We start from the raw sequence: 113,652 nt of genomic DNA on the forward strand, positions 1-113,652 counted from the left end.
TTCGGTCTGCACCTGGCGCACGAATTCCGCCGGGGAAACCCGGGGCTTCTTCGCCACTTCTGCCTTGACCTCACTCACGCCATCACCCTTTGCCGTTCCGCTCAACACGAATCACACAACGCAGCGTTCAGGCGCAAATGCCCGACGCCTGCAACGCCAATAACCGGTACGGGAAACCCGTTACCGGCCGGATGGACGCTGCCCGCATATCCCAAAATGGGCCCAACGCCCCTGTTTTTCAACCGCTTGTGGCCGAAAACCCGGAGCTGCTGGCAGGAGTGGAGGGGCTCGAACCCCCGGCCCTCGGTTTTGGAGACCGATGCTCTACCAACTGAGCTACACTCCTGTGTGCAGACGCGCGGCTATAAAGAGACGGGCCGGCCGGTGCAAGAGGCTGTGCCGCAAGAGGTTGCGGTAGCGGCGCGGCTGGATTATTGGCCAAGACAACGCGGGTATAGCTTAGTGGTAAAGCTCCAGCCTTCCAAGCTGGCTATGCGGGTTCGATTCCCGCTACCCGCTCCATCGCAACGCTGCGTGCCGCGAGCTGACAGGCGCAAAGTCGGCCGGGCCGACGGTTGGCTTTCAGGCCAGCCGCGCCGCTTCGACGTCAGCCGCATCTGTGCCGCGGCCCCTTGTTTCCGTTGCACCCCCTAAACCCCCCGCCCCCGCCGCCGTTTCCGGTGCAGGTCAATCAGCGCGGGAGGGTCAATCAGATGAAGCATCAGCCGGGGCCGATGGTGGCACAGGCAGCGATGCCAACGCCGCCCGACGTTGCCCTTCCCGCCGGCACCGGCCCGCTGGCCTGGTATGATCAGATCAGCGCGCTGTTGATCCAGACCGGGCTGCCGCCGGAACCCGCCGTGTACGACGTGCTGTGGCGTTACCTGCGCGACGAGGATGCCGAACTGTCCCTGGCCATCGACAAGGCCCTGGCCGGCGACGGGCTCACCTTGGGCACGGTGATGAGCCTGCGCGAAACACTGTTGGGCCAGATGAGCGAAGCCCAGGTCAACCAGTTGATTGCGCAGGCCCATGGCCAGGCCGAAGCCCTGACCAAGCGCATCGAGAGTGGCCAGACCGATCTGGCCGATTATGGCCGCGCCATTGCCGATGGCGGCGAGCGCCTGGCCGGGCCAATGGATGCCACCGCACTGGCTGGCCTGCTCGAACAACTGAGCACCGCCACATCGACCGTGCAGGCCGCCAACGGCCGCCTGCTCGATGAACTGGAGCAGGCCGCTGCCGAAAGCCGGGCGCTCGCCGATCGCCTCACCCAGGCCGAACGGGCCGCCGTGACCGACGCGCTGACCGGTGTGTTCAACCGGCGCGGGTTGATGGCGGCGGTGGAAAAGGCCCAGGCGGACGCAATTTGCACAGGCCGACCGTTGGCGCTGGCCGTGGTCGATATCGATCATTTCAAGCGCTTCAACGATCGGTTTGGCCACGCCATGGGCGATGATGTGCTGCGTTTCGTGGCCAGCCATCTGGCGGAACGGCTGGAGACCGACGGCGGCTTCGTGGGCCGGCTGGGCGGCGAGGAGTTCGTGGGCGTAATGCCGGCCACATCCGTACAGGCCGCCGCCGGGCGCATTGACCGGATCCGCGCCGATCTGGCCGGACAAGTGTTGCGCAGCGCCGTGGATGGCAGCAGCATGGGCCGCATCAGCTTTTCCGCCGGTGTGGCCGAACATCGCGCCGGGCAAGGGCCGGATCAGCTCATCGAACGGGCCGATGGCGCACTCTATACCGCCAAGCGGCTGGGGCGTGACCGGGTGGTGCCCGACCGGGGATGAGCCAGGCAAACCGAAAAAGGGGCGTTGACAGCCGCGCGGCGCTGACGCACTAGGCCGCCTCCCGACAGGTCCGCTTGATGCGGCTGTGGAGGGGTGGCCGAGCGGTCAATGGCAGCAGACTGTAAATCTGCCGGGTTTCACCCTACGTTGGTTCAAATCCAACCCCCTCCACCACCTGTCGGGCTTTTCCCTGCATTGGCCATGGCATCCGACCGCATTCGCCGTTATGGCAGCGGTTTTTCAGCCACCGGATAATTACTATGGGCCGCAGTCCCCACCCCAAGAACCAGATGCGCCAGAAAAGCCCCTTCCCGCGCCTCTATGGCCGCCATGCGGTGTTTGCAGCGCTCGACAATCCGGAACGCGCTTTCCGCAAATTGTGGCTGACGCCGGCCACATCCAAGACCATCGTGGTCCCACAAGGGCTGCAGGTGCAGATTGGCGACGATCATGATCTGGGCCGGATGTGCCCGCCAGATGCGCCGCACCAGGGGTTTGTGCTGGAAGTGGAACCGCTGGAGAATGTCTGGCTGGGCGATATCCTGAAAGAGACCAATGATGGCGCCAATCGCCCGATCATTGTGCTCGATCAGGTAACCGATCCGCACAATGTCGGCGCCCTCATGCGCTCCGCCCTCGCCTTCAACGCCCGCGCCATCGTCACCCAGGATCGCCACAGCCCAGCCGAATCAGGTGTGCTGGCCCGCAGCGCCAGTGGCGCACTGGAAGCGCTGCCGTGGGTACGCACGGTCAATCTGGCCCGAGCGCTGGGTGAGATCGGTGACGCCGGCTTCTGGCGCATCGCGCTGGATGGCAACGCGCCCGACACGCTGGAATCAGCGTTGGGCAAAAGCCAGCCGGCGCTGGTGCTGGGCAGTGAAGGCGAAGGCCTGCGCCACCTGACGATCGAAAATTGCGACCAGCTCGCCCGGCTGCCGATCACCGGCGTTGAAAGCCTGAACGTGTCCAACGCCGGCGCCATCGCGCTCTATGCCTGCGCCCGGCGGGGGCTGTGAGGGCGCGCGCGCCGCGCCAGACAGGCTGACCACAAAGCAGCGCGGCGTGGCCGGTTGAGCCACGCCGCGCGCTTTTGATCCTGGCAAACGCGTCAGAACTGGACGCGGGCACCGAAGCGGAACACGCGGCCCAGCGCGTTGCCGATGAACGGATCGTAGGACGGCTCCAGCCGCGACGCGGGCGGATCGGCGTCGGTGAAATTCTCGACCGAGAATTGCAGCTGCGTCTTCACGCCGGCAATCGGCGGCAGATCATATTGCAGGTGGAAGTCGTGCTGCGTGAAGCTGCTGACTTCGCGGCCGAAGTTGACCGGACCAAAGCTGGTCGCGGTGCAGTTGGTCAACCCGACGCAGCGATCATCGGTGACGCCAGCGACATAGCGCACCTGGTAGCGGGCATTGATGCCGCTGATATTGTAGTTGATCCAGGCATTGCCGCGGAACGGCGAGATGGTGAGCGGATCGCGGAAATAGTTGGTGAAGCCCTTGGCCTGATAGCCCGACTGCACCAGAACGCCGCGGAAGACGAAATCTTCGAACGTGTAGTCCAGTACGAAGCTGCCCTGGCCTCCAACGTTCAGCTTCCCGCCAAAAACATCGACATTGTAATCCACCGCCACGTCGATGCCGCTGGTCTTGATGCCGGGGCCGTTCACCCAGTCGGTGCGGACACGGGAGATGTCGAACCCGGTGGTCACGCCCTGGTTGCAAGCACCGCCCTGGAAGGTGATCAGGTTGGCAAAGACGCTGCTGCAGTTGGCGAACCGGGTGCCGTTGGCCGCCACGGCGCCGCTGGCGACGCTGGTGGCGATGGCCTGGGCCGGGGTAGTGGTGATGCGGTCGTTGAAGTCAAAGCTCCAGTAATCCACCGAAACGGTGAGGCCGCCGGTGGAGACCACCGCCCCCACGTTGTAGGTGAAGGCGGTTTCCGGACCCAGATCATTGGGGTTGCCGAAGATATCGACCGACTTGAAGTTGTTGGCCGCCGCCTGGATGCCCGCCAGGCTGGTGATCTGGTTGCGGGCCACCTGGTTGGCCTGCGGGCCACGGAAGGTGGTGCCCGCCGAACCGCGCAGCACCAGCCAGTCGGTCGGGCTCCAGCGCACCGTGCCCTTGGGGTTGAACGTGGAGCCGACCGAGCCGCCATAATCTTCGAAGCGGGCAGCGCCGGTGACTTCCAGCGTGGTGGTGATCGGGATCTTCACTTCGGCAAAGATCGCCTTCACGTTCTGCGTCTGGCGTTCAAAGCGCGTGCCGCCCAGGAAGATGAATGGGCCAACGCCTTCGATCGGGGTGCCCACGCACCCGCGATCGCCTTCGCGGAAGCAGGGGTTCACGTTGAGATCGGATTCGGCGTTGATCGGACGGCTCGACCAGCCGTTGCCACGATACTGCGCGCCAAAGGCATAGGCGATCGGCCCGCCGCCCAGATCAATCCCGGTTTCACCCGAGAAGATCAGATCGACAACCGTCTGCTCTTCCACCTGGAAGGTGCCGTTCCTCACATGCACCCAATTGACCAGTTCTGGCGTGTTCGACGCACCCGGCACGAAATTGGGATTGGTCAGGCCCTGGATGGAGATAGGCTGGGCAGCGTTCAGGAATGGATTGAACCATTGGCAACCGTTCTGGCCCGCAACACCAAGGGCGCGATTGCAGTTCGGCCCGCCAAAACCATTGAGGGCATCCTGCAATCGCGAACCGATCATATCGGGCACTGAGGTCCGGCGTTCCGACCGCCACCAGGTGCCATAGAGCTGGCCGCGGAACGAATCGGAAAATTCATGTTCGATACCGCCCGATGCGCGATAGGATTTGTTGTTGGCCTGGCCAACGCCAGCGCCGCGATTGGGATCGGCGGGATTGCCCAGCCAACCGAACGGGCGCCAGAACACCGCCGTCACCGCTGCCAGCGGCCGCTGCGCCGTGGAGGGTGCGAGGCCACTCTGCGCCAGGAAGGCCGGAACGCCCGGGTTGTTGGGGCTCACCGTGAACGCGTTGGCCGAACCGGAACCGCGCGGACCCTGCGTGGGCGGGAATGAAGGGGAATAGCCCAGTGAATTCAGGTCAGTCTGGGCATAGGTGAATTCCAGATGGACCTTGGTGCGGTCCGTCAGATCGACATCGGCCTGCAGATAACCCTGATAACGATCTTCCTCTTCGATGATGTTGTTCCACGGGATGAAGCTGAACCGGCACAGCGTGCCGTCATTGACCCCGCCAACGGCCGCGCAACCGGCGTTGCCGCCGTCACGGGCGGTCTGCGTCTGGATCGCGCCATTGTTGAGATACGATGCGGCAAACAGGCCCGGCGTGGACAGCGCCGACCAGCCCGACGGGTTGACGGCATAGGGGGTACGGCTGAATTCGCGGGCATAGTTAGGCAGCGCCGAGCGGTGCTGCCAGCCGAAGCCGGCCATCAGGTTGACCTTGCCGAAGGTCTTGCCGACCAGGATCGAGCCGGTCCAGTTGTCCTTGGAACCTTTGATCGCATCCAGGTCGCCCTGAATGATGACACCGTTGAAGTTCCTGCGGGTGACGAAGTTGGCGACGCCGGCGATGGCATCGGAACCATAAGTGGCGGCCGCGCCATCCTTCAGCACTTCGATGTTCTGCAAGGCAAAGATCGGAATGAGGTTGGTATCGATGAAGCCATCGCCCGGCGCCAGCACGGTTCGGCGGCCGTTGAACAGCACCAGCGTGCGGGTGGGGCCAAGGCCGCGCAGGTTCAGCGAGCCATTGCCCTGGAAGCCTTGCGATGCGGTGGAATATTGGTTGGAATCGCCCAGCGTGGCGCCCACCGAAGGCAGCTGCTTGATGAATTCCAGCGGTGAGGAGACGCCCTGCTTGTTGAGATCGTCAGCGGTGAACACATCAACCGGCATCGCCGCATCTTCGCGGGTACCGCGAATGAAGCTGCCGGTAACGATGATTTCGCTTTCAACAGCCTCGGTATCGGCGGCTGCCTGAGGCGCCGCCTGTGCGAAGACCGGGCTACCGATAACTGCAATCGTGGAAAACAAGGCTACAGCCGCGCAGCTGTTGCGAAGGCACATCACCCCCATCAATCTTCTCCCCAAAATGGCCATCGCCCAGCCTTGGCTCCAACCATGGAGTGGTACGGGTCGTGACACATGGAGAGTGTTTAACCTTTGCTTGTCGCCGTCAAGAGGCGGCAAGCAAAGGCAAAAGCTGTCTGCACAACAGCAGTGTCTCTGCTGCAACAGTCCAAAGGACTGCTTCAGCCCGCACTATTGCCACTACTTGGCAATAGTGCTGATGATTCAATAGCTTTCGGTTTCGTAAACGCGGCTGATGTCGCCGCCCCACGACCCGTTGTACAGCGCCAGCAGCCGATCGGCCGTGGTCATGCCACTGGCGACAATCTCGCGCAGCGGGTTGAGGAAGCCCTGTTCGGTATCGCCGGCGTTATTCAACCGGGCGCGGGCGGCAAGTCCAGCATCTGAGATCTTCAGCACTTCAGCCGCCAGATCCTTCAGTGTACCACCATTTGGACTGGCCGCGCCCAAAGCCAGCGCCGGCACTTCGCGGCGCAGGCGATCATGGTTTTCCGGCGTCCAGTGCTTGACCAGGTCCCACGCTGCATCCAGCGCCGTCTGATCATATAGCAGGCCGACCCACAGCGCCGGCAATGCGCAGATGCGATCCCAGCGCCCGCCATCGGCGCCGCGCATTTCCAGATAGCCCTTCATCCGCACTTCCGGGAACGCAGTGGACAGATGATCCTTCCAGTCACCCAGCCGCGGCTTTTCACCCGGCAGCACCGACAATTTGCCGGCGAGGAAATCGCGGAACGAATGGCCGGCTGCGTCGATATACTTGCCGTCGCGATAGACAAAGTACATCGGCACATCGAGCGCGTATTCGGTATAATGTTCGTACCCGAAGCCATCTTCGAACACGAAGGGCAGGATGCCGGTGCGGGCCGGATCGGTGTCGGTCCAGATATGGCTGCGGAACGATTTGAAGCCGTTGGGCTTGCCTTCCGTGAACGGCGAATTGGCGAACAATGCGGTGGCGATCGGCTGCAGCGCCAGGCTCACCCGGAATTTCTGCGCCATGTCGGCTTCGCTGCCATAATCCAGGTTGGTCTGGATCGTGCAGGTGCGCAACATCATGTCGAGGCCAAGGCTGCCGACGCGCGGCATGTGGCGCAGCATGATGTCATACCGGCCCTTGGGCATGATCGGCAGTTCGGCGCGCGTCTTGTCGGGCCAGAAGCCCAGGCCAAGGAAACCCAGGCCCAGTTCGGCGCCCAGCTCGCGGCATTGTTTCAGGTGGCGGTTCGATTCCGCACAGGTCTGGTGCAGATTTTCCAGCGGGGCGCCCGACAGTTCGAACTGGCCGGCCGGTTCCAGGCTGATGTTGCCGTCAGCGCCCTTGAGCGCGATCACGTTCCCGCCTTCCAGGATCGGCTCCCAGCCATAACGGGTCATCGCCATCAACAGGTCGCGGATGCCGCCGGGTTCGCTGTACGACGGCGCGCGATGATCTTCGGTGCGGTAAACGAATTTCTCGTGCTCGGTGCCGATGCGCCAGGCGTCGCGGGGCTTGGCGCCGGCGTCGAACACCGAAACCAACTGGTCGCGCGATACGATGATCATGTCATCGCCGGCGGAAGTCACCTTGTTGCTCATGCCTTGCGCCTTAACGCCGTTGCCCCGTTGGCGCAATGAAGCGGCCCTGTTGCGATTTTATTGCAGCGTTCGGGTTATCAGGCGGGGCACTCATCGTGGCGAAGCTGTCATTCTGCCCCTTGCCATAATGTCATGTTTGCCCACATTGGCCGCCATGAGAGTTGCGACCTTGTTGATTCTGGCGCTGCTGCCGCTCACCGCCTGTGGCGTGGAGCAGAGTCAGCCTGCGCCAGTGAAGGCCGATGACCGTTGGGGCCATCTGCCGCCCGATCCGGAACGGCCGCAACAAGCCGAAAGCGCCAGACCGCCACGCGGCTGATCCCACTGCAAAGCGGCAGGATTGCGCTGCAGCGCTGATCTGGCATCCTCCCCGCCTTTCGCAGGAGGAATTGGCCATGCATGATCTCGTGATCCGCGGCGGCACCATCGTTGATGGCAGCGGCAATCCACGCTTCACCGGCGATATCGCCGTCGATGGTGGCCGCATCACGGCCGTGGGCGCCGTTGCCGCTCCGGGGCGCGAGGAGATTGACGCCAAGGGGCTGATCGTCACGCCCGGCTTTGTCGACATCCACACCCATTATGATGGCCAGGCGACTTGGGATTCGGAAATGGCGCCGTCGTCGTGGCACGGGGTCACAACAGTGGTGATGGGCAATTGCGGTGTCGGCTTTGCGCCGGCCAAGCCCGAAAAGCACCAATGGCTGATCGGCCTGATGGAAGGGGTGGAGGATATCCCCGGCACGGCGCTGGCCGAAGGCATGACCTGGGACTGGGAGACATTCCCCGAATATCTCACCGCGCTGGAAAAGCGGCAACGCACCATCGATGTCGCCACCCATGTGCCGCACGGCGCCGTGCGCGCCTATGTGATGGGCGAGCGCGGTGCCCGCAACGAAAAGCCGACCGCAGACGACATTGCGAAAATGGCCGAAATCGTCGCCGAAGGCGTGGAGGCCGGCGCACTGGGTTTCTCCACCAGCCGTACCATCCTGCACAAATCGATCGACGGCGAACTGGTGCCCGGCACCACCGCCGAGAAGGACGAGCTGATCGCCATCGGCCGCGCCATGGGCAAGGTGGGCCATGGTGTGTTCGAAATGGCCAGCGATCTGAAGCGCGAGTGGGATGAATTCGGCTGGATGGCCGAAATGAGCCGCGAGACCGGCCTGCCGGTCACCTTCGCCATGCTGCAGTCCATCGCCAAGGAACTGCCGTGGGAAGAGCAGATGAGCGAGACCGCACGCGCCAATGCAAATGGCGCCAACATCGTCGCCCAGATCGCCATTCGCGGCAACGGCATCTTGATGGCGTGGCGCGGCACCGTGCACCCGTTCAAGTTCCGGCCCAGCTGGCAGGCCATCGAGGCGCTGCCGTGGGAAGAGCAGTGGCAGCATCTGCGCGATCCGGCGTTCAAGGCAAAGCTGTTGGCCGAAGAGAATGTTTGGCCCGAAACCGATGTGCTGCCGCTCCTCATGGCGGTCGCGATGGGCTGGCAGCTGCAGTTCGAAATGACGGAAGGCTTCAACTACGAGCCGACGCAAGCTGAAACCATCTTTGCGATGGCCAGGGCCGCCGGCAAGGACCCGGCTGAATATGCCTATGACCTGCTCAGCCGCGATGAAGGCAAGGGCTTCATCTATTTCCCCATCCTCAATTACGCCGATGGCAACCTCGATTTCGTGAAGGGCCTGCTGCACCGGGACGACGTGGTGATCTCGCTGTCCGACGGCGGCGCTCATTGCGGCACCATCTGCGATGCCGCCAGCCCGACCTATCTGCTGCAACATTGGGTGCGGGACCGGACGCGCGGCACGGTCACACTGGAAAACGCCATCCGCCGCCAGTGCCACGACACGGCGAAGCTGTATGGCCTCAATGATCGCGGCGTCATCGCACCGGGATACCTCGCCGATTTCAACATCATCGATCTGGACCGGCTGCAACTGGGCAAGCCGTGGCTGGCGTTCGATCTGCCCGCCGGAGGCAAGCGCCTGCTGCAGAAGGCCGATGGCTATGTGGCAACGATCAAGAACGGCGAGGTGACGTTCCGCAACGGCCAGATGACCGGCGCCCTGCCCGGCGGCCTGATCCGCGGGCCACAGGCATCGCCCGCCACCGCTGCACTGGCCGCTGAATGATCCGCGCTGTCGCCGCCGCCCTGCTGCTGACCACGGCGGTGACCGCCCAGGAAGCGCTTCCCGGGGCCTTTGCGGAAAGCCGCGCTCTGCCCGGCCTCACCGCGCCGGGCGAGATCATCATCGACCGCGCCGGCATTCCGCACATCTATGCCGCCAATGCCCGCGATGGCTTTTTCCTGCAGGGCTATGCCGTGGCGCGGGATCGGCTGTGGCAGATTGATCTGTGGCGCAAACGTGGTCTGGGGCGGCTCTCGGCCAGTTTCGGCGCGCAGTTCGTCGCGCAGGACCGCGCCGCGCGGCTGCTGCTCTATCGCGGCGAGATGGCGGCCGAATGGGCAGCCTATCCGTCGCAAGCCAAGGTCTGGACCGAGGGGTTCGCCGCCGGCATCAACGCCTATGTTGCCGATGTGGAGACCGGCCGCGCGCCGCTGCCCATCGAGTTCAGCGCCACCAACACCAGGCCGGAACGCTGGCAGGCCGACGACGTGGTGCGCATCCGTTCCAACGCACTGGCCAGCAACCTGACCAGCGAAGTCGTTCGCGCCCGCGCCCTGTGCGGCGGCGACCTCAAATATGAACCGCTGCGCCGCGAGCTGGCGCCAGCGCACACGGTGAGCATCCCCAAGGGGCTCGACCCGTGCAGCATCCCGGCCGACGTGCTTGATGATTATGCGCTCGGCACCGGCGATGTGCGTTTTGATGGCCAGAAGATCGTGGTGGCCAGCCTCGATCCCGACATCCAGGAAGGCAGCAACAACTGGGTGATCAGCGCAGGCAAGTCTGCCACCGGCCGTCCGATATTGGCCAATGATCCGCACCGCGCCCATGCCGTGCCCAATCTGCGTTACCTGTCCCACATCGACACGCCGGAACTGAAGATCGCCGGATCGGGCGAGCCGGCGCTACCTGGGATCAGCTTTGGCCACAACGAGAATGTGGCCTGGGCGATCACCATCTTCGCCATCGATCAGCAGGATCTGGTGGTGAACCCCAAGGCGACGAAACTCACCGAAGTGCGCGAGCGCATCGAGGTGAAGGGCGAAGCCCCGCGCGAGGTGGTGCTGAAGTTCACCGACGACGGCCCGATCATCCACGAAGATCCCACGTCGGGCCGCAGTTTCGCCCTGCGCGCCACCTGGACCAAGCCCGGCGCGTCTGCCTATTTCAACGCCAGCTGGGCGTGGACGGCAAAGACTTGGGATGATTTCCTTGTCGCCCGCGATCATTGGGGGGCGCCGCCGCTCAATCTGCTGTTTGCCAATCGCGCCGGCGATATCGGCTGGGCGCCGGGCGGCTTCGTGCCGGTGCGCGCGGCCGGTGATGGCCTGCTGCCGGTACCCGCCGGCAAGGCCCACCGCTGGACCGGGCTGCTCGATGCGAAACTGATGCCGGTGAAGCACAACCCGGCCGATGGCTGGATCGCCACCGCCAACGAAATGAACATTCCGGCCGGCTATCCGCACATGCTCGGCCTTGAATGGGCCGACCGCAGCCGCATCACCCGCATTTCCGAAGTGATCGGATCGAAACCGAAATTCGGCCTCACCGATGCGATGGCACTGCAGAACGACCCGACGTCCCCCATGGCCCGCCGCGCCGTGGCACTGCTGCAGGGCCTTGCCGGCCGTGACGCCAATGAGCGTGGCGCGCTGGCGCTGCTCGGCAACTGGAATGGCCATGAAGGGCCGGATTCGGCCGCAGCGGCCCTCTATGAGATCTGGGCCGCCCGCCATTTGGCCGCAAGCACGGTGAAGGCCATCGTGCCGGAAGCGGCCCGCCGCAACTTCGGCCGCACCAGCATCGGCAACATCCTGCCGGTACTGGAAGACGGTAAGCTGCTCGGCCCCGATTCTGCCGCGCTGCGGGCGGAGATATTGCTTGGCTCGCTCGGGCTCGCCTTTGCCGAAACCGCCCGCCTGCTCGGCCCCGATCCCGCCACCTGGCGCTGGGGAGCGCTGCACCGCGCCGATTTCCAGCCGGCGCTGCCGATCGCCGGCCGCGATGCCGAACGCCGCGTGGGCCCGGTGCCGATTGGCGGCAGCGGTTCCACCCCCATGGCGATGGGAACAGGCCCCGATTTTCGCGTTGTTTCCGGCGCGTCGGTGCGCGTGGTGATGGACGTGGGCGCGTGGGACAACAGCATGGCGATCAACACGCCCGGCCAATCCGGCGATCCATCAAGCCCGCACTACCGCGATCTGTTCGCGCGCTGGGCCACGGGCAATTATGTCCCCTTCGTCTGGAGCCGCCCGCGCGTCTTGCAAGAGGCAGAACGCATCATCAACGTCATCCCTGGCCGTTGATCGCCTGCCAGACGGCGACGGCCGCCAGTGCAGCGGTATCGGCGCGCAGGATGCGCGGGCCCAGGCTGATCGGCACCGCCGCCGAATGGGCACGAATGGCGTCTCGTTCTGGCGGGGTGAAGCCGCCTTCCGGGCCGATCAGGATGGCGGCCGGTGCGGGGCAGCGGGCAAGGGCGCTGGCCATCGCCTCGCCGCCGGTTTCATCGGCAAAGATCAGCGCCCGCCCTGCCGGCCAGTCGCGCAGCAGCCGGTCGATCGTGACGGGTTCGGGCAATTCCGGCACGGCGGTGCGGCCCGATTGTTCGGCGGCTTCCACCAGGTGCGCGCCCAGCCGCTCAAGGTTGGGTTTGTCCACCACCGTGCGCTGCGTCGTCACCAGCACCAGCCGCGCCACACCCAGTTCGCAGGCCTTTTCCACCAGCCAGTCGATGCGGCCCTTCTTCAGCGGCGCGGCGCACAGCCACAAATCCGGCACCTGTTCTTGGCGGCCACTTTGGTGCTCGGCCGCCAGTGTGACCGCTTTCTTCGCCACGCTCGCCACCCGCGCCGCCCATTCGCCGTCGCGGCCGTTGAACAGCCGCACCATGTCCCCCGCCTGGCGGCGCATGACGCTGCCGAGATAATGGGATTGCGGCTGATCCAGCGTGATAAGCGCACCCGCACAGAGCGCATCGCGCACATGCAGACGCGGCGTGGTTGACAAGCTGCGGTCGAATTCGCTCATGGGCTCCGTGGTTACGCCGCCTGCCCCTACCAACGCAACGCCAGACGCGGTCAAGAGCTGGATCGACCTGCTACCGGCGGGTGCGCAGACCTATGCCCGCCTCGCCCGGCTCGACCGGCCGGCGGGCACCTGGCTGTTGTTCTGGCCGTGCATCGCCGGGCTGGCGCTGGCCGGCGGACTCCAGCTCGCGCCGTGGCTGGTGCTGTGGTTCGGTTTTGGCAGCATCGCCATGCGCGGCGCCGGCTGCGTGTGGAACGATATCATCGACCGCGACCTTGATGCCCAGGTGGAGCGCACCCGCGATCGCCCGGTCGCCTCGGGTCGTATCTCCGTGAGGGCCGCGCTGGCCTTTGCGGTGGCGCTGTCGCTGATCGGCCTTGTCGTGCTGCTGCAACTGCGCGGGCTGGCCCAGATCGTCGCGCTGGCCAGCCTGATTCCGGTGGCGGCCTATCCCTTCATGAAGCGCATCACCTGGTGGCCGCAGGCCTGGCTGGGCCTCACCTTCAACTGGGGTGCACTGGTTGGCTGGGCCGCAATAGCACCCCTCGACGCGCCAGAAATGTGGCTGCTGTGGGCCGGCGGCATCGCCTGGACGCTGGGATACGATACCATCTACGCCCTGCAGGATATTGAGGATGATGCACTGGCCGGCATCAAATCCTCTGCCCGCGCGCTCGGGCCGAAAGCGCGCGCCGGCGTGGCGGGCTTCTATTCGCTGGCGCTGATCCTGTGGGCAGCGGCCCTGTGGATTGTCGCCGGGCAGGCACTGGCCGTGCTGGCGTTGCTGCCGCTGGCCGCGCAACTGGGCTGGCAGGTGGTGAAACTGGCCGATACCGCGCCGGCCAACGCACTGCTGCTGTTCCGTTCCAATCGGCTGGCTGGTGCACTGTGGGCGGCGGCCTGTGCGTCTGTGGGTCTGGCCTGAACGCAGCTGCGGGCCTGCCCCTGGGTTGGAACAGGCCCGCGCGCCCTGTTGTTTGCCGACATCAGGCTGGCCCACCCATCACCTGTATCGAACTGATCGAAGTGTCTCATGGCGCGCCGTCGTCTCATTGCACGAATTCGACAAAGAGACACAGTGATTGGGCCGTGACAGCGGCAGCCCACCACCCTACATCTGGGCCATGCTGTCCCCTGATGATGCCCTCACCCGCCTTGATGCCGCCCTTGCTGCCGCCCGCGCTGCGGGGGCCGACGCCGCCGACGCGCTGTATGTCGGCGATGGCGCCACTTCCATTTCGGTTCGCCTTGGCAAGCTGGAGGATATCGGCCGCGCCGAAGGCGAGGAAATCGGTATCCGCGTGTTTGTTGGCCAGCGTTCGGCCAGCGTCTCATCTTCCGATCTTACGCCTTCTGCCCTGCGCGAAGCGGCGGAGCGCGCCGTCGCCATGGCGAGGCTGGCCCCCGAAGACCCTTATGCCGGTCTGGCCCCGGAAGACCGGCTGGCGCGCGGACCGTTTGCGGAACTTGATGTCGATGATCCCACCGAGATCAGCGCCGCGGCCCTGAAGTTACGCGCGCTGGAATGCGAGGATGCTGCCCGCGCCATCGAAGGCATCACCAACAGCGAAGGCGCCGGCGCTGCAGCCGGGACAGTTGTGATGGCACTGGCCACATCGACGGGCTTTCGCGGCGGCAAGAAATCGACCAGCCACAGCCTGTCGGCCAGCGTGGTCGCCGGCACCGGCAGCGACATGCAGCGCGATTACGCCTGGCACGCCGCCCGCTATCTGGCTGATGTTGAATCGGCCGCGGCAATCGGCACCCGCGCCGGCCAGCGCGCCATCAGTCGCCTGCACCCGATCAAGCTGGCCAGTGGGCCGATGCCGATCCTGTTCGATCCGCGGGTTTCGTCCACGCTGCTTGGCCACCTTGTGGGCGCCATCACCGGCAGCGCCATCGCGCGCGGCACCAGCTTCCTGAAAGACAAGCTTGGCCAGGCCATCCTGCCCGCCGGCCTGTCAATCATCGATGATCCGCTGCGCCGCCGCGGCCTGCGCAGCCGTGCCTTTGATGGCGAAGGTTTGGCCGCACAGCGCACCGCCATCATCGAACAGGGCGTGCTGACCGGCTGGCTGATGGACGTGGCCAGCGCCAAACAGCTCGGCCTCGCCCCCACCGGTCATGCCAGCCGCGGCACCTCCGGGCCGCCCGGCGCCGGCACCACCAACCTGCACCTGGAAGGCGGCACCGCCACCTCGGCCGAACTGATGGCCGATATCAAGCAGGGCATTCTCGTCACCGAACTGATCGGCATGGGCGTCAACGGCCTGACCGGCGATTACAGCCGGGGGGCCAGCGGCTATCTGATAGAGAATGGCGAGATCACCCGCCCCGTGGCGGAAATCACCATCGCCGGCAATCTGCTCGACATGTTTGCCAAGATGATCGCCGGCAATGATCTTGAATTTCGTCATGCCAGCAACGCGCCAACGCTGCGCATCGATGGCATGATGGTGGCGGGCAGTTGACCCCGCACAGCCCGTCAGCGCGCGACGCTGATCTGGCGCTGGCGGCCGAGATCGCTGCCAATGCCGGGCGCATCGCCATGGCGCATTTCGGCAAATCTCCGGCCAGGTGGGACAAGGAAGATGGCAGCCCGGTGTGTGCCGCCGACATGGCGGTGAATGATTATCTGAAGGGCGTGATCACAGCGGCCCGCCCGGATGATGGCTGGCTGTCGGAAGAAAGCGCCGACAGCGCGGCCCGGCTGGAACGCCGCCGGGTGTGGGTGATCGATCCCATCGACGGCACCCGCGATTTCCTGCGCGGGCGGACGGGCTGGGCCGTATCGGTGGCGCTGGTCGAAGCCGGCACCGTGGTTGCCGCCGTGCTCAACGCGCCGGCGCAGGATCGGCTCTATGCCGCCGGGGTCGGGCGCGGCGCGACCTTGAATGGCAAGCGCCTCGCGGTGTCGGGCCTCGCCACGCTGGAAGGTGTGCGCCTGCCGATCGACCAGCCCAATCTCACCGCCGCCTTCTGGCCGTCACCCTGGCCCGGCACCGCCGTCGCCAAGCCCAACAGCCTGGCGCTGCGCATGGCGATGCTGGCGGCTGATGAAGCCGATGCGTGGCTTGAAGGGCGCAGCATCGCCGAATGGGATGTGGCCGCCGCCAGCCTGATCCTGGCCGAAGCCGGCGGCGTGCTGACGGATCGCCACGGCGCAGCATTGGCCTTCAACCAGCCGCAACCGGTGATCCATGGCATTGCTGCCGCCACGCCGGCGCTGCACGGCGAAGTGCTGGCGCGGCTTGATCATGCGCTCAAGGCTTTCGCCGCCCGTCGGCGGGGGCTTGCCGCCTGAAATCACAGGCTTGCGCCGCTCTGCCCAGCACCCCACAGTGACAGTTGAGCCCGGGGAGGGGTATGGACAACGCATCCCGATCAATGCCGTTGAAACGCCGGACGCTCGCCGCCTTTGCCGCGCCGTGCCTGCCGCTTACCGGCGTCGGCCTGCCGATGGTGATCTATCTGCCGCCTTACTATGCCAGCACGCTGGGTCTTGATCTGGCCATCACCGGCATTCTGTTCTCGGCCGTGCGTTGGATCGATCTGCCGCTGGATATCGCCTTCGGGCACGGCATCGACCGCACGAGCACGCGCTTTGGCCGGTTTCGGCCGTGGATGGTGGCGGGCGGCCTGATCATGCTGCTTGGTCTGTATCTCTGCTTTTTTGCCGAGCCCGGCCTGTCGCCGCTGCGCGCCTTTTTGGGCCTGCTGGTGATCTACATCGGCTTTTCGATGGCACAGGTCGCCCACACCAGCTGGGGCCAGGCGCTGTCCACAGATTATCACGAACGCAGTCGCATCTTTGGCTGGTGGCAAACCGCCAACATGATCGCTTTGCTCACCCTGCTGGCGGTGCCGCCGCTGGCCAACTGGCTGGGGCCGCAGCTGGGCTTTGCCGCCACGGCGTCGCTCGGCATCCATGCCATGGGGCTGGTGCTGGCGCTGATGCTCACGCCCGCCCTGCTCGCGGTGGCGTTGGGCGTGCCCGACCGCCAGTCCGCCGGTGCCGCCAGCGAGCATCCGCACGGCTGGCGCGATATCTGGCAGGCGCTTAGACAGCCCAATCTGCGCCGGCTGATGCTGATCGATCTGCTCGCCAGCCTGCCGCCCGGCGTTGGCGGCGCGCTGCTGGTGTTCTTCTTCGAAGCGGCACGCGGCTTTTCGGTGAACGAAGCGCGGTTGCTGCTGCTGTTTTATTTCGCCGCCGGCCTGATCGGCGCCCCGCTGTGGGGCTGGGTCGCGCGGCGCACCTCGAAACACATGGCGGTGGCCTGGGCCATTGGCAGCTATGCCGTGCTGCACATGGGCCTGGTGCTGGCGCCCAATGCCGGTTTCTGGGTCGCGGCTGCGGGCATGTTGCTGGCTGGCATCCCGGCGGTGGCGCCGCCCTTCCTGGTGCGCGCCATGCTGGCCGATGTCACCGATGCTGAAACGCTGGCCACCGGGCGCAGCAGCGCCGGGCTCTATTATGCCGTGCTCGTGGGGGTGCAGAAGATCGGTTACGCTATCCCCGTGGGCCTAGCCTATATCGTGCTCGATGCGGTGGGCTTTGATGCCAAGCTGGGCAGCGCCAACACGCAATCCGCTATCGATGGCCTGGTGCTGCTGTTCCTGGTGCCGCCGGTGATCAGCGCGCTGGGTGCCGCCTGGTTGGCGCGCGGCTGGACCATTGACCGCGCTGCGCAAGCCCGCATCATTGCCGAACTGCACGGCAGGTGACATTCAGCAGGGAGTAGACGCCATGAAATTCTATGACAGCATCGGCCCCAACCCGCACGTGGTGCGCATGGCCATGGCCGAAAAGGGCATCAGCCTGCCCACCGAGACCATCGACATCATGACCGGTGCCAATCGCAGCGGCGATTACATCAAGAAGGTGCCCGCCGGCGGCACTCCGGCGCTGGAGCTGGACGATGGCCGCATCATCAGCGAAATCACCGTGATAGCCGAATATCTGGAAGAGATTCACCCCACGCCTGCCATCATCGGCACCACCGCCGAAGAACGCGCCGAAACCCGCAAATGGGTGCGCATCATCGATCTGGGCTATTGCGAGACGATGGCCAACGGCTTCCGCGCCACCGAAGGCCGGCCAATGTTCGAACCGCGCTTCCCGATCGTTTCGCAAGCTGCCGGCGCGGAGCTGAAGGCGATCGCGGCCAAGAAGCTCCAGTGGCTGGATGCGCTGATGAGCGGCGATTTCGTTTGCGGTGATCGCTTCACCCTGGCCGATATCCTGATGTTCGGCTTCATCGAATTTGGCGCGCAGGTGGGCCAGCCACTGCCCGACGGCCTCACCTGGTTGCCGGCGTGGCACAAGCGCGTGGCCGCCCGGCCCTCTGCTGCTGCCTGAGGAACACCGCCCGGCGCGTCAGATCTCGATCAGCGCGTCGGGCAGTTCGTTCACATCGCCGGCCTGCGCCGGCAGATGCGCGGCCAGCACGGCGCCGGCGCGTCCGATCGCCGTCACCAGGCCATCGGCAGCGCGGCCGGCCTTGATGCCCGCAACCAGCGCCGCGATGGTTTCGGCCCATTCGTCGGCCGCCACCCGGGTAAACACAGCCTCATCAGCGATCACCTCGGCCACATGTTCGGCCTCGTCCAGATAGAGCAGCACGCCGGTGCGGCCTTGCGTGGCGGTCAACCCGCGCGCCCGGAACTGCATCATCGCGGCATGGTGCACCCGATCCCGCCGCAAGCCACGCGGGGTGAGCGCCCGGTCCAGCCGCAGGCCGGCCACCAGCGCCAGCGTGACAACAAACACCAGCGCCTGCACGGCGGCAAAGCCTTCGATGCCGTGCGTCTCCCGCGTGGCGGCGTCGATCGTGTCCCAATCGGGGAACAGCAGTGACGGCGTCCACCCGGCCAGCACCGCAACGAACGGCAGGGTGAAGGCCGCCAGCACCGCTGTTGCCAGCATGGTCGCGGCATAACGGTGCGGGCGGGTGTTGATGATCACCACGATTTCGCCGGCCGTGCTGGCTTCGGCCTGCGCGATGGCCGCGGCGATGCGGGCGCGATCGGTGTCGTTGAACAGCATCACCAATCCCCCGAAGCGCCGCCGCCACCGAAGCTGCCACCGCCGCCCGAAAAGCCGCCGAAACCGCCACCGCCACCGCCGCCACCGCTCCAGTTGCCGCCGATCCCGGGGCCCCACACGATCACCGGGCCACTGCGCCGGCCACGTGAGCCACGGCGCGAGGCGATGATGATCCAGACAATGATGATGATCAGCCAGACCAGCGCCCCCCAGCCGGGGCTGTCGCCTTTATTGGCGCTGGCGGCCTTGGCCTGGGCGGCAAAAGCCGCCTGCTGGTCGGGCGGCAACTGCAACAGTGCGATCAGGTCATCGGCACCGGCTGCAACACCGCCGGCCACGTCACCGGCCTTGAAGCGCGGCACGATGGTCCGCCGGATGATGCGGCTCGACACTGCATCGGTCAGCACGCCTTCCAGGCCATAGCCAACCTCGATGCGCAATTTGCGTTGGGTCGGCGCGATCAGCAGGATGGCGCCGTTGTTGGTGCCTTTCTGGCCGATTCCCCACGCCCGGCCGAGCTGATAGCCATATTCGTCGATCTCATAGCCCTGCAGATCGGGCACGGTCGCCACCACCAGCTGGGTGCCGGTCGTGTCTTCCAGCGCCTTCAGCTTGGCCTCCAGCGCTGCCGCGGTCTCGGCCGGCAACACGCCGGCCGCATCGGTGACGCGGCCGGTGAGTTTCGGGAAGGTCGGTTCAGCCGCAGCCGGCAGCGCGGTGAACAAGGCCCACAGCATCGCCAGCAGCAGGGTGATGGCCGGCAGGTAGCTCCGGCGCAGCGCCGTCATTGCTCGCACTCCCCGAACCGGGGTTTCAGAACGTCACCTCGGGCGCCTTGTCGGCATTCACCGTGGTCGCCTTGAACGGCGCAATCGGCTGCGCGCCATAAACCACCTTGGCGGTGATCAACGACGGGAAGGTGCGGATTTCGGTATTATAATCCTGCACGGCCATATTGTAATCGCGGCGCGCCACGGTGATGCGGTTCTCGGTGCCTTCCAGCTGGCTTTGCAGCTGCAGGAACAGCTCGTTGGATTTCAGATCGGGGTATTTCTCCACCGTCACCAGCAGCCGGCCCAGCGACTGGCCGAGCGCGCCCTGCGCCTGTTCGAACGCCGCAAGCTGCTTGGGATCCGACAACTTGGTCGGGTCCACCGTCACCTGGCTGGCGCTGGCGCGGGCCTTGGTCACGGCTTCCAGCACGTCCTTTTCCTGGGCGGCATAGCCCTTCACCGTGCTCACCAGATTGGGGATCAGATCGGCCCGGCGCTGATACTGGTTTTCCACATCGGCCCACTTGGCCTTCACCGCCTCTTCCTTGGCGGGGATGGTGTTGACGCCGCAGCCCGACAGCAGCAGCGCGGTGCCGGCCAGTGCGGCCAGCGCGGCGGGACGACGAAGGGCCTTGGTCATGGAAATAGTCTCCCGTGGCAGCGGCTTGCGCAGGCCGCAGTTTATGGCAGAGTGTGAAAGATGTTCGCGCATTGCTCGCCACAAGATAGTGCGCCTTGCCGCAATTCAACAGGGGGGTGAAGAAATCATGTTGCAAGAATTCAAGGCATTCATCGCGCGCGGCAATGTGCTGGATCTGGCCGTCGCCGTGATCATCGGCGCCGCGTTCGGTGCAGTTGTCACCAGCTTCACCGAAGACATGGTGATGCCGATCATTGGTCTGGTATCGGGCGGAGCGGATTTCACCAGCCTGTTCGTCGTGCTGGGTGACATTCCAGCCGATTATACCGGCAGCCCCACCGATTACGAGGCGCTGAAAAAGGCCGGTGTGCCTCTGTTCGGCTATGGCAAGTTCGTCACCGCCTTCATCAACTTCGTCATCATCGCCTTTGTGATCTTCCTGATGGTGAAGGCGGCCAACAAGGCGATGGCCAAGCCGGCCGAAGCCCCGGCCGAACCGCCCGGCCCGACGCCGTCCGAAGCGCTGCTCGCCGAAATCCGCGATGAACTGCGGAAGGGCCGCGGTTGATCTCTGATCTGGCGGGCCTGATCGATCTGGTGCCGTTGCCCGCCATTCCGGCGGTGCTGCTGGCGCTGTTCTTCATCGCCGCCGAACTGGGCTTCCGTTATCACCGCCGCTTTGGTGGTGAGGGCGGGGCCGAGGATGAAAGCCAGGTGCTGTCCACCGCCTTGCTGGTGCTGGCGCTGCTGCTGGGCTTCACCTTCTCCATGGCGCTCAGCCGCTATGACGAGCGCCGGCAGCTGGTGGTGCAGGAAGCCAATGATATCGGCACCGCCTGGCTTCGCGCCGGGCTGGTGGCGGCGCCGCACGGGCCGGCATTGCAGACCGCGCTGGCCGATTACGCCCGGGTGCGGGTGACCAGCCCGCTGCCGCACGAAACCGAAAAGCTTGCCCGTGCCGCCGCCTTGCGCAACCGCGTATGGGCGATCACCGCCACGGCGCAGGCAACGCTGGACGGCCCGCGCGCCACCAATCTGGTCAGCGCCGTCAACGCCGTGCTCGACACGGGTACGCAGCGCGAAAAGGCCGTGGCGGCGCGTGTGCCGGGGGAGGTGATGCTGCTGCTGGTGATCTTTGCCTGCGTCGCCTGCTTCCTGCTCGGCTACGTGCTCGACGCTCATGGTCACCAGCACCGCTTTGCGTCGGGCATTCTTTTCCTGTTGATGGGACTCACCATCATGCTGATCCTCGATCTCGACCGGCCGGCCGATGGCGCCATCCTGGTCGATCAATCGGCGATGGAAGCGCTGGTCGCCAGCCTTGCACCGGCCGGCGGCTAGCGGCAGGATGGCACCATGCGTGCTGCCCTGCTTCTCCCCCTCGCCCTCCTCGCACTGGCCGGCTGCCGCGATCAGCGCCAGCAACTGGGCCAGGCGCTGTCGGGAAAGCCGCCGGTGATCGCCGGCAGCCTGGAAGGCGAATGGCAGATTGAAGATCTGAACGGCGGCGGCCCGGTGGCGCAAAGCCGCCTGATGTTCGATCCCGGCGATCAGGGCACCAGCCGGCTTTCAGGCACGGCCGGTTGCAACCGCTTCAGCGGCAACTGGAAACAGGATGGCGCCACGTTGAAGCTGGGGCCGATGGCCTCCACCCGCATGGCCTGCCCGCCGCCCGCCATGGAAATCGAACAACGGGTGCTGGCGCTGCTGGAGGCGGCAAACAGCGTGACCTATACGGCGGATGGTGCCGCCATCCTGGCCACCCCCGATGGCCGCAAACTCACCTTGCGCAAACCAGCGCAGCCCTGATCAAGCCGCGACGCGGTCTACCGACAGGTCAGCGAGCGTCGTATTGTCGAGAATATCCGCGGTCTGTTCGCGCACCACCAGCATCACCTTGCGGATCACGCAGGTGGTTTCCTCGAAACAATCGTCGCAGCGCTGATAGGCCGAAACCGAAACGCATGGCACCAAGGCCAGCGGGCCTTCGATCAGGCGGATGATCTCGCCGAAACTGATCTGGCTGGCCGGGCGGGCCAGCCGGTATCCACCCATCTTGCCGCGATAGCTGTTCACCACGCCGCCATTCTTCAGATCGAGCAATATGGCTTCGAGGAACTTGCGCGGCAGCTGCTGATCGGCAGCGATCACCGAAATCGGCACAGGCGCAACCCCGCCCGAACGGGCGATGAAGATGAGCGCGCGAAGCGCATAGCGGGAGCGCTGGTTGAGCATGATGAACCCCTTATCCTATGCACCAGCAAGGAATTGCTGCCAAGCCAAATGGCCGTGCCAGGCCGGCAACATGGCTGGGAATGAATTGCCGATTAATAGTAAAATTTACTGACTTTTTGGTTTATTCAACAGAGATGTCATGGATATGCAATACGCGGATCCCCATAACCCGTTGTTATTGCTATGGGCGATTTTATCAGGGCAGTTGGCACGGGCTTTGCAGAGTTGTTGGCATCGGCAGCCGGATGGTCCGGCCGCTGAAGCAGACAAGAGGTCCCCCATGTTCACTTCAGCCCAGAACTTCTCCCGCAACCTGGTCGGCGCTGCCGGCACCCTGTTCTTCGCCGGCCTGTGCATCGCCGGTGCCACTGCCACCCCGGCTAACGCTCAGATCGCCTATGGCAAGAACGAAGCCGGCCACAAGGTCGCCTATGTCGCCTATGCCGATCTCGACCTGGGTTCGCCGGCTGGCCGCAGCCGCCTCGAAAACCGCCTGCGCACCGCCGCCAAGCAGGTGTGCCATGGTTCCGATGCCAGCCGCATGGCGATCGCCGAGGAATATGCCTGCTATCAGGAAACCTTGAAGGCCACCCGCAGCGCCACCATGGCGGCCATCGCTGCCGACAAGGTGACCGGCTGATCGCCTGACCAAACGGCGGGCTTGGGCAGGGGCCGCTCCTGCCCGCCGAACCGGCCGGTGGCGCACCCGATTGCCCCCATAAGGGTGCGCCCCGCCCACAGAGTCCCCAGTCTTCAGTTGCCCCCAAGAGCTCCGATGCGCCTCTCTTGCCCCTCTCGGGGCGCATTGTGACGGTGCCGCCCGGCGTCTTGCACCCTCGACGCCGGGCGGCACTTTATTTTTGGGCGCGGCACGTCATGATGCGCCATGCGCCTTCTCCTCCTCAGCCTCGCCCTGATTACCGCCCACCCCGCTGCGGCCATCCGCGCCCGCCACTTCGGCATCGCGCCCGGCCCAATGCCCACCGGACCGCTCAACGCCATCACCGATGTGCCCGGCGTGGCTGTCGGCCAGGTCACGCTTGATCGCGGCGACACCATCCGCACCGGCGTCACCGCCATCCTGCCCCATGCCGGCAACATCTTTGCCGAGAAGGTGCCTGCCGGCATCTTTGTTGCCAATGGGTTCGGCAAGTTGATGGGCTTGAGCCAGGTGCGCGAACTGGGCGAGATCGAAACGCCGATCATGCTCACCAACACGCTGAACGTGCCGGAAGCTGCTGCCGCCATCATCGAACACACGCTCAGCCAGCCAGGCAACGAGGGCGTGCGCTCGGTCAACGCCGTGGTCGGCGAAACCAACGATAGCGGACTCAACGATATCCGCGCCCGCGCCGTCAGCATCGCAGATGCCCGCCGCGCCATCGCCGAAGCCAGGCCCGGCCCCGTGCAGGAAGGCGCCGTCGGTGCCGGACGCGGCACGATTGCCTTTGGCTACAAGGGCGGCATCGGCACTTCGTCACGGCGCACCCCCGAAGGCTTCACCGTCGGCGTGCTGGTGCAGAGCAATTATGGTGGTCGGCTGATCCTCGCCGGCGTCCCCATCCCACCACCGCCGGGCAAGACAGCCGCGCGCGTCTCGGCTGACGGCTCGATCATGATCGTGGTGGCCACCGACGCGCCGCTGTCCGACCGCAACCTCACCCGGCTGGCGGCGCGCGCCATGGCCGGCCTCGCCCGCACCGGATCGGCCTTCTCCAATGGCAGCGGCGATTATGCCATCGCCTTTTCCACCGCCGACAGCGTGCGCCGCACAGCCGCCCGCCGCGCCGCAACCACCGCCTATCCGGAACTGGGCAACGAGGCCACAACGCCGCTCTTCATCGCGGCCGCCGACGCAACCGAGGAAGCCATTGCGAATAGCCTGCTCGCCGCTGAAACCGTCACCAGCCGCGAACCGGGGACGGACGAAACCCGCCGGGCAGTAGCGCTGGACCGGGCGTTGATCAGGCGGCTGCTGGCGGCGGCGGGCCAGCCTGCCCCATAGCCTGCTGCGCGATGACCGCAGCGTGGAGAGCCGCGCAGTCGATCACCGGAAACGGTGCCGTGACAGCATCGAACACCAAGGCCAGATCGGTCCCGCCAAGCAGGATGGCCTCAGCGCCCTTCGCCATCAGCTCCTCGGCCGCGTTCTCGAAAATCTGCCGCTGCCCGGCGTTGACCGTGCCGGCAGTGGCCATGGCCGCATAGGCAGCATGTACCGCGTCAAGATCGGTCGGGGTGAAAACCCGCGCGGTGGTGAAGCCACCATAAAAGCCTGACGCCATGACGGTTTTTGTGCCCAGAATGCCCAGCTTCTGCACGCCGCGTGCGGCAACGTCGCGCGCCACCGCATCGATCATGTCGATCACCGGCAGCGGCGAGGCGGCGGCAAATTCAGCCCGGCAGAAATGCCCGGCAATTGATGTGACCGCAACAAATTCGGCACCGGCTCGAGCAAGGCGTTCAGTCAGGCGCACGAAGATCGCTGCCTGTTGGGCGCGGCGATCGGCGGCCAGATTGGCAAGCAGGGTCGGCGCGTCGCCATGCGCTGTGGTCAAATCCAGCCCCACCCCGGCGTGGGAAAAATGGCCGATCAATTGGCGTGTGTAATAATCCTGCGCGGCCGGCCCGATGCCGCCGATCAAGCCGATATGCATATCACACGTCCAGATTCGCCACGTTCAGCGCGTTTTCCTGGATGAAGTTGCGGCGTTCTTCCACCACGTCGCCCATCAACTTGGCGAAGATGTCGTCTGCATCCGCCGCTTCATCCACGTCGACGCGCAGCAGAGTCCGGGCGGCCGGATCGAGCGTGGTTTCCCACAATTGGTCGGCGTTCATTTCGCCCAGGCCCTTATAGCGGGCGATGGCGAGGCCCTTGCGGCCGGCATCGAGCACTGCCGCAAGCAGATCGGCCGGGCTGGTGATGCGGAAATTGCCCAGTTGCGATGGGGCGGCATAGGCGGCGGCTTCCTGCGCGGCCAACGCGGCAAGGCGGGGGGCTTCGGGAGAAGAGAGGAAGGCGCCATCGATGACATGGTGATCGGTCACACCGCGCCATTCGCGCGCGGCGTGATAACCACCATCATCGGTGACTGTCACCGTCCAGCGGCCGCCATCGGTATCGGCGGCATTCAGCCAGGCCGCGGTCGTCGCTGCCGCGGCCGCATCGGGCCGGGCCAAGGCGCCATTCAGGGCCAGCGCGTCGATCACAGCCGCCGGATAGCGGCGCGGCACATAGGCCATCAGCGCCCGCATGCGGCGGGCGTGTTCCACCAGCGCCGCCAGATCGGCGCCGCTGCGCGGGCCGGCTGCCGTGGTGAGCACCAGATTGCCGGCGCCGGCTTCGACCAGATAATCCTCCAGCGCCGCATTGTCCTTCAGATACACTTCCGAACGCCCGCGCGTGACCTTGTAGAGCGGCGGCTGGGCGATGAAGAGATGCCCGCCGTCGATCAGCGTCGGCATGTGGCGGAAGAAGAAGGTGAGCAGCAGCGTGCGGATGTGGGCGCCATCCACATCGGCGTCGGTCATGATGATGACCTTGTGATAGCGCAGTTTTTCCAGGTTGAATTCCGGCCCGATGCTGGTGCCCAGCGCCTGGATCAGCGTGCCGATTTCGCGGCTGGCCAGCATCCGGTCAAGGCGGGCGCGCTCCACGTTCAATATCTTGCCGCGCAGGGGCAGAATGGCCTGGTTCTGGCGGTTGCGGCCATTCTTGGCGCTGCCGCCGGCGGAATCGCCTTCGACCAGGAACAATTCCGATTTCACCGGATCACGCTCCTGGCAATCGGCCAGCTTGCCGGGCAGGCCCGATACTTCGAGCACGCCCTTGCGCCGGGTCAGGTCACGCGCCTTCTTCGCGGCTTCGCGCGCGGCGGCGGCATCAATGATCTTGGCCACGATGGTCTTGGCGTGAGCGGGGTTTTCCTGCAGCCACACGTCCAGCCGATCGGCCATCAGGCTTTCCAGCGGCTGGCGCACTTCCGATGAAACCAGCTTGTCCTTGGTCTGGCTCGAGAATTTCGGATCGGGCAGCTTCACCGAAACAATGGCCGTCAAGCCTTCGCGCATGTCGTCGCCGGTAAGGTTGACCTTCTCCTTCTTCAGCAGGCCAGAGGCTTCCGCATACTGATTCAGCGTGCGGGTCAGCGCGGCGCGGAAGGCGGCGAGGTGGGTGCCGCCATCGCGCTGCGGGATGTTGTTGGTGAAGCACAACACCTGTTCGTAGTAGCTGTCGTTCCATTCCAGCGCGACATCAATGCCGATATCATTGGCCTGGCCGGTGATGGCGATCGGATTGGGAATCAGCGGCGTCTTGGATTTGTCGAGGAACTTCACGAAGGCCGCGATGCCGCCTTCATAATAAAGCTCCACCTGCTTTACATCGGCATGGCGGGCATCGTTGAGGAACAGGCGCACGCCGCTGTTCAGGAAGGCCAGCTCGCGGAAGCGATGTTCCAGCTTGGCGAAATCGAAATCGATGAACTTGAAGGTGCCGATGCTGGGGAAGAAGGTGACGCGGGTGCCGCGCTTGCCATTCGATGGCCCGCGCACCGCCAGCGGCGCCTGGGCGTCGCCATGGTGGAAGCGCATCCAATGTTCTTCGCCGTCGCGCCAGATCGTCAGCTCCAGCCATTCCGACAGCGCGTTGACCACCGACACGCCCACCCCGTGCAGGCCGCCCGACACCTTATAGGCGTTGTCGTCGCTGTTGTTGAATTTGCCGCCGGCGTGCAGCTGGGTCATGATCACTTCGGCCGCCGACACGCCTTCTTCGGCGTGGATGCCGGTGGGGATGCCGCGGCCATTGTCGGTGACGCTCACCGAACCATCGGCGTTCATCGTGATATCGATGCGGTCGCAATAGCCAGCCAGCGCCTCGTCGATGGCGTTGTCCGACACTTCGAACACCATGTGGTGCAGGCCCGAACCATCGTCCGTATCACCGATATACATGCCGGGGCGCTTGCGCACGGCATCCAGCCCGCGCAGCACCTTGATGCTGTCGGCGCCATAATCATTGATCTGGGCGGGATTCGGATTGTTGTCGGTCAACGCTTCAACCTCGGGATGCAGAAATGTCCCTCGGCTATAGTGACTCCCGCGCGCGCGGGCGAGGGGGAAATGCGCAGCGCTGCTGTTGCCCGCGCAGCCACGGCAGCGCCTCGTCGGCCAGCATCGGCCGGGCAAGCAGATAACCCTGCACGGCGGTGCAGCCATGCACAACGAGGAAGCTGCGCTGGCTCTCCGTCTCCACCCCTTCGGCAATCACCTCCAGCCCCAGCCCGCGCCCCAGCCCGATCAGCGTCCGCGCGATCAGGCCGCGATCCCCATCGGAATCGATGGCGCGGGTGAAGCCGCGATCGATCTTGATGCGGTCAACCGGAAAGCTGGTGAGGTGGGAGAGCGAGGCATAGCCGGTGCCAAAATCATCCATGGCCAGCGTGCAGCCCATCGCCCGCAATGCCTCCAGCGTGTGGCCGATGCGCGCGATGGAGCGATCGAGCAACACGGTCTCCGTCACCTCGATCTCCAGGCGCGTCGCGGGCACGGCATGGCGGGCAAGGCTGCGCTTCACCGTGTCGAGAAAATCATCGGCCAGCAGTTGTGCCGTGGAAACATTCACCGCCAGGTGCCCCGGCTCCAGCCCGGCCGCCAACATGGCGGCAAAGCCGGCCAGTGCCGCGTCCATCACCTGGCACCCCAAAGGCTGGGCGAGGCCAACATCCTCGGCCAGCGGAACAAATTCGGCAGGCGGCATCCATTCGCCTTCGTGCCACCAGCGCGCCAGCGCTTCGAACCCCATCACGCTGCCATCGGCCAGCCGCTGTTGCGGTTGCAGGGCGGCCACCAGCTGCCGCCCGGATATGGCCTGGCGCAGCGCATCGGCCAGCCGCGTGCGGCGCACCACCCGGTTGGCCAGTTCGGCGCCAAACAGCACATGGCGACCCCGCCCCTGCCGCTTGGCATCCAGCAATGCGGCATCGGCATTGCCCAGCAGTTCGTGCGGTCCACACCCCTTGGACGGGAACGGCGCGATGCCCACCGAAAAGGACGGCGCATAGCGGCTGGCCCCCAGCCGCATCGGCCGGCGCAGGCGGGCGAGCAGGCGCAGCGCAAAGGCGTGAATCTCGTCTGGCGCGGCCACGCCATGCACAATCAGCGCGAACTCATCACCCGAAAGCCGCGCCGCCACGTCGCCAGCCCGTATGCAGCGCTGCAGGCGCCGGCCGACCAGGCGCAGCAGCATGTCTCCGGCGGCATGGCCCAGACTGTCATTCACCGCCTTGAAGAAATCGACATCGAACAGCACCAATATGCCTGCCGGGCCGGTATCGGGCAGGCGCTCCAGTTGCTGCATCAGCACGTCACGATTTGCCAGCCCGGTCAGCGTGTCTTCCTCAGCCCGGCGACGCAATTCGCATTCGGCGCGCAGCAACGGCGTCACGTCGGTGCGGATCGAAACGATGTTGCCGCTTTCCGAAACGGCGGTGCTGGCCTGCATGAACTTGCCGTCGCGCAGGTGGAACACGCGATTATAGCCGGGCTCGCGGTGGCGGCGCAGATAATCGGCCACCCACGCCCGCCGCTTCTCGGGCGGATCATCGGCGCTGACTTCCGGCCGATAGTGATTGGCCAGCACCTTCCGGGTGATGATGTCGGCCAGCCGCTCGCCCTTCACCATATACTGGCGGTTATCCGGCAGGATGTCGCGATAGACATCGTTGACCAGGATCAGCCGTTCTTCGCGATCATAAACGGATAGCGCCGCCGGGATGCCGGTGATCACATCGCGCAACAGGGTTTCGGTGCGGGTGCGCAGATCCAACTCCCGCGCGGCGCGGGCGGCGGCCTCGTGGCGAACCGTGATATCCTCGAACGTGCCGATCAACGCTGCGCCTTCCACGCTGGCGACAGCCGGCCGGCCCCGCGCCCGCACCTGGCGGCGCTCGCCATCAGGACGGCGGATGCACAATTCCAGATCCCAGGATGTGCCACTGCGGAGCGCTTCGTTCACCGCGCCCAACAGGATCGGGCGGTGTTCGCGAATATAGAAACGCAGCGCATTGCTCAGAAGAGGCTGAAAATCCTCGGCCACGCCCAGGTTGCGGCGGGTTTCGGCACTCCACCACAGCCGGCCGCCCGCGCTGTAATACCAGGCACCGATACCGGCCACGGCCAGCAGGGGCTCAGCAGCCGACAGCAGGCGCGGGCTCAGCGGCCGTTCCCGCCCCGGCTGGAGCGGAAAGGGCAGGCGTTCACCGCCCGGCCAGCTGCTTTCCGACATGCACGCCATCTCCCGCTCTGCACCGTCTTGTGACTAACGGCGCGGCGGAGAGCGGCTTTATGCGGGCATGATGTGCCCCGCCGCCAGTGTCAGCCAGCAGGTGGATGGGCCGCCGGCCAGATCGGCAAACAACGCCGGATCAGTGCCGGTCATCCACGCCTGCACGCCCATCGCCGTCAGCCGTTCGTACAGCGCGGCGCGGCGGCCGGCATCAAGATGCGCGGCGATTTCATCCAGCAGCAGGATCGGCGGCCGGCCGCTGCGCTGCGCCACCAGCGCCGCATGCGCCAGCACGATGGCGATCAGCAGCGCCTTTTGCTCGCCGGTGGAGCAGCTGGCCGCCGGCATCGCCTTGGCGGCGTGGGTGACGATCAGATCAGCGCGGTGCGGGCCCTCAATGGCGCGGGCCGCAGCGGCATCGCGGGCCCGGCCCCTCGCCAGCCGCGCAGCAAGATCATCGGCGTCATTGCCGGCCAGTGCGATCAGTGGCCGGGCAAATGGCCCATCGGGCGCGCCCGCCAGTTCCGCCGCCAGTGCTGCCACCACATCGGCGCGCGCATCCGCGATGGCGGCGCCATGCTCGGCCATGTCGGCCTCCAGCCCGGCCAGCCAAACCGGATCGGCTGGACCATCGGCGGTGAGCAGGCGCGTGCGTTCGCGCATCGCCGCCTCATAGCGGTTCACGCGCTGGCCGTGGCCGGGGTGCAGCGCCAGCACCAGCCGATCAAGGAAGCGCCGCCGGCTGCCGCTGCTTTCGCTGAACAAGCGGTCCATCGCCGGGGTGAGCCACACCAAAGCCAGCCAATCGCTGAGCGCCGTCGCCGTCGCCGCGGCACCGTTCACCCGCACCAGCCGGCGTTCGGGTGCTGCGGCAGCCGTGCCGGTGCCGATCTGCACTTCGCCTTCAGCCGAGATCAGATGGGCCGCCACGCTCCACCCACCGGGGCCATCCTGCCGCGCCGCGTCCGATAGCGGCGCCCCGCGCAAGCCGCGCCCCGGTGCCAGCAACGAAATCGCATCCAATATGTTGGTCTTGCCCGCCCCATTGTCACCGGTGATCACCACCAACCCCGGCCCGGCATTGATGCTGGCGTGGGCGTGGCTGCGAAAATCGGTGAGGGTGAGGCGGGTGATCGCCGTCACAGAGTCAGCAGCCGATGCCGGCCATTGTCGAAACGGTGATAGGGAATGGGCCGCGTCGGATCATCCAGTCGTGCCGCCACATCAGCCAGGATGGCGCGGGTGATGCTGGGCAGATCGAGCTTTGCCGCCTCGTCCCAATCGAACCAGGCGATTTCATCGAGCTCGCCGCAGCCGGCGCCGGGATCGAGGCTGACAAGATGATGCGCCTCCACCGTGAAGAAACGCGCATCAAACCGGCGCGGGCGCACCGGCGGCGTGATGGCGCGCCCCACGAAACGCAGCGGTTCCAGATGCGGCAGATGACCAGTGGCGAGGAAATCACGCCATTCCGGCGATTTTGTGCGGCCACTTCCGGGCGCGCCCAGCACCAGGCCGGTTTCTTCGAACAATTCGCGCACGGCCGCGGCGGCCAGCGCGCGGGCGCGGGCCGGCGGCGCGGTCAGGTGCAGCCGGCTGGCCGTGTCATCATCCAATTCGCTGGCGGCGGCGACGCGGAAATCAGCCGGGTGCAGCCGCCCGCCAGGGAAGACCCACTTGCTGGCCATGAAGACATGGCCCTTGGCCCGCCGGCCCATGAGCACGCGTGGATTTGGCCCGTCACGGCGGATCACCAGCACGGTCGCGGCATCCTTGGGCCGCAGCGAGCGGCCCTTCAGGATCGGAACATTGTCTTCATCAACCTGCATGTGGCCTCTCCTGCCACAAGCCGTGGCCTCACACCAAGGTCATCAGCGATTCGGTGGTGTAATCGGTCAACTCACCGTGGCGGCCATCGCGCACCTTCAGTGCCCAATCCGGATCGACGATCAGCGCACGGCCAACGCCCACCAGATCGAATTCGTCGCGCTCCAGCCGGTCGAGCAGGCCATCAAGGCTGGCCGGCTTCGACGATTCGCCGCCCATGCCAGCGACGAACTCACCGGTAAGGCCAACGCTGCCCACAGTGATGGTCGGCTTGCCGGTGAGCTTCTTGGCCCAGCCGGCGAAGTTCAAGCCTTCCGGGCCATCGAGTTCGGGGAATTCCGGTTCCCAGAAACGGCGCTGCGAACAATGGAACACGTCTGCCCCGGCATCGGCCAGCGGGCCCAGCCAGGCCGCCAGCTCGTCCGGCGACGGCGCCAGGCGGAAGGCGAAATCCTGCTGCTTCCACTGCGACAGGCGGATGATCACCGGGAAATCGGGGCCAACGGCGGCACGGACGGCCTTGAGCAGTTCGACCGCAAACCGCGCACGCAGCGGCAGCGTGTCACCGCCCCAGCGATCGTCGCGAGCATTGGTGGCGCCCCAGAAGAATTGATCGATCAGATAACCATGCGCGCCGTGCAGTTCGACCGCGTCGAAGCCCAGCCGCTTGGCATCACCGGCGGCGCGGGCGAAGGCAGCGACGGCATCGGCCACATCTTCATCGCTCATGGCGCGGCCGTTGGTCTTGCCCGGCATGTAAACGCCCGACGGGCTTTCGGCTTCCTCACCCTTGGGCGTGCGCCGGTTGGGCAGGCCGCCGACATGCCACAATTGCGGCGCGATCAGCCCGCTCTCACTGTGGACGGATTTGACCACCTGGCCCCAGCCATCGAGCGCTGAGCCAAAGAAATGCGGCACGTTGGGATCATTGGCAGCCCCGGTGCGCTCCACCGCGGTGCCTTCGGTGATGATCAGGCCCACGCCGCCGGCGGCGCGCTTGCGATAATATTCGGCGACATTCGCTCCCGGCTGGCCGGCCGGCGAGAAGCTGCGCGTCATTGGCGCCATCACGATGCGATTGGGGAGGGTGAGGCCCTTGAGAGGGAACGGGCGGAAGAGGGGATTGCTGCTCATGCGCGCTTCCTAGCCGGGCCGGGCGCGCCAAGTCACCTGTCAATCTGACCCATCGGCCAGCGGATGGCGCTTGTTGACCAACTCGACGAGCGCCGCCGACGCGACGTGCGTGTAGATCTGTGTTGTCACGATATCGGCGTGGCCCAGCAACGTTTGCACGATGCGCAAATCCGCGCCGCCTTCCAGCAGATGGGTGGCAAAGGCGTGGCGCAGCACGTGCGGCGAGATGCGGGCCGGCGGAATGCCGGCATCGGCGGCCAGCGCCTTGATCAACTGCCACAGCCGCAGGCGGGAGAGATAACCCACCTTTCCGCGCCCGGCCGGGAAGAGAAACTTGCTGTCCTTGGGCACATTCGCTTCCCACGCCAGCACGGCAGCTTCGGCGCGGCGGCTGATCGGCACCAGCCGTTCCTTGTTGCCTTTGCCCAACACCACCATGTGCCCGCGCCCGGCCTTGCAGGCATGGCGGGGCAGCGCCACCAGTTCGCTGGCGCGCAGGCCGGAGCCATAGAGGAGTTCCACCAGCGCGGCGGTGCGCAAGGATTGCGGATCATCGGGCCGTGCCGCCAGTTTCTCCGCCAGCGCCGCGAAAAGGCGTTCCACATCGCCCGCCGCCAGCGTTTTCGGCAATGGCCGTGCCGCCTGCGGCAGCGCCAGATCACGACCCGGATCATCGCTGCGCAGATGTTCCGCCATCAGAAAGCTGAGGAACTGCCGGACCGCACTCGCCTTGCGCGCCGCACTCGCCCGCGCCAGCGGCGCCCAGTGCCGGGCCAACCGCGCCAGCGCCGCCGCATCGGCTGCCGCCAACCCGCCGCCCAGCCATTCGCTGGCCTGATTGAGGTCGCGGCCATAGGCGAGAATTGTGTTCTTCGCCGCCCCGCGTTCGCTGGCCAAGCTGTCGAGGAACAGCGCGATGGCCTGCCCGTCGGTTACCTTGGCGTCAGTGATCATGCGCTGCGCGTGATCGCTTCGGCGGCCAACAGCCGAGCCTCCGTCACCCGGCCACAGGCCATGAGCGCCGCCACTATAGCCTCCACGTGGGCCGGCGGCACATCGGCCCAGCCGCCCTGCAGCCCGGTCGCTGCCAGCAGTGCCACTTCGCCAGCTGCCCGCCGCCGCGCCGCGCTGGCCAGCGCCGCCGTCCAGCGGTTGCTGATGGTCTTGAACCCATCTCGATCCAAGCCGCGTGCCTGGCCCAGGCCCGACAGCGCCGCCACCAGCATCGCCTCCCGGCGCGGGCTGGCCTTGGCCGCATCGCGCCACGCGCGAACGTCACCCGAATCCATCGCCACGCCAGCGCCTGCCGCCAGCAACGCCTGTGCCCGAACCCGCACATCATCATCGGCGTCCTGCGCCACCGGCCACCAAGCCCGGGCAGCGCGCGTGTTGCCTGCTGCCAGCAACGCCGCGATGATCACATCGGATCGCCCAGCCAGCGCCGCCGCCGGCTTCAGCGCAGCCGCCGCCGTCGCGGCTTCCAGCAAGGCGCCATAATCACTATCCCCAGCAATGGCAGCAATCGCCTCGGCCCGGTCAGTCGCGCTGCCGGTGAAGGCATCTCGCAGGCGGCCGGCCCGGCTGTCGGCGGCGAAACCGCCGCTGGCATCGGCCGGTGTCAGCGCCGCCACGGCACTGGCCAGTTCGTCGGCCGAAAGCGTGCCCAGCACGGCCGCCTGGCGCAACAGCGCAAAGCGCGTGGCGGCCGGCAGCACGCCATTGCGCACCGCCCAGCCGGCGTGGGCCGGGCCAAGCGCGGCCAACCGATCAGCCGGCACCGTTACACCTGCCGCACTGGCGACGCCGTAACGATAAGGGGTCAGCCCCTCTTCCTCTGCCCAATTGATGCCATCGGCGCGCCCGGCGCCGCCGGCCAGCACCACCACGCGCTGGGCCAGCCGCAGATCAAAGGCCGGCAAGGCACCGCGTCGGTTGCGCACGCTGTCGATCACGCCGGCCGCCGTGATATCGTCCCCATCCATGGCGGCGCACATGCCCCAGGCCAGATCCCACATCACATCATCGGAAAGCGCCCGTCCTGTAGCCGCGATCGGGCACAGGCCAGCCAGATCGGCCGCCGCCAGCGACACCTCGCCCGCCACGCGATAGGTGGCCGGCGTATAGCGTTCCTGCGGCAGCACATCGATCAGCCGCCGCGCCGGATCAACAGCGCCCATCCGCACCAGCAGCCCGGCGCGGGCCGCCACCCAATCGCCATCGCCTAGGCCCGCCGGCCCCGGCACCCGCGAGGCCAGCGCGCGGCCCAGCGTGATCGCCACCCAGCGCGAGGCGACGGGACCGGCGATGCGATTGGCGATCCCGGCCAGGAAACGCCCGTTGCTGCCGATGAAGGCATCGGCGCCAAACGCGCCACTTGCGGCATCGATGATACCGATCGGCGCGCCCGGCGGCAGCGCGGAGGCTGTCTGGGTTTCCACAAACACCGGCGGCGTGACATCACCCGGCTGCCCTGTCAGCAGCGGTGCCTGTTCGGCGGTGGCCGCTTCCGGCGGCGGCGCGGCAGTGCCGGGCAACAGCGGCGCCGGCGCGGCAGAAGGTGCAGGGGCCGGCGTATCGAAACCGGGCGGCAGCAGCGATTTGGGCGCATCGCGGTTCGGCACGGCATCCTGCCCAACCACGGGCGCCGCCAGAAGCAGCCCACAGGCGATCACCCCGGCCGATCCTGCCAACACTGCGCGTTTGCTTGCCCATGCCATAGGCCGGTGTATAGCCATCACTGCGATGGACGGCGACCCGAAAATCCTGGCAGAGCCTGAACGGCTGGCGTTGGCAGCGCAGCGGCCGGTCACGCTTGTTGGCCTGATGGGTTCCGGCAAGTCCAGTATCGGCAAGCGGCTTGCGGCCCGGTTGAGCCTGCCGTTCGTCGATGCCGATACCGCGATCGAGGAAGCCGCCGGCATGACCATTTCGGAAATGTTCGAACGCTTTGGCGAAGCGCATTTCCGCGATGGCGAACGCCGGGTGATCGCCCGCCTGATCGACGGCACGCCCAAGGTGATTGCCACGGGCGGCGGCGCTTTCATGAACGATGAAACCCGCGCGCTGATCCTGGAACGCACGCTTTCGGTATGGCTTGATGCCGATGTCGCCACGCTGGTCGATCGCGTGCGCCGGCGCGGCAGTCGGCCGCTGCTGAAGGGCAAGGATCCGGGCGCGGTGCTCACCGCGCTCGCCGCCATCCGCGGGCCCGTCTATGCGCAGGCCCGCATCCGTGTGGCCAGCAGACCCGGCCCGCATCATGAAACGGTGGATGCGATCGTGGCTGCACTCGCCGCCGCCAATGCCGAAGAGGCTGCCTGATGATCGTTGATGTCGCGCTGGGGATGCGCGCCTACCCCATCCATATCGCGCCCGGCCTGCTTGGCGCAGCCGCCCCGGTGCTCGGCCCGTTTGCGCGCAACCAGCGCCTGGTGGTCGTCACCGATGAAAGCGTCGCGGCGCTGCATCTGCAAACGCTTGCCACCGGCCTGCCCGGCATCAGGCTAGAACCTATCGTGCTGCCACCCGGCGAAGCCACCAAGGATTGGGCGCATCTGCAGCTGGTCGTCGAACGACTGCTCGAACTGGGTGTCGAGCGCAGCGATGCGGTCGTCGCGCTGGGCGGCGGCGTCATCGGCGATCTGGTCGGCTTTGCCTGTTCGATGCTGAAGCGCGGCTGCCGCTTCGTGCAGGTGCCGACCACGCTGCTTTCGCAGGTCGATTCCTCTGTCGGCGGCAAGACGGCGATCAATGCGAAAGCCGGCAAGAATCTCGTCGGCGCCTTCCACCAGCCGGTCGCCGTGCTGATTGATCCGGCCGTGCTCGCCACCCTGCCGCGCCGCGAATTGATGGCCGGTTATGCCGAGGTGGTGAAATACGGCCTAATCAATGATGCCGCCTTTTTCGCCCGGTGCGAGGCCAATGGCGCAGCCCTGCTGGACGGCGATCCCACGGCGCAGATCCACGCCATCGCCCACAGCTGCCGCGCCAAGGCCGCCGTGGTTGCGGCTGACGAACGCGAGACTGACGATATCCGCGCGCTGCTCAACCTTGGCCACACCTTCGGCCACGCCTTCGAGGCCGAAACCGGCTTCTCCAGCCGGCTGCTGCACGGCGAGGCCGTCGCATTGGGCATGGTGCAGGCCTTCCGGCTTTCCGCCCGGCTGGGCCTGTGCCCGCAAAGTGATGCAGAGCGTGTGGCCGCCCATCTCGCCGGCCTCGGCTTCACCATCGAACCCGCCGCGCTCGGCCTCAGCTGCACCGCCGCCCGGCTGGTCGAGCACATGAAACAGGACAAGAAGATGAGCGCCGGCCGCCTCGCCTTCATCCTGGCCCGCGGCATCGGGCAGAGCTTCGTCTCCCGCGATGTCGAACTGGCCGACGTGGAAGCCTTCCTGGCCGAACAGCTGACAGGCTGAGCTATTACTTGCGCACCCACTGATCCGCCTTGGCCAGCGGCGGCCGGGCCAGCGCCTTTTCGGCTTTCGCATCGCCCAGCAACCAGCGCCGCCACCACAGGTTGGTCACGCGCGCCACGCGGTCCTGCCGGGCCAGATCGTCGGGGGCCTTGCGGGTGTCGCCGGCAAACAGCAGGTGGTCGCCGCCGTCCAGTTGCAGCAACGCCTTGCGGCCATCGGCCGGTGCGCCGGTGCGCCGGTGAACAGGCTGAGGCGGCGGACGCGTTGATCGGCAACCACACCAGCCGACGCGTTGGCAGGCACGCCATCGGCATTGCTGGTGATCACCAACAGCGGCCGGCCGATGCCGCCAAATTGCGCTTTGGCCATGGCCGCATCGGCCGGGCCACTGCTGCTCATCGCCACGAACGCCCGGAAGCGGCGGTCGATCAGCGGTGCGTGCTCACCGTCCGGACGCTGGCCGGCCATCGCCTGCACCACCCAGGCCCCCATGCTGTGCCCGGCCAGCGCCAGGTGATCGCTTTCGATGCGTGTGAGATCGCAGGCGCCTTCGCTTGGCCGCCGCGCCAGCTCATCGGCCACGAAACCGACATCGGCGATGCGCGCCAGCACCTGTTCCGGCGCGATGCCGGCCCGCACGCGAGCGTCGCGCTCCTGCGGGGTGGCGGGCCCGCGATAAACAGCGGCATCGCTGCCGGGGTGTTCGAGGCGGATCACCGCAATGCCGGCAGCGGTCCACGCCGCCACCCAGCGCGCGGCATTGCTGCGAGTGCCGCCGAGGCCGGGCGACCAGATTACCGCCGGTGCCTTTTGCTTGCCATCGGGCAGGTTGATCCGCACCGGCACATCGCGGCCACGCGGCCCATCGCGCCACACCGCATCGCACATGGTTGCCGCCGCCGGGGCAGCGAGCAGCAGGGCGAGGCAGGTGAACGCGGTTTTCACGCGCCCACCCTAACCCCTGATCAGGCCAGCGTCATCTTCCGCTTGCCGCGCTTCACCACGGCGGCCTGGGGCGCACTGGTGGCCATCGAAACGGTCTTGATCGTGTCCATGAACACCCAATCGCAGCGGGTTTCAGCGGCGTTGAACGACAAGGTGAGATAGCCGCGACGGCTGGTGTCGCACCACTGCATCCCCGGCGAGCTTTGCAGCAGCGCGGCGCGGATCAGCGCCGGATCCGCCGCCAGTGCCGATTCGTAGCCGGGCGAGGTGACGGAGTGGACGCCGAATTCGGCGGCCACCGGCGTGCCATCCAGGCTGTGGTTGAAGGCCCAGGCATTGTGGCTGTCGCCGGCAATCACGATCGGATCGGCACCGGCATCGGCCATGGCCTTCAGCAAACGGCGACGCGCTTGCGGATAGCCTGACCACATGTCCTGCGCGCCCGGAATGCCGGCCTGCGACGCGGCAATGCCGCCCTTCACATAGCCTTGGGCGCGCGCATCGGCGCCCGGGGCAAGGAACTCCAGCGCGTTTTTCGGGGTCATGATGTCACCCATCACCACCTGCTGCGCGATCAGCTGCCAGCGCTGGCCGGTTTTCACGCTCGCCGCCACTTCGCGGGCGAACCAGGCTTCCTGTTCGGCGCCCAACAGGGTGCGCGCCGGGTTCTGCCATTCGCCGCTGGCAAAGGCCTTGATACCCTCCGGCCCGGCCTTCAGCGCCGCATTGAGGTCAAGCTGCTTGTCACGGCCGGACATGCGGGTGTCCAACGTAAGCACCGAAACCAGATCGCCGAAATCATAGCGGTGCCACGGCACCTCCGGGCTCATCAGCCATTCGCGGTGGGCCTTGAGCGCGGCATCGCGGCGCAGGTTCCACACGCCTTCATCATCCTGGTGGTTCTGGGCGCCGCCTTTCCACGTATCGTTGGCGAATTCATGATCGTCCCAGATGGCGATCATCGGGAAGCGCGCGTGGATCGCCTGCAGGCCGGGATCGGTGCGATAGCTGGCGTAACGCTGGCGATAATCGTCGATCATCAGGATTTCGTCGACCGGCAAGATCTCGCGGCCCGGCATCACCTGCTCAGGGTACGAACCCATCGGATATTCATAGATATAATCGCCCAGGTGGATCACCGCATCGATATCGTCACGCACGGCGGCGTGGGCATAGGCGTTGAAATGCCCGAACGGCCGGTTGGAGCAGGACAGCACCGCCACCTTCAGCTGATCCAGCTTGCCCGCTGGCAGCGTCTTGGTGCGGCCCACGGTGGACATCGAGCCATCGGGCGCGGTGAAGCGATACCACAGCCACTTGCCATCAGGCAGGCCGGTCACACGCGCCTGCGCCGTGCCCCAGCTTTCCGGGCCTGCGTTGGCTTCTGCGCGGGCGATAATGCGGCTCATGCCTTGGTCTTCGGCCACTTCCAGCTTCAGCACCGTCGCCGCGCCCGTCACGCTGGCAAAGCGCGTCCACAACGTGACTGCGCCGGGGCCGGGATGGCCCGACGCGACGCCATGGGTGAAGCCACTGATCGGCCACAGGCGGGCCAGGGCCGGGCGCACCGGCAGGATCAGGCCGGCCGCAGTGGCCCCCAGGAAGGCGCGACGATCGATGGCAGGACGCATGGCTGATTCCCCTTTAGACGTTGGCGCCATTAAAACCGGATATTGTGACAATTTCGAGGGAGCCCGCCGCCATGGCGAAAATGCGCAGCAAGGCCGATCTTCCAGCCAAGGATTGCGCCGCCTGTGGCCGCCCGTTCAGCTGGCGGAAGAAATGGGCGCGCGATTGGGAGAATGTGCGATATTGTTCCGACGCCTGCCGCAGCGGTGCCTATGGACGGGCGCGCGCCGGCACGACAGAATGACGCAAATTTCGCAGGAGGAATCGCCATGGCCACGCAACTGAAAACAGCGAGTGTGAAAGATCAGGTTTCGGCCGAGGAGTGGGCCCTGCGCGTCGATCTCGCCGCCGCCTATCGCCTGGTCGCCCATTATGGCTGGGACGATCTGATCTTCACCCATCTATCGGTGCGGGTGCCGGGGCCGGAACATCATTTCCTGATCAACCCCTACAACCTGATGTTCGAGGAAATCACGGCGTCCAGCCTCGTCAAGATCGACGTCGAAGGCCATCCGGTGATGGAAACGCCCTATCTCACCAACGCCGCCGGCTTCACCATCCATTCGGCCATCCACATGTCGCGCGAGGATGCCCACGCCGTCATCCACTTGCACACGCCGCACGGCCAGGCGGTTTCCGCGCACAGCGAAGGCCTGATGCCGATCACGCAGACGGCAATGCTGATCCGCGATGAGCTGAGCTATCACCACTATGAAGGCGTCGCGACCGATCTGGATGAGCGCGAACGGCTGGTGCAGGATCTGGGCCCGACCAAGACCGCGATGATCCTGCGCAATCACGGCACGCTCACCGTTGGTGAGACGGTGGCCGAGGCCTTCATCAAGATGTATTTCCTCGAACGCGCCTGCGAGGCCCAGTGCCTGGCACTGGCCGGTGGCCAGGACCTGATCAACCACCCGCCGCAGGGCACCCCGGAAAAGGCAGCCGATCAGGGCCGCGCCGGGCTGAAAATGGTGGGCAACATGCTGGCCTGGCCGGCGCTGCTCCGCAAACTGGACCGGATTGATCCCAGCTTCCGGGATTGAGCGTCAGCTTTCGAAGCGATTGAGCGCGTCGCCGGCAAAGGCGATCACGGCCAGCCACAGCCAGCCGAACATCATGGCGGTGCCGCCCGCGGGGGCGAGCGCCGCCACCCACTTTGGCGCGCCCATCGCCAGCAGGTTCAGGTCCATCGCGAACACGAAGGCCCCGCCCAGCACCGCCCAGGCGCCCGAATGGACGAACGGCGAATTGCGCCAGGCCAGCAGGCCGAACACCGCGGCGACATGCGGCAGCTGGAATGTCACGCCGGTCATGATCCAGTCTTTCGCTTGGGGATCATCGATGCCGTGCGCGGCAAAGGTGCCAAAGGCCAGTGCGATCACGGCGTTCAGGCAGGCAAAAGCCGGCAGGTAACGCGGGCGGGCGGGTGCGGTGGGTTCGCTCATGCCGGGCAGACTGGCGCGTTGAAGGGCGGTTGAAAAGCCATCAGTTCGACAAGCGATAAAGTTCGCGCGCGGTAATCATGCGCATGATCTGGTTGGTGCCTTCCAAAATCTGGTGAACGCGCAAATCGCGGAAGATGCGCTCCACCGGATAATCCATCAGATAGCCATAGCCGCCATGCAGCTGCAGCGCGCGATCGGCGACCGCCATCCCGGTATCGGTGGCAAAGCGTTTGGCCATGGCGGCAAATTGCGTCTTGTCAGGCGCGCCCTCGCTCACCTTCACGGCCGCCTGATAGAGCAGCGCGCGGGCCGCCGAGAGTTCGGTCGCCATATCGGCCAGGGTGAACTGGGTGGCCTGGAAATCGGCGATGGCCTTGCCGAACTGCTGGCGCTGCCGCGTGTAGGCCAGCGCCTCGTCCAGCGCGCGCTGGCCGCCGCCCAATGAGCACGCGCCGATGTTGAGCCGGCCGCCATCAAGCCCGGCCATGGCGATGCTGAAACCCTGGCCTTCGGCGCCAACCAGATTTTCCACCGGCACCCGCACTTCGTCGAAATTCACCTGCGCGGTGGGTTGCGATCGCCAGCCCATCTTGCGTTCCGGCGCGCCAAAGCTAACGCCCTTCATGTCCTTCTCGATCACCAGGCAGGAAATGCCTTTGGGGCCATCCACCCCGGTGCGGACCATCGTCACGTACACATCATTGACGCCGGCACCCGATATGAACGCCTTGGAACCGCTCACCACATAATGATCGCCATCCCTGACCGCGCGCGTCTTCAGCGCCGCCGCATCCGATCCCGATCCCGGTTCGGTGAGGCAGTAACTGGCGATCTGGTCCATCGTTACCAAGCCCGGCAGATACTTGGCCTTCACCGCGTCACCGCCAAAGCAGTCGATCATCCAGGCCGCCATGTTGTGGATGGAGATGAAGGCCGACGTGGACGGGCAGCCATAGGCCATCGCTTCCATGATCAGCGCCGCTTCCAGCCGGCCCAGCCCAATGCCGCCGCCAGCCTCGCTGACATAGATTGATCCGAAACCCAGCGCCGCCGCGGCCTGCACGACGTCCTTGGGATAATGGTGCTCGGCATCCCAGCGCGCGGCATGGGGCGTGATCGCCTCGGCCGTGAAGCGCCGGGCGACCTCCTGGATGGCCTTCTGGTCGTCGGTCAGGTCAAACTGGCTCATGCCCCGTCTCTACGGGGCTGGAAACGCCATGGCAATTCGTGGCAATAGCCGCAGATGAATCTTGCCCCCGCCACAATCGTCGATCAGTTGATCGACATCCACACCCAGTCCGTCGCCGCCCTGCGCGATGCGCTGAAATCCTACATCAACGATGGCGCCGCCCCTGATGGCAGCCAACGCGTGCGCGGCGATTGGGCCTACCCTGAACTGCGCCTCGAATTCTCCGGCGAACGTCGCGCGCTGCGCCCGATCCGCGCCTTTGCCCGGCTCAATCGCCCCGGCAGTTACACCACCACTGTCACCCGCCCGGCGATGTTCCGCGCCTATCTCGAAGAGCAATTGGGCCTGTTGATGGCCGATTATGATGTGGTGGTCTCGGTTGGCCGCTCCGAAGTCGAGATCCCCTATCCCTACGTGCTCGATGGCGCGGCCGACCTTAATCTGGAAGGCGTCGCCGCATCGGAACTGGCCCGGCATTTCCCCACCACCGAATTGCAGCAGATCGGCGATGAACTGGCCGACGGCCTGTGGGACGAGAGCCGCGCCGATGAACGCCCGCTGGCCCTGTTCGATGGCCCGCGCACGGATTTCTCGCTGGCCCGGCTGAAGCACTATACCGGCACCGCGCCGGAGGATTTCCAGCATTATATCCTGCTAACCAATTATCATCGCTATGTCGATGAATTCGTGCGCTGGGCCTGCCGGCAACTGGGGAATGGGTATGACCGGCTCGCCTGCCCCGGCGGGCTGGACATCACCGCCGATGATCCTGATGCCGACAGAGCCGCCGCCGATTTTGCCTGGCGCAAGAACCAGATGCCGGCCTGGCACCTGATCGGTCCAAACGGCACCGGCATCACGCTGGTCAACATCGGCGTCGGCCCAGCCAACGCCAAGACGATCTGCGATCACCTCGCCGTACTGCGCCCCGAAGCCTGGTTGATGATCGGCCACTGCGGCGGCCTGCGCCCCAGCCAGGCGATCGGCGATTATGTGCTGGCCCACGCCTATTTGCGCGATGATCACGTGATGGACGATGTGCTGCCACCCGAAATCCCGATCCCGGCCTTGTCGGAAGTGCAGAAGGCGCTGCAACTCGCCACCGAAAAGGTGACCGGCATGACCGGCGATACGCTGAAACCGCGCCTGCGCACCGGCACGGTGGTGACGACGGACGATCGCAACTGGGAACTGCGCTATTCGCAGTCATCCCTGCGCTTCAACCAGAGCCGCGCGGTGGCCATCGACATGGAATCCGCCACCATCGCCGCGCAGGGCTATCGCTTCCGCGTCCCCTACGGCACCTTCCTATGCGTGTCTGACAAGCCGCTGCACGGCGAGATCAAGCTGCCCGGCCAGGCCAACCGTTTCTATGAGGGCGCGATTTCGGAGCATCTGCAGGTGGGCATCGAAGCGATGATGATCCTGCGCGACGAAGGCCCGGCGCTGCATTCGCGGAAACTGCGGGCGTTTGATGAACCTCCCTTTCGGTGAGGTTCAGAGACTGAGTTCAAGCTCCGACAGCAGCGCCGCCCGCGCCGCCTTCACGCCGCGCCACAAGTCCGGGTTCGTCATGTCCGCCGGGCCAATCGCCTCCGGCCACCAGCGCTCGACCAGCCGTTCCAGCTGATCCGCCTTGGCCTCGTCCAGCAAGAAGCGCGCATCGACCCGCGCTGGATCAGCCACCACACGCAGCCGCAGGCAGGCAGGGCCACCACCGTTCTGCATGGATTCACGCACGTCGACGAAATGCGCCGCACTGATGGGGCCGTTGCCGGCCACCAGCGCCGCCAGATAGGCCTTCACGCTCGGCGTTTCCTCGGCCTCTATCGGCAGCACCAGCGCCATGCTGCCATCGGGCAGGGTGAGCAATTGGCTGTTGAACAGATAGGATTTGATTGCATCCTCAAGGCTGACCGCGCTGGCCGGCACCTCGACATGCACCGCGTCGGGCATCCGGCGCGCCACATCGGCCTTCAGGCCGGCCGCATCGGCAAAGGCGTGCTCGTGCGCAAACAGCACATTGCCGTTGGCCACCGCCACCACGTCATTGTGAAACGCGCCGGCATCGATGGCGGTCTGGCTTTGCGCCACGAACAGCGCGTTGCTCACGCCATGACGGCGGGCAATGGCTTCGCTGGCCCGGCGGTTCTGGCGGGCGGGGAAACGGCCGCCTTCCTCGCCATAGACGAAGATCTCAAGGCCGGGCGCGTCGTGGGCAGCGCACAGGCGCATGAAATTGGCCGCGCCTTCATCGCCGAATGCGGCCGGCAAAGCTTCATGCACTGCGAACGCCGGATCGGCGAACGCGATGGCCAATTGCGCGTGCGTCTCCGGATGTTCGATGCTGCGGTGGGCCATGCGCGACAGGTTGGCAGCGCTGATATGGCAGCGGCCGTCTTCAGTGTCGGGCGCCGGCGAGACGGTGGCGGCATTGGCCGTCCACATCGAACTGGCGGACGCCGCGGTGGCAAACAGGCGCGGGTCTTCAGCCGCAGCGCGAGCGATCACCTGCTCGTCCGTCCCGACAAACCCCATCGCGCGCAGGAAACCGACGTTCGGCCGGTCCAGCGGCAGCAGGAAACCCTGCGTGAGCCCCAGCCCCATCACGAAGCGCATCTTGGCGATGCCCTGCAATGCAGCGGCGCGCGGGCGCGACGTGGCCCCGCCGTGGCGCGCACTGGCGAGGTTGCCGAGCGAGAGCGCCGCATAATTGTGGCTCGGCCCGATCAGGCCGTCGAAGTCGATTTCGCGGATCATGGGCGCAGGCCGGTGCTGATGCCGCCGCCCAGTGCATCGGCGGCCAGAGTCGCCACCGGGAAGGCGCAATAGTCGGCGGCGTAATAGGCGGATGGTCGGTGATTGCCGCTGGCCCCGATGCCGCCGAACGGTGCGGCCGACGACGCGCCGTTGGTCGGTCGGTTCCAGTTGACGATGCCGGCGCGGCTGCGCGCCCAGAAATCATCGAACCGCGCCGCATCTCCGCCGATCAGGCCCGCCGCCAGGCCAAAGCGCGTGGCATTGGCTGCCGCGATGGCTGCATCCCAGTCAGGTACACGGACGATCTGCAACACGGGGCCGAACAGTTCATCGTCGGGCGGCGCATGGCCGGTCATGTCGATAATGGCGGGTGACAGCAACGGCCGGTCAGCGCGGGCGCGCACCAGCGGGCGCATCACGCGGCCTCCCGCGGCCTGCAATTGCGCCCAACCCCGTTCCAGGCCATCGGCCGCTGCATTGGAGATCACCGGCCCCATGAACGGCTGCGGTTCGTCGAAGGGCGCGCCGACGATCAACCGATCCGCCAGCGCCAGCACGGCTTCGACCAGCGCATCGCTCCCCGGCCCGACAATCAGCCGCCGCGCGTTGGTGCAGCGCTGCCCGGCCGACAGAAACGCCGATTGCACCACGGTTGCGGCCGCCGCTTCGATATCGGTCAAATCCCACGCCACCAGCGGATTATTGCCACCCATTTCCAGCGCCAATATGCGGTGCGGCGTGTCGGCAAACTGCCGCGCCAATGCCGCGCCGACATGCGCCGAGCCGGTGAACAACAGGCCGTCAATCGCCGCACCCGCCAGTTCGCGGCCAACATCGCCGCCGCCGTGGACAAGATTCAATACGCCCTCGGGCAGGCCCGCCTTGGTCCACAGCCCGGCCATGAAATCCGCCACAGCCGGCGTCTGTTCCGACGGCTTGAACACAATCACATTCCCGGCCATCAGCGCCGGCACGATATGGCCATTGGGCAGATGCGCCGGGAAGTTATACGGGCCGAGCACGGCCAGCACGCCGTGCGGCTTGTGACGCAGCATCTGGCGCACGCCGGCGGCCTCGGCTGCCTTTTCACCCGCCCGCTCGGTCTGCGCAGTGATGGAGATCTCCACCTTGGCGGCGACGCTGGCGACTTCGGTGCGGGTTTCCCACAATGGCTTGCCAGTTTCGCGCGCAATCATTTGGGCGAAGGCGTCAGCGTCGGCTTCCACGGCCGCCTTGAAGGCGCGGACGATGGCGATGCGTTCGGCCAGCGGCCGCCGCGCCCAACCCGACGCCGCAGCACGGGCGCGCGCCACAGCGGCCGCCACGCCGCCCACTGGCCCGGTCCAGATCGCCTCGCCCGTGCAGGGATCGGTGGAGACGAGTTCAGCAATCGACATGGCGGATCCTCGTGCCGGGCGTGAGGCCCAGCGGCGCGGCGACGGCGGCGGGCAGCGTTCGGCCCGCATCAGCGAGCGGAGACAGAAAAGCCTGGAAATCGTGGAGATGGCCAGTCGCCACCAGCTGCGCCGGCCCTTCCACCCCATCGGCCAGAGCGGCCACTTCGGCTTCGCGGGCACCGCGGATGGTCTTAAGATCATCGATGCGGGCGTTCACCGTGGGGCCGCCGTCGAAGATGTCGACATAATTGTCGAACGCAAAGCCCTCCGCCAGCAGCATGGCCAGCGCAGCGCGGCCACTGCCATGCGGTTGGCCGATGGCCGCGCGGGCCTCGTCGGTGAGCAGATTGGTGTAGACCGGATGGCGCGGCATCAGATCGGCGATGAACTGGTTGCCGTGGACGGCGTTGAAACGGTCCGCCTCCGGAAACGACAGGCCGAAGAATTTGGCGCCAAGCGCGTCCCAGAACGGCGAGTTGCCGTCTGCATCCATTACGCCGCGCAGCTCGGCAATCACGCGGTCGCCAAAGCCCGCGCGGTGCTGTGCGATGAACAGATAGCGGGCGCGCGCCAGGAGCCGGCCCAGCCCGCCGGTGCGCAGATCGGGGTGCAGGAACAGCCCGCCCACTTCCGACGCACCATCGAAATCACTGGTGAGCGACAGGAACTCGATGCGCAGCGTGCGATCCAGTTCCTTGCTGGTCTGGGTCAGCGTGGAAATCTTGTAGCTGTAGAACGGCCATTCGGCGCCCACCCGACTGAACACCATGCCGGTGCCGCCGATCCGCCCGGTCGCGACTTCTTCCAGCAGCAGCAGGTAAAGCTCGTTCGCCGGCGCTGCATCGCTGCGCGCGAAGCTGGCATCGGACCAAGCCAGGCGGCGGGCAAGCGCGCCCTCATCCTGCGGCAGATTGGTGAAACCGCCGCCAGTCAGCTTCGCCAGTTCCAGCACGGACGGCAGATCATCGGCCCGTGCCGGGCGCACGCGCCATTCGCCGGGGGCGATCATCGTTGCCACCCGTGCTGCGCCACGCGCATCAGCACCAATGCGGCCAGCCGGGCGCGTTCCTCCAGCGAATTGGCGCACAGAAATTCATCGCTGCTGTGGATGGCGCCGCCACGCGGGCCCATGGTGTCGACCACGGCCAGGCCCGTCGCCGCGAGATTATTGCCGTCACACACGCCGCCAGTGTCGCGCCAGCCGATGGCGAGGCCCAGCGAGGTGCCGCAGCTTTTCACAAGATCGAACAGGCGTTGCTGATTGGCGTCGAGCGGCTTGGGCGGGCGGGCAAAGCTGCCGTGCACGTGGATGTGGACGTCGTGCGCGCTCGCCACCGCCGCCACGATTTCATTGATGCCGGCTTCGGCGCGCAGCTGTGCGGCGGCACTGCGCGGCCGCATGTTCCAACGCAGCACGGCATTATCGGGCACGACATTATTGGGGCCACCGCCGTCGATTTTGGCGGGATTCACCGACAGATCGTCACTCGCCAGTGCGGCCAGCCGCAGCGCCAGATCGGCGGCGGCCAAAAGCGCGTTACGGCCATCTTCTGGGTTGCGCCCGGTATGCGCGGCGCGGCCGTGGATGCCGGCGGAAAAATTGCCCGATCCGGCGCGTGCTCCGGCCAACGTGCCATCGGGCAGCGCTGGCTCAAAGGTCAGGCCGAGGTGGCAGCGCTGGGCGGCTTCAGCCAACAACGGCGCGGAGCCGGGAGAGGAGACTTCCTCATCGCTGTTCAGCACCACTTCCCAGCCGATGCCTTCCGCAAATGGGCTGGCCTCCAGAACCGTCAGCGCTGCCTTGATGACGGCGATGCCGCCCTTCATGTCGGCCACGCCGGGGCCGTTCAGCGTGTCGGCGTCCAGCCAGCGGCAGGCCTGAAAGCCATGATCGGCCGGAAACACCGTATCCATATGGCCAGTCAGCAGCACACGCACCGGCGCGTCCGGACGCTTCACGATATGAAGATTGTCGCCGTGCAAAAGCACCCGCTCGCTGCCGCCGGCGTCGATCTGGCTGGCTGGCGCCGCCGCCACTCGCGTCGCCGTGCCGCCCAGTGGGCCAAAGGCCGCCTCCAGCACGTCAATCATCTGCGCCAGCCCGGCCAGATTGCGGCTGCCGGTGTTGATCGCCGCCCATGCCTCGATCTCGGCCAGCAGCGCCGGTCGCAGCCCGTCGATACGGGCCAGCGCATGGGCTTCGGCGGGCGACAGACTGGTCATGCCGCCACCATAATCTGTGATTTGTACAACCGCCAGCCATTTATGTGATTCATGTCACATTGCCCGCAACTCTGTCCGTCGCTCTGCCACCTTGACCGCGCCCACCATTGCTGGGCATGACGGTGGCATGACACGGCGTCGGCTCCATGGTGTGGGGTACGGCGCCAAACGTTTGGCAAGGGGAAATTGCTTGAACAAATGGCGCGTGAAGTCGCTGGATTCGATCCTGGCGACCGCAGAGAAGAAATCGCTCACCCGCTCGCTGGGGGCGTTCCAGCTCACCATGCTGGGCATTGGCGGCATCATCGGCACCGGCATTTTCGTGCTCACGGCCGAAGCCGCGCAGCTGGCCGGACCGGGCATGCTGATCAGCTTCGTGCTGTCGGCGCTGGTCTGCGGCCTCGCCGCCCTCTGCTATGCCGAACTGGCCGCGATGGTGCCGGTGTCGGGCAGCGCCTACACCTACAGCTATGCCACCTTCGGCGAGATTCTCGCCTGGATCGTCGGCTGGGCGCTGGTGCTGGAATATGCCGTGGCGGCTTCGGCCGTGGCGGTCGGCTGGTCCGGCTACATGGTCGGCGTGCTTGATAACTTCCTCGGCATTCAGTTGCCAGCCGAACTGGTGACTGGGCCTTATGCCGGCGGCATCATCAACCTGCCCGCCGTGGTCATTGCGCTCGCGGTCACCTGGCTGCTGGTGCTGGGCACCAAGGAAAGCGCCACAGTCAACTCCGTGCTGGTCACCGTGAAGGTGATCGCGCTGGCGGCGTTCATCTTCCTGGCGGTTCCGGCCGCCACGGCCGACAAGTTCGAACCCTTCCTGCCCTTGGGCGCCACTGGCGCCATTGGTGCGGCTTCCATCATCTTCTTTGCCTTCGTGGGCTTCGATGCGGTGTCCACCGCGGCCGAAGAAACCAAGAATCCACAGCGCAATATCCCGATCGGGCTGATTGCCAGCCTCGCCATCTGCACCGTTTTCTACATGCTGGTGGGTGCCGGCGTGATCGGCAGCTATGGCGCGCAGCCGGTGTTCGGCCCGAACGGCGAAGCCCTGCAGCCCGGTTCGCCGGAACTGGTGGCCCAGTGCAAGACCTTTGCCGAAGCCACTCTGCCGGTTGTTTGCTCCAACGAAGCGCTGGCGCACGTGCTGCGCGCCATCGGCCATCCCGGCGTGGGCAACGTGCTCGGCCTGGCGGCCGGTTTCGCGCTGCCGTCTGTCGTGCTCATGATGATGTTCGCGCAAACCCGCGTGTTCTTCGTGATGAGCCGCGATGGTCTGCTGCCCGGCATGCTGTCCAAAGTGCACCCGAAATATGGCACGCCGCACGTGGTGACGATCATCACCGGCCTGGGCGTGGCCATCTCGGCGGCCTTCTTCCCGGTGGGCCAGCTGGCTTCGGTGTCGAACGGCGGCACACTGTGCGCCTTCTTCTTCGTGAGCCTCGCCATCATGACGCTGCGCCGCACCGATCCGACGCGCCATCGCAGCTTCCGCACCCCGGCGGTGTGGATCGTCGCCCCGCTGGCGGCGGCCGGTTGCCTGCTCTTGTTCGGCTTCCTCAGCTTCGTGGCGCAGATGGTGTTCTTCGGCTGGGCCGCCATCGGCCTGGTGTTCTACTTCATCTATGGCCGCAGCCGTTCCAACGTGGCGCGCGGCATCACGGTGGTGGGTGAGCTCGATCCGGGCGTGCCGCCGCAGGGCGTGGCACCGCTGCCGGGCATCCATACGCCGGGCGGCAAGGACGCGTAACACCACGCACAATACAAACGAAAAGGGCGGCCCTCACAGGCCGCCCTTCTTGTTTGTGGGGTGTGAGGTTCAGCCCAGCTTGCTGGCGATCAGCGCACGCAAATCCGCTTCCGGCCGCGCACCGAAGTGGCTGATCACTTCCGCCGCCGAAATGCAGCCGATGCGCGCGCAATCAGGCAAGGACCGCCCCTGCACCAGCGCCGCCATGAAGCCGCCGGCAAACAGATCGCCCGCGCCGGTGGTGTCTACCACCTTGGCCACGCGCTCACCGGCCACTTCATACCGGTGCCCGCCGCCCAGCACGACCGCGCCCTTCTCGCTGCGCGTCACCACGGTGATGCAGGCATGCTTGCCCAGCTCCGCCATCGCCGCATCGATATCGTCGGTCTGATACAGCGCCTTCACCTCATTCTCGTTGCCGAACATGATGTCGACATGGCTTTCCAGCAGATTGCGGAAATCGGCGCGATGGCCTTCTACGCAAAACACGTCGCTCAAGGTAAAGGCCACCTTGTTCCCGGCCTCGCGCGCCACCTTGATCGCCGCCTGCATGGCGGCGCGCGGCGCGGCCGGATCCCACAGATAGCCTTCCAGATAGAGAACGCCCGATTTCGCCACCAGTTCGGCATTCAGATCGCTGGCATCGAGTTCCTGGCAGGCGCCCAGATAGGTGTTCATCGTGCGCTCGCCATCGGGCGTCACCACGATCAGGCAGCGCCCGGTGGGCGGGCCGCCCGTGGCCGCCGCCATATCAAACGCCACGCCGGCCGCGCGGATATCATGGGTGAACACCTGCCCCAGCTGATCGCCCGCCACCCGGCCCACAAACGCCGTACGCGCGCCCAAGGCCGCTGCACCCACCACCGAATTCGCCGCCGAACCGCCACTGATCTCGCGGCCAGGCCCCATTGCGCCATAAAGCGCCTCGGCCTCACCGGCATCGATCAGCCGCATGCAACCATGCTCGATCCCGCGGCTAGACAGGAAATCCGGGGTCTCGCTGCTGATCACGTCAACAATCGCGTTGCCCATGGCGAGGATGTCATACTGCGGCATGCACGGCTCCTGAAAATGCAGGCCGTGCCATAGCCGCTTGCCCCGCCCCTGCCCAGACCTTACCTAAAGGGCGAAATGCCCGCCGCCTTCATCCTGAGCTTCGCGCAATTGTGGGACCCGGCCATCCGCCGCATCCTGCTGCGCGCGCTTCTGCTCACGCTGCTGCTGTTCGCCGGCCTCAGCTGGGCGGTGTTCAAGGGCATCGCATTGATCGAAACCAATGGCTGGCCAGGGTGGCTGCAAAGCTTCTGGACCAACGGCGCCGGCGATGCCGCGGCCTTCCTGCTCTCCATGCTGCTCACCTGGCTCGGCTTTACCAGCATCGCCACCGCCGTGATGGCCATGTGGCAGGACGAGATCATCGTCGCCGTCGAAACCCGCTACTACCCCCACGCCAAGGGCCACGCGCTGGGCCTGGGCGTCGAACTCGCCATGGGCGGGCGCGCGGCGATCAGAGTCGCCCTGATCAACCTTCTGCTGCTGCCCGCCTACCTCCTCCTCCTCGTCACCGGCATCGGGCCGCTGATCCTGTTCATCATCGCCAACGGCTGGGCCCTGGGCCGCGAATATCTCGAAGCCGTCGCCGCCCGCCACGTCCCGCTGGGCGAATCTCGCGCCTGGCCGGGGCAGCACAAATGGGATTCATGGGGCATCGGCTTCCTCACGGCCGGGCTGTTCGCGGTGCCCGTGCTCAATCTGGTCGCGCCGATGATGGGGGCGATGATGGCCACGCATATCTTTCACCGCGAGCGGGAAGACGAGGCGAAGGCGCGGGCGGCCTAAAGAATCCCGCCGCCCATGAACAGGCGGAACGCGCCGACCACGATCACGATCAGGTTGAGGTTCCGCCCGGCGTCCTTGCCCGACAGGAAGCCCAACCCCAGCCCGACCATGGCCAGCGGGATGATCGCCCAGTTGGCCCAGCCCAGGAAGGGCAGGAAGGCGAAGATGGCGAGGCCGAGCGCGACCAGACCGATCATGAGCGAGACGATGTTCAACATGGGTTGAATGTGGGGATGGCCGGGGCCGGCGCAAGGTGTCGCAGCGGCAAAATTCACAGGGTTGCCGCTGCCCCGATTCGGGTTTACGTAAACGTCAACCTGTAAGCTGGGGAGTGAAGCCATGGATCTGAATTTCAGCGCCGAAGACAATGCCTTTCGTGACGAAGTGCGTGCCTTCATCCGCGACCATTATCCCGCCTATCTGAACGAGAAAATTCACGAGGGTGAGGAAATGGCGAAGGAAGATTTCCTCGCCTGGCACAAGGTGCTGCATCAGAAGGGCTGGATCGTTCCGGCGTGGCCGACCGAATATGGCGGCACTGGTTGGACCGCGACCCAGCGTTATATCTGGTCGGAAGAGACGGCTGCTGCCGATACCGTGCGGTTGATGCCGTTCGGCCTGTCGATGGTTGGCCCGGTGATCTACACCTTCGGCACGCCGGAACAGAAGGCCAAGTTCCTGCCCCGCATCCTGAGTGGCGAGGATTGGTGGTGCCAAGGTTATTCCGAGCCCGGCGCCGGTTCCGATCTTGCATCTTTGCGCACCCGCGCCGAGCGCTTCACCGGCGATGACGGCAAGGAATATTACCGCGTCAACGGCCAGAAGACCTGGACGACGATGGCGCAGCATGCCGATTGGGGCTTCTTCCTGGTTCGCACCGATACCACCGCCAAGATCCAGGAAGGCATTTCGTTCCTGCTGATCGACATGAAGACGCCCGGCATCACCGTGCGCCCGATCATCACCCTGGGCGGTGAGCATGAAGTCAACGAAGTCTGGCTGGAAGACGTGATCGTGCCGGTGGAAAACCGCGTGTTCCACGAAAACAAGGGCTGGACCTGTGCCAAGTTCCTGCTGGCCCACGAACGCACCGGCATCGCCGGCGTTGCCGCTTCCAAGCGCAATGTTGAGCGCATCAAGGACGTGGCCCGCAAGACCGAAGACGGCGGCGAGGCGCTGATGGCCAACCCGTTCTTCAAGCGCAAGGTGGCCGAACTGGAAGTCGATCTGGCGGCGCTGGAATATACCGAACTGCGGACCCTCGCTGGCGAAAGCAGCGGCAAGGGCCCGGGGCCGGAATCCAGCCTGCTCAAGATCAAGGGCACCGAGATCCAGCAGCGTCTGACCGAGTTGGCGCTGGAAGCCGCCGGCACCTATGGCGCGCCGTACTTCCGCTCAATGGGCGAAGGCGACAACAGCTTCGCCGTCGGCCCGGACAGCGCCCGCCGCACCGCGCCGGTATATTTCAACATGCGCAAGACCAGCATCTATGGCGGGTCCAACGAGATCCAGCGCAACATCATCGCCAAGATGGTGCTGGGCCTTTGATCGATTGAACGCCGCCCCGGCCTGAGCCGGGGCGGCGCACCTGCCTTGGGGAACGATGATGGATTTCAATTTCACCGAAGAACAGACCATGCTGCGCGACATGCTTTCGCGCTACCTGGCGGATACCTACACGTTCGACGCCCGCCAGAAGGTGGTGCACGGCGGCAAGGGCTGGAACCCGGCCGTGTGGCAGGCCTTTGCCGAAGAACTCGGCGTGCTGGGCGCGCCGTTTGCAGAAGCGCATGGCGGCCTTGGCGGCGGCGCGATCGAGAATATGGTGGTGATGGAAGAAATGGGCCGCGCCATCGTGCTCGAACCCTATCTCTCCACCGTCGTGATCGGTGGCGGCGCGCTCAAGCATGTGGGCGGCGCGATCGCTGATGCCGTGATCCCGACGATAATCGCCGGCACCACCCGTATCGCTTTCGCGGCCTATGAACCGCAGGGCCGCTTCTATCTCAACGATCTCACCACCACGCTGAAGGGCGGCCAGTTGAACGGCCACAAGGCCGTTGTGGAAGGCGCGGCGCACGCCACGCACCTGCTCGTCACCGCCCGCACCGGCGGCGCCCAGCGCGATGCGGGCGGCGTGGCGCTGCTGCTGATCCCGGCCGATGCCAAGGGCATCACCCGCCGCGATTACCTGACCGTGCACGGCACTTCGGCCAGCGAAGTCTATTTCGAAAATGTCGCCGTGGGCGCCGAACATGTGCTGCGCGAAGAAGCGCTGCCGCTGATCGAGGCCGTGGTTGATGAAGCCACCGCCGCCCTGTGCGCCGAAGCCTGCGGCGTGCTGAAGGTGCTGCACGCCACCACGCTGGATTATGCCAAGCAGCGCAAGCAGTTCGGCAAGGCCATCGGCGATTTCCAGGTGATCCAGCACCGCCTGGTCGACATGTTCATGGAGGTCGAACAGGCCGTTTCCATGACCATGATGGCCACGCTGAAGCTCGACACCGCCGAACGCAGCGCCGCCGTTTCGATGGCCAAGGCCAAGGTGGGCAAGGGTGCCAAGTTCGTCGGCCAGAACGCCGTGCAGGTGCATGGCGGCATCGGCATCACCCAGGAACTGGCCGTGGGCCATTATTTCAAGCGCGCCACCCTGATCGAAAACCAGTTCGGCAGCGTGGATTTCCACCTGTCCCGCTACGAAGGCATCGCGCTGGCGGCATAAGCGCCTGCAGCAACGCAAACGAGAAGGCCGGGCAGCGATGCCCGGCCTTTTTGTTGTTGCAGGATAGAAACAGTAATCAAAGCCTCCGGCGGGCAGGGGTGACCCCTGCACCCGTTCGTTGGTTTGGCGCCCTGTTCCGAAGCTCAGGAGCAAACCCAAACGAAAGTGGGTGCAGGGGCTCAGCCCCTGCCCGCCGGAGGCTGTTTCTTCCTTAAATCAAATCCCCACCTGCCGCCGAAGCCGTGGTGCCGTGCGCCTGATACGCCTTGATCACGTTGCGGCCCACCGTCCAGCGGTGCACTTCGTCCGGCCCATCCACCAGCCGCTGCGAACGGATGTGGGTGTACCAACTCGCCAGCGGCGTATCCTGGCTATAGCCCAGCGCGCCGTGCAGCTGGATGGCGGTATCCACCACCTTGTGCACCATGTGCGCCAGGAACACCTTGGCGATGCTGTTCTCCTGCCGCAGGTCCATGCCCTTTTCCGCCTTATAGGCGATGTGCAGCAGCATCAGCCGCGCCATGTAGAGCTCGCTCGCGCACTCGGCGAGCATGAACTGCACGCCCTGCCGGTCGCTCAGTCGCTTCCCGAACGTCTCGCGCTGCGTCACATGCGCCGTCGCCAGATCAAGCGCGCGCTGCGCCATCGCCACATTGTGCATGCCGTGCCGCAGCCGCCCATAGGCCAGCCGGTGCTGCCCCATGTTGAAACCATTGCCTTCGCCGCCGAGCAGATTCTCCGCCGGCACCACAAGCTCCTTGATCTCGATCTCGCTGTGGCCGCCGCCCATCACCTGGGAAAGCGGGCCTTCGATCGCCATCGTCTTGATGTCGCGCTTGATGATGTAGCCGGGGTTGGGCAGCTCCACGATGAAGGTGGAAAACTGGCGGTGGCGCGGCGCATCCGGATCGGTGCGCGCCATCACCACGGCCAGATCGGCGGCACTGGCGGCCGACGAGAACCACTTCTCGCCGTTCATGATATAATTCTCGTTGCCGTCCTTCACCGCGGTGGTGCGCATGCCGGTGGCATCGGCGCCGGCGGCCTTTTCGGTCATCGAATAGCAGACTCGCTTGTCCCCATTCAGCAAGGGCTTGAGGAATTTCTCCTTCTGATGGTCAGTGCCATGCGCCAGCAGGGTCAGCATCGTCGCATCATCCGGCCCCTGGCTGTTCATCGACAGCGCACCAAGGTGGCTCTGCCCCAGCTCCATCTGCACCAGCGCGTTGGCGAGCGGGCCCAGCCCCATGCCGCCATGTTCCTTGGGAATGAACGGCAACCACAGGCCCTGCGCCCGCGCCTTGGCCCGCAGCGCGTTCAGCACGGTCTTGTAATCAGCGCCTTCGTGCAGTTGCTTTTCAGCCGGCCGGCATTCATCATTCACCCACTGCCGAACCCGTTCGCGAACGGCCTTGGCTTCGGCTGGAATCTCGAAATCGATCGACATGGCGATGGCCTCCCCGGCGGTTTTTCTGTGGGAAGCTTACTCGGGAGGCACAGGCCCGCAACCTATCACCTCTCCCCGTGGAAGAGAGGGATGCCGCGCGACACCACGCCGAGTTGAAGCCGTCGCTTACCCCGGCCACACCCGGCAAATGACCATCCTTGCGCCCATCCTCGGCGATCAACTCTCCCACACGCTCGCCAGCCTGCGCGCCGTCACCCCGGCGGAGGCGGTGGTGCTGATGATGGAGGTGGCGGATGAAGCCACTTACGTTCCCCATCACCCGCAAAAGATCGCCCTGTTCTTCAGCGCCATGCGCCACTTCGCCGACGAACTGCGTGAGCAGGGCTGGACGGTGGATTATGTGCGGCTTGATGATCCCACCAACACAGGTGATTTTGCTGGCGAAGTCGCCCGCGCAGCGCAGCGCCACTGCGCCACACGCATCGTCACCGTGGCCGGCGGCGAATGGCGGGTGGTGGAGGGGCAGCGCAGCTGGGCCGAGCGTACGCAACTGCCGCTCAATATTCTCGATGATGATCGCTTCATCTGCACCATCGAACAGTTCGCTGGCTGGGCGAAGGGCCGCAAACGCATGATCATGGAAGATTTCTACCGCATCATGCGCCGGCAGACCGGCCTGCTGATGGACGGTGATCAGCCGGCGGGCGGCCAGTGGAATTACGACCAGGAAAACCGCAAATCTGTGCCGAAAGGCCACCGCTTCATACCACCACTGCGTTTCGCCCCCGATGCCATCACCACCGAGGTGATGGCCCTGGTCTCCGGCCGTTTCGGCAATCATTTCGGCAGCATCGACGGTTTCAGCTGGGCCGTGACCCGCGAACAGGCCTTGGCTGCCCTCGCTGATTTCATCACCCACCGCCTCGCCGGCTTCGGTGATTATCAGGACGCGATGGTCACCGGCGAAGACGTGCTCAACCACAGCCTGCTCGCCCCCGCGCTCAATCTCGGGCTGCTCTCCCCACTCGAAGTCTGCCAAGCCGCCGAAGCCGCCTTCCACGCCGGCACCGCGCCGCTGAACGCCGTCGAAGGCTTCATCCGCCAGATCCTGGGCTGGCGCGAATATGTGCGCGGGCTCTATTGGTTTGCCGGACCAGACTACACGGCGCGCAACCACCTCGCCGCCACCCGCCCCCTGCCCGCCCTGTTCTGGGGCGCGCCCACCGATCTGAAATGCCTGTCACAAGCCGTGGACGCCACGCGCCGCAACGCCATGGCCCACCATATCCAGCGCCTGATGATCCTGGGCAATTTCGCCATGCTGGTCGGCACCGATCCAGCCGAGGTCCGCCGCTGGTATCTCGCCGTCTATGCCGACGCGCTGGAATGGGTGGAGGCGCCCAACGTCATCGGCATGTCCCAATTCGCCGACGGCGGCCTGATGGCCACCAAACCCTACGCCGCCGGCGGCGCCTACGTGAACCGCATGAGCGACCACTGCAAAAGCTGCAAGTACGACGTCAAGCAACGCACCGGCCCCAAAGCCTGCCCGCTGAACTCCCTCTACTGGGACTTCCTCGCCCGCCACGAAGAAACGCTCAAGAACAACCAACGCCTCTGGCGCATGTACGACGGCTGGCGGCGCTTCTCAGCGGAGGAGCAGGTCCGCATCCGGGAACAGGCGGCGCGCTTTCTCGCCACCTTGGCCTAACCCTCTTTTGCGACGCCGCCCCAGACTTGATCCGGGGCGACGAACAAAAAAGGGGCGGCTGGTGGGCCGCCCCTTTCGGATTTGGTGATTGGTGGGCCGCCTCAGTGGCCTGCGAGGGCCGCCAACAACAAGAGCGCCACGATGTTGGTGATCTTGATCATCGGGTTCACGGCGGGGCCGGCGGTGTCCTTGTAGGGGTCACCCACGGTATCGCCGGTCACCGCCGCCTGGTGGGCGGGGGAGCCTTTGCCGCCGTAGGCGCCTTGTTCGATCACCTTCTTGGCGTTGTCCCATGCGCCGCCGCCCGAGGTCATGGAGATGGCGACGAACAGGCCTGAGATGATGACGCCCATCAGCAGCGCGCCGAGCGCGGCAAAGCCGTTGCCCTGGCCGGCGACGGCGGTGATGACGTAATAGACCACCACGGGGGCGAGCACCGGCAGCAGTGACGGCACGATCATTTCCTTGATCGCGCCGGCGGTGACGAGGCCCACGGTGCGGGCATAATCGGGCTTCACCTCGCGGGTGGCGATGCCGGGGTTTTCGCGGAACTGGGCGCGGATATCCTGGGCAACGGCCTGGGCCGTGCGGCCCACCGCTGTCATCGCCATGCCGCCGAACAGATAGGGCAGCAGCGCGCCGAGCAGAAGCCCGACGACCACGTAGGGGTTGGACAGGGAGAAATCGACCGGCACTTGGCTGAAGAACTGCGCCAGATCCTCGGTGTAGGTGGCGAACAGCACCAGCGCGGCGAGGCCGGCCGAACCGATGGCATAGCCCTTGGTGACGGCCTTGGTGGTGTTGCCCACCGCATCGAGGGCATCGGTGCGCTGGCGCACTTCGCCATCAAGGCCAGCCATTTCGGCGATGCCGCCGGCGTTGTCGGTCACCGGGCCATAGGCGTCCAGCGCGACGATCATGCCGGCCAGGGCCAGCATGGCGGTGGCGGCAAAGGCGATGCCGATCAGGCCGCCCAGTTTGAAGGTGGCGATGATGCCGGCAACGATCACCAGGGTGGGCAGCGCGGTCGATTCCATCGACACGGCCAGGCCCTGGATGACGTTGGTGCCGTGGCCCGAATCCGAAGCCTTGGCGATGGATTGCACCGGGCGATAATCGGTGCCGGTGTAATATTCGGTGATCCACACGATCAGCGCGGTGACGACCAGGCCGATGAGCATGCAGTAGAACAGTGCCGCACCGGTGAAGCCGCCTTCAACGCCGGCAACCTTGAGGGCTTCGCCGGCCACCGCGCCATCAGCGCCGATCACGGCGTTCATGTCGGGGAAGATGGCCTGGGTGGCGAACCACAGCGCCGGCACGGAGAGCACGCCGGTGACGATCAGGCCCTTGTAGAGCGCGCCCATGATGGAGCCGCCGCCAAGGCGGACGAAATAGGTGCCGATGATGGAGGTGATGATGCAGACGCCGCAAGCGAGCAGCGGCAGGGTCATCAGCTTGGCCGCATCACCGCCGGTGACGAGCAGGGCGCACAGCACCATGGTGGCGCCGATGGTGACCACGTAGGTTTCGAACAGATCGGCCGCCATGCCGGCGCAATCGCCGACGTTGTCGCCCACGTTATCGGCAATCACGCCGGGGTTGCGATCATCATCTTCGTCAAAGCCGAGCTCGTTCTTGCCGACCATGTCGGCACCGACGTCGGCCGCCTTGGTGAAGATGCCGCCGCCCAGACGGGCGAAGATGGAGATGAGCGAGGCACCGAACGACAGCGCGACCAGCGCGTTGACGACAGCGCGGCTGGTGGGCTCAAGGCCCGACGACACCAGCGCATAGAAATAACCAGCGATGGCGAGCAGCGCGAGGCCGGCGACAAGCATGCCGGTCACGGCGCCCGAACGGAACGCCATGGTGAGGCCGGCCTGCAGCGATTGGCGCGCAGCTTCGGCCGTGCGCACGTTGGCGCGCACCGAAATGTTCATGCCGATAAAGCCGGTGGCGCCCGAGAGGACGGCGCCGAGCACGAAGGCAACGGCGGGGATGACGCCGAGGAACAGCGCGACCAGGCCGGCCACGATCACGCCAACGATGGCGATGGCAGTATATTGCTTGGTGAGATAGGCGCCGGCGCCGATTTCGATGGCCTTGGCGATTTCCTGCATGCGGGCATTGCCCGGCGAGGCGCTGAGCACCTGGCGCGAGGTGATCACTCCGTAGGCCACGGCGGCAAGCCCGCAAATGATGGCCAGAACAACGCTATCCATTGGTCCCCTTCCCCTTGTTGGTACCCGACCCGCATTCATGGGTTGGGCATTTTGCCGCACCATGGCATGGGATTCGACGAACGCAAGCGGGCAGGTAGAGTTTACCGGGCAAAGCGATAGGGGGCAGGGGCAATGCAGGTTTCAAGACGCGACGCGATGATGCTGGCCGGAGCGGCCGCAGCGGCTGCCGGCGCGGCGCCAGCACGGGCACTCAGCGCCCCCGGCGTGATCGCTCCGGATGACGAAGCCGGCTGGGCGCGCATTGGTGCGCTTTACCCCAGCATGGCCGGCCCAGTGACGCAGCTGGAGCATGGCTATTGGGGCAACATGGCGCTGCAGGTGGCGGAAACCCACAAGGTCATCGTGGAGCGGCTGAACCGCGAGACCAGCATCTATGCCCGCCGGGCGATGCGCAAGGATCAGGCCGTGGTGAAGGCCCGTGCCGCACAGGCGATGGGCGTCCAGCCGGAAGAAATCGGCTTCTGCCGCAACGCCGCGGAAGGCCTGCAGGCGCTGATCAGCCAGTTCCAGGGTGTGGCGGAAGGCGATGCGATCCTGTGGTCTGACTCTGATTACGACACAAGCCACGCAGCGATGCGAACTCTGGCGAAAAGCCGGCGGGCGACGCCGGTGATGGTGAACCTGCCGCGCGCGCCAACACGGGAGAATGTGATTGCCGCCTATGCCGCCGCAATCAAGGCCACGCAGCGCCTGAAATTCGTTCTCCTTACCCACGGCACGCACAAGAGCGGCATGGTGGTGCCGGTGACCGAGATCGCGGCGCTGGCCAAGGCGGCGGGTGCGATGGTGCTGGTCGATTGCGCGCAGAGCTTCCGGATGCGGCCGTTCGTGATCCCGGATTTCGGCGCGGATTATGCCGTGCTGAATTTCCACAAATGGACCGGCGCGCCGGTGGGCGTCGCCGGCTTCTGGATCCGCCCGGGCGCGGCACCGATGGTCGCAGCAGCCGCGGCCGAACCGGATGCAAAGCCTGAGGACGTGCAGGCCAAGGTGCACCAGGGCACGCTGGATTATGCGCCGCAGCTCACCCTGCCGGCCGCGCTGGATTTTCAGGAACAGGTGCTGCCGGTACCCATGAAGCTGGCGCGGCTGCAATGGCTGCGCAACCGCTGGGTGCAGCCGCTGCGCGGGCTTTCAGGGCTGGAGATCATGCTGGGCGATGATCCGGCGACCTTCGGGGCGATCACCAGTTTCCGGATTGCCGGCCACACGAGCACGGCGGACAATATCGCCATCACCGATACGCTGTTCAATCAGTACAGGATCATGACCGTGCACCGTTCGGGGCTGGCGGATGGCGCCTGTGTCCGGGTGACGCCGGGATTGTTCACCAAGGCGACGGATTGTGACCGGCTGGTGGCAGCGTTGAAGGATCTGGTGCCGAAAATCGCGCGGGGGTGAGGCGGCTCAGCCGTGCTCCCAGCCCAGCCGGGTGGGCAGCGGAACCGGCGCGCCGGCATGAAACAGCGAGACGCCAGCGCCCGGCAGCACGCGTCCAACCGCCGTCACCGGGCCGGCAGCGGCCGGCAGCGGGCCGGCACCGGGCGGCAGCGAAAACAGCAGTTCATAATCATCGCCGGCCGTGACCCGGGCCAGCAGATCATCAAGCCCAGCCGACGGGCGGGACAGCGGCACAGCATCCAGATCAATCTCCAACGCCACGCCGCTGGCGGCTGCCAGACGCTCGGCATCGATCAGCAGGCCATCGGACACATCCATCCCCGCCGTCGCCACCCCACCCAGCGTTGCGCCGAGCGCGAGACGCGGGTTGGGCCGACGGAAGCGGTTCAGCAACTGTTTGTCAAATGGCGCTTTTCCTTCTGCGATGGCCAGCCCAAGCCCGGCATCGCCGATCGTGCCCGACACATAGAGAAGGTCGCCGGGCTGGGCGCCGCCCCGGCCAAGCGCCTTGCCCGGTTCCACCCAGCCGACGGCCGTCAGCCCCAGCACAGCGCGGTCCAGCCCGGTAACGGTATCGCCACCCCACAGCGAAACATTGAATGTTTCCAATGCCCTGGCCAGCCCGGCCACAAAGGCTTCGCGCCAGGCCTCGTCCTCCGCCACCGAAAGCCCCAGCCCCAGCAGCACGCCGGCCGGCGTGGCCGCCATCGCCGCCAGATCGGAAAGGTTCACCGCGAGCAGTTTCCACGCCACATCGGACGGCGGGTCGCCGGGCAGATAGTGGACGCCGGCGGCCAATATGTCGTGCGTAAACACCAGGTTGCGGCCCAGCGGCGGGGTCCATACCGCGGCGTCATCCGCAAGGCCACGGGCGGCGTGGCTCACAGCCAGCGGCGCCATCAGGCGGGCGATGAAGTCCCGCTCAGCCACGCACCTTGCGGGCGACCGCATCCAGCAAACCATTGACGAACTTGGCTTCCTTGTCGTCATGGAAGGCATGGGCGACATCAACATATTCGTTGATCACCGTGGCTGCCGACACATCGGCCCGCGCCACCAGCTCATACACCGCCGCCCGCAGCAGCGCCCGCATCGGCCGATCAAGCCGGTTCAGCGACCAGCCTTCGGCAAGCCCGCCGCTGATCAATTCATCCAGCTCGGCCTGACGCGCGGCGACGCCAGCGACCACGTCGTCGAAGAAGGGCTCATCGGCGGCAAGATACTCTGCCCCTTCGATTTCCTGGCCCAGCCGGTGGTTGTGGAACTCAGTCAGCAGCTTGGGCACGGTCTCGCCGCGCATCTCCAGCTGGTACAGGGCCTGCACGGCGGCCAGGCGGGCCGCTGAACGGCCACGATAATCGGGAATGTTGCTCACGGCGCGGCTCTACGCGATTGTGGGAGGCCCCGGCAAGCGGCTCCACTTGTTCACCCGCCATCCCCGGCTTGTCCACAGGTCTGCCCACCGCGAAATTTGTGCGCCGCCTTGGCATTGCCGCGGCGTTGCGCGATGACGCGGGCATGGCCAGCCTTCCCCCTTCAATCACCCCGCTTCGTGTTGTTGACGGTGGCCCGGCGACTGCGACCTTGCCGCAAAATCTCGAAGCCGAAGCCGCCCTGCTCGGCGCGTTGATGATCGACAACCGGCTGGTGGAAGATGTCATCACCAAGCTCAAGGCGGAGCATTTCGCCGATCCGCTGCATGGCCGCATCTATGCCGCCATCCTCACCTTGTCGGCACGGGCGATGGCGGCGACGCCTGTCACCCTCAAGCCCATGTTCGAAGCCGATCCGGCAATGGCCGAACTGGGCGGCCCCGGCTATCTCGCCAGCCTCACCCAGAATGGTGCAGCGCTGTTGGCGGCCAAGGATTTTGCCCAGCAAATCTACGATCTTGCCTTGCTGCGCGAGCTGATCCGGGTGGGCCGTGAGATGGTGACAGAAGCCAGCGACACCAGCCGCGACATCACGCCGATCACCCAGATCGAAGCGGCCGAAATGGCACTCTACAAGGTCGCAGAAGCCGGCGAAGTGCAAGGCACGGTCAAGACCTTCCTCGAGGCTGCGCGCGAAGCCGTCGCGCAGGCTGACCGGGCCAAGCGGTCGGGCGGGCATCTGTCGGGCTACACGACTGGCCTTACCGGCCTGAATGAGAAGATGGGGGGCCTGCACAAATCGGACTTGCTGATCCTCGCCGGCCGCCCGGCGATGGGAAAAACCAGCCTTGCCACCAACATCGCCTTTGCCTGTGCCCAGCGCTTCTCTCAGGACAAGGCGAAGGGCATCGAGGCGGAAAAATCCTCCGGCGCACCGGTTGCCTTCTTCAGCCTCGAAATGTCGGCCGATCAGCTCGCCACCCGTATCCTCGCCGAACAATCGGAAGTGAACGGCGAATCACTGAGGATGGGCAAGATCAGTGACGAGGATTTCACCCGGCTGGCCCGCGCCTCAACCGAACTCGCAGCGCTGCCGCTGTGGATCGACGATACGCCGGGCCTCTCCATCGCCGCGCTGCGCACCCGCGCCCGCCGGCTGAAGCGCCAGCATGGCATCGGGCTGATCGTCGTCGATTATCTCCAGCTCCTGACCGGCTCCAAGGCCAGCGGCAGCGACAACCGCGTGCAGGAAATCTCGGAGATCACGCGCGGCCTGAAGACCCTTGCCAAGGAATTGCAGGTGCCGGTGATCGCGTTGTCGCAGCTCAGCCGCGCGGTCGAGAACCGCGAGGACAAGCGGCCGCAGCTGGCGGATTTGCGCGAATCCGGCACCATCGAGCAGGATTCGGACATCGTGATGTTCGTCTATCGCGAGGAATATTATCATGGCCTGAAACAGCCCGATCCCGAAGAGGCGGATAAGCACATGAAGTGGCGGGAGAAAGCGGAAAAAATCTTTGGCTTGGCTGAAGTGATCATCGCCAAGCAGCGCCACGGCTCCACCGGCACGGTACCGCTGACCTTCATCAAGCAGTTTACCAAGTTCGCCGACCGCGCCGAGGGTGATTTCGGCGGCAGCGATTATTGAGGCCACGGCGGCAGGGCGGACAAGCGGTCTGAAAACCCCGTCATTTCGCCACTATCGACAGCCGGGGTGAGAGCGCATCGAACCCGGAAATCGTCATATGCGCTGGTCAGCCGGCTTCACGCCTGCCAGAGTCGCAGGTAGCAGCACACAAGGGGGAAGCAGGGTCTGATGAACTGGGCTGAACAGGGTCCGACGCGCCGCGAGGTGTTGCGCGCGATCGGCATAATGGCGGGCACGGCCGTACTCTATCAGGCGATGGAAGTGCTGGGCCATGCCAAGGAAACCCAGTTTGCTGGGCCGCCCAATCTGCAGGGCGCGCGGCCGGGAACGAAGGTGGTCGTGCTGGGCGCCGGTCTGGCCGGCATGCTGGCCGCCTATGAACTGGCCAAGGCAGGCTATGACGTTCAGATCCTTGAATACAACAACCGTCCTGGTGGCCGGAACTGGTCGCTCTATGGCGGGGACACCTATACCGAATTGGGCGGCGCCACGCAGAAAGTGGGCTTTTCCGAAGGCAATTATCTCAACCCCGGCCCATGGCGCATTCCCTATCACCACCGCGCCCTGCTGCATTATTGCAAGACGTTCGGCGTGGCGCTGGAACCGTTCATCCAGATGAATCAACAGGCGCTGGTGCATTCGGCCAAGGCCTTCGGCGGCAAGCCGATGCGTTATCGCGAGCTGCACGCCGATTGGGATGGCAATGTTGCCGAACTGCTGGCCAAGGCCATCGACAATCGCGGCCTTGATTCGGTGATGACCAAGGAAGACGCCGATCGCCTGCGCATCGCGCTGCGCGAATGGGGCGCGCTGGATCAGAATTTCAAATATTCCAAGAACTATCGTTCGTCGCGCCGGCGCGGTTTTGAGCGCGCGCAGGGCGGCGGCGTGCTCGGCGAGCCCATCCCGTCTGATCCCCATGCCTTCAAGGATATCCTTGCTTCTGGCATCTGGCGCACCGTTGCCCAGCACATGAACATCGATCACCAGCATGCGATGTTCCAGCCGGTGGGCGGCATGGGCATGATCGGCCGCGGCTTTGCCAAACAGGTCGAAGGCAAGATCAGGTACAACCAGAAGGTCACCAGCATCAGCCAGCAAGGCGGCAAGGTGACGGTGATGCACACGGATACCGGCAGCGGCGTCACCAGCACCACCGAAGCCGATTATTGCGTCTGCACCATCCCGCTGTCGGTGTTGAGCCAGATCGATGTCGATTGCTCACCCGGCCTCGATGCCGCGATCCACGCCGTGCCTTATTCCAATTCCGTGAAGGTCGGCCTCGAATTCAAGCGCCGCTTCTGGGAAGAGGAAGAGGCAATCTATGGCGGCATCAGCTTCACCGACCGCGAGATCAGCATGATCTCCTATCCGTCGGGCAAGCTGCACAGCGATGGCCCGGCGGTGATCCTGGGTGCTTACACATTCGGCCCGGCCAGCTACAAATTTGCCGGCATGACGCCCGAAGAACGCATCCAACGCGCGCTCGAACAGGGCAGTGTGTTCCATCCCGGCCGCTACAAGGAAGAATTCATCGGCGGCGCCACCGTGGCGTGGAGCCGGGTGCCGTTCACTCTGGGCTGCTGCGCTCAGTGGAACGAGGATACCCGCAAGGAACATTATCAGACGCTGGTTGCTGTCGATAACCGGCTGGTGCTGGCCGGCGAACATGCCAGCTATATCGGCTGCTGGATGGAGGGCGCGATCCTGTCGTCGCTCGATGCCGTCACCCGCCTGCACAGCCGAGCCCTGGAGGCCTGATCAATGCGTTTCGTTCTGTTTGCCGCCGTTCTGATCGCCAGCCCGGCGTTGGCCCAGAAGCCAGCCAAGCCGGCACCGGCGCCGCACCCGGGAGCCGAGGTTTATCAGAATATCTGCCAGGCCTGCCATATGGCCAACGCGTTGGGCGGCGAAGGCGCCGGCAAGATTCCGGCGCTGGCGAAGAATGGGGCACTGGAGGCTGCCGGCTATCCGATCATGGTGGTGACCGGCGGCAAGAACGCCATGCCGTGGTTCCGTGGCGCGCTGACCGATCAGCAGATTTCCGACGTGATCAACTATGTTCGCAGCAATTTCGGCAACAAATACAAAGACAAAGTGACGCCGGCGATGGTGGCCGAGATGGGTGTGCCAGCACCGAAGGGTGGCATGCGCGAGCAATAGGCGCTGTGGCCCCTCCTGGTCAGGAGGGGCCAGCGTCACTCATTTCGCGAAGTAAAACTCGTAAGCCGGGTTGGTCAGGAATGGCTCCAGCCGGTCGGCCAGCACCAGCGTGCGGAACAGATCGGCCGCTTCCTTGTATTTGCCGGCGGCGAAGAAATTGTCGCCCACCTGCGCCTTCCAGGCGGCCAACTGCTCCTCGGTGACACGGGTGATCAGCGCGGCGTCGACCGCCTCGCAGCTATCGAGCGTGGCGCCGGCCTTGCGCCATTGCCACAATTGCGTGCGGCTGATTTCGGCGGTGGCAGCATCTTCCATCAGATTGTGCAGCGGCACCGCGCCCTGCCCGCGCAGCCAGGCCGCGACATAGCCGATGCCGACATTGATGTTGTTGGTGAGGCCGGCGAGCGTGCGCGGGCCCTCAGGCGGCGTCACCAGATCAGCCATGGTGGCCTCGCCTTGCGGGATGACATTGAGCTGGTTCGGCGTCGGCATCAGCCGGTCGAACACCTCGCGCGCCACGCCGACCAGGCCGGGGTGGGCAACCCAGGTGCCATCGTGACCCAGCGTGGCTTCACGCTCCTTATCGGCGCGCACGGCAGCGAACGCCGCTTCATTGGCAGCTTCATCGTCCTTCACCGGGATGAAGGCGCTCATGCCGCCCATCGCGTGGGCGCCGCGGCGGTGGCACACCCGCACCACGTGCGCGGCATAGGCGGCCATGAACGGCACCTTCATCGTTACAGCGGCGCGATCAGGCAGCAGCTTGGTTGCGTCGTTCTGGAAGGTCTTGATATAGCTGAAGATATAATCCCAGCGGCCGCAGTTCAGCGCGGTGATGTGATCCTTGAGTTCATAGAGGATCTCCTCTGCCATGAACGCGCCCGGCAGGGTTTCGATCAGCACCGTGGCGCGGATGGTGCCCAGCGGCAGATTCAGCATCGACTGGGCGGTGATGAAGACATTGTTCCACAGCCGCGCTTCCAGGCTGTGCTCCAGCTTGGGCAAGTAGAAATAGGGGCCGCTGCCCTTGGCCAGCAAGGCCTTGGCGTTGTGGAAGAAATAGAGGCTGAAATCGAAGATGGCGCCCGCCACGCGCTCGCCATCGACGATCATGTGCGCTTCATCCAGATGCCAGCCACGCGGACGGCAGATGAGGACGGCGGTCTTGTCGTTCAGCTTGTAGCTCTTGCCCTTGTCCTCAAGGCTGATCGTGCCGGCAGCGGCGTCGCGCAGATTGACCTGGCCTTGCACCATCACGTCCCACGTCGGTGCCGAGGCATCTTCCAGGCAGGCCATGAAACAGTGCGCGCCGCTGTTGAGGGCGTTGATCACCATCTTGCGGTCGCACGGCCCGGTGATCTCGACGCGGCGATCGGCCAGATCGGCCGGGGCAGGGCGCACCTGCCAGCTGCGATCATCACGGATCGACGAATATTCGGGCGCAAAGCCGATGAAGCCTTCCTCGTTGATCCACGCCTGCCGCTGATCCCGCGCGCGCAGCAGGGCCAGCCGGGTCGGATTGTACATGCGGTGCAGCTGGGCAACGAAGGCCAGCGCCTCTGGGGTGAGGATGGTCTCGTAACCGGGCTGCATGGCGCCCTTGATCTCGACACCCTGCAGGGCGGGATTGGTGGTCATGGCAGGCCTTTCATTCATCGGTAAAGCGGAAGGGTGTGAGCACGCGCTGGCGCTCGTCGAAGGCGAGATGGGCACCGGCCGGGGGCGCGCCGCGCTGGCGACAGGCGGCGCGGTGGCAGGCGGCGCAGCCAGGGCCGATCGGTGTGGCCGGGCCATTGAGTTCGACGCCGGCGTTCCACGAGAGTGAAGACGCATGGGCGACGTCGCAGCCGATGCCGATGGCAAAGCCCGGGCGCGGCACCCCCCAGGGCAGGGCGGCGGTGCGGATGGTGCGCGCCAGCGTGAGGAAGCGCTGGCCATCTTCCAGCTCGACCAGTTGGCGGCGGATTTCGCCGGGCCGATCAAAGGCGTGATAGACATGCCAGAGCGCGCAGCCGCCCGTCACCGGGAGCGGTGAGGCACCGGGAGCAAAGCGCTTGGAAACGGTGCCGGCGCGGTCGACCCGTAGGAAGAAGAAGGGCACGCCGCGCGCGCCAGGGCGATGCAGGGTGGTGAGCCGATGCGCCACTTGTTCCAACCCGCGACCGAAACGCGCCTGCAGCAATTCAACGTCATAGTCGGTCGCCTCGCAGGCGGCGAGGAAGCGGGTATAGGGCATCAGCGTGGCGGCGGCGGCATATTTGGCCATGGCGACCGTGGCGGCGCGCACATCAAGTGGGTCCGCGATCCCGGCGCCAGCGATGGTCGCTACAATCTCGGCCTTCAGTTCGATCAGCACCAGCTGCACGGCGGCGGCAAAGCCACGACTGGCGGCGTCCAGCGATTCCGACAATTGCAGCTGGCGCGAATGGAGATCAAGCCGGCGCAAATGGCCGGGCATCACCTCCAGCGGCAGGGCGCGCACGGTGATGGCGTGGCGGGCGCGCAATCGTTCCACCACGGCTGCATTGAGATCGGAGCCGGACAGGCGCAGATCGTCGGCCAGCTTCTCGGCGGCCTCATCAAGCGCGGGGAAATGATTGCCGGCCGCGTCGATCATCCGAGTGACGGTCGCGATCGGGCCGGGTGGTGGCGGCTCCGGCCCGGTTGCCGGCGTGGCTGCCGCCAGGCGCAGCAGCGCATGGGCGATGGCGGGCGCGCGGGCCGCCAGGTCGCGCAGCTCGCTGCGCGGCACGTCGATGCCGATCAGGCGGGGATCGGTGAACAGCTTTGACAAGTCGTCAACAAGCTCACCTTCGTCGTTCCCAGTCAGGCTGCGGATATCGAGATCATAATTCTGCGCCAGCTTGAGCAAGAAACTGGCCGACAGCGGGCGCTGGTCGCGCTCGATCAGGTTGAGATAAGATATTGAAACGCCGAGATCATTGGCCATACGCGTCTGCGTGAGGCTGCGCTGGGTCCGCAGGCGGCGGACCCGTGCGCCGGCAAAGATCTTCCGCCCATTGCCCAAGGTTTCGGGCAGTTCAACAGCGGCAGCAGAGGCAGGAATTTCTGTCAAGATTTTTACAATTTCACAGTCAATAGGAGAGAAGTAGAGACATTTACACACGATTCTTTGACTGAATCGGGTTGACCGGGCGTTAGCCCAAGCGCAGGGCGTTGACAAGTTTTACCGGCAGGGCCGCCCCAAACCCTGCCAATTGCCCGTGCAAAGGAGTGGCCATGAGCTATCAATCGCAAGTCCAGGCCGCCGCGGCCGCCGTCAATGGCAAGTCCGGCTGGGAATCGATCAGCGCCGAAAGCGTTGCCCGCATGCGGCTGCAGAACCGTTTCCAGTCCGGCCTCGAAATCGCGCGTTACACCGCCGCGATCATGCGCCGCGATATGGCCGCCTATGATGCCGATCCCGCCAGCTACACCCAGTCGCTGGGCTGCTGGCACGGTTTCATCGGCCAACAGAAGCTGATCTCGATCAAGAAGCATTTCGGCACCACCGACAAGCGCTACCTCTATCTTTCGGGCTGGATGATCGCCGCCCTGCGCAGCGAATTCGGCCCGCTGCCCGACCAGTCGATGCACGAAAAGACCAGCGTGCCGGCGCTGATCGAGGAGCTCTACACCTTCCTGCGCCAGGCCGATGCCCGCGAACTGGGCGGCCTGTTCCGCGATCTCGATGCCGCGCGCGCCGCCGGGGACGCGGTCAAGGCCAAGGCCGTCGAAAACCAGATCGACAATTTCCAGACCCACGTGGTGCCGATCATCGCCGACATCGATGCCGGCTTCGGAAACGCAGAAGCCACCTATCTGCTGGCCAAGAAAATGATCGAGGCCGGCGCCTGCGCCCTGCAGATCGAGAACCAGGTTTCCGATGAAAAGCAGTGTGGCCACCAGGACGGCAAAGTGACCGTGCCGCACGAGGATTTCGTCGCCAAGATCCGCGCTATCCGTTACGCCTTCCTGGAACTGGGCGTGGAAGACGGCATCATCGTCGCCCGCACCGACAGCCTGGGCGCGGGCCTTACCAAGCAGATCGCCTTCAGTCGTGAACCGGGCGACATCGGCGACCAGTACAACAGCTTCCTCGATTGCGAGGAGATCGACGTGGGCCAGGTGGGCAACGGCGACGTGGTGATCAGCCGCAACGGTAAGCTGCTGCGGCCGAAGCGGCTGGCATCAAACCTGTTCCAGTTCCGCGTCGGTTCAGGCGAAGACCGCTGCGTGCTCGACTGCATCAACAGCCTGCAGAACGGTGCTGACCTGTTGTGGATCGAAACGGAAAAGCCGCACATCGGCCAGATCGCCGGAATGGTGAACCGCATCCGCGACGTTATCCCGACCGCCAAGCTGGTCTACAACAACAGCCCCAGCTTCAACTGGACGCTGAATTTCCGCCAGCAGGTCTATGATGCCTATGTTGCGGCCGGCAAGGACGTGAGCGCCTATGATCGCGCCCGGTTGATGAGCGTCGATTATGATGGCAGCGAACTGGCGCAGGAAGCCGACGAGCGCATCCGCACCTTCCAGCGCGATGCCGCCGCCCAGGCCGGCATCTTCCACCACCTGATCACGCTGCCGACCTATCACACCGCCGCCCTGTCCACCGACAATCTGGCGAAGGAATATTTCGGCGACGCCGGCATGCTGGGTTATGTGAAGAACGTGCAACGCGCCGAGATCCGGCAGGGCATCGCCTGCGTGAAGCACCAGAACATGTCGGGGTCCGACATTGGCGATGACCACAAGGAATATTTTGCTGGGGAGGCGGCGTTGAAGGCTGGTGGTGCGCACAACACCATGAACCAATTCGCGGCGTAGCCGGGCCAGTGGCTATCGCGCAGCGATAGACACGGACTCCGGCAAGCCCGGACGGCGAGCGAAAAAGGCGGCCCCGACAGGCCGCCTTTTTTGACTCGTCCGACGGCGTGGCTTTGCCACGTACTTCTTTCTTCCTTCCTTGTTGACGAACTCAGCGGACTCGGCGGCTCCGCCGCCGGCCGCGCTTATCGCACGTTCGCCCGCCAGCGCGCGATCACGCGGTTCAGCATATCGCTGTCATCGCCGGTCTTCACCCACAGTTCGCTGAACACCGGGTCGTCGCTCATTGGCCGCTTCGCCGCTTCCAGTTCATCCAGCCGCACGCGGATCGGCGCGGGCACGCCTTCGCCTGAAATGATGCATTCGCGGTTGCGCAGCGCCGGGATGGCTTCCAGCAGGCTGCGGCCGCCTTCGGGCAGCGCCGCCTTCACGAAATCCTGGTCGCGTTCGTTGTTGAGCCGGAGCGAAATGATGGTGCCGCACTGCGACAGTGCACCTTCGGCCAGGTCGGACGGGCGCTGCGTGACAAGGCCCAGCGACACGCCATATTTGCGGCCTTCCTTGGCGATGCGTTCCAAAACGTCGCGCACCGGGCTGGTGCGGGAAATAGTGCGGTTGGGGATGTACCGATGGGCTTCCTCGCAGATCAGCACCACCGGCCGCTTGCGCTCCCCGCGGGACCAGACGGCAAAATCGAAGACAATGCGGCTGAGCACCGAAACCACCGCCGAAACGATGCTGATCGGCACGCCTGACAGATCGATGACGGAGATCGGCCGGCCGTCCACTGGCAGCCGCAACATGCGCGCCATGAATTCGGCCATACTGTCGTGGGCAAATTTGCGATCGAACATGAACTGCTGGCGCGGATCGCGCATCACCTGATCCAGCTTGCCCCGGATCCGCATATAATTGGTGGCATTCTGATTTTCGGCCATCTTGCCCATTTCCGATTGCAGCGTGTCAACCAGAACCGAGAGAAGATAGGGGATCGGCGTATCGGTGGTCACGGCGGCCAACCCCTGCGCATAGACCGATTTGGCCCGCGCCATCTGCAGGCAACGCGCCAGGATATCGCGGTCCATGTCGCGGGCGGCGCCTTCGCTGGTCAACAGCACCTCGCAATGTTCTTCAAGGTTGAGCAACCAGTAGGGCAGTTCCAGATTGTCGACGTTGAACACCATGCCGGTATCCTCGAACGCCTTGGCATATTCGCCGTGCGGATCGATCATCACGACATGGCCTTCCGGGGCCTTTTCGATGATGCGGTGCAGGATCAGCGCGGTGCCGGTGGATTTGCCGGTGCCGGTGGAGCCGACGATCGCGAAATTCTTCGAAAGGAACGTATCGAAATAGATCGCGGCGCGCACGCTGGTGGTTGGATAGACAACGCCGATCTGGATGTGCGGGCGATCTTCACCGGAAAAGACGCGGGCCGATTCTGCGCTGGTCATCGGATAGGCCAGGCTGCCGGCACGCGGATAGGTGCCCACCCCGCGGCTGAAGCCAGTAATGCTGCGATCACCAGTCATGCCGGCTTCGCCCACCAGATCAACCTCGGCGATGGCGACATTGTCTTGCCAGGTGATGCCGCGCAGCGTGGCAACCACCCAGCGCCCGCCCGATTCCACCTTGATCAGGCTGCCCAGCATGCCCGCCGACGCGATCACCACGTCGGGATTGTCCTTCAGGCTGCTGGTGGCGGCGATATCGACCGCCAGGCGAAGTTGGCCGGCCGTAACCCCCACCACTTCACCGATCACCGTTTCTTGCCCCATCGCAGCACACTCCCTTGCTCAGACGATGGGCCGATTTGGGTTAAGATAGACTGAAGCCCTCTCCATTTGCGATGATTGCGCTTGTCTGCCAGCCGCGCCACCATGGCCGTATTGCCTTGGGGAGGATGCACATGACCGGTTTCTATCCACACGAGATCATCGCCGAAGGGCTCGGCTTTCCGGAAGGACCAGTGGCGATGGCCGATGGTTCGGTGCTGGTGGTGGAAATCCGCCCCGGCCGCATCACGCGCATCCACCCCGATGGCCGCAAGGAGACGGTGGCCACGCCCGGCGGCGGCCCCAACGGCATGGCGATCGGCCCGGATGGCGCGCTGTATGTGTGCAACAACGGCGGCTTTGAATGGTATGAACAGGATGGCATTCTGCTGCCCGGCAATGCCGCCAGCGATTACACCACCGGCCGCATCGAGCGGATCGACATCGCCACCGGCGCCGTGACCCGCCTGTATGACGGCTGCGACGGGCACAAATTGTCCGGCCCCAACGATATCGTCTTCGATGCCCACGGCGGTTTCTACTTCACCGATCTGGGCAAGCATTTCGATCATTCCACTGATGCCGGCGGGCTGTTCTATGCCCTGCCCGATGGTTCGAAGATCACCCGCCTCATCCACGGGCCCGATCTGAACGGGGTGGGACTCAGCCCCGATGGCAAGACGGTTTATGCCGCCTCCACCAGCCGGCGGGTGGTGCTGGGCTTCGACATCGTCTCCCCCGGCGTGCTGGCACCCGAACCGCTGCCCGCCGTGCCGGGCCGCTTCGTGACGACCTGGGCCAACAAGACCTATCTCGATTCGCTCGCCATCGAAGCCAATGGCAACATCGCGCAGGCCACCCTGATCGAAAGCGCCGGCATCACCAGCATCGATCCGGTGACCGGCGGGCAGGAGTTTTTCCCTTTCCCCGATCTGCTCACCACCAACATCTGCTTTGGCGGGGCGGACATGATGGATGCCTGGGTCTGCCTGTCCACGACTGGCAAGCTCGCCAAGTGCCGTTGGCCGCGGCCGGGCCTCAAGCTGAACCATAACGCGTGATCCTCAAGGCCAACGGACTGGACTTCGCCTGCGATGTCGCCGGCGACGGCGATGATGTGGCGCTGTGCCTGCACGGCTTCCCGGAATCGCGCTTTTCGTGGCGTTACCAGTTGCCGTTCCTTGCAGCCCAAGGCTGGCGGGCGGTGGCGCCGGACTTGCGCGGTTATGGCCAGTCGAGCCGGCCCACCGGAAAGGCGGCGTATCACATCGATCATCTCGTCGATGATGTGGTGGGGATGTTCGACGCCCTGAAACCGCGCCGCAAATTGCTGGTGGCGCATGATTGGGGCGCGGTGATCGCCTGGGTGGTGGCGATGCGGCGGGCGGTTGATCTGGACGGCCTGATCGTCATGAACGTGCCGCACCCCACCGTGTTCGGCGAACTGATCAGCCACTGTCGGCCGCAGCAATTGAAAAGCTGGTATGTCGCCTTCTTCCAGATTCCGTGGCTGCCGGAATTTCTGCTCCGCCAGAACCGCGCCGATGGCATTGCCAAGGCCTTCCTGAACATGGCGATCGATAAGGGCGCCTTCCCGCCGCACGTGCTTGAGGAATATCGCAAGAACGCCCTGATCCCCGGCGCGCTGACGGCGATGATCAACTATTACCGCGCCAATCTGAAGATCCTGGAAGAGACGAGCCTACCCATCGACGTGCCCACCCTGATGCTGTGGGGCGAGGAGGACACCGCGCTCGATATCAAGCTGACCGAAGGCTATGGCCCACACGTCAAGGATTTCACGCTGGTGCGCTTCCCGAACGTGTCGCACTGGGTGCAGCAGGAAGCGCCCGTGCCGGTGAACACGGCCATGCTGGAGTGGTTGCGGGCGAAGGGGTTGATCCTGCCCTAGTGCGCATCCCCCCACGACGCGCCATGGCCGATCTCGACGCCGAGCGGCACCGAAAGATCCACCAGCGGCCGGTGGGCGTTGGCCATGACGGCGCGGATCACCGACTTGGCGGGGTCCACCTCGGCTTCCGGCACTTCGAACACCAGTTCATCATGCACCTGCAGCAGCATCTTCGTGCCCGGCAACCCCGCCTCGGCCAGCGCGCCCGGCATCTGCACCATCGCACGCTTGATGATGTCGGCCGCCGTGCCCTGCACGCGGGCGTTGACGACGGCGCGCTCGGCGAACTGGCGTTCACCCTGGTTCTTGGAGAGGATCAGCGGTGCGTGGCACTTGCGGCCAAACAGGGTGGTGACAAAACCCTGGTCCTTCGCGAACGCAATCGTTTCAGCCATGTAGTTGCGGATGCCGGGGAAGCGGCTGAAGTAGAGCTCGATATAGCGCGCCGCCTCGCTACGATCGATGCCCAGCCGCGCCGCCAGGCCAAAAGCGGAAATGCCATAGATGATGGAGAAGTTGATCGTCTTGGCCCGCGCGCGGGTGTCGCGATCAACATGGCCAAAGACTTCCTTGGCGGTGAGCGCGTGCACGTCCTCGTTCGCCGCATAAACCTCCTTCAGTTCCGGCACGTCGGCGATGTGGGCGACCAGCCGCAGTTCGATCTGGTTGTAATCCGCCGCCATGATCACATTGCCCGGCGAAGCCACGAAGGCATGACGGATGCGCCGGCCCAGTTCGGTGCGGATCGGGATATTCTGCAGATTGGGATCATTGGAACTCAGCCGCCCGGTTGATGTGGCAGCGAGATGGAAGTTGGTGTGCACCCGGTCTGTGGTCGGGTTGATCTGCTGCTGCAGCGCGTCGGTATAGGTCGATTTCAGCTTCGAATGCTGGCGCCAGTCCAGCACCTTCTGGGCGATCGGCGCGCCTTCCTCGGCCAGCCGCTCCAGTTCGCTGGCATCGGTGGTCCAGGCGCCGGTCTTGCCGCTTTTCTTGCCGCCCTTGTAACCCATCTTGTCGAAAAGGATTTCGCCCAATTGCTTGGGGCTGCCGATGGTGAACGGCCCGCCGGCCAGTTCGTGGATCTCTAGTTCCAGCCGGCTGATCTCAACTTCATACAGCGCGGACAGCCGCGCCAGTTCGGCCCGGTCCACCTTGATGCCGGCCATTTCCATCTGCGCGATCACCGGCAGCAGCGGGCGATCGACCTGTTCATGGATGGCCGTCACTTGCTCCTTCCACAGCCGGCGGCGGAAGCCTTGCCACAGCCGGAAGGTAACATCGGCATCCTCGGCGGCATAGTCGGTCGCCTTGCGCAGATCGACTTCGGCAAAGCTTTTCAGCCCCTTGGCGACATCCTTGTAGGCAATCGGCGTGTGACCAAGATGGCGTGCGGACAGATCGTCCATGCCATGGTTCCAGCGCCCGGCATCGAGCGCGTAGGACAGCAGCATGGTGTCATCATAGGGGCTGAGCACCGGCACGCCGTGGCGAGCCAAGACGATCAGATCATATTTCAGATTCTGACCGATCTTCAGCACAGCCGGATCAGCAAACAGCGGGTTCAGACGGGCAATGGTCTCGGCCAGGCCCAGCTGCGGCGGCCGCTCGGCGAACATGCCGTCGCCGGTGCCGTGCGCTACCGGGATGTAGCACGCCTTGCCTGGCGCAACGCTCAGGCTGATGCCGACCAGATCACAGCGCATCTGATCGGTGCCGGTGGTTTCGGTATCCACGGCCACCGCACCCAGCCGCGTCGCCTCGGCAATCCACCAGTCCAGCCGCTCCAAGGTCGTCACTGTCTCGTAATCGGCGTGGGTGAAGGCGATCTCGTCCTCCACTGCGGCGGCGGTCGACGGGCGATGTGTGTTCGGCGCCGGACCATTGGAGCCGCTGCTGCCCAGCTTGGCCAGCATGGCACGGAAGCCGTGTTTTTTCAGGAAGGCCGCCAAGGGCTCGTGCGGCGGTTCCTTCAACGTGAGTTCGTCCAGCGGTGCTGGCAGCGGCAGGTCATCCTTCAGGCGCACCAGTTCGCGCGACAGCCGGGCCATTTCAACCGAGGCCGCCAGCGTCTCCTTCAGCTTGGGCTTCCTGATCGCCTCGATGTTGGCAATCACGCCTTCCACGCTGCCATATTCACTGATCAGCTCCGCTGCGGTTTTCGGGCCAACACCTTTCACGCCAGGGATATTGTCGGCCGTGTCGCCCATCAGCGCCAGCACCTCGCCCACCTGTTCAGGCGGTACGCCAAATTTCTCGATCACCTCAGCGCGGTTGATGGTCTGGTTCTTCATCGTGTCGAGCATGTTGATGCCGGGTTCGACCAACTGCATCAGATCCTTGTCGGAACTGACAATGGTGACATTCATACCGGCGGCGCGGGCAGCCACCGCGTAACTGGCGATGATGTCGTCCGCCTCCACCCCAGCCTGTTCGAAGCAGGGCACCGAAAAGGCCCGCACCGCATCGCGGATCAACGGGAACTGCGGGATCAGGTCCTCCGGCGCCGGGGGGCGGTTGGCCTTGTAGCCATCATACATGTCGTTGCGGAAGGTGTGGCTGCCGGCATCGAGCACGACGGCAAGATGAGTCGGCGCCTCCGCCTTGTTCAAGTCGGCAATCAGCTTCCACAGCATCGCCGTGAAGCCATAGACGGCGCCCACCGGCATGCCCTGCGGGTCTGTCAGCGGCGGCAGCCGATGATAGGCGCGGAAGATGAAGCTGGAGCCGTCGACCAGATAGAGATGCTGCTGCGTCATGGCACTACGCTAGCAGCATGGCGGCGGCGGGGCGAGAGCGCAGCTGCGGCGCTGGCACAGCTGTTCGTATGATTAACTTAACTTTTACTATATGATGGCATGAAGCGCTTGATTTTAAGGGGGATAAACCAAGTGCGCACTGTTTCGATCATGTTGGCAACGGCCGCGTTCGGCCTGACAGCGGCTCCGGCAGCCGCCGTAACCCAGTTTGCCGGCAACGGGCACCTGTATGAATTCGTCGCCACCAATCTGTCTTGGCAGGGCGCACTGGCCGCGGCTGCGGCTGCCACGCCAATCGCCGGCTACACCGGTCACCTCGTCACCATCACCTCGCAGGCCGAGGATGATTTCCTCAAGACGCTGACCGGCAGCGCGACCTTCGTGTGGGCCGCCGGCACCGATGAAGATGTTGAAGGCACCTGGAAGTGGGCTGCCGGCCCGGAAGCCGGGCAAACCTTCTTCATTTTCGGCACTGGCTCGGTTGGCTTCTCCAATTGGAACGCCGGGGAGCCGAACAATGTTGGCACCGAGGATTATCTCCATTTCAAGGCCAACGCCGGCAACTGGAACGATATCTTCTCGACCTTCCCCAGCGGCGGCTATGTTGTCGAATACAGCCTGAACTCCGGCGCTGTTCCGGAACCGGCAAGCTGGGCGATGCTGCTGGGCGGCCTTGGCGTGGTGGGCACGGCCCTTCGCCGCCGCGGCAGCCGCAAAACAGTCGCGGCCTGAGCGAACCTCATTTGAAGCAGCCCGGCGGTGGATTCCACCGCCGGGCTGTGCCATGGGGTCGCCCGCGTCTTCCTGACATGAGGCCACTCCATGCAGCCCTTCACCACACTTTCCGGCAAGGCCATCCCGTTCGGCGCCGCCAACATCGATACCGATGTCATCATTCCGGCCCGCTTCCTGAAAACAATCAGCCGCGCCGGTCTGGGCAAGGGCGCCTTTGCCGCGCTGCGCGAAAACCCGGACAATGTATTCGACGCGCATGCTGGCGCACCGATCCTGATCGCTGGGCATAATTTCGGCTGCGGCTCCAGCCGCGAACATGCGCCGTGGGCGCTGGGCGATCTGGGCATCCGCGTCGTCATCTCGTCGGGCTTTGCCGACATCTTTGCCGGCAATGCCTTCAAGAACGGCCTGCTGCTCGTTACCTTGCCGCCGGACGCCGTGGACCGGCTGCTGGCCGTGGCACAGGAAGGCCAGCCGATCACCGTCGATCTGGAAAATCAGGTGGTGACGACGCCGTTCCAGGACCGGTTCGAATTCGCGATGGACCCGTTCCGCAAGCAGTGTCTGATCAGCGGGCAGGACGAGATCGGGCTGACCCTCGGCATGGGCAATGTCATCACCGCTCACGAAGCCCGGCTTGTTGCCGAGCGGCCGTGGATCGCCGGCGCCGCCCACCGCGTAAGCTGATCCGGCACCGTCCTGCTCCGCCATTCGACGCGGTTGGCAGCGGCAATCATTGCCGTTAAGGGCGGGGAATGACCAAGACACTGCTGCTGCTGCCCGGGGATGGCATTGGCCCCGAAGTTACCGCTGTTGCCCGCCGCGTGGCCGGGCGACTGATCACGGGCGGGCTTGCCCTGGCCGTGGAGGAAGCGTCGTTCGGCGGTGCCAGCATCGATGCCCACGGCGTCCCCCTGACTGATGACACGCTGACCCGCGCCAAGGCCGCAGATGCCGTGCTGATGGGTGCCGTGGGTGGCCCGCAATGGGCCGGCCAGCCGTATGACAAGCGGCCTGAAGCGGGACTGCTGGGCTTGCGGGCCGGCATGAATGTCTATGCCAATCTGCGGCCGGCGCGCTGTTTTTCGGCGCTGGCCGATGCCTCGTCGCTGAAGCGCGTCTATGTCGATGGCCTCGATATCCTGTTCGTCCGGGAACTGACCGGCGGCGTCTATTTCGGTGAGCCGCGCGGCGTCGAAACCCTGGCCGATGGCCAGCGCCGCGGCGTCAACACCCACGTTTACACTACCAGCGAAATCCACCGCGTTGCCCGCATCGCGTTCGCGCTGGCCCGCACCCGCAAGGGCGAGGTCGTTTCGGCGGAAAAAGGCAATGTGATGGAAGCTGGCCTGATGTGGCGCGAGGATGTGCAGGCGCTGCGCGATGCAGAATATCCCGACATCAAACTCTCCCACATGCTGGCAGACAACATGGCAATGCAGCTAGTGAAGAATCCGCGGCAGTTCGATTTGATCCTTACCGATAATCTGTTCGGCGACATATTGTCGGACGAAGCCGCGATGCTCACTGGCTCGCTCGGCATGCTGCCGTCGGCTGCGATTGGCGACCCTGGCAAGCCGGGCCTGTATGAACCGATCCACGGTTCTGCACCCGATATCGCCGGACGCGGTGTGGCCAATCCATGCGCATCGGTTCTCAGCCTGGCCATGGCGCTGCGCTACAGCCTGGGCGCACCGGAATTGGCCGACAAGGTGGAGGCAGCGGTGGAAGCCGCGCTCGACAAGGGCGCACGCACCCCCGATCTGGGCGGCACCATGACCACAACGGCCATGGGCGACGCGATCCTGGCTGGCCTTTGATCCGCAAGTTTCTCAGCCCTTTCGCCACCGGGCTGCTGTTCCTGGCGCCGGTGTTGCTGACGCTGATCCTGCTCAACTGGCTTTCGGGCTACCTGATCGCCGCTCTCGGCCCCAACACGCCGCTGGGCCAGGCGCTGGGTGCGGCCGGCATGTTCTTCACGCCGTCGCCGCTGGCCGCCTTCTGGGCCGGGCTGGGCATGGCGGCGGTGCTGGTGTGGCTGATCGGGATTGCCGTGCAGACGCGCTTTCGCCAACGGCTGGAAGGCGGGCTGGATGGCTTGATCGCCCGCATCCCGGTGCTGGGCCCGCTGTATCGCCCACTGGCGCAATTCGTGCGCATGATGGGCTCATCACCGGGCGGCGAGATGAGCGGCATGTCGGTCGTGTCCGTCAGCTTTGGCGACCATGTTGAGGCGCTGGCGCTGCTCACCAGCCCCCATGTCCATGATTTTGGCCAAGGACCACGCCAGCTCATCCTGATCCCTACGGCGCCGGTGCCAGTTGGCGGCGGGCTGCTGTTTGTCGAACCGAGCCGGGTGAAACCGGTGCCCACCATGGGCGTCGATGATCTGGCCAAGCTGTATGTCACCATGGGCACGTTGACGGGGCCGAAGGCAGGCAAATGAACCTGACGCTGCGTATCTTCCTGGCGCTGCTGGCCGGGCTGGTGGTGGGGGCATTGCTGCCCGCTGACATCGGCAAACCGCTGCTGCCGGTGACGGATGCCATAGGCAACCTGTGGCTGCAGGCGTTGCAGATGACGATCATTCCGCTGATCGCGGGCCTGTTGTTCACCGGCATCGCGCAATCGGTGGGCCAGGCCGGCGGCGGCAAGGTGGCCGGGCGGGCGCTGCTGGCGTTCCTGGCGCTGCTGATCTTTTCCGCCCTGTGGTCGATGATCTTCGTGCCCTTGCTGCTGGATTGGTGGCCAGCCCCGCCAGCGGCGGCCGCGGCGATCGTGGCCAACAGTGCAGGGGCGGCGCCGGTGGGTGACATCAAGGTCGATCTTGGCAAATGGCTGCTGTCGATGGTGCCGGCCAATATCTTCGAGGCGTTGGCCAAAGGCGATATGTTGCCCGTCGTCACCTTCATCGCGGTGTTCGCGTTGGCCGCGACCCGGCTTGACGATGATCGCCGCCGCAATCTCGTCAGCCTGTTCGATGCGGTGAAGGACGCCATGCTGGTGCTGGTCGGCTGGATCTTCGTGATTGCGCCGCTGGGCGTGTTTGCACTGGCGGTCAGCGTCGGCATCAAGGCCGGGCTCGGCGCCTTCGGCCTGCTTGGCCATTATATCGCCGTGCTGGTGCTGGTGCAGGTTGGCCTTATCATTCTGGTCTATCCGCTCGCCGTCCTCTTCGGCCGGGTTGGCCCGCTGGCCTTTGCCCGCGCCGTGTTGCCGGCACAGGCCGTCGCGGTCTCCACCCAGTCCAGCATCGCCAGCCTACCGGCCATCTTCGACGGCGCCGAACGGCTCGGCCTGCCCGAAACCACCAGCCGGGTCGTGCTGCCCCTGGCGGTGAGCATCTTCCGCATCACCTCCCCGTGCGCCAATGTCGCCGTCGTCCTTTATTGCGGGCATCTTTACGGCATGGACCACACGGCGCTGGCCTATCTCGGCGCGCTGCTGGCCGCTCTGGTGGCAGCTGTCTCCACAGGCGGCCTGCCCGGTTCCATCACCTTCCTCGCCGCCTGCGTGCCGATTGCCAATGCCATGGGCGTGCCGATCGCCGTGCTGCCGGTGCTGCTGGCGGTGGAACTGGTGCCCGACGTGTTCCGCACGCTGGGCAATGTCACCGCCGATCTGGCGGTGACTGCCATTTTGTCCCGCGACAGGGCGCGCTGAAAACTGGACTCTGCGTCCAAATCCGGTAACAGCCGTAGCCCAAGGAGCACACCCATGGGTTACAAGGTCGTTGTTGTGGGCGCCACCGGCAGTGTCGGGCGCGAAATGCTGAACATCCTGGCGGAACGGCAGTTCCCGCTGGACGATATCGCTGCCGTCGCCTCCTCGCGTTCGGTGGGCGACAAGGTCGAGTTTGGCGAGACCGGCCGCGAGATCAAGGTGCAGAACCTTGAGCATTTCGATTTCACCGGCTGGGATATCGCGCTGTTTGCCGCTGGCTCCGGCCCGGCCAAAATCTATGCCCCCAAGGCCGCTTCGCAGGGCTGCGTGGTGATCGACAACAGCAGCCTGTATCGCGTGGATCATGATGTGCCGCTGATCGTGCCGGAAGTGAATCCGGAAGCCATCGACGGCTATAAAAAGCGCATGATCATCGCCAATCCCAACTGCTCCACGGCTCAAATGGTGGTGGCGCTGAAGCCGCTGCACGATGCTGCCATCATCAAGCGCATTGTGGTGAGCACTTACCAATCCGTTTCCGGCGCCGGCAAGGACGGCATGGACGAGCTGTTCACGCAGAGCCGCGCCATCTTCGTGGGTGACGAGCCGGTGAACGAGAAGTTCACCAAGCGCATTGCCTTCAACGTGATCCCCCACATCGCCAGCTTCCTGGGCCCGGACAGCGGCATGGACGGGTACACCAAGGAAGAATGGAAGATGACGGTGGAGACCCGCAAGATCCTCGATCCCGATATCGAGGTGACGGCGACCTGCGTGCGCGTGCCGGTGTTCGTCGGCCATAGCGAAGCCATCAACGTCGAATTCGAAATGCCGCTTTCCGTCGCCAAGGCGCAGAGCCTGCTGCGCGAAGCGCCGGGCATCATGCTCGTCGACAAGCGCGAGGATGGTGGCTACGTCACCCCCATCGAATGCGTTGGCGATTATGCCACCTTCGTTTCCCGCGTCCGCAAGGATCCGACCGTGGAGCACGGCCTGGCGCTGTGGTGCGTGTCCGATAATCTGCGTAAGGGTGCGGCGCTCAACGCGGTGCAGATCGCCGAGCTGTTGGGCCGCCGCCACCTGAAGAAGGGTTAATCGGTCTCATCCGGGCCGTTGGAATCGAATTCCAGCAGATCACCCGGCTGGCAATCGAGCACGCGGCAGAGCTTGGCCAGCGTGTCGAAGCGCACGCCCTTCACCTTGCCGGATTTCAGCAATGACAGATTGGTTTCGGCCATGCCGATTGCGGCGGCCACATCGCGCGCCTTCATCTTGCGCCGGGCCAGCATGACATCCAGGGTGACAATGATCGCCATTGATCAGACGATCTGATCGAGATCAGCCTGGATGACGGCGGCTTGATCCAGCACGCCGGCCAGGCTGCGCAGGGCAAAGCCGACAGCGGCCACGCCGACCAGCAGGGCCGAACCCACGGCCGTTCCATGCTGGATTTCGCCGATGATCAGGGCCGATACCGCCGCTGCGACCATCCATTCACCGCTGCGTCGGACATGCCGGCCTGTCTCCGGTGCCAGCAGCGCGCCGCCTTCGAGATGGGTGAACAGCAAGCGCCCCTGCCACACGGCGCCAAGCAGCATGATTGCCGGCAGCAGTGCGATCAGTCGTTCGCCAATGGCCCGGATGCCGGTGCGATCCCCCGCGACCAGCATGGCACCCAGCTGCTTCAGCGGCACATAGGCCTCCGCAAACAAGGAAAGGGCGGCAAAGGCGAACAGAACAGTGAGCAGGCGGGCCATGCTGCTGAAATCACCTTGCAGCGTTTGCAGTCGTTGCTTTTCGTCAGTCACTTTGCGTCTCCAATTACAATCTTTATGTATTACATAAAATTTCTACTGATTGGCGTCAAGTGCCTTGTGCTGCTCCATCCCCTGGCTGAAGCCCGGCTGAACGAAACAAGGCCAGTGTATGGCAAGAGCACTACACCTCCACCAAATTGCCCAGCTTGGTTCAGGCCATGGCCAGCCAGCAGGGCCTAACCCCTTGTTCAGCCGGCCATCCCCATCGCCGGCGCAAAACAAGGAATACACCAATGTCACGTTTCGCTTTTGCTTTGCTCGCTGCCGCTGCCATCGCTGGTCCGGCCGTTGCGCAGGAAGCCAAGAACTTCAACGGGCCCTTCATCGGTGGCCAGATCGGCTGGCAGCAGGATCGCCAGTCGCTTGATCTCAGCGCCGTGCCGCCCTCCACCGTCCGCGCCAAGGGTGACGGCTTCGCTTATGGTGGCCAGCTCGGTTACGATCTCAACCTCGGTGGCGGTGTCATCGGCGTCGAAACCTCGCGCACCGGCCACACCGGCACCAACCGCTTTCCCACCTTCGATCTCGAATCGGGCCGCACCATCAGCGTGACAGCGCGTGCCGGCTGGCTGGTAACGCCGGAAGGCCTGCTTTATGCGCGTGGCGGTTACTCCAACGCCCGCTTCTCGATCACAAACCCGGCCGGCGGTGCGGAAAACCGCGACGGTTACACCGTGGGCGCCGGTTAACGAACAGATGCTGGGCAAGAATGTCTCGGCCCGCATCGAGTATAACTACAGCGATTACGGCAACGACACGCTGCCGGGCATCGGCGGCGGCGCTAGCCTCAACTATCACCGCCATGCGGTGATGACTGGCGTGAACTTCCGCTTCTGAACTCCCCCGACCGGAAGAGCGGGGCCGGCAGCACACGCTGCCGGCCCCATTTTCGTATCAGGCTTCGAAATGGCCTTCGGTGCGGACCTTGAGTATGTCGAGATCGATACCCGGCGCCAGTTCGATCAGCTTGAACGGCGCGCCCTTCGCCGGGCGGGCCAGCACGGCGAGTTCGGAAATCACCATATCCACCACGCCCTTGCCGGTCAGCGGCAGGGTGCAGGCGGTCTTGAACTTGGCCGAGCCATCCTTGGCGTTGTGCTCCATCAGCACGATGATCTTCTTGACGCCGGCCACCAGGTCCATGGCGCCGCCCATGCCCTTCACCATCTTGCCTGGGATCATCCAGTTCGCAATGTCGCCGTTGTCGGCCACTTCCATGGCACCCAGGATCGACAGATCGATATGGCCGCCGCGGATCATGGCAAAACTGTCGGCGCTGCTGAAATAGCTGGTGCGGTCGAGTTCGGTGATGGTCTGCTTGCCGGCGTTGATCAGGTCCGGATCTTCCTCGCCCGCAAACGGAAACGGCCCCATGCCCAGCATGCCGTTCTCGCTTTGCAGTGTCACGTCCACGCCTTCGGGGATGAAATTGGCCACCAGAGTGGGCATGCCGATGCCCAGGTTCACATAGAACCCGTCCTGCAGCTCCTTGGCGGCGCGGGCGGCCTGTTGATCACGCGTCCACATCAGGCGGGCTCCCTCTGGCGAACGGTGCGCTGCTCGATGCGCTTTTCATAATCCCGGCCAACGAACAATCGCTGCACGAACACGCCGGGCGTGTGGATATGATCGGGATCGAACGTGCCGGCCGGCACCAATTCCTCCACTTCCACCACGGTCACCTTGCCGGCGGTCGCCATCATCGGGTTGAAGTTGCGCGACGTCTTGCGGAAGATGAGGTTGCCGTACGGATCGGCCTTCCATGCCTTCACGATGGACACATCGGCGACCAGGCCGGTTTCAAGGATATAGGTTTCGGTTCCCGAAGCCGTGGCAAAATCCTTGTGCTCCTTGCCTTCGGCCACCAGCGTGCCAACGCCGGTTTTCGTATAGAAGCCCGGAATGCCGGCGCCGCCAGCGCGGATGCGTTCGGCCAGCGTGCCCTGCGGGTTGAATTCCAGTTGCAGCTCGCCGGCCAGATACTGCCGTTCGAACTCCTTGTTCTCGCCCACGTAAGACGAAATCATCTTCGCGATCTGCCGCGTTTCCAGCAGCTGTCCAAGGCCAAAGCCATCGACGCCGGCATTGTTGGAGATGACGGTGAGGTCCTTCACCCCGGCATCGCGCAGCGCGGCAATCAGTTTTTCGGGGATGCCGCACAGGCCGAACCCGCCGGACATGATCGTCATGCCGTCGAACAGCAGACCATCAAGCGCGGCCTTCGCATCGGGATAGAGCTTGTTGGCCATGGGCGGCCTCCCTTTCATGTTGCATCTGCGAAATAAACGGATTGCAGCCGCCGCGCCAGCCGGTTTCTGGGATTGCGGTGTCTGATTTCCGGAGGACTCGGCAGCAGCGCTCGGCTATCAGGCGCGAATGAGCCCGCTTGATATCGCCATCGCCGAAGGCCGTCGCTTCATCGACAGCCAGTCCACCCGCAGCGTTGCCCCGACCGGCAGCCGCGCCGACATCCTCGCGCCGATGCCCACTGCCCTGCCCGCCACCGGCATGGACCCGGCGGACGTGGTGCGCCTCATCGCACGCGCTGCCGAACCCGGCCTGATGGGCAATCTGGGTGGGCGCTTCTTTGCCTGGGTGAAGGGCGGTGCCCTACCGGCCGCGCATGCCACCGACGTGCTGGCGACGCTGTGGGATCAGAATGTCGTGCTCGCCGCCACCAGCCCGGCCGGCGCCGTGCTTGAGGAAGTTGCGGGGCGGCTGCTGCTCGATGCACTGCACCTGCCGGCGGATTGTGCCTACAGCTTCACAACCGGCTGCCAGATGAGCCACGCCACCGCGCTGGCCGCCGCCCGCCACCATGTGCTGGCCCGCGCCGGCTGGGATGTGGAGGTGGATGGCCTGTTCGGTGCGCCGCCGATCTGCGTGCTGGCCAACGCCCACCGTCACTCCAGCGTCGACCGCGCACTACGGCTGCTCGGCATCGGCACGGCGGCAATTGTGCCGCTGGGCGGCGGCGGGCCGGGCAAGGTGGGCGCGGCCGAATTGCAGGCGGCGGTGGCCGCCACGCAGGGCGCGCCAACGATCGTTGTTCTGAACGCCGGTGACTTGAACCTGGGCGCCTGCGATGAATTCGCCACGCTGGCGCCGATTGCGCAGGCGGCCGGCGCGTGGGTGCATGTCGATGGCGCGTTCGGCCTGTGGCTCAATGCGGCACCACGCTTCCGCGCTCAGGTGGCGGGTATCGACCTGTGCGACAGCTGGGCGACCGATGGCCACAAATGGCTGAACACGCCCTATGACGCCGGCATGGCCATCACCCGCCACGGCGACGCGCTGAAGGCATCGATGCGGATGACCGCGAGTTACCTGACCGAGGGCGGCGACACCCGCGATCCGATGGATTACACGCCGGAATGGTCACGGCGGGCGCGCGCGCTGCCGACGCTGGCCGCCCTGCTGGAACTGGGCCGCGATGGGCTGGCCGACATGATCGAGCGTTGCTGCGACCATGCCATGGCCATCCACGACGGCATCGCGGCGCTGGACGGCGCCACCAGCATCGCCCGGCCGGTGATGAACCAGGGCCTGATCCGTTTCCACGATTCCGCCGGCGCCAATATCAGCGACGCGGTGATTGCCGCCATCAACGCCAGTGGCGAAGCCTTTCTGAGCGGTGTGCTGTGGCATGGCGAGCGCACCATGCGGATCAGCGTGTGCAACTGGCAGACCAACGAAGACGACGTGCGCCGCACCGTGGCAGCGGCGGCGCAAGCGCTGGCGGCTTTGCGTTAAACGCGCCGCCGGCCGATCAAGCCGCCGATCAGACCCGTCACCGCACTGCTGCCGGTGCCGAGGGCGAGCAGGCTGGTCGGCACGTCACCCAGCGCCACCGAAACCGCAATGCCGATGGCGGCGCTGATGCCGCCGGCCAAGGCGCCACGGCCGGCGGCGGCGCTGATGCTGGCCGGCTGGCCTTTCAGCGCCGCCCAGCCAGCCAGCGCCGAAATGCCCATGCCGCCGATGGCAAACAGATTGGCGACGGCCGGCACGAAATGCCCGGCAACTACCATGGCGATCTGGGCGATGGTGCCCAACAGCGTTGCGCGTGTGAGTTGGTTCATGATCCTCCCCCCCAGGGCGGTGAAGCGAGGATGCTGCGCCTTTGCCGCCGGTCAGGCAACCGTGCCGGTGAAGCTGTCGCGCAATTCGCGTTTCAACACCTTGCCGATGTGGCTGCGCGGCAACCCATCCACCAGCACGACGGCGGCGAGACGCTGGGTCTTGCCCACCTTGGCATTGGCGGCGGTACGCAGGGCTTCAGGGTCCGCTCCCGGCGCGACGACGAAAGCCACGGGGGTTTCGCCCCAGGCGTCTGACGCAACGCCCACCACGGCGGCCTCCACCACGTCAGGAAGAGTGAGCAGGACGGCCTCGATATCGGAGGGGTAGATGTTAAAACCGCCCGAGATGATCATGTCCTTGGCGCGATCCATGAGCGTCAGGAAGCCATCTTCATCCAGCCGGCCGATGTCCCCGGTGCGCAGCCATTCCTTGCCTTGCGCGTCGATCCAATAGGCCTTGGCAGTCAGATCCGGTCGGTTCTTGTAGCCGTTCATGGTGGCCGGCGAGCGGCCGACGATCTCACCTGGCGTACCCGGTGGCACGTCGTTGCCATCTTCATCGATGATGCGCACTTCGTGGCCGGGCTGGGGCTGGCCAACGGTGTGCAACTTGTCGGGATGTTCGTGGGCGACGAGCATGAAGCCCACTCCGCCTTCGGTCATGCCGAAGAATTCGATCAGACCGCCAGGCATTCGGCGCAGCACTTCGGCCTTCAACTCTGCCGCGAACGGCGCGGAGGTGCAGAATTTCATCTGGATGGAGGACAGATCGGTCGCGTCGAAGCCGGGGTCAGCGAGCAGGCGGCGATATTGCACCGGCACCAGCATGGCGTGGGTGACACGGTGGGTTTCAGCCTCCTTGAGCCAGCGGGCGGTGTCGAACTTGGGCATCAGCACGACGGTGCCGCCCCAAGCCAGAGTGGGGATGAAGCTAACAAGTGTGGTGTTGGAATAAAGTGGGGTGGAGCACAGCGTGACGCACTCCGGCCCATAGCCGATGCGGCGGCCGCCGGTGATGTGCAGGGAACGCATGGAGCAGCTTTGCACGATGCCCTTGGGGGTGCCGGTGGTGCCGCTGGAATAGATGATGTTGAAGCCAGCCGCAGGATCGAGCGGGGCCAGTGCCGGTGGCTGCGCGGTGGGATCGATGAAGCTGTTCAGCCGATCGAGATCGACCAGTGTCTTGCCCGCCAGCACGGTGCCGAATTCGGCACGATTTGGCGCATCGACAAACACGAACTGCGCGCCCGAATCGGCGACCATGGCGGCGATCTGATCGGGCGTGGAACTCGGGGCGAGCGGCGCGATTGTGGCGCGCAGGCGCAGCACGCCGGCCCACAGCACGGCATAATCCACGCTGGACAGCGCGATGCTGGCCACGCTGTCACCGGGCTTCACGCCGTGATCAGCCAAAGTGCCAGCGAGTTTTTCAGCACGGGCGACAAACGCGCCCCAGTTCAGCCGGTCCCTGCCGCAAATGACGGCAGGATGATCCGGCCTGGCCGCCGCATTGGCAGCCATGGCGGCGGGAAAGTCGAAAATGGCGTCAGTCATGGCCAGCAAGGTGGCGCACACCCGGCCGGCCTGTCCACTGCTGAATTCAGGCAGCCTGCTGCAACGCCGGGGCAGCGAGCAGCGCTGGCACCGGGGTGCCCAGCTGGGTCAGCGCCCGGGCATGGGCGTCATATTGGGCCTGCAGGCGGGCCAGGTGCACCGGATCGTGGCCGTTGCGGCTGATGGCATCGGCCAGCAGTTCCGCACCAGACACCAGTTGGTCGATCTGGCGCTTCTTGCGCTCGTCCAGCGCGCGCGGGCCGTGCAGGAAGAAGGCGGCAACCACCACAGCAACCATGAGATAGCTCATCACGATCATGATGATCGTCACGCTGTTGTTGGCCACCATCGTCTTCACTCCGCATTTCTTGTCAAGGTTGTCCGGGCGGCAGCCCATGCTGCGGCGCCGCATGACAGGCTTGTCAAGACAAAGCAAGCCCAATGCGGCCAAGAGCTTGGCAGCGGGCAGTTTTGCCGCAGTGCAGGAAAGAGAGTCATGAAAAGGGCGGCGGCCATGCCGGCCACCGCCCATTTTCATCGCCTGAAGTCGATCAGATCGCGCTCAGGTTCACCGCAGCCTCTTTGCCGCGACGATCTTCTTCCAGTTCGAACGAGACGCGCTGGCCTTCATTCAGATTGGAGAAGCCGGCGCGTTCCACGGCCGAGATGTGCACGAAGGCATCGGGCGCGCCATCGTCGCGCTGGATGAAACCGAAGCCCTTGGTGCCGTTGAAGAACTTCACCGTGCCTTCAACGCGCTCACCCGTGGTCATCGGGGTGCGTTCACGCGACGGGCGACGTTCGAAATCAGCGCCACCGGCGCGCGGTTCGCGCGGTTCGCGCGGCGCACGTTCTTCAACCGGCAGCGGTTCGCCTTCGATCTTCAGTTCGGTCGCCGAAACACGGCCATTGCGTTCGGTGAGGGTGAATTCCAGCGGTTGGCCATCGGCCAGGCCGGTCAGGCCAGCGGCTTCCACCGCCGAGATGTGCACAAACACATCTTCACCACCGTCTTCACGCACCACGAAGCCAAAGCCCTTTTGCGCGTTGAAGAACTTCACCGTGCCGCGGCCGGTGCCGATCACGATGCCCGGGGTCATTTCGCGCCTGGGTGCGCCGCCGCCGAAGCCGCCGCCACCACCGCCGAAGCGGCCACCGCCGCCGCCACCGCCGCCACCGCCGCCGCCACCGAAGCGATCACCGCCGCCGCCGAAGCCGCCGCGAACACCACCGCCGCCGCCGCCGAAGCCGCCGCCGCCGCCGAAGCCGCCGCCGCCGCCGAAGCGATCGCCACCGCCGCCGAAGCTGCGGCTGGAGTCTTCAAAACTGTCAAAGCCGCGTTCGCGCTTGTCAGAACCACGCCCGGGACCACGTCCCCGTCGATCAAAGCTCATTTAATTTCCAAATCCGTAGCTGTCTGTCTGAAACTGGAGCCTGTCGGGCGATGCGGTGAGGTATTCAAAGCAACGGTCCGATAATGCGCCGACAGCCAAGGTAAACGAAAAAGGGGCTGGACGCGAGTCGAATATTGGCGGGTGAAAACGGTGCTACCACCGACGCCGCGTGACCAGCGCAGCCAACGCTCCGGCCGCCAGCGCGGCCATTACGGCGGCAAGCCCATAAGCCAGGCTGTTTTCCTGTGCCATCACGTAGACCCAACGTTCAAAACCCGATTTGTCGATCACGAACGGCGCCGATGTGCTGGCCAGCACCCGGCCCTTTCGCACCAAGTGGATTTCGGCGGTGTAATCGCCCACCGGCACCGCCGCAGGCAGCGCGATGCGGGCGGCATAGAGAACACCGCGGGTGATCTGCACGCCATCGGAACGCTCGGTAAACAGCCCTGCCTTCTGGCGTGCCGCAATCAGGCCGGTTTCGAATGTGCGGCTGATCCCGTCATCTGCGCCGCTGGCCGGGGACAATTGGAGGTTGCGGATGCCGATTTCGTAAATGGCGGTGGTGCGTTCATCGGCAATCTGCGTGATGGGGCGGGTGGCTGACACCGCATAGAAACCTGGCACCGATTCAAAGCGCACGCCGGTCGCGTTCACCCATATGCCGGCGATTCGCGCCTTTTGCCGGACGGTGACCGGCGCCGACGGCCCGCGCACCACCACCGCGATATCGGGCGGCGAATCGGGCACGCTGCCTTGCGGATACTGGATGGCACCGAACACCAGCATTTCCGATCCGCGAAACGTGGTGTTGATCTCGATTCGGGCCTGGCTGAGCTGGGTGATCAGCCGGATCGGTGCCGCCCCCGCCAGCGCCAGCCACAGGCCGAGGGCAAGAGCGATGCGGGCCATCATGCGCCCTCGAACAGCGCGAACGGTTCGGCCGGTGTGAGGGTGAGGCCGATGAGCAGCACGCCCGCCACCGCCAGCACGACAATGGCCAGCCCCAGCCGCAGCCGATCCGGCGAGAGCTTCTGCGCCGCCCGCACACCCAGTTGCGCGCCGGTCACACCGCCAAGCAACAGCAGCAGGGCGAGCACGATATCGACGCTTTTGGAAGCCGTGGCGTGCAGCATCGTGGTCGCCGCCGTGACGAAGATGATCTGGAACAGCGAGGTGCCCACCACCGCCTGGGCGCGCATGCCCAGAATATAGACCATGGCCGGCACCATTATGAAGCCACCGCCGATGCCCATGATGACAGTGAGAATGCCAACGGCAGCGCCAAGCAGCAGCGGCGCCAGCGGCGAGATGTAGAGGCCCGAGCCGGGAAAGCGCATCTTCCACGGCAGCGCCGCCACCCAGGGCAGATGACGACTGCGGCGCGCCGGCGGTGCCTGCCCGGCCCGCGCGGCCTTCAGGGCGGCCAGCGCATCGCGCAGCATGAGGCCGCCGATCACCGACAGGAACAGTACATAAATCAGGCTGATCACCACATCGATCTGGCCGAGATCCTGCAGCACCGAGAAAACAATCTGCCCCAGCCCGGCGCCGACCAGGCCGCCCGCCACCAGCACAGCGCCCATGCGCAGATCCACCTGGCCGCGCTCCCAATAGGCCAAGGCGCCCGAGACGGAGGAACCGGTGATCTGTGTGGCAGACGACGCCACCGCCACCGCCGGCGGGATGCCATAGAAGATGAGCAGCGGCGTGGTGAGGAAACCGCCCCCAACGCCGAACATGCCCGACAGAAAGCCGACAGCCCCGCCCATCAGGATGATGAGCAGTGCGTTCACCGACATTTCGGCAATGGGCAGATAGATGTCCATGCACGGCAGACGTTACGGGCTGGGCGGGGAAAAGGGAATCGGGCTTTTCGTTTACGCCAACGCGATCAGCGACAATTGGCGGCCATAATCCGGCTCGCTGCGATGCGTGGTGCGGCGAAAGCTGAACCAGCGGGCTTCATCGGGATAGGTGTCCACCCCCATCGCCACAACCGAACGCACGCCGGCAGCGGCGAGGCGGGAGGCGATGAAGCCTTCCAGATCGAACTGGCAGTGTCCAGGTTTGCCAGCCGCGAAAAAGGCGTCGTGTTCAGGATCGACCGCGCAGAAGCGGTCGCGAAAGGCCAGATCGACCTCGTAACTGGCGCGCGCAATCGTCGGGCCGACGGCGGCGACGATGCGGTCCCGGCGGGCGCCAAGTGCTTCCATCGCTGCCACTGTGGCCGGGCCGATGTCGGCGAGCGCGCCTTTCCAGCCCGAATGCGCCGCACCGATCACGCCCGCGTCCACGTCGGCCAGCAGGATCGGCGCGCAATCGGCGGTAAGGATGCCGAGCGCAAGGCCGGGCGTGGCAGTGACCATCGCGTCGGCGTGCGGGCGGGCATCGTCAGGGTAGGCAGCCGTAACCGGAATCACGGTCGCGCTGTGGACTTGGTGCAGCGTCACCAGCGCCGCGCCCGGCGCGACCGCTTCGACGGCGCGGCGACGGTTTTCCAACACATCAGCACGGTCGTCACTGCCGCCCAGCCCGACATTAAGGCTGGCGAACAGCCCCGACGAGACGCCGCCGCGTCGGGTGAGGAACCCGTGGCGGGTACCAGCCAGCGCAGGGATGGTGAGGAAATCTACAGTCTCGCCCGGCACAGGATATCCTCATCGGCCTGATCGCCGACCATGAAATGATAGGGCGCCACTTCTTCAAAGCCGTGACGGGCATAGAAGCGCCGGGCGCGCGGATTTTCGGTGAACACGCTGAGCCAGATTTCCGGCGCGCCGCGAGCCCGGGCCGTGTCCTTGGCCCACCCGGTGAGCACGTCGGCGATGCCAAGGCCCTGCCACGGCTTGTAGATATAGAGCTGGCGCAATTCCATCGCGCCGGGCGCGGGATCGGGCGCCGGCAGTTTCAGGCTGCTCACCTTGCAGAAGCCGATCGGCATGCCGCCGGTCAGCGCAAAGCGCACGCTGATATCGGCATCGGCCAGTTCGGCAGCATAGGCTTCGTCGCTGCCCTGCTTGAGGAAGGTCGCCATATCCTCCAGCCTGTAGAGCGTGCCGAACGTGTCGATGAAGGTGGCGCGCGCAATGCCGCCCAGCACGGCACCATCGGCCGGCGTCGCATCGCGATAGCTGATCAAGGGATAGCTCATGACGGCCCCATGCCAAATCCGGCCGGCACTGGCCAGCCTGGCGCCGTGACGGCCAAGGCCTGGAAGATGGCGCCCATCTGCTGCGGCGCGGTGAGCCGCAACAGTGCGGCGGTGATGCTGCCGGCTTCGTGCGGTGGCTTGCCCATCTTCAGCGCCTCGGCTCGCGCCGCGATGCCGAGCTCACCGAGCAGCGCGCCCTGCGCCACCGGGCCATGAATGGCCAGGCCCCGGTTGTGGGCAATGGCGGCAAGCGCGCTGAAATCGACATGCGCGGTCAGATCATGCGCGCCGGGATCATAAAAGGGGCTGACCTTTTCGCCGCGATGCACGGCCTGCAACGTATCGAGCGGCACCTTCTCGATTACCTGACCGCCATAGCCATAATCGATGATCAGCATGGCACCGCCCTGGGCCGCGATGCGGCCCGACAGATGCCCCATGATCGCCTGCGCTGCCTCGCTCCATTCGGCGTCTGCGCCGTCGGCGGGCAGCCATTTCGGCGTGAACAATACGTCTTCGAAGCCCACATGCAGTTCCTTGCCCGCCCGGCGCTGGCGGATCGGCAGGGCGTCGAAAAATTCGTTGGCGACAATGATGAGCGGGCGATCGTCGGGCAGTTGATCCACCCGGTCGTGCCACTGCGCCGCCCAGCCCGCCAGCCGGGCCCGCTGGATGGAACGCAGCACCAGGCTGGTTTCAACCATGTGCAGCCCTGCGCTGCCAATGAAGCCTGGCAGCCGACCAAGCAGGCGCAGCGCATCAGCCATCAGGCTGCCATGGCCGGGGCCGAGTTCGGCAATGTGCAGCGGTGGTTTTTCGGCCCGCAGCCACAGATCGCCGATCCAGCCGCCGATCATTTCGCCGAACATCTGGCTGATTTCCGGCGCGGTGGTGAAATCGCGGCCCAGTGGATCTTCGCCGCCATAATAGGCCGGGTTGCAGGCCGCCATCCACACATCAAGGCGCAATGGCCCTTCGGCGGCGATGCGGGCGCGCAGGGTTTCGGCGAGGCTCACGCCGCGACGGGTTTGCGGATCAGCGCCAGCACGAGCAGCAGCAGTCCGATGGCGATGATCGGCAGGGTCAGCGTCTGGCCCATGGTCAGGCCTGAATCGAGGATACCCAGCTGCCGATCCGGTTCACGGTAGTTTTCGATGATATAGCGGGACAGGCCATAGCCGATGCCGAACACGCCCGACAGCACGCCGGGCCGCAGCCGCGCCGGCGTGAACCAGAACAGCAGGGTCAGCACGACGAACAGCACGCCGCCTTCCAGCCCGGCTTCGTAAAGCTGGCTGGGGTGGCGCGGTTCCGGGCCGGCATCGGGGAAGATGATGCCCCAGTCCGTGCCGGTGGGGCGGCCCCACAGCTCGCCGTTGACGAAATTGGCCAAGCGCCCCAGCCCGAGACCCAGCGGCGTGACGGTGGCAACCAGATCGAGCAGCCGCAAGCCGCTGTATTTGGAGAACCAGCCGTGCAGGAAGCAGGCGGCGACCACCCCGAAACAGCCGCCGTGGAAGCTCATGCCGCCATCCCACAGCCGCAGGATTTCCATCGGATCGGCCATGTATTTTTCAGGGTTATAGAACAGCACATAGCCGAGCCGGCCGCCGCCGATGACGCCCAGCGTGGCCCAGGTGATATAATCGTCGAGCTGTTTCTGGCTGAGCGGCGCGCCGGGCTGGCGGATCATCCGTGTCATCAGGAACCAAGCGCCGGCGATGCCGATGATATAGGCCAGGCTGTACCAGCGCAGGGCAAATGGTCCCCATTCGGAGCCGGCCAGCGAGAATGCCGGGATGGTGAAGGCCTCGGGCCGCACCGGCAACGTGGTGAAATCCACTGCGGCGGCGAAAAATTCGGTGAGCATCGTGCCTCTACATCATCTGCCAGCTTTGCTGGCGCAGCGCGGCGCACCATAAAGGCGGACAAGGATATTTCCAGTGGGAGAGGCAAGATGGCTGACCTTGAAACATTCCGCGCCGAAACGCGCGCCTGGCTGGAGGCGAACTGCCCGCCCGAAATGCGTGAGCCGATCCGCGATGATGACGATGTGTGCTGGGGCGGCCGCGGCGTAAAATTCAAGAACGAAGCGCAGAAGCTGTGGCTTGAGCGCATGGGCGCCAAGGGCTGGACGGTGCCGGAATGGCCGAGCGCCTATGGCGGCGGCGGGCTTTCCCGCGAGGAAGCCAAGGTGCTTTCCGAGGAAATGCGCCGCATCAAGGCACGCTCGGCCTTGTCCAGCTTCGGCATCTGGATGCTCGGGCCGGCGCTGCTGAAATATGGCAATGAAGCCCAGAAGCTGGAGCATCTGCCCAAGATCGCCCGCGGCGAGATCCGCTGGTGCCAGGGCTATTCGGAACCGGGCGCCGGGTCTGACCTTGCGTCATTGCGTACTTCTGCCGAAGACAAGGGGGACCATTATCTGGTCAACGGATCAAAGGTGTGGACTAGCTATGCCGACAAGGCGGACTGGATCTTCTGCCTTGTCCGCACCGATCCGGCTGCACCCAAGCATCTGGGCATCAGCTTCCTGCTGTTCGACATGGCCTCCGAAGGCGTGTCGACCAGCCCGATCAAGCTGATCTCCGGCTCCTCGCCCTTCTGCCAGACGTTTTTTGACAATGTGAAGGTGCCCAAGGAAAACCTGATGGGCGTGCCCGGCAAGGGCTGGGACATCGCCAAATATCTGCTCACTCACGAGCGTGACATGATCGGCGGCTCGGACTCGACCGGCGGAGGCCAGCGTGACAGCGTGTCCAACATCGCCAAGCGCCTCATTGGCCTCGATGCCGCCATCCTCGCCGATACCGCGCTGCGCACAGACATCGCCCGTCACGAGATCAACGCGCTGGCCTTTGGCCTGACGATGGAGCGGGTGCTGGCCGAGACCAAGAGCGGCCAGGGCACCGGCGCCTTGAGTTCGATGCTGAAATATTACGGCACCGAACTGAACAAGGAACGCATGGAGCTGTTGATGTCGATTCGGGGCAGCGACGGCCTGGTGTGGGAAGGCGAAGAAAAGGGCGAAGGCGATCTTGCCCGATCCTGGTTGCGCAGCCGCGCCAACTCCATCGAAGGCGGCACGTCTGAAGTGCAGCTCAACATCATCGCCAAGCGCGTGCTCGACCTGCCGGGAGCCTGACCAATGCCGCTCATCCTCACTGACGATCAGCAGATGATCCGCGACAGCGCGGAGGGTTTCTTCAAGGACGAAGCCCCCGTGTCGCAGCACCGCAGCCTGCGCGACAGCAAGGACGCCGCCGGCTTCTCCCGCGATGTGTGGGCCAAGATGGCCGAGATGGGCTTTGCCGGCGTGCTGGTGCCGGAAGCGCATGGCGGGGCGGACATGGGCCATGTCGCGGCCGGCATCATCCTGGAGGCGATGGGCAAGAATCTCAGCGCCGCGCCGATGCTCTCCACTGCCGTGCTGGGTGCCACGGCGCTGAAACAGGGCACGGCCGAGCAGCAGGCCAAATATCTGCCGCTGATCGCACAAGGCGCGCATCTGCTGGCGCTGGCCGCGGATGAAGCCGCCCGCCACAAGCCCAATCATGTGGCGACCACCGCCGCGCCGTCGGGCAACGGCTTCAAGTTGAATGGCGTGAAGGGCTTCGTGCTAGATGGCGCTGCGGCTGATACGCTGATCGTGGCGGCGCGCACCGGCGGCGATGTGGGCGACACGGCCGGCATCACGCTGTTCCTGGTCAATCCCAAGTCCGATGGCGTGAGCGTTGACCGCCGTTCGATGGTCGACAGCCGGGGCGCCGCGCGCGTCACGCTGGCCGATGTGCAGGTCGACGGTGCCGACGTTCTGGGCGGCGTGGGCGAAGGCTTTGCCATCCTCGAAAAGATGCTCGATGCCGGCCGCGCTTGCCTCGCCGCCGAAATGCTCGGCGTGTCGGGCACCAGCTTCACCATGACCGTGGATTATATCAAGCAGCGCGAGCAGTTCGGGCAGAAGATCGGCAGTTTCCAGGCCCTGCAGCACCGCGCCGCGCACCTGTTCTGCGAAGTGGAACTGGCCCGTTCGGCCACGCTGAAGGCGTTGCAGGCGCTGGACGAATGCAGCGACCGTACGCCGATGTATGTGAGCCTCGCCAAGGCCAAGGCCGGCGAAGTCGCGATCCTGGCCAGCAACGAAGGCGTGCAGATGCACGGCGGCATCGGCATGACCGATGAGTACGACATCGGCTTTTTCATGAAGCGCGCCCGCGCCGCCCAGGAGACATTCGGAGATGCCGCCTTCCACAGCGACCGGATTGCGCGGACGCTGGGTTATTGATGCCGCTGCCGGTGCTTGCACTTGCAAGCAACGCCCGGCATGACATGAAGAGACTGTAATGAGCTGCAGCCAGCGGCCGCATCAGCCTTGGGAGACTGACCTGTGACCAAATCCGCGCTTGATGCCGCTCTCGATCAGGTCGTTGCCGGCATCACGGCTCTCGGCGGTGCGCTGGGCGTGGGCACGGCCAACGTCCACGGCGTCTCGTTGCCGATATTCTCCGCTGCGCCGCCCACCATGCGCGAATATATGGCGATGTTCTTCACCGTGAACGGCCCCAAGGAGTTCCTGGTGTTCGGCGAGGAGCGCCTGACCTTTGCCGAGGTCTATGCCAGATCGCTGAAATTCGCCGCCATGCTGCAGCACCGCCAAGGCATCGCCAAGGGTGACCGCGTTGGCGTCGCCATGCGCAACTATCCGGATTGGATCATCGCCTATGTCGCCTGTGCCCATATGGGCGCGGTGTGCATCCCGATGAACGCGTGGTGGACGGCCGAGGAAATGGCCTATGGCATCGAGGACAGCGGCGCCCGGCTGGTGATCGCCGACGAGGAACGCGCCCGCCGCCTCGCCACCCTATCGTGCACGGCCAAGGTCATCACTGTGCGCACTTCGGGCGAAGTGGCCAGCCAGCTGGGTTTTGCACGCTCCGAGGATGAACTGGCCGCCAGCCCCGACACCATGTGGTATCTTCCCGAACTGCTGCCTGAAGATGATTGCACGATCATGTATACTTCGGGCTCCACCGGCGCGCCCAAGGGAGCGGTGTCCACCCACCGCGCGCAGGTCTCGGCATCGATGAACTATCTGGTCACCGGTCTGGCGCTGCTGGAATTGTCGGCCCAGTCCGGCGCGGCACCGGCGGATCAGCAGGTGATGCTGCTCAATGTGCCGCTGTTCCACATCACCGGCCTGGTGCCGGTGCTGCTGGTCAGCTTTGCCATCGGCCGCAAGATGATCATCATGCACAAATGGGATGCCGGCGAAGCGCTTCGCCTGATCGAGAAGGAGCGCTGCACCTATTTCGTCGGCGTGCCGACCATGAGCCTCGAACTCATGCAGCATCCGGACCGCCACAAATATGATCTGTCATCGCTGGTCGATATCGCGTCCGGCGGCGCGCCGCGTCCGCCCGAACATGTCGAGCGGCTGGCCAAGGAGTTCGAAGGCAAGCACCCGGTGCAGGGCTATGGCCTGACCGAAACCAATGGCGTCGGCGCCGGCAATATCCGCGACAATTACCGCAACAAGCCGGCCAGCACCGGCCGCGCCGCGCCACCGTTGATGGAAATCCGCATCGCCGATGGTGATGGCCCGGTGGGCGAGGCGCTGCCGACCGGAGCGGTGGGTGAAGTCTGCCTGCGTTCGGTGTGCAATTGCCGGGGTTACTGGAACAAGCCCGACGCCACCGCGGCGGCATTCGTTGGCAATGGCTGGTTCCGCAGCGGCGATCTCGGCTATCTGGATGACGAAGGTTATCTGTTCATCGTCGATCGCAAGAAGGACATCATCATCCGCGGCGGCGAGAATATCAGCTGCCAGGAAGTGGAATCCGCCATCTATGCGCACCCGGCGGTGGCCGAAGTGAGCGTGTTTGGCCTGCCCGATGAACGGCTGGGCGAGATTGTTGGCGCCGTTGTCTATGCCAAGCCGGGCGAGCATCTCGATCCCGATGCGCTGATCGATTTCCTGAAATCAGGCATGGCCGCCTACAAGATCCCGGCCAAGCTGTGGATGAGCGCCGATCAGCTGCCCAAGCTGGGATCGGCCAAGATCGACAAGGTGACGCTGAGGAAGCAATATCGCGCAGTGTGGGCTGCAAACGCAGCCTGAGTCGGGAGACGACCAATGTTCACCACAATGCTGGAAGGCACCAAGGACGACTGGATGCATATTGCGTCCGAGCACATGAAGCATCAGCAATCCGCCGCCGCCGAACAGATCATCGACTCCCTGAAGCGCCTCGAAGCCATCGAGGTCGGCTTCGGCGCCAATCAATTGGTCCATAGCCTGATGACCGCCACCCTGGCCCGCCGCGACGGTGCCAACGACGAGGAAGTCGTTGCCGCGCTTTGCCACGACATCGGCAAATTGTTCAGCATCCCCAACCACGGCGCCATCGCCGGTGAAATGCTGAAGCCCTATGTGGCCGACGACATCTATCACGCCATCGTTCATCATCAGGATTTCCAGGGCCGCTATTATTACGAGCACCTGGGCAAGGACCCGAACGCCCGCGAGAAATATCGCGGCGAACCCTGGTTCGACATGGCTGAAAAGATCGTCGACCGCTGGGACGCACCGGCGTTTGATCCGGACTATGACGTGGACAGCCTGGAAAGTTTTGAACCCGAAATCCGCCGGGTGTTCGCCGCGCCGAAGCGGGGAATCTAGGCCGCCGACCCGGCGTCTTCGCCATCGTCATCCTCATCGGCCGTGCCGATCAGCGCACGCACCTGCACTTCATCCAGTTCGCCGGCGATTTTCTGGAACTGCGGATCGCGCCAGGCTGCTTGCAGCGTTTCGGGCCCCTGGCCTTCGGCATCGATCAAACCGGGATCGGCCGTGATCGCAGCGGCGGCGCGCGGCCAGCGCAGTTCCAGGATGGTCCACAGCACCATCGCATCGAAATCGACCATGCGCCCTTCCAGCAGGCTGCGCGCCTGAGTCATGCCGATGGCATTGACCAGCCGCTTCATGCCGCGCGGATTGGGCTCGATATAGGAAACCCAGCGCAGCAGGCGATGCTCCACCACCTTGTCCGCCGCCGCGGTGGACAGGCGCGCCACGGCCTGGGCACGCAGGGCCGGCCGCTGCTCCTCCGGTGCGGCGGCGATGGCGGCCTGGATCTCCTCGTGGCGCACCGCCGTTTCAGGCAGACGCGCCTCTTCCGGCAGATCGGTTTCGGCGGCCCCCAGCAGCCGGCCAAGATAGGCGCGCTTCACCGCCACCGGCAGCGCCGGGATGGTGACAGAGACCTGGAACATCTTGTCCAGAAACAGATCGCCCACCGGCCGCGCCTTGTCGCCGCCGTCTTCAAACAGGCTGAAGCGCTGGGCAAAGCTGGCGGTGATCCAGTACCGATCGGCCACCGCCAGGAACACCACGGGCTGGCCGCGAAAGAGGGTCTGGATGCCTTCAAGCAGGTCGGTTACGGTGCCGGCATCGCAGCGATCCAAATCGTCGAGCACGATCAGCACCGGGCACGGGCATTCCGTCACCAGCATGTCGAACAGGGTGATGAACGGCCGGAAACTGTCGGTGCGCAGCGCATCAAAGCTTTCGGCGGCGCGCCGGCCACCCAGCATCGGCGCGCGCAGGAAGCTGATCGCCACACCGGTGGCGGTGATGATGCCGCCCAATGTGCCCTGCCACTTTTCGATGACGCCGGTGATGGTACTGCCGGCAAAGGCCGCCGCTGCCAGTGCCAACAGGCCGCCGGCCACCATGTAGACATTCTCCACCGATGGCGACACCCAGGCCCAGCGCAGATCAAGCCAGCGCCGCCGCCACCACGGCAACCGCCGATCAAGCGCGCGCTTGAACTCGGTCAGCATGTTCCACCACGGCGGCTTCACCCTGGCATTGCGCCAGGCGTTGAACTCCACCACCAGCCACGGCGGGTCCTGCGCCTTCAGCGTGTCTTCTAAAAAGCGCACCAGGCTGGATTTGCCCGATCCCCACGGCCCGTGCAGATGCACCATCACCGCCTTGGGCTGTGCACTTGCCGCTTCGTCCCGCTGCAATCGCACCAACCGCGCCGCCAACGCATCGGCCAGCGGCTTACGGCCGAGTTCATCCACCGTGGCCGGGCTGTCGGAAAGCAGCGGTGTGCGTTCGGCCGGGGAAGGCGGTGGCGTGGTAGGCCCAGCCAACAGCGCCTGCCACGCTGCCATGTCCTCACTTTTCAGTGGCGCATAACCGGTACGCGCCACCACCAGGGCGCGCAGTTCGGCGAGCAGTTCGGCGCTGATGCGGCCACCTCCGCTGAGCAGTGGCCATTCTTCCGGCGACTGTTCGGCCAGCGCAAACAGCAGGTGGCGCGCGCCCACCGGTTCAGGTTTGCCGTTCATGGTGGCATCGCGCACTTCAACGGCACGCTTCAGCCCAAAATACGCCAACAATATGCTCAGCTGCGGACGAGCGTCGGTTGGATCGGCTGTCGGCCGCAGGGCAAATGCAAGCCCTTGTTGCTTTGCCCACTGCTGCAGCCATATTGAGGCCGTTGGCAGTCCGCCATGCTGCTCTGCTGCCAACATGGCCGCTACTACGGCTTCGAGATCAATAACTCGGCCTTCCGAGCCGGCTGTTGCAAACCGCGCAGAACCCGCAGCCAATGCAGCCATATTGTCAGTCAAATCGCCCAAATGGCGGGCAAACAGAGCGACAGCATCCGCTTCAACAGACGAAGGGTCTGCCGATCTCGGCCGGGCAGCCTTGCTGGCCTGTTTGCGTGGGCCGCGCACGGCTTTGGTGCCGTGCGACGATTCGGGTGGCTCAGACAGTGGTTCGCTCATCGCCTTGCCCCTAGGCTGGCTGATCGACCCGAAGCCACGCTAGCGCGCGCGGCCGCCCAAGTCCACACTAGCGCCCGAAACGCACCTGCACGCTCACCGGCCCTGCCGGCACGTCGGTCAGACTGGATGCGAAGATCAGCGTCTTGCCGGGGCCCACAGTGTTGGCGGGCGGTGGGATGGTCCAGTCGCGCATGCGCACACCGTTCACCAACAGGCGAGCATTGAGCGGCGGCACGGCAACACGGGCAGTACCGGGGTTGTGGATGGTGCAGGTCACTTCCAGCAGCGCGTTGCCGCCGGGCAAACGCGTTACCCGGCCTTCCAGTTTCACATCCAGCGGCGTCGCGGGCGGCGCAACCTGGGCCAGGGCATCGGTCACGCCGGGCAAGGCTTCGGGATCGATGCGGCCCACCCACAAGCCAACCGACGCCGTGGTGAAAGCGGCGCCCAGCACGATCGCCACCAGCCATTTCAGCCACAAGGCCGGCGGCTGGCGCGGTGGGGGCGGTTCCGGCTCTGGTTCTGGTTCCGGTTCGGGTTCGGGCGGCGGGGGTGGCGGCAGGCTGGCGGCGCGCGCCTCTTCCTGCACGGCGGCCACGGCTTCATCTTCGTCAATCTCTTCGGCGGGCAGCCAGCGGTGCGAGCAGGCGGCGCACTTCAACCGTGGCCGGCGCATCACCACGCCCACCGCCACCCGATATTGTGCACTGCATTTTGGGCAGGAAACGATCACGGGCCCACCATAGGCAGGCGCGCGCGCGCATGGAAGGGGCAGCTTGCGCGCTTCGCCCAGCCAAGGCAAAGGCAGTCGCATTATGCACGATCTCAAAGCTCTTCGCGCTGACCCGGACGCCTTTGCCGCAGGCCTTGCTCGCCGTGGTATCAGTGACGCGGCCGATGCGCTGCTGGCCGCCGATGCCGAGCGGCGCGCCGCCGAGACGAAGACGCAAGAAGCGCTTGCCCGCCGCAATGCCGCGTCGAAGGAAATCGGCGCCGCGATGGCCGCGAAAGACGGCGCGAAGGCCGAGGCCTTGAAGGCTGAAGTCGCCGGCCTGAAGGACGAGATCGCCGCGCTGGAAGAGGCTGCCCGCACGGCCAGCGACAAGGCCGAAGCCCTGCTGGTCAGCCTGCCCAACCTACCTGCCGCCGATGTGCCGGATGGCGTTGACGAACATGGCAATGTCGAGGTGATGCGCTGGGGCAGCCCCCGCGCGTTCGATTTCGCGCCGCTTGAGCATGACATTGTCGCGGCGAAGCTGGGGTATGATCCGGAGGCCGCTGCCCGTGTCGCCGGTGCGCGATTTGCAGTACTGAAGGGGCCGCTTGCCCGGCTGCAACGCGCGCTGGGCCAGTACATGATCGACACACAGACAGGCGTGCGCGGCTTCACCGAAGTGGCAACGCCCTATCTGGTGAAACCGGAAGCAGCCTTCGGCACTGGCAACCTGCCCAAGTTCGCCGAAGATCTGTTTCAGACCACCGACGGCCGTTACCTGATCCCCACCGCCGAGATGAGTCTGACCAACCTGGTCGCCGGCGAGATCGTCGATGCCGCGGCCCTGCCGATCCGCATGACAGCACTCACACCCTGTTTCCGCAGCGAAGCCGGCAGCGCCGGACGTGACACGCGCGGGCTGATCCGCCAGCACCAGTTCGAAAAATGCGAGCTAGTGACGATCTGCGCCCCGGAGCAGGCCGAGGCTGAGCACAAGCACATGCTGGAATCGGCCGAAGCCATCTTGCAGGCGCTGGGCCTGCCCTATCGCCGGATGCTGCTGTGCGCCGGGGACATGGGCTTTTCGGCGCGGCGGACGTTCGATCTGGAAGTGTGGCTGCCCGGCCAGGGCGCCTATCGCGAGATCAGCTCGATTTCCGATTGCGGCGAGTTCCAGGGCCGCCGCATGAATTCGCGCTGGAAGGTGGCGGGCGAGAAAGGCAGCCGTGGGCCGGTGAACACATTGAATGGCTCCGGCTTGGCCGTGGGCCGCACGCTGGTGGCGGTGATCGAAAATTATCAGCAAGCCGATGGCAGTGTCATCATCCCCGACGTGTTGAAGCCTTACATGGCCGGCATCGACCAGCTGGAGCCCTGAACCCATGCGCATTCTCGTCACCAATGATGATGGCATCAACGCCCCCGGCCTGGTCGCGCTGGAAGCGATTGCCGCCGAACTGTCCGACGATGTGTGGGTGGTGGCGCCTGCCGAGGAGCAATCGGGCGCCGGCCACAGCCTGACGCTGAGCCAGCCCGTGCGCCTGCGCGAAATCAGCCCGCGCCGCTTTGCCGTGCGTGGCACGCCCACCGATTGCGTGATGCTGGCGCTGGGCGCGGTGCTGGAAGATCACAAGCCCGATCTGATCCTGTCCGGCGTCAACCGCGGCGGCAATCTGGCCGAGGATGTGACGTACAGCGGCACCGTTTCGGCCGCGATGGAAGGCTGCCTCGCCGGCATCCGCTCCATCGCATTGAGCCAGGTGATGATGGATTACACGGCCGGGATGGAAGACTTCCGCTGCGCCACGGCCCATGGTGCGGCCATCATCAGCCGGGTGATCGCCACCGAATGGCCCGATGGTGTTCTGATCAACATCAACTTCCCGCCAGTGCTCGCCGCCGACGTGAAGGGGGTGCGCGTCACCGAGCAGGGCTTCCGCGATTACGGCAATATCTACCTGGTGAAGCGCATCGATCCGCGCGGCTTTCCCTATTATTGGCACGGTTTCGGCAAGGAAAAGCCAGCGCCCGGCCATGAGACCGATCTGAAGGCCATGCACGAAGCGGCGATTTCGGTAACGCCGCTGCATCTGGACATGACGCACTACCAATCGATCAGCCGGCTGAAGACGGCATTGGCCGATCTGGCCGAGCGCTGAGAAACGAAAAGCGGCGACGGGTTGCCCCGTCGCCGCTCCTCGTGCTTCGTTTCTGGTTCAGGCCGCGACGCTGGTGCGACGGCGGCGCTGGGATGCGCCCACCAGGCCAAAGCCGGCGATCAGCATCGCCCAACTGGCCGGTTCCGGAACCTCGCCAATGCTGCCCGGCAGCACCTGGATGAAATCGACGTCAAAGCCAGGCGAACCGCCGAAATTATCCAGCCCAACGATCTTCACGGCCACCACGGCCCCGGTCCAGCCGATGCTGGCCAGATCGAAGGCGGTCACACTGTCGTCGGCGGCCGTGCCGAGGAAAACGAAATTGATGTTGTTGCGTGACACGAAAATGTCGGCCCGTTCACCGCTGGCGCCCACTTCGCTGATGAAGATGTCGTTGCCAGCCCCGTCGATCACGGTTTCATCGGTAAAGCCGACCGTGACGAAGCTGCCCCGTGGCAGCGACAAGAAATCGGCGGGACTCATTGGCCCGTTCAGCACCACACTGGTCGACACCGGCACCGGGAAGCTGCCCGGGAAGGTGCCGCCATAGGGGCCAGGGAACGGCCCCGCGCCACTGTTGAAATAATCGAGCACTGTATCGGCATAGCCGATGGCGGCCTGAGCCGGAGCGGCAGCAACGCCAGCGAGCATTGTCGCAGCGGCCAGAGCAAGGCGAATCTGCATTTTCATTTCCCCCACACATGCCGAACGAAGGTTCGGCAACGAGCGGAATGTCTCATATTCTGTTCATAATGGCAAATATTTAGTTAATATTTATGCCGTGACGCCGCCACTCGCCTGCCGCGTCACGCTTTCCATGCTGTGCTGTCGCCGCTATCAGCTTGGTATGGTTAGGCGTTCACTTCGGGCAATTGCCGGCATAGCGGCCGCGGCGGCGCTGCTGTCGGGCTGTATGATTGGCCGGCCTGAGCCGACGACTCGCCCGCCGCCACGCCAGGTGGCTAGGCCAGCGCAGCCCAAGCCGGTCACACCGCCACCGCGCGTGACCGCGCCGCCGGCCCGCACCGATTGGGTGGCCCGCCGCGTGATGCCGGCGGCGATCGTTTCGCCGGAAGGCCGCTTTCATGTCGTCAAGGCCGGCGAGACCGGCATCGCCATCGCGCGCGCCTATGGCTTGGCCTGGCGCGACCTGATCGCGCTCAACAAATTGCAGGAGCCGTTCGTGCTGCGCGTCGGCCAGCGCTTGCGGCTGACGCCGGTGCTGACGCCAACCCCGCGCCCGGCGCCGCAAACATTGGAACAGCGCGCCCGCGCCTTCGAAATCACCATTGACGACGTGATGACCGGCGGCCAGCCCGCCGCGAATGGCCCGGTGCCGCGTGCGGCCGGCGAGCCGCGGCCGGCCCCGCTGCCCGCCGTTACGGGCACGGCGCCGGCCTTCCGCTGGCCGCTGCCAGGCCGCATCATTTCCGGCTTCGGCCCGAAACCGGGCGGTCGCTTCAACGATGGCGTCAATCTGAAGGCCAGCGCGGGCGAGGCGGTGCGCGCGGCCGGCGATGGCGTGGTGGCCTATGCCGGCGATGCGATCCCCGGCTTTGGCAATTTGCTGCTGGTGAAGCACGCCGGCGGCTGGGTTTCCGCCTATGCCCACAATGAAGCGCTGCTGGTGACGCGCGGCGCGCGGGTGAAGGCGGGCGAAGCGATTGCGCGCGCCGGCCAGTCGGGCGCAGTGGCGGAACCGCAGCTGCATTTTGAACTGCGGCGCGGGCGCACGCCCGTGGATCCGGCCAGGGTCATTGGCGGGCGCTAGTTGGAGACGCCCGTCGGCGGGCGGTAGCGCCTGCTGCCCACTTGCACTTTTTGGCCAAACAGCGCACGGCGCGCGCGATGACATTGAACCTTGATACGGCCCCGCGCGTGGGCATGGTGTCCCTGGGTTGCCCCAAGGCGCTGGTCGATTCCGAACGCATCCTCACCCAGCTGCGCGCTGATGGTTATGCGCTGTCAGGCGATTACGCCGGGGCAGACGTGGTGATCGTGAACACCTGCGGGTTTCTGGACTCAGCCAAGGCCGAAAGCCTGGAAGCCATTGGCGAGGCCATTGCCGAAAATGGCAAGGTGATCGTGACGGGGTGCATGGGCCACGAAGCCGATGCCATCCGCGCGCGTTTCCCGGATGTGCTCGCCGTGACGGGGCCGCAGCAGTATGAAGCCGTGGTTTCGGCCGTGCATGAGGCCGCGCCGCCGGTGCGGTCGGCGTTCGTTGATCTGGTGCCCGACGCCGGGCTGAAACTGACGCCGCGCCACTATGCCTATGTGAAGATTTCCGAAGGCTGCAATCACACCTGCGCCTTCTGCATCATCCCGTCATTGCGGGGCCGCCTCGCCAGCCGGCCGCCGGCCGCCATCCTGCGCGAGGCCGAAGCTCTGGTGAAGGCCGGCGCCAAGGAATTGCTGGTGATCAGCCAGGACACGTCAGCCTATGGTGTGGACCTGAAGCATGCCACCTCTTCGCTCGGCGGCATCGAGCGGCGCGCCCACATCCAGGATCTGGCCCACGCGCTCGGTGAAACCGGTGCCTGGGTGCGTCTGCACTATGTTTATCCCTATCCGCACGTGGATGATCTGATCCCGCTGATGGCTCAAGGCCTGGTGCTGCCCTATCTCGACATCCCGTTCCAACATGCCTCCCCCAGCGTGCTCAAAGCCATGAAGCGCCCGGCCAACGAGGCCAAGATGCTGGAACGTATCCAGAAATGGCGCAGCATTGTTCCCGATCTCGCCATCCGTTCCACCTTCATTGTCGGCTTCCCCGGCGAGACGGAGGAGGATTTCCAGTATCTGCTGGATTGGCTGGAACAGGCGCAGATCGATCGCGCCGGCTGCTTCAAATATGAAGCGGTGGACGGCGCGCAGGCCAACGCCCTGCCCGGCGCCGTGCCGGAAGAGGTGAAGGAAGACCGCTGGCACCGCTTCATGGCATTGCAGTCGCAGATTTCGCAGCGCCGGCTGGAAGCCAAGATCGGTCGCACCATCGAGGTGCTGATCGACGAGGTGGACGATGAAGGCGGCGCTTCGGGCCGCAGCAAATATGACGCGCCGGAAATCGACGGCATGGTGCACCTGCGCGATTGCACCGGCGTGCAGCCCGGCGACATCATCACCGCGCTGATCGAGGATGCCGACGAGGCCGACCTGTTCGGAGTGAAGATTTGACCGATTTTGCCGCGCTGCTTGCCCCCACCGATGGACAGCCATCGGTGCCGCTGATCCCGGTGACGAAGGCCGGGCTGGATGGCTGGCTGGCCACGCAGAGTGAGCGGGTGCGGGTGGCCGTGGTGGCGCAGGATTTCAAGGCCGCACCCGACAGCATGGCCATTCTGCCCGGCGATGGCCCGGCCGATTGGTTCGTTGTGGCAGGCGTGGCGGAAGGCCCGTTAGGGCCATGGGCGCTGGCAACCCCCGCAGAGAAATTGCCGGCCGGACGTTTTGCACTCGCCGGTGAACTTGGCCAGGCAGGGCTGGGCTGGTGCCTCGCCCAACATCGCTTTGGCCGTTACCGCCGCCTGGAAACCAAGGGTGTGCGCGTGCTGACCACCACCAGCCTGGGCGCGATTTCGGCGGCGGCAAGTGAGGCCGAAGCCGTGGCGCTGGTGCGCGATCTGGTGGACACACCGGCCAGCGATCTGGGCCCGGCCGAACTGGCCAAGGCGGTGATCGACGCGCTGGGCAGCCAGGCCGAGGTACGGGTTACCACCGGCGAAGCGTTGATCGATCAGAATTTCCCCGCCGTCCACGCCGTTGGCCGCGCCGCCGCCCAAGCACCGCGCCTGATCGAAGCCGTGTGGGGCGATGCCGCGCATCCGGTTGTCGCCATCATCGGCAAGGGCATCACCTTCGATAGCGGCGGGCTGAACATCAAGCCGGGCGGCGGCATGGCGCTGATGAAGAAAGATATGGGCGGCGCAGCGCACGCGCTGGCGCTGGCCAAGCTGGTGATTCAGGCGAACCTGCGCGTCCGGCTGCACCTGATCATCCCGGCGGCGGAAAATGCCATTGCCGGCAATGCCATGCGCCCCGGCGACATCATCGGCACCCGCGCCGGCAAGACAGTGGAGATCACCAACACCGATGCCGAAGGCCGGCTGGTGCTGTGCGATGCCATTGCGCTGGCGGCCGAGAAGAACCCGATGCTGATTATCGATTTCGCGACGCTCACCGGTGCCGCACGGGTGGCGCTTGGGCCGCAATTGCCCGCCCTGTTTGCCAATGATGACGCATTGGCCAGCGAGTTGGTTGCCGCCGGTGCACAGGTGGGCGATCCGGTGTGGCGCCTGCCACTGTGGGCGCCTTATCACGACATGCTGAAATCCAGCCTGGCCGACATGGTCAACAGCGCCGATGGCGGCTTTGCCGGCGCCATCACCGCGGCGCTGTTCCTCGAAAAATTCGTGCCCACCGGCGTGCCGTGGGCGCATTTCGATACGTTCGCGTGGAACAACGCCAGCCGCCCCGGCCGCCCCAAGGGCGGCGAAGCGCTGGCACTGCGGGCGAGCTGGGCAATGCTGCGGAGTCGTTTCGGATGAGTTGGGTTTTGCGGGGCCCGGCCCAGCGTTTCGAACCGCGCGAGTGGTTTGCCGGGCCGGAGGTGGTGGAACTGGCGCTCGCCGGTGACATCGGCGCGATACGCTATGTCGAGCCGCGACCACTGGTGTGCACGGCGCCGCGCGTGACTGTGCGCAGCGGGCCGGACGCGGCGGCCGAGGCGGTCAGCGAGCTGCTGTTTGGTGAGACCTTCGAGATTGTCGAGGTAAAGGCCGGCTTCGCACTCGGGCGTTCGTTACATGATCGCTACATTGGTTGGGCGCCCTTCGAGGCGCTTGCCCTGCCCGCTACCGATCCGACCCACCGCATCAGCGCCCGGCGCGCGCCGGTGTTTGCCGCGGCCAGCATCAAGGCGGCGGTGCTGCATGAACTGCCGTTCGCCGCGCGTGCGGCCGGCGTCATGGAGGGCGATTTCCTGGCGCTGGCCGGCAGTGGATTCGTGCATCGCCGCCATATCGAAGGCGCGCCCGTCGGTCGCTTCGCCGTCGCTGCGCTGTTCGCCGATGCGCCCTATTTGTGGGGCGGCCGCAGCCCCGATGGCGTTGATTGTTCCGGGCTGGTGCAGCAGGCGCTGGCCGCCGAAGGCATCGCCCTGCGCCGCGACACCGATCTGCAGGTGGCGATGGGCGAGCCGGTGAAATTCGCTGCGCGTGAAGCCGGTGATCTTGTGTTCTGGCCCGGCCATGTCGGGCTGCTGATGGAGGGCGACCGCCTCTGCCACGCCAACGCGCACTGGATGCGGGTGGTGACGGAGCCGCTGGCCGACGTGATCGCGCGGTTGCCGGATGCTGAGCCGGCGGTGCGACGTTTCAGCTGAGTCTTGGCCCTCCCCCCTAGCGGGGAGAGGGCCAACAGCTTACTTCGGTTTGACGAACTTCAGCGTCATGCGGTCAGATTCGCCGATTGCCGCGAACTTGGCCCGGTCCACGTCGCCCTTGGCGAAGGTCGGCGGCAGGGTCCACACGCCGTCCGGATAATCCTTGGTGTCCTTCGGATTGGCGTTCACTTCCGACGAGCCAGCGAGCTTGAAGCCGGCCTTTTCGGCCAGCATCTTCACGTAAGACGCTTTCATGTAGCCGCTCTTCTTCATGTCGGCGTCCGCACGGGCTTCGGGCAGGCGGTGTTCGACCACGCCCAACGTGCCGCCCGGCTTGAGCGCCTTGAAGAAGGCGTTGAAGGCTTCCTGATCCCAACCGCTCATGTGCCAGTTGTGGACATTGCGGAAGGTGAGCACCACGTCGGCGCTGCCAGGCTCGACGATATCGGCGACGCCCTTGCCGAACGTGCCGATGCCGATGTCACCATAAATGGCCTTGTCGGCATATTTGGTCTTGAAGTTCTCGACGCTCTTGGCGGCATTCACCGAGGCGAGCGGGTTGGCGAGGCCAGCGACATATTTGCCGTTGCCCTTCATCGCCGGGGCGAGAATTTCAGTGTACCAGCCGCCGCCGGGCGAGACTTCGACCACGGTCTGGCCGGGCTTCACGCCGAGGAATTTCAGCGTCTGCGCAGGGTGGCGATACTGGTCACGTGCCTTGTCGGCCGGCTTGCGCCAGCTGCCGGCAATGGCATCTTCGATCGGGCCGGCAAATGCGGGCGCGGCGATGGTGGCCATGATGGCAGCAACGGCGAATGAACGGATCATGGTTTTTCTCCCCGAAAGGTACGTTGGGTTGATGGGTAGCTCTGTGCGTACCCCCCTGCAAGACGGGAGATTGCCTGTGGCTGAATGCCCTGTCAAAGCGCGCCCGATGGAACGGGAAACCACCTTCATGCTGCTGGCCGCCGGGGCAGCGCTGGCCGTGGCCGGCGCACTGGGCGGCGTAGCGCGAACCCGGGCGCCGCTGGCCTGGCACGCGCATCTGCCGTGGAACGGGATCGCCTTTGCAGGCGCGGCCGGCGTGCTGTTCGCCGCCATTCACCTGTATACGCTGTTCCGGCCAGCCTGAATCAGCCTGCCATGAACGGTGCGGCAATCTCGGGCCGCACACGAGCGAGGCGGCCGGTGGCCTTGTCGATGATGGCCCAGGTGGTGACTGCCTTCACGCGGATCGAGTCATCCGACCCGGCGATCTCGACATAGCGATCAAAGCGCGCACCCTTGGGCTCGCCCACCCAGGTGGTCAGCGTCAGCGTCTCGCCCTCCAGCGTCTGCCGCAGATAGTCGATTTCATGCCGCGTCACGACCCAAACGTAAGTATCGCGATGTTCGGTCGCCGCGACTGCGCTCCAGTGCGCCGTCGCCACGTCCTGTATCCATTTGAGATAGACCGCGTTGTTGACGTGGCCCAGTTCATCGATGTCGGCCGCCGTGGCAGTGACCGAGATCGAAAAGCTGCGCCGGTCAGCGGGCGGCGGCATCGCCAAGCCCGAACTGGGTGAGGATGAAGGCATATTCCTCCGCCAGCTCTTCCAGCGCCGCAAAGCGCCCGGATTTGCCGCCGTGGCCAGCGCCCATGTTGGTCTTGAAGACAAGGATATTGCTATCGGTCTTCACGTCGCGCAGCTTGGCCACCCACTTGGCCGGCTCCCAGTAGGTCACGCGCGGATCGTTGAGGCCAGCGGTGACCATCAGCGGCGGATAGGCCTGTGGCTTCACCTGGTCATAGGGCGAATAAGAACGGATCAGCTCGAAATCGGTCTTGCTGGTGATGGGGTTGCCCCATTCCGGCCATTCCCCCGGCGTGAGCGGCAGGCTTTCATCGAGCATCGTATTGAGCACATCGACGAACGGCACATGGGCGACGACAGCGCGGAACTGTTCCGGCGCCTGGTTGACGATCGCGCCCATCAGTTCGCCGCCCGCCGAACCGCCGCTGGCCGAGATCATGCCCGGCGCCGCCCAGCCAGCCGTGACAAGACCCTTCGCCACATCAAC

The 113,652-nt window shown here is 65.3% G+C and carries 106 protein-coding genes and 3 tRNA genes (2 of these 109 only partly in view); 54 read left to right on the forward strand and 55 right to left on the reverse strand.

Translation table 11 applies throughout. The features are described from left to right. Positions 1 to 78 carry the 5' portion of a preprotein translocase subunit SecE gene (secE, locus tag G566_RS0103935; RefSeq protein ID WP_084706765.1) on the reverse strand. Its footprint begins 150 nt before the window's first position, so only the first 78 of its 228 coding nucleotides appear in the window; it begins with the start codon at positions 76 to 78; the stop codon falls past the left edge of the window. Positions 79 to 270: 192 nt separating this feature from the next. Continuing rightward, a tRNA-Trp gene (locus G566_RS0103940) sits at positions 271 to 346 on the reverse strand. A 102-nt stretch (positions 347 to 448) separates the two neighbouring features. Between G566_RS0103940 and G566_RS0103945 the strand changes: the two genes are divergently transcribed. From G566_RS0103945 to G566_RS0103960, 4 genes are all read left to right on the forward strand, one after another. Further along, positions 449 to 522: transfer RNA gene (locus tag G566_RS0103945), tRNA-Gly, on the forward strand. A 191-nt stretch (positions 523 to 713) separates the two neighbouring features. Then, positions 714 to 1,793: a GGDEF domain-containing protein gene (locus G566_RS14640; protein WP_029131233.1), complete on the forward strand. Its 1,080-nt coding sequence runs from the start codon at positions 714 to 716 to the stop codon at positions 1,791 to 1,793. Between the two features lie 87 nt (positions 1,794 to 1,880). Then, positions 1,881 to 1,967: transfer RNA gene (locus G566_RS0103955), tRNA-Tyr, on the forward strand. 86 nt (positions 1,968 to 2,053) lie between these two features. Then, positions 2,054 to 2,809, forward strand: coding sequence for a TrmH family RNA methyltransferase (locus tag G566_RS0103960; RefSeq protein WP_022679377.1), 756 nt, complete (start codon positions 2,054 to 2,056; stop codon positions 2,807 to 2,809). A gap of 92 nt (positions 2,810 to 2,901) precedes the next feature. On the opposite strand, the gene G566_RS0103965 is transcribed toward G566_RS0103960, so the two are convergent. Beyond that, entirely contained in the window at positions 2,902 to 5,874 is a 2,973-nt protein-coding gene (locus G566_RS0103965; protein WP_022679378.1) for a TonB-dependent receptor domain-containing protein, read from the reverse strand. 219 nt (positions 5,875 to 6,093) lie between these two features. After that, positions 6,094 to 7,467 (reverse strand): glutamate--cysteine ligase, encoded by a 1,374-nt coding sequence (locus tag G566_RS0103970; protein ID WP_022679379.1) that lies wholly within the window; start codon positions 7,465 to 7,467, stop codon positions 6,094 to 6,096. Between the two features lie 154 nt (positions 7,468 to 7,621). Between G566_RS0103970 and G566_RS15300 the strand changes: the two genes are divergently transcribed. The 3 genes from G566_RS15300 (at position 7,622) to G566_RS0103980 (ending at position 11,911) form a co-directional block, all read left to right on the forward strand. Beyond that, positions 7,622 to 7,786, forward strand: coding sequence for a hypothetical protein (locus tag G566_RS15300; protein WP_156874417.1), 165 nt, complete (start codon positions 7,622 to 7,624; stop codon positions 7,784 to 7,786). 76 nt (positions 7,787 to 7,862) lie between these two features. Then, positions 7,863 to 9,608 carry an N-acyl-D-amino-acid deacylase family protein gene (locus tag G566_RS0103975; protein WP_040605408.1) on the forward strand — a complete coding sequence of 582 codons (1,746 nt, stop codon included), beginning with the start codon at positions 7,863 to 7,865 and terminating at the stop codon, positions 9,606 to 9,608. Continuing rightward, positions 9,605 to 11,911, forward strand: coding sequence for a penicillin acylase family protein (locus G566_RS0103980; RefSeq protein ID WP_022679381.1), 2,307 nt, complete (start codon positions 9,605 to 9,607; stop codon positions 11,909 to 11,911). Before G566_RS0103975 ends, G566_RS0103980 begins: the two co-directional genes overlap by 4 nt. On the opposite strand, the gene G566_RS0103985 is transcribed toward G566_RS0103980, so the two are convergent. After that, positions 11,895 to 12,635, reverse strand: coding sequence for a 16S rRNA (uracil(1498)-N(3))-methyltransferase (locus tag G566_RS0103985; protein ID WP_022679382.1), 741 nt, complete (start codon positions 12,633 to 12,635; stop codon positions 11,895 to 11,897). The genes G566_RS0103980 and G566_RS0103985 overlap by 17 nt on opposite strands. Between G566_RS0103985 and ubiA the strand changes: the two genes are divergently transcribed. From ubiA to G566_RS0104010, 5 genes are all read left to right on the forward strand, one after another. Continuing rightward, the gene (gene ubiA, locus G566_RS0103990; protein WP_022679383.1) at positions 12,634 to 13,560 is read left to right on the forward strand and encodes a 4-hydroxybenzoate octaprenyltransferase; all 927 of its coding nucleotides are present in this window, start codon (positions 12,634 to 12,636) and stop codon (positions 13,558 to 13,560) included. The two genes, G566_RS0103985 and ubiA, sit on opposite strands and share 2 nt — an antisense overlap. A gap of 199 nt (positions 13,561 to 13,759) precedes the next feature. Next, on the forward strand, positions 13,760 to 15,106 hold the full coding sequence (locus G566_RS0103995) for a TldD/PmbA family protein (protein ID WP_029131236.1): 1,347 nt from the start codon (positions 13,760 to 13,762) through the stop codon (positions 15,104 to 15,106). Further along, a complete protein-coding gene (locus tag G566_RS13435) occupies positions 15,103 to 15,939 on the forward strand; it encodes an inositol monophosphatase family protein (protein ID WP_022679385.1) in 837 nt (278 codons plus the stop codon). The genes G566_RS0103995 and G566_RS13435 overlap by 4 nt, the downstream gene beginning before the upstream one ends. A gap of 83 nt (positions 15,940 to 16,022) precedes the next feature. Next, positions 16,023 to 17,363 (forward strand): MFS transporter, encoded by a 1,341-nt coding sequence (locus G566_RS13440; protein ID WP_022679386.1) that lies wholly within the window; start codon positions 16,023 to 16,025, stop codon positions 17,361 to 17,363. A 22-nt stretch (positions 17,364 to 17,385) separates the two neighbouring features. Next, positions 17,386 to 17,997: a glutathione S-transferase family protein gene (locus G566_RS0104010; RefSeq protein WP_022679387.1), complete on the forward strand. Its 612-nt coding sequence runs from the start codon at positions 17,386 to 17,388 to the stop codon at positions 17,995 to 17,997. 18 nt (positions 17,998 to 18,015) lie between these two features. Here G566_RS0104010 and G566_RS0104015 read toward each other — a convergent pair whose 3' ends face one another. From G566_RS0104015 to G566_RS0104025, 3 genes are read right to left on the reverse strand one after another with little or no spacing between them, the layout of a single operon-like run. Further along, complete coding sequence (locus tag G566_RS0104015; protein WP_029131237.1) at positions 18,016 to 18,687, reverse strand: TPM domain-containing protein; 672 nt, start codon at positions 18,685 to 18,687, stop codon at positions 18,016 to 18,018. Next, a complete protein-coding gene (locus G566_RS0104020) occupies positions 18,684 to 19,472 on the reverse strand; it encodes a TPM domain-containing protein (protein WP_022679389.1) in 789 nt (262 codons plus the stop codon). Before G566_RS0104020 ends, G566_RS0104015 begins: the two co-directional genes overlap by 4 nt. A gap of 25 nt (positions 19,473 to 19,497) precedes the next feature. Further along, complete coding sequence (locus G566_RS0104025; RefSeq protein ID WP_022679390.1) at positions 19,498 to 20,097, reverse strand: LemA family protein; 600 nt, start codon at positions 20,095 to 20,097, stop codon at positions 19,498 to 19,500. A 127-nt stretch (positions 20,098 to 20,224) separates the two neighbouring features. Here G566_RS0104025 and mscL point away from each other — a divergent pair, with 127 nt between their 5' ends. From mscL to G566_RS14645, 3 genes are read left to right on the forward strand one after another with little or no spacing between them, the layout of a single operon-like run. After that, on the forward strand, positions 20,225 to 20,665 hold the full coding sequence (gene mscL / locus G566_RS0104030; RefSeq protein WP_022679391.1) for a large conductance mechanosensitive channel protein MscL: 441 nt from the start codon (positions 20,225 to 20,227) through the stop codon (positions 20,663 to 20,665). Beyond that, positions 20,662 to 21,438, forward strand: a complete 777-nt coding sequence (locus tag G566_RS0104035) for a bestrophin-like domain (protein WP_022679392.1) — start codon at positions 20,662 to 20,664, stop codon at positions 21,436 to 21,438. Before mscL ends, G566_RS0104035 begins: the two co-directional genes overlap by 4 nt. Before the next feature lie 15 nt (positions 21,439 to 21,453). Then, positions 21,454 to 21,906 (forward strand): META domain-containing protein, encoded by a 453-nt coding sequence (locus G566_RS14645; protein ID WP_022679393.1) that lies wholly within the window; start codon positions 21,454 to 21,456, stop codon positions 21,904 to 21,906. On the opposite strand, the gene G566_RS0104045 is transcribed toward G566_RS14645, so the two are convergent. Further along, a complete protein-coding gene (locus tag G566_RS0104045; protein WP_022679394.1) occupies positions 21,907 to 22,332 on the reverse strand; it encodes an RrF2 family transcriptional regulator in 426 nt (141 codons plus the stop codon). Between the two features lie 280 nt (positions 22,333 to 22,612). Here G566_RS0104045 and G566_RS13450 point away from each other — a divergent pair, with 280 nt between their 5' ends. Then, on the forward strand, positions 22,613 to 22,972 hold the full coding sequence (locus G566_RS13450) for a UrcA family protein (RefSeq protein WP_022679395.1): 360 nt from the start codon (positions 22,613 to 22,615) through the stop codon (positions 22,970 to 22,972). Positions 22,973 to 23,218: 246 nt separating this feature from the next. Continuing rightward, positions 23,219 to 24,337, forward strand: a complete 1,119-nt coding sequence (locus G566_RS0104055) for a DmpA family aminopeptidase (RefSeq protein ID WP_022679396.1) — start codon at positions 23,219 to 23,221, stop codon at positions 24,335 to 24,337. Here G566_RS0104055 and G566_RS0104060 read toward each other — a convergent pair. From G566_RS0104060 to G566_RS0104095, 8 genes are read right to left on the reverse strand one after another with little or no spacing between them, the layout of a single operon-like run. Then, on the reverse strand, positions 24,297 to 24,989 hold the full coding sequence (locus G566_RS0104060) for an aspartate/glutamate racemase family protein (RefSeq protein ID WP_022679397.1): 693 nt from the start codon (positions 24,987 to 24,989) through the stop codon (positions 24,297 to 24,299). The genes G566_RS0104055 and G566_RS0104060 overlap by 41 nt on opposite strands. A 1-nt stretch (position 24,990) precedes the next feature. Beyond that, positions 24,991 to 27,390, reverse strand: coding sequence for a DNA topoisomerase (ATP-hydrolyzing) subunit B (gene gyrB / locus G566_RS0104065; RefSeq protein ID WP_022679398.1), 2,400 nt, complete (start codon positions 27,388 to 27,390; stop codon positions 24,991 to 24,993). 34 nt (positions 27,391 to 27,424) lie between these two features. Beyond that, positions 27,425 to 29,623 (reverse strand): putative bifunctional diguanylate cyclase/phosphodiesterase, encoded by a 2,199-nt coding sequence (locus G566_RS14650; RefSeq protein WP_022679399.1) that lies wholly within the window; start codon positions 29,621 to 29,623, stop codon positions 27,425 to 27,427. A 57-nt stretch (positions 29,624 to 29,680) separates the two neighbouring features. Beyond that, positions 29,681 to 30,766 (reverse strand): DNA replication/repair protein RecF, encoded by a 1,086-nt coding sequence (recF, locus tag G566_RS0104075; protein WP_022679400.1) that lies wholly within the window; start codon positions 30,764 to 30,766, stop codon positions 29,681 to 29,683. Next, positions 30,763 to 31,452 carry an NUDIX hydrolase gene (locus tag G566_RS0104080; protein WP_022679401.1) on the reverse strand — a complete coding sequence of 230 codons (690 nt, stop codon included), beginning with the start codon at positions 31,450 to 31,452 and terminating at the stop codon, positions 30,763 to 30,765. Before G566_RS0104080 ends, recF begins: the two co-directional genes overlap by 4 nt. Before the next feature lie 28 nt (positions 31,453 to 31,480). Continuing rightward, entirely contained in the window at positions 31,481 to 32,584 is a 1,104-nt protein-coding gene (locus G566_RS0104085; RefSeq protein WP_022679402.1) for an NADH:flavin oxidoreductase, read from the reverse strand. Between the two features lie 39 nt (positions 32,585 to 32,623). Continuing rightward, positions 32,624 to 33,538 (reverse strand): tyrosine recombinase, encoded by a 915-nt coding sequence (locus G566_RS0104090; RefSeq protein ID WP_022679403.1) that lies wholly within the window; start codon positions 33,536 to 33,538, stop codon positions 32,624 to 32,626. Further along, positions 33,535 to 35,277, reverse strand: a complete 1,743-nt coding sequence (locus tag G566_RS0104095; protein ID WP_156874418.1) for a hypothetical protein — start codon at positions 35,275 to 35,277, stop codon at positions 33,535 to 33,537. The genes G566_RS0104090 and G566_RS0104095 overlap by 4 nt, the downstream gene beginning before the upstream one ends. 49 nt (positions 35,278 to 35,326) lie before the next feature. Here G566_RS0104095 and G566_RS0104100 point away from each other — a divergent pair, with 49 nt between their 5' ends. Both G566_RS0104100 and aroB read left to right on the forward strand, forming a co-directional pair. Continuing rightward, positions 35,327 to 35,905, forward strand: a complete 579-nt coding sequence (locus tag G566_RS0104100) for a shikimate kinase (RefSeq protein WP_022679405.1) — start codon at positions 35,327 to 35,329, stop codon at positions 35,903 to 35,905. Next, positions 35,902 to 37,002: a 3-dehydroquinate synthase gene (gene aroB / locus G566_RS0104105; protein ID WP_029131240.1), complete on the forward strand. Its 1,101-nt coding sequence runs from the start codon at positions 35,902 to 35,904 to the stop codon at positions 37,000 to 37,002. Before G566_RS0104100 ends, aroB begins: the two co-directional genes overlap by 4 nt. Before the next feature lie 105 nt (positions 37,003 to 37,107). Here aroB and G566_RS13460 read toward each other — a convergent pair whose 3' ends face one another. Continuing rightward, a complete protein-coding gene (locus G566_RS13460) occupies positions 37,108 to 37,947 on the reverse strand; it encodes an alpha/beta hydrolase family protein (protein ID WP_022679408.1) in 840 nt (279 codons plus the stop codon). A gap of 20 nt (positions 37,948 to 37,967) precedes the next feature. Continuing rightward, positions 37,968 to 39,578, reverse strand: coding sequence for an alkaline phosphatase D family protein (locus G566_RS0104120; RefSeq protein WP_022679409.1), 1,611 nt, complete (start codon positions 39,576 to 39,578; stop codon positions 37,968 to 37,970). Positions 39,579 to 39,649: 71 nt separating this feature from the next. Between G566_RS0104120 and G566_RS15000 the strand changes: the two genes are divergently transcribed. Further along, entirely contained in the window at positions 39,650 to 39,820 is a 171-nt protein-coding gene (locus G566_RS15000; protein WP_022679410.1) for a DUF2256 domain-containing protein, read from the forward strand. 25 nt (positions 39,821 to 39,845) lie between these two features. After that, positions 39,846 to 40,622, forward strand: a complete 777-nt coding sequence (locus tag G566_RS0104130) for a class II aldolase/adducin family protein (RefSeq protein WP_022679411.1) — start codon at positions 39,846 to 39,848, stop codon at positions 40,620 to 40,622. Between the two features lie 3 nt (positions 40,623 to 40,625). Here G566_RS0104130 and G566_RS0104135 read toward each other — a convergent pair whose 3' ends face one another. Next, entirely contained in the window at positions 40,626 to 41,024 is a 399-nt protein-coding gene (locus tag G566_RS0104135) for a DUF423 domain-containing protein (protein WP_022679412.1), read from the reverse strand. Between the two features lie 40 nt (positions 41,025 to 41,064). After that, complete coding sequence (locus G566_RS0104140) at positions 41,065 to 42,213, reverse strand: acyl-CoA dehydrogenase family protein (RefSeq protein WP_022679413.1); 1,149 nt, start codon at positions 42,211 to 42,213, stop codon at positions 41,065 to 41,067. Positions 42,214 to 42,267: 54 nt separating this feature from the next. Here G566_RS0104140 and G566_RS0104145 point away from each other — a divergent pair, with 54 nt between their 5' ends. Then, positions 42,268 to 43,707: an AMP nucleosidase gene (locus tag G566_RS0104145; protein WP_022679414.1), complete on the forward strand. Its 1,440-nt coding sequence runs from the start codon at positions 42,268 to 42,270 to the stop codon at positions 43,705 to 43,707. Positions 43,708 to 43,710: 3 nt separating this feature from the next. On the opposite strand, the gene G566_RS0104150 is transcribed toward G566_RS0104145, so the two are convergent. The 4 genes from G566_RS0104150 to G566_RS0104165 are packed head-to-tail and all read right to left on the reverse strand — an operon-like array spanning position 43,711 to position 48,593. Next, a complete protein-coding gene (locus G566_RS0104150; protein ID WP_022679415.1) occupies positions 43,711 to 44,973 on the reverse strand; it encodes an N-succinylarginine dihydrolase in 1,263 nt (420 codons plus the stop codon). Continuing rightward, complete coding sequence (astD, locus tag G566_RS0104155) at positions 44,970 to 46,370, reverse strand: succinylglutamate-semialdehyde dehydrogenase (RefSeq protein ID WP_029131242.1); 1,401 nt, start codon at positions 46,368 to 46,370, stop codon at positions 44,970 to 44,972. Before astD ends, G566_RS0104150 begins: the two co-directional genes overlap by 4 nt. Then, positions 46,357 to 47,379: an arginine N-succinyltransferase gene (locus tag G566_RS0104160; protein WP_022679417.1), complete on the reverse strand. Its 1,023-nt coding sequence runs from the start codon at positions 47,377 to 47,379 to the stop codon at positions 46,357 to 46,359. The genes astD and G566_RS0104160 overlap by 14 nt, the downstream gene beginning before the upstream one ends. Next, on the reverse strand, positions 47,376 to 48,593 hold the full coding sequence (locus G566_RS0104165; protein ID WP_022679418.1) for a hydrolase: 1,218 nt from the start codon (positions 48,591 to 48,593) through the stop codon (positions 47,376 to 47,378). The genes G566_RS0104160 and G566_RS0104165 overlap by 4 nt, the downstream gene beginning before the upstream one ends. A 190-nt stretch (positions 48,594 to 48,783) precedes the next feature. Between G566_RS0104165 and G566_RS0104170 the strand changes: the two genes are divergently transcribed. Next, positions 48,784 to 50,343, forward strand: a complete 1,560-nt coding sequence (locus G566_RS0104170; protein ID WP_022679419.1) for an amino acid permease — start codon at positions 48,784 to 48,786, stop codon at positions 50,341 to 50,343. A gap of 69 nt (positions 50,344 to 50,412) precedes the next feature. Here G566_RS0104170 and G566_RS0104175 read toward each other — a convergent pair whose 3' ends face one another. Next, positions 50,413 to 51,399, reverse strand: a complete 987-nt coding sequence (locus tag G566_RS0104175; protein ID WP_022679420.1) for an adenosine kinase — start codon at positions 51,397 to 51,399, stop codon at positions 50,413 to 50,415. A 75-nt stretch (positions 51,400 to 51,474) separates the two neighbouring features. On the opposite strand from G566_RS0104175, the gene G566_RS0104180 reads away from it, so the two are divergent. Beyond that, a complete protein-coding gene (locus G566_RS0104180; RefSeq protein ID WP_022679421.1) occupies positions 51,475 to 52,182 on the forward strand; it encodes an EI24 domain-containing protein in 708 nt (235 codons plus the stop codon). Here the strand turns inward: G566_RS0104180 and G566_RS0104185 are convergent. Continuing rightward, entirely contained in the window at positions 52,179 to 52,400 is a 222-nt protein-coding gene (locus G566_RS0104185; protein WP_022679422.1) for a hypothetical protein, read from the reverse strand. The two genes, G566_RS0104180 and G566_RS0104185, sit on opposite strands and share 4 nt — an antisense overlap. Positions 52,401 to 52,521: 121 nt before the next feature. On the opposite strand from G566_RS0104185, the gene G566_RS0104190 reads away from it, so the two are divergent. Together G566_RS0104190 and G566_RS0104195 are read left to right on the forward strand one after the other, a co-directional pair. Beyond that, a complete protein-coding gene (locus tag G566_RS0104190) occupies positions 52,522 to 53,730 on the forward strand; it encodes an acyl-CoA dehydrogenase family protein (RefSeq protein ID WP_022679423.1) in 1,209 nt (402 codons plus the stop codon). A gap of 55 nt (positions 53,731 to 53,785) precedes the next feature. Continuing rightward, the gene (locus G566_RS0104195) at positions 53,786 to 54,904 is read left to right on the forward strand and encodes an acyl-CoA dehydrogenase family protein (RefSeq protein WP_022679424.1); all 1,119 of its coding nucleotides are present in this window, start codon (positions 53,786 to 53,788) and stop codon (positions 54,902 to 54,904) included. Between the two features lie 211 nt (positions 54,905 to 55,115). Here G566_RS0104195 and G566_RS0104200 read toward each other — a convergent pair whose 3' ends face one another. Beyond that, positions 55,116 to 56,351 carry an acyl-CoA dehydrogenase family protein gene (locus G566_RS0104200; RefSeq protein ID WP_022679425.1) on the reverse strand — a complete coding sequence of 412 codons (1,236 nt, stop codon included), beginning with the start codon at positions 56,349 to 56,351 and terminating at the stop codon, positions 55,116 to 55,118. A gap of 148 nt (positions 56,352 to 56,499) precedes the next feature. On the opposite strand from G566_RS0104200, the gene G566_RS0104205 reads away from it, so the two are divergent. Then, positions 56,500 to 58,023, forward strand: coding sequence for a cryptochrome/photolyase family protein (locus tag G566_RS0104205; protein ID WP_022679426.1), 1,524 nt, complete (start codon positions 56,500 to 56,502; stop codon positions 58,021 to 58,023). A 101-nt stretch (positions 58,024 to 58,124) separates the two neighbouring features. Here the strand turns inward: G566_RS0104205 and G566_RS0104210 are convergent, their stop codons facing one another. Then, positions 58,125 to 60,248 (reverse strand): sodium-translocating pyrophosphatase, encoded by a 2,124-nt coding sequence (locus G566_RS0104210; RefSeq protein WP_022679427.1) that lies wholly within the window; start codon positions 60,246 to 60,248, stop codon positions 58,125 to 58,127. 132 nt (positions 60,249 to 60,380) lie between these two features. Between G566_RS0104210 and G566_RS0104215 the strand changes: the two genes are divergently transcribed. Then, entirely contained in the window at positions 60,381 to 61,670 is a 1,290-nt protein-coding gene (locus G566_RS0104215) for an aminotransferase class V-fold PLP-dependent enzyme (protein ID WP_022679428.1), read from the forward strand. Positions 61,671 to 61,676: 6 nt separating this feature from the next. Here G566_RS0104215 and thiL read toward each other — a convergent pair whose 3' ends face one another. After that, complete coding sequence (gene thiL, locus G566_RS0104220; RefSeq protein ID WP_022679429.1) at positions 61,677 to 62,600, reverse strand: thiamine-phosphate kinase; 924 nt, start codon at positions 62,598 to 62,600, stop codon at positions 61,677 to 61,679. Continuing rightward, on the reverse strand, positions 62,593 to 63,045 hold the full coding sequence (nusB, locus tag G566_RS0104225; protein ID WP_022679430.1) for a transcription antitermination factor NusB: 453 nt from the start codon (positions 63,043 to 63,045) through the stop codon (positions 62,593 to 62,595). The genes thiL and nusB overlap by 8 nt, the downstream gene beginning before the upstream one ends. A 143-nt stretch (positions 63,046 to 63,188) precedes the next feature. On the opposite strand from nusB, the gene G566_RS0104230 reads away from it, so the two are divergent. The 3 genes from G566_RS0104230 (at position 63,189) to G566_RS13465 (ending at position 66,854) form a co-directional block, all read left to right on the forward strand. Beyond that, a complete protein-coding gene (locus G566_RS0104230) occupies positions 63,189 to 64,691 on the forward strand; it encodes a replicative DNA helicase (RefSeq protein WP_040605416.1) in 1,503 nt (500 codons plus the stop codon). 168 nt (positions 64,692 to 64,859) lie between these two features. Beyond that, positions 64,860 to 66,452 carry a flavin monoamine oxidase family protein gene (locus G566_RS0104235; RefSeq protein ID WP_022679432.1) on the forward strand — a complete coding sequence of 531 codons (1,593 nt, stop codon included), beginning with the start codon at positions 64,860 to 64,862 and terminating at the stop codon, positions 66,450 to 66,452. Between the two features lie 3 nt (positions 66,453 to 66,455). Beyond that, positions 66,456 to 66,854, forward strand: a complete 399-nt coding sequence (locus G566_RS13465; protein WP_022679433.1) for a c-type cytochrome — start codon at positions 66,456 to 66,458, stop codon at positions 66,852 to 66,854. A 39-nt stretch (positions 66,855 to 66,893) separates the two neighbouring features. On the opposite strand, the gene aceB is transcribed toward G566_RS13465, so the two are convergent. Both aceB and G566_RS0104250 read right to left on the reverse strand, forming a co-directional pair. After that, positions 66,894 to 68,492, reverse strand: a complete 1,599-nt coding sequence (aceB, locus tag G566_RS0104245) for a malate synthase A (RefSeq protein WP_022679434.1) — start codon at positions 68,490 to 68,492, stop codon at positions 66,894 to 66,896. Positions 68,493 to 68,502: 10 nt separating this feature from the next. Then, positions 68,503 to 69,930: a short-chain fatty acyl-CoA regulator family protein gene (locus tag G566_RS0104250; protein ID WP_022679435.1), complete on the reverse strand. Its 1,428-nt coding sequence runs from the start codon at positions 69,928 to 69,930 to the stop codon at positions 68,503 to 68,505. A gap of 164 nt (positions 69,931 to 70,094) precedes the next feature. On the opposite strand from G566_RS0104250, the gene G566_RS0104255 reads away from it, so the two are divergent. Next, complete coding sequence (locus G566_RS0104255) at positions 70,095 to 71,687, forward strand: isocitrate lyase (protein ID WP_022679436.1); 1,593 nt, start codon at positions 70,095 to 70,097, stop codon at positions 71,685 to 71,687. Positions 71,688 to 71,872: 185 nt separating this feature from the next. Here the strand turns inward: G566_RS0104255 and G566_RS0104260 are convergent, their stop codons facing one another. After that, positions 71,873 to 73,465, reverse strand: coding sequence for an ATP-binding protein (locus G566_RS0104260; RefSeq protein WP_022679437.1), 1,593 nt, complete (start codon positions 73,463 to 73,465; stop codon positions 71,873 to 71,875). A gap of 125 nt (positions 73,466 to 73,590) precedes the next feature. Here G566_RS0104260 and G566_RS0104265 point away from each other — a divergent pair, with 125 nt between their 5' ends. Both G566_RS0104265 and G566_RS0104270 read left to right on the forward strand, forming a co-directional pair. After that, a complete protein-coding gene (locus G566_RS0104265) occupies positions 73,591 to 74,523 on the forward strand; it encodes an SMP-30/gluconolactonase/LRE family protein (RefSeq protein ID WP_084706752.1) in 933 nt (310 codons plus the stop codon). Then, positions 74,520 to 75,374 (forward strand): alpha/beta fold hydrolase, encoded by an 855-nt coding sequence (locus G566_RS0104270; protein ID WP_022679439.1) that lies wholly within the window; start codon positions 74,520 to 74,522, stop codon positions 75,372 to 75,374. Before G566_RS0104265 ends, G566_RS0104270 begins: the two co-directional genes overlap by 4 nt. Here G566_RS0104270 and polA read toward each other — a convergent pair. Continuing rightward, positions 75,371 to 78,133 (reverse strand): DNA polymerase I, encoded by a 2,763-nt coding sequence (gene polA / locus G566_RS0104275; protein ID WP_022679440.1) that lies wholly within the window; start codon positions 78,131 to 78,133, stop codon positions 75,371 to 75,373. The genes G566_RS0104270 and polA overlap by 4 nt on opposite strands. Before the next feature lie 150 nt (positions 78,134 to 78,283). On the opposite strand from polA, the gene G566_RS15765 reads away from it, so the two are divergent. The 6 genes from G566_RS15765 to G566_RS0104305 all read left to right on the forward strand — a co-directional run bounded on the left by G566_RS15765 (position 78,284) and on the right by G566_RS0104305 (position 83,626). Beyond that, positions 78,284 to 78,865, forward strand: a complete 582-nt coding sequence (locus G566_RS15765; protein ID WP_029131247.1) for a PEPxxWA-CTERM sorting domain-containing protein — start codon at positions 78,284 to 78,286, stop codon at positions 78,863 to 78,865. A gap of 90 nt (positions 78,866 to 78,955) precedes the next feature. Further along, the gene (leuD, locus tag G566_RS0104285) at positions 78,956 to 79,555 is read left to right on the forward strand and encodes a 3-isopropylmalate dehydratase small subunit (RefSeq protein ID WP_022679442.1); all 600 of its coding nucleotides are present in this window, start codon (positions 78,956 to 78,958) and stop codon (positions 79,553 to 79,555) included. Between the two features lie 68 nt (positions 79,556 to 79,623). Beyond that, entirely contained in the window at positions 79,624 to 80,688 is a 1,065-nt protein-coding gene (gene leuB / locus G566_RS0104290; RefSeq protein WP_022679443.1) for a 3-isopropylmalate dehydrogenase, read from the forward strand. After that, on the forward strand, positions 80,685 to 81,314 hold the full coding sequence (locus tag G566_RS0104295; protein WP_022679444.1) for a DUF502 domain-containing protein: 630 nt from the start codon (positions 80,685 to 80,687) through the stop codon (positions 81,312 to 81,314). The genes leuB and G566_RS0104295 overlap by 4 nt, the downstream gene beginning before the upstream one ends. Next, positions 81,311 to 82,531, forward strand: coding sequence for a dicarboxylate/amino acid:cation symporter (locus G566_RS0104300; RefSeq protein WP_022679445.1), 1,221 nt, complete (start codon positions 81,311 to 81,313; stop codon positions 82,529 to 82,531). The genes G566_RS0104295 and G566_RS0104300 overlap by 4 nt, the downstream gene beginning before the upstream one ends. A gap of 54 nt (positions 82,532 to 82,585) precedes the next feature. Then, entirely contained in the window at positions 82,586 to 83,626 is a 1,041-nt protein-coding gene (locus tag G566_RS0104305; RefSeq protein WP_022679446.1) for an aspartate-semialdehyde dehydrogenase, read from the forward strand. Here the strand turns inward: G566_RS0104305 and G566_RS0104310 are convergent. Then, entirely contained in the window at positions 83,623 to 83,847 is a 225-nt protein-coding gene (locus G566_RS0104310) for a helix-turn-helix domain-containing protein (RefSeq protein WP_022679447.1), read from the reverse strand. The two genes, G566_RS0104305 and G566_RS0104310, sit on opposite strands and share 4 nt — an antisense overlap. A gap of 3 nt (positions 83,848 to 83,850) precedes the next feature. Next, on the reverse strand, positions 83,851 to 84,339 hold the full coding sequence (locus G566_RS0104315) for a hypothetical protein (RefSeq protein WP_022679448.1): 489 nt from the start codon (positions 84,337 to 84,339) through the stop codon (positions 83,851 to 83,853). Positions 84,340 to 84,581: 242 nt separating this feature from the next. Between G566_RS0104315 and G566_RS0104320 the strand changes: the two genes are divergently transcribed. Beyond that, positions 84,582 to 85,037 (forward strand): outer membrane protein, encoded by a 456-nt coding sequence (locus G566_RS0104320; protein ID WP_029131248.1) that lies wholly within the window; start codon positions 84,582 to 84,584, stop codon positions 85,035 to 85,037. A 7-nt stretch (positions 85,038 to 85,044) separates the two neighbouring features. Continuing rightward, a complete protein-coding gene (locus G566_RS15315) occupies positions 85,045 to 85,185 on the forward strand; it encodes an outer membrane protein (RefSeq protein ID WP_156874420.1) in 141 nt (46 codons plus the stop codon). A gap of 57 nt (positions 85,186 to 85,242) precedes the next feature. On the opposite strand, the gene G566_RS0104330 is transcribed toward G566_RS15315, so the two are convergent. Together G566_RS0104330 and G566_RS0104335 are read right to left on the reverse strand one after the other, a co-directional pair. Beyond that, positions 85,243 to 85,878, reverse strand: coding sequence for a 3-oxoacid CoA-transferase subunit B (locus tag G566_RS0104330; protein WP_029131249.1), 636 nt, complete (start codon positions 85,876 to 85,878; stop codon positions 85,243 to 85,245). After that, positions 85,875 to 86,597: a CoA transferase subunit A gene (locus G566_RS0104335; protein WP_022679450.1), complete on the reverse strand. Its 723-nt coding sequence runs from the start codon at positions 86,595 to 86,597 to the stop codon at positions 85,875 to 85,877. Before G566_RS0104335 ends, G566_RS0104330 begins: the two co-directional genes overlap by 4 nt. Positions 86,598 to 86,724: 127 nt before the next feature. On the opposite strand from G566_RS0104335, the gene G566_RS0104340 reads away from it, so the two are divergent. After that, a complete protein-coding gene (locus tag G566_RS0104340; protein ID WP_022679451.1) occupies positions 86,725 to 88,101 on the forward strand; it encodes a pyridoxal phosphate-dependent decarboxylase family protein in 1,377 nt (458 codons plus the stop codon). Here G566_RS0104340 and G566_RS0104345 read toward each other — a convergent pair. The 10 genes from G566_RS0104345 to lgt all read right to left on the reverse strand — a co-directional run bounded on the left by G566_RS0104345 (position 88,098) and on the right by lgt (position 96,402). After that, positions 88,098 to 88,430, reverse strand: a complete 333-nt coding sequence (locus tag G566_RS0104345) for a hypothetical protein (RefSeq protein WP_022679452.1) — start codon at positions 88,428 to 88,430, stop codon at positions 88,098 to 88,100. The two genes, G566_RS0104340 and G566_RS0104345, sit on opposite strands and share 4 nt — an antisense overlap. 51 nt (positions 88,431 to 88,481) lie before the next feature. After that, positions 88,482 to 89,984, reverse strand: a complete 1,503-nt coding sequence (locus G566_RS0104350) for a class I adenylate-forming enzyme family protein (RefSeq protein ID WP_040605418.1) — start codon at positions 89,982 to 89,984, stop codon at positions 88,482 to 88,484. Positions 89,985 to 90,030: 46 nt separating this feature from the next. After that, complete coding sequence (locus G566_RS0104355) at positions 90,031 to 90,342, reverse strand: hypothetical protein (protein WP_156874421.1); 312 nt, start codon at positions 90,340 to 90,342, stop codon at positions 90,031 to 90,033. Between the two features lie 193 nt (positions 90,343 to 90,535). Next, positions 90,536 to 91,378 carry a cold-shock protein gene (locus G566_RS15855; RefSeq protein ID WP_029131251.1) on the reverse strand — a complete coding sequence of 281 codons (843 nt, stop codon included), beginning with the start codon at positions 91,376 to 91,378 and terminating at the stop codon, positions 90,536 to 90,538. 153 nt (positions 91,379 to 91,531) lie between these two features. Further along, a complete protein-coding gene (locus tag G566_RS0104365) occupies positions 91,532 to 92,293 on the reverse strand; it encodes a TIGR02186 family protein (RefSeq protein WP_022679455.1) in 762 nt (253 codons plus the stop codon). Continuing rightward, the gene (locus G566_RS0104370) at positions 92,290 to 93,207 is read right to left on the reverse strand and encodes a sulfite exporter TauE/SafE family protein (protein ID WP_022679456.1); all 918 of its coding nucleotides are present in this window, start codon (positions 93,205 to 93,207) and stop codon (positions 92,290 to 92,292) included. The genes G566_RS0104365 and G566_RS0104370 overlap by 4 nt, the downstream gene beginning before the upstream one ends. Before the next feature lie 51 nt (positions 93,208 to 93,258). Further along, on the reverse strand, positions 93,259 to 94,029 hold the full coding sequence (gene pgeF, locus G566_RS0104375; RefSeq protein ID WP_022679457.1) for a peptidoglycan editing factor PgeF: 771 nt from the start codon (positions 94,027 to 94,029) through the stop codon (positions 93,259 to 93,261). Next, on the reverse strand, positions 94,011 to 94,532 hold the full coding sequence (locus G566_RS0104380) for a GNAT family N-acetyltransferase (RefSeq protein ID WP_022679458.1): 522 nt from the start codon (positions 94,530 to 94,532) through the stop codon (positions 94,011 to 94,013). The genes pgeF and G566_RS0104380 overlap by 19 nt, the downstream gene beginning before the upstream one ends. Then, positions 94,529 to 95,548 carry a class I SAM-dependent methyltransferase gene (locus tag G566_RS0104385; protein ID WP_022679459.1) on the reverse strand — a complete coding sequence of 340 codons (1,020 nt, stop codon included), beginning with the start codon at positions 95,546 to 95,548 and terminating at the stop codon, positions 94,529 to 94,531. The genes G566_RS0104380 and G566_RS0104385 overlap by 4 nt, the downstream gene beginning before the upstream one ends. Beyond that, the gene (lgt, locus tag G566_RS0104390; RefSeq protein WP_022679460.1) at positions 95,545 to 96,402 is read right to left on the reverse strand and encodes a prolipoprotein diacylglyceryl transferase; all 858 of its coding nucleotides are present in this window, start codon (positions 96,400 to 96,402) and stop codon (positions 95,545 to 95,547) included. Before lgt ends, G566_RS0104385 begins: the two co-directional genes overlap by 4 nt. Before the next feature lie 87 nt (positions 96,403 to 96,489). On the opposite strand from lgt, the gene G566_RS0104395 reads away from it, so the two are divergent. The 4 genes from G566_RS0104395 (at position 96,490) to G566_RS0104410 (ending at position 101,211) form a co-directional block, all read left to right on the forward strand. Beyond that, positions 96,490 to 97,677, forward strand: coding sequence for an acyl-CoA dehydrogenase family protein (locus G566_RS0104395; RefSeq protein ID WP_022679461.1), 1,188 nt, complete (start codon positions 96,490 to 96,492; stop codon positions 97,675 to 97,677). Positions 97,678 to 97,680: 3 nt separating this feature from the next. Beyond that, entirely contained in the window at positions 97,681 to 98,817 is a 1,137-nt protein-coding gene (locus G566_RS0104400; protein WP_022679462.1) for an acyl-CoA dehydrogenase family protein, read from the forward strand. A gap of 102 nt (positions 98,818 to 98,919) precedes the next feature. Next, positions 98,920 to 100,650: a class I adenylate-forming enzyme family protein gene (locus G566_RS0104405; protein ID WP_022679463.1), complete on the forward strand. Its 1,731-nt coding sequence runs from the start codon at positions 98,920 to 98,922 to the stop codon at positions 100,648 to 100,650. A gap of 15 nt (positions 100,651 to 100,665) precedes the next feature. Beyond that, on the forward strand, positions 100,666 to 101,211 hold the full coding sequence (locus tag G566_RS0104410) for an HD domain-containing protein (protein WP_022679464.1): 546 nt from the start codon (positions 100,666 to 100,668) through the stop codon (positions 101,209 to 101,211). On the opposite strand, the gene G566_RS0104415 is transcribed toward G566_RS0104410, so the two are convergent. Next, complete coding sequence (locus G566_RS0104415; RefSeq protein ID WP_169522755.1) at positions 101,208 to 102,941, reverse strand: KAP family P-loop NTPase fold protein; 1,734 nt, start codon at positions 102,939 to 102,941, stop codon at positions 101,208 to 101,210. The genes G566_RS0104410 and G566_RS0104415 overlap by 4 nt on opposite strands. 460 nt (positions 102,942 to 103,401) lie before the next feature. Then, entirely contained in the window at positions 103,402 to 104,067 is a 666-nt protein-coding gene (locus G566_RS0104420; protein ID WP_156874422.1) for a zinc ribbon domain-containing protein, read from the reverse strand. An 82-nt stretch (positions 104,068 to 104,149) separates the two neighbouring features. Here G566_RS0104420 and serS point away from each other — a divergent pair, with 82 nt between their 5' ends. Together serS and surE are read left to right on the forward strand one after the other, a co-directional pair. Beyond that, positions 104,150 to 105,427 (forward strand): serine--tRNA ligase, encoded by a 1,278-nt coding sequence (gene serS, locus G566_RS0104425; protein ID WP_022679467.1) that lies wholly within the window; start codon positions 104,150 to 104,152, stop codon positions 105,425 to 105,427. A gap of 4 nt (positions 105,428 to 105,431) precedes the next feature. Then, the gene (gene surE, locus G566_RS0104430; protein WP_022679468.1) at positions 105,432 to 106,208 is read left to right on the forward strand and encodes a 5'/3'-nucleotidase SurE; all 777 of its coding nucleotides are present in this window, start codon (positions 105,432 to 105,434) and stop codon (positions 106,206 to 106,208) included. Positions 106,209 to 106,265: 57 nt separating this feature from the next. Here the strand turns inward: surE and G566_RS0104435 are convergent, their stop codons facing one another. Continuing rightward, entirely contained in the window at positions 106,266 to 106,898 is a 633-nt protein-coding gene (locus G566_RS0104435; RefSeq protein WP_040605385.1) for a PEPxxWA-CTERM sorting domain-containing protein, read from the reverse strand. Between the two features lie 268 nt (positions 106,899 to 107,166). On the opposite strand from G566_RS0104435, the gene G566_RS13470 reads away from it, so the two are divergent. The 4 genes from G566_RS13470 (at position 107,167) to G566_RS0104455 (ending at position 111,591) form a co-directional block, all read left to right on the forward strand. Then, positions 107,167 to 107,979, forward strand: a complete 813-nt coding sequence (locus G566_RS13470) for a M23 family metallopeptidase (protein WP_243442409.1) — start codon at positions 107,167 to 107,169, stop codon at positions 107,977 to 107,979. A 77-nt stretch (positions 107,980 to 108,056) separates the two neighbouring features. Continuing rightward, complete coding sequence (gene rimO, locus G566_RS0104445; RefSeq protein ID WP_022679471.1) at positions 108,057 to 109,385, forward strand: 30S ribosomal protein S12 methylthiotransferase RimO; 1,329 nt, start codon at positions 108,057 to 108,059, stop codon at positions 109,383 to 109,385. Beyond that, positions 109,382 to 110,755 (forward strand): leucyl aminopeptidase family protein, encoded by a 1,374-nt coding sequence (locus G566_RS0104450; RefSeq protein ID WP_022679472.1) that lies wholly within the window; start codon positions 109,382 to 109,384, stop codon positions 110,753 to 110,755. The genes rimO and G566_RS0104450 overlap by 4 nt, the downstream gene beginning before the upstream one ends. Further along, positions 110,752 to 111,591, forward strand: a complete 840-nt coding sequence (locus tag G566_RS0104455; RefSeq protein WP_051135930.1) for a C40 family peptidase — start codon at positions 110,752 to 110,754, stop codon at positions 111,589 to 111,591. The genes G566_RS0104450 and G566_RS0104455 overlap by 4 nt, the downstream gene beginning before the upstream one ends. Positions 111,592 to 111,630: 39 nt before the next feature. Here the strand turns inward: G566_RS0104455 and G566_RS0104460 are convergent, their stop codons facing one another. Continuing rightward, entirely contained in the window at positions 111,631 to 112,419 is a 789-nt protein-coding gene (locus G566_RS0104460) for a class I SAM-dependent methyltransferase (RefSeq protein ID WP_022679474.1), read from the reverse strand. A 106-nt stretch (positions 112,420 to 112,525) separates the two neighbouring features. Here G566_RS0104460 and G566_RS0104465 point away from each other — a divergent pair, with 106 nt between their 5' ends. Further along, a complete protein-coding gene (locus tag G566_RS0104465; protein ID WP_022679475.1) occupies positions 112,526 to 112,723 on the forward strand; it encodes a hypothetical protein in 198 nt (65 codons plus the stop codon). Position 112,724: 1 nt separating this feature from the next. Here the strand turns inward: G566_RS0104465 and G566_RS0104470 are convergent, their stop codons facing one another. Next, positions 112,725 to 113,135: an acyl-CoA thioesterase gene (locus G566_RS0104470; RefSeq protein ID WP_022679476.1), complete on the reverse strand. Its 411-nt coding sequence runs from the start codon at positions 113,133 to 113,135 to the stop codon at positions 112,725 to 112,727. Further along, positions 113,119 to 113,652 carry the end of a S9 family peptidase gene (locus G566_RS0104475; RefSeq protein ID WP_029131256.1) on the reverse strand. The gene runs 1,524 nt beyond the window's last position, so the window shows 534 of its 2,058 coding nt (coding positions 1,525-2,058); the start codon falls outside the window, past its right edge; the stop codon is at positions 113,119 to 113,121. Before G566_RS0104475 ends, G566_RS0104470 begins: the two co-directional genes overlap by 17 nt.

The organism is Sandarakinorhabdus limnophila DSM 17366 (genome assembly GCF_000420765.1).
Lineage (GTDB): Bacteria > Pseudomonadota > Alphaproteobacteria > Sphingomonadales > Sphingomonadaceae > Sandarakinorhabdus > Sandarakinorhabdus limnophila.

What these genes read in the sequence shown, in the direction of transcription:
- G566_RS14640 (WP_029131233.1), top strand. Translation starts at nt 714, where the DNA reads ATGAAGCATCAGCCGGGGCCGATGGTGGCACAGGCAGCGATGCCAACG.
- G566_RS0103960 (WP_022679377.1), top strand. Translation starts at nt 2,054, where the DNA reads ATGGGCCGCAGTCCCCACCCCAAGAACCAGATGCGCCAGAAAAGCCCC.
- G566_RS0103965 (WP_022679378.1), bottom strand. Translation starts at nt 5,874, where the DNA reads ATGGGGGTGATGTGCCTTCGCAACAGCTGCGCGGCTGTAGCCTTGTTT.
- G566_RS0103970 (WP_022679379.1), bottom strand. Translation starts at nt 7,467, where the DNA reads ATGAGCAACAAGGTGACTTCCGCCGGCGATGACATGATCATCGTATCG.
- G566_RS15300 (WP_156874417.1), top strand. Translation starts at nt 7,622, where the DNA reads ATGAGAGTTGCGACCTTGTTGATTCTGGCGCTGCTGCCGCTCACCGCC.
- G566_RS0103975 (WP_040605408.1), top strand. Translation starts at nt 7,863, where the DNA reads ATGCATGATCTCGTGATCCGCGGCGGCACCATCGTTGATGGCAGCGGC.
- G566_RS0103980 (WP_022679381.1), top strand. Translation starts at nt 9,605, where the DNA reads ATGATCCGCGCTGTCGCCGCCGCCCTGCTGCTGACCACGGCGGTGACC.
- ubiA (WP_022679383.1), top strand. Translation starts at nt 12,634, where the DNA reads ATGGGCTCCGTGGTTACGCCGCCTGCCCCTACCAACGCAACGCCAGAC.
- G566_RS0103985 (WP_022679382.1), bottom strand. Translation starts at nt 12,635, where the DNA reads ATGAGCGAATTCGACCGCAGCTTGTCAACCACGCCGCGTCTGCATGTG.
- G566_RS0103995 (WP_029131236.1), top strand. Translation starts at nt 13,760, where the DNA reads ATGCTGTCCCCTGATGATGCCCTCACCCGCCTTGATGCCGCCCTTGCT.
- G566_RS13440 (WP_022679386.1), top strand. Translation starts at nt 16,023, where the DNA reads ATGCCGTTGAAACGCCGGACGCTCGCCGCCTTTGCCGCGCCGTGCCTG.
- G566_RS0104010 (WP_022679387.1), top strand. Translation starts at nt 17,386, where the DNA reads ATGAAATTCTATGACAGCATCGGCCCCAACCCGCACGTGGTGCGCATG.
- G566_RS0104020 (WP_022679389.1), bottom strand. Translation starts at nt 19,472, where the DNA reads ATGACGGCGCTGCGCCGGAGCTACCTGCCGGCCATCACCCTGCTGCTG.
- G566_RS0104025 (WP_022679390.1), bottom strand. Translation starts at nt 20,097, where the DNA reads ATGACCAAGGCCCTTCGTCGTCCCGCCGCGCTGGCCGCACTGGCCGGC.
- mscL (WP_022679391.1), top strand. Translation starts at nt 20,225, where the DNA reads ATGTTGCAAGAATTCAAGGCATTCATCGCGCGCGGCAATGTGCTGGAT.
- G566_RS14645 (WP_022679393.1), top strand. Translation starts at nt 21,454, where the DNA reads ATGCGTGCTGCCCTGCTTCTCCCCCTCGCCCTCCTCGCACTGGCCGGC.
- G566_RS0104045 (WP_022679394.1), bottom strand. Translation starts at nt 22,332, where the DNA reads ATGCTCAACCAGCGCTCCCGCTATGCGCTTCGCGCGCTCATCTTCATC.
- G566_RS13450 (WP_022679395.1), top strand. Translation starts at nt 22,613, where the DNA reads ATGTTCACTTCAGCCCAGAACTTCTCCCGCAACCTGGTCGGCGCTGCC.
- G566_RS0104055 (WP_022679396.1), top strand. Translation starts at nt 23,219, where the DNA reads ATGCGCCTTCTCCTCCTCAGCCTCGCCCTGATTACCGCCCACCCCGCT.
- G566_RS0104060 (WP_022679397.1), bottom strand. Translation starts at nt 24,989, where the DNA reads ATGCATATCGGCTTGATCGGCGGCATCGGGCCGGCCGCGCAGGATTAT.
- G566_RS14650 (WP_022679399.1), bottom strand. Translation starts at nt 29,623, where the DNA reads ATGTCGGAAAGCAGCTGGCCGGGCGGTGAACGCCTGCCCTTTCCGCTC.
- G566_RS0104080 (WP_022679401.1), bottom strand. Translation starts at nt 31,452, where the DNA reads ATGCAGGTTGATGAAGACAATGTTCCGATCCTGAAGGGCCGCTCGCTG.
- G566_RS0104085 (WP_022679402.1), bottom strand. Translation starts at nt 32,584, where the DNA reads ATGAGCAGCAATCCCCTCTTCCGCCCGTTCCCTCTCAAGGGCCTCACC.
- G566_RS0104090 (WP_022679403.1), bottom strand. Translation starts at nt 33,538, where the DNA reads ATGATCACTGACGCCAAGGTAACCGACGGGCAGGCCATCGCGCTGTTC.
- G566_RS0104100 (WP_022679405.1), top strand. Translation starts at nt 35,327, where the DNA reads ATGGACGGCGACCCGAAAATCCTGGCAGAGCCTGAACGGCTGGCGTTG.
- G566_RS0104120 (WP_022679409.1), bottom strand. Translation starts at nt 39,578, where the DNA reads ATGCGTCCTGCCATCGATCGTCGCGCCTTCCTGGGGGCCACTGCGGCC.
- G566_RS15000 (WP_022679410.1), top strand. Translation starts at nt 39,650, where the DNA reads ATGGCGAAAATGCGCAGCAAGGCCGATCTTCCAGCCAAGGATTGCGCC.
- G566_RS0104130 (WP_022679411.1), top strand. Translation starts at nt 39,846, where the DNA reads ATGGCCACGCAACTGAAAACAGCGAGTGTGAAAGATCAGGTTTCGGCC.
- G566_RS0104135 (WP_022679412.1), bottom strand. Translation starts at nt 41,024, where the DNA reads ATGAGCGAACCCACCGCACCCGCCCGCCCGCGTTACCTGCCGGCTTTT.
- G566_RS0104140 (WP_022679413.1), bottom strand. Translation starts at nt 42,213, where the DNA reads ATGAGCCAGTTTGACCTGACCGACGACCAGAAGGCCATCCAGGAGGTC.
- G566_RS0104145 (WP_022679414.1), top strand. Translation starts at nt 42,268, where the DNA reads ATGAATCTTGCCCCCGCCACAATCGTCGATCAGTTGATCGACATCCAC.
- G566_RS0104150 (WP_022679415.1), bottom strand. Translation starts at nt 44,973, where the DNA reads ATGATCCGCGAAATCGACTTCGACGGCCTGATCGGGCCGAGCCACAAT.
- astD (WP_029131242.1), bottom strand. Translation starts at nt 46,370, where the DNA reads ATGTCGATTGCTGAACTCGTCTCCACCGATCCCTGCACGGGCGAGGCG.
- G566_RS0104160 (WP_022679417.1), bottom strand. Translation starts at nt 47,379, where the DNA reads ATGATCGCCCCCGGCGAATGGCGCGTGCGCCCGGCACGGGCCGATGAT.
- G566_RS0104165 (WP_022679418.1), bottom strand. Translation starts at nt 48,593, where the DNA reads ATGACCAGTCTGTCGCCCGCCGAAGCCCATGCGCTGGCCCGTATCGAC.
- G566_RS0104175 (WP_022679420.1), bottom strand. Translation starts at nt 51,399, where the DNA reads ATGCCGCAGTATGACATCCTCGCCATGGGCAACGCGATTGTTGACGTG.
- G566_RS0104180 (WP_022679421.1), top strand. Translation starts at nt 51,475, where the DNA reads ATGCCCGCCGCCTTCATCCTGAGCTTCGCGCAATTGTGGGACCCGGCC.
- G566_RS0104185 (WP_022679422.1), bottom strand. Translation starts at nt 52,400, where the DNA reads ATGTTGAACATCGTCTCGCTCATGATCGGTCTGGTCGCGCTCGGCCTC.
- G566_RS0104190 (WP_022679423.1), top strand. Translation starts at nt 52,522, where the DNA reads ATGGATCTGAATTTCAGCGCCGAAGACAATGCCTTTCGTGACGAAGTG.
- G566_RS0104195 (WP_022679424.1), top strand. Translation starts at nt 53,786, where the DNA reads ATGATGGATTTCAATTTCACCGAAGAACAGACCATGCTGCGCGACATG.
- G566_RS0104200 (WP_022679425.1), bottom strand. Translation starts at nt 56,351, where the DNA reads ATGTCGATCGATTTCGAGATTCCAGCCGAAGCCAAGGCCGTTCGCGAA.
- G566_RS0104205 (WP_022679426.1), top strand. Translation starts at nt 56,500, where the DNA reads ATGACCATCCTTGCGCCCATCCTCGGCGATCAACTCTCCCACACGCTC.
- G566_RS0104210 (WP_022679427.1), bottom strand. Translation starts at nt 60,248, where the DNA reads ATGGATAGCGTTGTTCTGGCCATCATTTGCGGGCTTGCCGCCGTGGCC.
- G566_RS0104215 (WP_022679428.1), top strand. Translation starts at nt 60,381, where the DNA reads ATGCAGGTTTCAAGACGCGACGCGATGATGCTGGCCGGAGCGGCCGCA.
- G566_RS0104230 (WP_040605416.1), top strand. Translation starts at nt 63,189, where the DNA reads ATGGCCAGCCTTCCCCCTTCAATCACCCCGCTTCGTGTTGTTGACGGT.
- G566_RS0104235 (WP_022679432.1), top strand. Translation starts at nt 64,860, where the DNA reads ATGAACTGGGCTGAACAGGGTCCGACGCGCCGCGAGGTGTTGCGCGCG.
- G566_RS13465 (WP_022679433.1), top strand. Translation starts at nt 66,456, where the DNA reads ATGCGTTTCGTTCTGTTTGCCGCCGTTCTGATCGCCAGCCCGGCGTTG.
- aceB (WP_022679434.1), bottom strand. Translation starts at nt 68,492, where the DNA reads ATGACCACCAATCCCGCCCTGCAGGGTGTCGAGATCAAGGGCGCCATG.
- G566_RS0104255 (WP_022679436.1), top strand. Translation starts at nt 70,095, where the DNA reads ATGAGCTATCAATCGCAAGTCCAGGCCGCCGCGGCCGCCGTCAATGGC.
- G566_RS0104260 (WP_022679437.1), bottom strand. Translation starts at nt 73,465, where the DNA reads ATGGGGCAAGAAACGGTGATCGGTGAAGTGGTGGGGGTTACGGCCGGC.
- G566_RS0104265 (WP_084706752.1), top strand. Translation starts at nt 73,591, where the DNA reads ATGCACATGACCGGTTTCTATCCACACGAGATCATCGCCGAAGGGCTC.
- polA (WP_022679440.1), bottom strand. Translation starts at nt 78,133, where the DNA reads ATGACGCAGCAGCATCTCTATCTGGTCGACGGCTCCAGCTTCATCTTC.
- G566_RS15765 (WP_029131247.1), top strand. Translation starts at nt 78,284, where the DNA reads ATGTTGGCAACGGCCGCGTTCGGCCTGACAGCGGCTCCGGCAGCCGCC.
- leuD (WP_022679442.1), top strand. Translation starts at nt 78,956, where the DNA reads ATGCAGCCCTTCACCACACTTTCCGGCAAGGCCATCCCGTTCGGCGCC.
- leuB (WP_022679443.1), top strand. Translation starts at nt 79,624, where the DNA reads ATGACCAAGACACTGCTGCTGCTGCCCGGGGATGGCATTGGCCCCGAA.
- G566_RS0104300 (WP_022679445.1), top strand. Translation starts at nt 81,311, where the DNA reads ATGAACCTGACGCTGCGTATCTTCCTGGCGCTGCTGGCCGGGCTGGTG.
- G566_RS0104305 (WP_022679446.1), top strand. Translation starts at nt 82,586, where the DNA reads ATGGGTTACAAGGTCGTTGTTGTGGGCGCCACCGGCAGTGTCGGGCGC.
- G566_RS0104310 (WP_022679447.1), bottom strand. Translation starts at nt 83,847, where the DNA reads ATGGCGATCATTGTCACCCTGGATGTCATGCTGGCCCGGCGCAAGATG.
- G566_RS0104320 (WP_029131248.1), top strand. Translation starts at nt 84,582, where the DNA reads ATGTCACGTTTCGCTTTTGCTTTGCTCGCTGCCGCTGCCATCGCTGGT.
- G566_RS15315 (WP_156874420.1), top strand. Translation starts at nt 85,045, where the DNA reads ATGCTGGGCAAGAATGTCTCGGCCCGCATCGAGTATAACTACAGCGAT.
- G566_RS0104335 (WP_022679450.1), bottom strand. Translation starts at nt 86,597, where the DNA reads ATGGCCAACAAGCTCTATCCCGATGCGAAGGCCGCGCTTGATGGTCTG.
- G566_RS0104340 (WP_022679451.1), top strand. Translation starts at nt 86,725, where the DNA reads ATGAGCCCGCTTGATATCGCCATCGCCGAAGGCCGTCGCTTCATCGAC.
- G566_RS0104345 (WP_022679452.1), bottom strand. Translation starts at nt 88,430, where the DNA reads ATGAACCAACTCACACGCGCAACGCTGTTGGGCACCATCGCCCAGATC.
- G566_RS0104350 (WP_040605418.1), bottom strand. Translation starts at nt 89,984, where the DNA reads ATGACTGACGCCATTTTCGACTTTCCCGCCGCCATGGCTGCCAATGCG.
- G566_RS15855 (WP_029131251.1), bottom strand. Translation starts at nt 91,378, where the DNA reads ATGAGCTTTGATCGACGGGGACGTGGTCCCGGGCGTGGTTCTGACAAG.
- G566_RS0104365 (WP_022679455.1), bottom strand. Translation starts at nt 92,293, where the DNA reads ATGATGGCCCGCATCGCTCTTGCCCTCGGCCTGTGGCTGGCGCTGGCG.
- G566_RS0104370 (WP_022679456.1), bottom strand. Translation starts at nt 93,207, where the DNA reads ATGGACATCTATCTGCCCATTGCCGAAATGTCGGTGAACGCACTGCTC.
- G566_RS0104380 (WP_022679458.1), bottom strand. Translation starts at nt 94,532, where the DNA reads ATGAGCTATCCCTTGATCAGCTATCGCGATGCGACGCCGGCCGATGGT.
- lgt (WP_022679460.1), bottom strand. Translation starts at nt 96,402, where the DNA reads ATGCTCACCGAATTTTTCGCCGCCGCAGTGGATTTCACCACGTTGCCG.
- G566_RS0104395 (WP_022679461.1), top strand. Translation starts at nt 96,490, where the DNA reads ATGGCTGACCTTGAAACATTCCGCGCCGAAACGCGCGCCTGGCTGGAG.
- G566_RS0104400 (WP_022679462.1), top strand. Translation starts at nt 97,681, where the DNA reads ATGCCGCTCATCCTCACTGACGATCAGCAGATGATCCGCGACAGCGCG.
- G566_RS0104410 (WP_022679464.1), top strand. Translation starts at nt 100,666, where the DNA reads ATGTTCACCACAATGCTGGAAGGCACCAAGGACGACTGGATGCATATT.
- serS (WP_022679467.1), top strand. Translation starts at nt 104,150, where the DNA reads ATGCACGATCTCAAAGCTCTTCGCGCTGACCCGGACGCCTTTGCCGCA.
- surE (WP_022679468.1), top strand. Translation starts at nt 105,432, where the DNA reads ATGCGCATTCTCGTCACCAATGATGATGGCATCAACGCCCCCGGCCTG.
- G566_RS0104435 (WP_040605385.1), bottom strand. Translation starts at nt 106,898, where the DNA reads ATGAAAATGCAGATTCGCCTTGCTCTGGCCGCTGCGACAATGCTCGCT.
- rimO (WP_022679471.1), top strand. Translation starts at nt 108,057, where the DNA reads ATGACATTGAACCTTGATACGGCCCCGCGCGTGGGCATGGTGTCCCTG.
- G566_RS0104455 (WP_051135930.1), top strand. Translation starts at nt 110,752, where the DNA reads ATGAGTTGGGTTTTGCGGGGCCCGGCCCAGCGTTTCGAACCGCGCGAG.
- G566_RS0104460 (WP_022679474.1), bottom strand. Translation starts at nt 112,419, where the DNA reads ATGATCCGTTCATTCGCCGTTGCTGCCATCATGGCCACCATCGCCGCG.
- G566_RS0104465 (WP_022679475.1), top strand. Translation starts at nt 112,526, where the DNA reads ATGGAACGGGAAACCACCTTCATGCTGCTGGCCGCCGGGGCAGCGCTG.
- G566_RS0104470 (WP_022679476.1), bottom strand. Translation starts at nt 113,135, where the DNA reads ATGCCGCCGCCCGCTGACCGGCGCAGCTTTTCGATCTCGGTCACTGCC.